This is a genomic window from Pseudomonas sp. GL-B-12 (assembly GCF_019955895.1).
Lineage (GTDB): Bacteria > Pseudomonadota > Gammaproteobacteria > Pseudomonadales > Pseudomonadaceae > Aquipseudomonas.
Genome location: NZ_JAHBCX010000022.1, coordinates 55031 through 168875 on the forward strand (window position 1 = coordinate 55031; position 113845 = coordinate 168875).

General features: G+C 59.4%; 106 protein-coding genes and 1 pseudogene (2 of these 107 cut by a window edge). 58 read left to right on the forward strand and 49 right to left on the reverse strand.

Annotation, left to right across the window (positions count from 1 at the left end; all coding sequences use genetic code 11):
- Together ctaD and coxB are read right to left on the reverse strand one after the other, a co-directional pair.
- Positions 1–815, reverse strand: partial view of a cytochrome c oxidase subunit I gene (gene ctaD, locus KGA85_RS12960; RefSeq protein ID WP_223455086.1) — the 5' portion only. It extends 778 nt beyond the left edge of the window; the window shows 815 of its 1593 coding nt (coding positions 1–815); the start codon lies at positions 813–815; its stop codon lies beyond the left edge, outside the window.
- A gap of 82 nt (positions 816–897) precedes the next feature.
- Complete coding sequence (gene coxB, locus KGA85_RS12965) at positions 898–2025, reverse strand: cytochrome c oxidase subunit II (protein ID WP_223455088.1); 1128 nt, start codon at positions 2023–2025, stop codon at positions 898–900.
- A 369-nt stretch (positions 2026–2394) separates the two neighbouring features.
- On the opposite strand from coxB, the gene KGA85_RS12970 reads away from it, so the two are divergent.
- Positions 2395–3045 (forward strand): hypothetical protein, encoded by a 651-nt coding sequence (locus tag KGA85_RS12970; protein WP_223455090.1) that lies wholly within the window; start codon positions 2395–2397, stop codon positions 3043–3045.
- A gap of 119 nt (positions 3046–3164) precedes the next feature.
- On the opposite strand, the gene KGA85_RS12975 is transcribed toward KGA85_RS12970, so the two are convergent.
- The 3 genes from KGA85_RS12975 to KGA85_RS12985 form a co-directional block, all read right to left on the reverse strand.
- Positions 3165–4691 (reverse strand): SulP family inorganic anion transporter, encoded by a 1527-nt coding sequence (locus tag KGA85_RS12975; RefSeq protein WP_223455092.1) that lies wholly within the window; start codon positions 4689–4691, stop codon positions 3165–3167.
- A 90-nt stretch (positions 4692–4781) separates the two neighbouring features.
- Positions 4782–5513, reverse strand: a complete 732-nt coding sequence (locus KGA85_RS12980) for a carbonic anhydrase (RefSeq protein ID WP_223455094.1) — start codon at positions 5511–5513, stop codon at positions 4782–4784.
- A 243-nt stretch (positions 5514–5756) separates the two neighbouring features.
- Positions 5757–6815, reverse strand: coding sequence for a PA0069 family radical SAM protein (locus KGA85_RS12985; RefSeq protein WP_223455096.1), 1059 nt, complete (start codon positions 6813–6815; stop codon positions 5757–5759).
- A gap of 209 nt (positions 6816–7024) precedes the next feature.
- Between KGA85_RS12985 and KGA85_RS12990 the strand changes: the two genes are divergently transcribed.
- The 3 genes from KGA85_RS12990 (at position 7025) to KGA85_RS13000 (ending at position 8724) form a co-directional block, all read left to right on the forward strand.
- Complete coding sequence (locus KGA85_RS12990) at positions 7025–7330, forward strand: hypothetical protein (protein ID WP_223455493.1); 306 nt, start codon at positions 7025–7027, stop codon at positions 7328–7330.
- Positions 7331–7425: 95 nt separating this feature from the next.
- The gene (locus KGA85_RS12995; protein ID WP_223455098.1) at positions 7426–7974 is read left to right on the forward strand and encodes a hypothetical protein; all 549 of its coding nucleotides are present in this window, start codon (positions 7426–7428) and stop codon (positions 7972–7974) included.
- 105 nt (positions 7975–8079) lie between these two features.
- Positions 8080–8724 (forward strand): dual specificity protein phosphatase family protein, encoded by a 645-nt coding sequence (locus KGA85_RS13000; protein WP_223455100.1) that lies wholly within the window; start codon positions 8080–8082, stop codon positions 8722–8724.
- Between the two features lie 42 nt (positions 8725–8766).
- On the opposite strand, the gene KGA85_RS13005 is transcribed toward KGA85_RS13000, so the two are convergent.
- Positions 8767–9054 carry a YheV family putative zinc ribbon protein gene (locus KGA85_RS13005; RefSeq protein ID WP_008018424.1) on the reverse strand — a complete coding sequence of 96 codons (288 nt, stop codon included), beginning with the start codon at positions 9052–9054 and terminating at the stop codon, positions 8767–8769.
- Positions 9051–11102: an oligopeptidase A gene (gene prlC, locus KGA85_RS13010; RefSeq protein ID WP_223543162.1), complete on the reverse strand. Its 2052-nt coding sequence runs from the start codon at positions 11100–11102 to the stop codon at positions 9051–9053. Before prlC ends, KGA85_RS13005 begins: the two co-directional genes overlap by 4 nt.
- Before the next feature lie 88 nt (positions 11103–11190).
- Between prlC and KGA85_RS13015 the strand changes: the two genes are divergently transcribed.
- Together KGA85_RS13015 and KGA85_RS13020 are read left to right on the forward strand one after the other, a co-directional pair.
- Positions 11191–11736, forward strand: a complete 546-nt coding sequence (locus tag KGA85_RS13015; RefSeq protein WP_223455103.1) for a gamma carbonic anhydrase family protein — start codon at positions 11191–11193, stop codon at positions 11734–11736.
- 26 nt (positions 11737–11762) lie between these two features.
- Complete coding sequence (locus KGA85_RS13020; protein ID WP_223455105.1) at positions 11763–12413, forward strand: HAD family hydrolase; 651 nt, start codon at positions 11763–11765, stop codon at positions 12411–12413.
- A gap of 121 nt (positions 12414–12534) precedes the next feature.
- Here KGA85_RS13020 and KGA85_RS13025 read toward each other — a convergent pair whose 3' ends face one another.
- From KGA85_RS13025 to KGA85_RS13065, 9 genes are all read right to left on the reverse strand, one after another.
- A complete protein-coding gene (locus KGA85_RS13025) occupies positions 12535–13158 on the reverse strand; it encodes an ABC-type transport auxiliary lipoprotein family protein (protein WP_223455107.1) in 624 nt (207 codons plus the stop codon).
- Entirely contained in the window at positions 13155–14093 is a 939-nt protein-coding gene (locus KGA85_RS13030) for an MlaD family protein (RefSeq protein ID WP_223455109.1), read from the reverse strand. The genes KGA85_RS13025 and KGA85_RS13030 overlap by 4 nt, the downstream gene beginning before the upstream one ends.
- Before the next feature lies 1 nt (position 14094).
- A complete protein-coding gene (locus KGA85_RS13035; protein WP_223455111.1) occupies positions 14095–14898 on the reverse strand; it encodes an ABC transporter ATP-binding protein in 804 nt (267 codons plus the stop codon).
- The gene (locus KGA85_RS13040; RefSeq protein WP_223455113.1) at positions 14895–16043 is read right to left on the reverse strand and encodes an ABC transporter permease; all 1149 of its coding nucleotides are present in this window, start codon (positions 16041–16043) and stop codon (positions 14895–14897) included. Before KGA85_RS13040 ends, KGA85_RS13035 begins: the two co-directional genes overlap by 4 nt.
- Before the next feature lie 54 nt (positions 16044–16097).
- Complete coding sequence (locus KGA85_RS13045) at positions 16098–17126, reverse strand: DUF5924 family protein (RefSeq protein WP_223455115.1); 1029 nt, start codon at positions 17124–17126, stop codon at positions 16098–16100.
- 199 nt (positions 17127–17325) lie between these two features.
- Complete coding sequence (locus tag KGA85_RS13050) at positions 17326–18702, reverse strand: M16 family metallopeptidase (RefSeq protein ID WP_223455117.1); 1377 nt, start codon at positions 18700–18702, stop codon at positions 17326–17328.
- A 56-nt stretch (positions 18703–18758) separates the two neighbouring features.
- Positions 18759–20417 (reverse strand): Na/Pi cotransporter family protein, encoded by a 1659-nt coding sequence (locus KGA85_RS13055; protein ID WP_223455119.1) that lies wholly within the window; start codon positions 20415–20417, stop codon positions 18759–18761.
- Between the two features lie 292 nt (positions 20418–20709).
- Entirely contained in the window at positions 20710–21477 is a 768-nt protein-coding gene (locus KGA85_RS13060; protein WP_223455121.1) for a TerC family protein, read from the reverse strand.
- A gap of 85 nt (positions 21478–21562) precedes the next feature.
- On the reverse strand, positions 21563–22870 hold the full coding sequence (locus KGA85_RS13065; RefSeq protein WP_223455123.1) for a CitMHS family transporter: 1308 nt from the start codon (positions 22868–22870) through the stop codon (positions 21563–21565).
- 320 nt (positions 22871–23190) lie between these two features.
- Between KGA85_RS13065 and KGA85_RS13070 the strand changes: the two genes are divergently transcribed.
- A complete protein-coding gene (locus KGA85_RS13070) occupies positions 23191–23592 on the forward strand; it encodes a GFA family protein (RefSeq protein WP_223455124.1) in 402 nt (133 codons plus the stop codon).
- Here the strand turns inward: KGA85_RS13070 and KGA85_RS13075 are convergent, their stop codons facing one another.
- Positions 23593–23919, reverse strand: coding sequence for a DOPA 4,5-dioxygenase family protein (locus tag KGA85_RS13075; protein ID WP_223455126.1), 327 nt, complete (start codon positions 23917–23919; stop codon positions 23593–23595).
- Positions 23920–24005: 86 nt separating this feature from the next.
- On the opposite strand from KGA85_RS13075, the gene KGA85_RS13080 reads away from it, so the two are divergent.
- Positions 24006–24668, forward strand: a complete 663-nt coding sequence (locus KGA85_RS13080; RefSeq protein ID WP_223455128.1) for an NAD(P)-dependent oxidoreductase — start codon at positions 24006–24008, stop codon at positions 24666–24668.
- On the opposite strand, the gene KGA85_RS13085 is transcribed toward KGA85_RS13080, so the two are convergent.
- A complete protein-coding gene (locus KGA85_RS13085) occupies positions 24665–25615 on the reverse strand; it encodes a choline sulfate utilization transcriptional regulator (RefSeq protein WP_223455129.1) in 951 nt (316 codons plus the stop codon). The genes KGA85_RS13080 and KGA85_RS13085 overlap by 4 nt on opposite strands.
- A 114-nt stretch (positions 25616–25729) precedes the next feature.
- On the opposite strand from KGA85_RS13085, the gene betC reads away from it, so the two are divergent.
- From betC to KGA85_RS13100, 3 genes are all read left to right on the forward strand, one after another.
- Complete coding sequence (gene betC / locus KGA85_RS13090) at positions 25730–27244, forward strand: choline-sulfatase (RefSeq protein WP_223533989.1); 1515 nt, start codon at positions 25730–25732, stop codon at positions 27242–27244.
- A 16-nt stretch (positions 27245–27260) separates the two neighbouring features.
- Positions 27261–28181, forward strand: coding sequence for a choline ABC transporter substrate-binding protein (gene choX, locus KGA85_RS13095; protein WP_223455133.1), 921 nt, complete (start codon positions 27261–27263; stop codon positions 28179–28181).
- A 191-nt stretch (positions 28182–28372) separates the two neighbouring features.
- Positions 28373–29941 carry a SulP family inorganic anion transporter gene (locus tag KGA85_RS13100; protein WP_223455135.1) on the forward strand — a complete coding sequence of 523 codons (1569 nt, stop codon included), beginning with the start codon at positions 28373–28375 and terminating at the stop codon, positions 29939–29941.
- 184 nt (positions 29942–30125) lie between these two features.
- Here the strand turns inward: KGA85_RS13100 and aroE are convergent, their stop codons facing one another.
- Positions 30126–30947: a shikimate dehydrogenase gene (gene aroE, locus KGA85_RS13105; protein ID WP_223455137.1), complete on the reverse strand. Its 822-nt coding sequence runs from the start codon at positions 30945–30947 to the stop codon at positions 30126–30128.
- 13 nt (positions 30948–30960) lie between these two features.
- Complete coding sequence (hemF, locus tag KGA85_RS13110; RefSeq protein ID WP_223455138.1) at positions 30961–31875, reverse strand: oxygen-dependent coproporphyrinogen oxidase; 915 nt, start codon at positions 31873–31875, stop codon at positions 30961–30963.
- 163 nt (positions 31876–32038) lie between these two features.
- Between hemF and KGA85_RS13115 the strand changes: the two genes are divergently transcribed.
- The gene (locus KGA85_RS13115) at positions 32039–33016 is read left to right on the forward strand and encodes an NADPH:quinone reductase (protein WP_223455140.1); all 978 of its coding nucleotides are present in this window, start codon (positions 32039–32041) and stop codon (positions 33014–33016) included.
- Between the two features lie 151 nt (positions 33017–33167).
- On the opposite strand, the gene KGA85_RS13120 is transcribed toward KGA85_RS13115, so the two are convergent.
- The 3 genes from KGA85_RS13120 to KGA85_RS13130 form a co-directional block, all read right to left on the reverse strand.
- Positions 33168–33725, reverse strand: a complete 558-nt coding sequence (locus KGA85_RS13120; RefSeq protein WP_057397341.1) for an L-threonylcarbamoyladenylate synthase — start codon at positions 33723–33725, stop codon at positions 33168–33170.
- Between the two features lie 54 nt (positions 33726–33779).
- Positions 33780–34886, reverse strand: a complete 1107-nt coding sequence (dprA, locus tag KGA85_RS13125) for a DNA-processing protein DprA (protein WP_223455142.1) — start codon at positions 34884–34886, stop codon at positions 33780–33782.
- Between the two features lie 81 nt (positions 34887–34967).
- Positions 34968–35792: a peptidoglycan-binding protein gene (locus KGA85_RS13130; RefSeq protein ID WP_223455144.1), complete on the reverse strand. Its 825-nt coding sequence runs from the start codon at positions 35790–35792 to the stop codon at positions 34968–34970.
- A gap of 187 nt (positions 35793–35979) precedes the next feature.
- On the opposite strand from KGA85_RS13130, the gene def reads away from it, so the two are divergent.
- From def to KGA85_RS13155, 5 genes are all read left to right on the forward strand, one after another.
- A complete protein-coding gene (gene def / locus KGA85_RS13135) occupies positions 35980–36486 on the forward strand; it encodes a peptide deformylase (protein ID WP_008045730.1) in 507 nt (168 codons plus the stop codon).
- 57 nt (positions 36487–36543) lie between these two features.
- Positions 36544–37503, forward strand: a complete 960-nt coding sequence (fmt, locus tag KGA85_RS13140) for a methionyl-tRNA formyltransferase (RefSeq protein ID WP_223455146.1) — start codon at positions 36544–36546, stop codon at positions 37501–37503.
- Positions 37500–38810, forward strand: coding sequence for a 16S rRNA (cytosine(967)-C(5))-methyltransferase RsmB (gene rsmB / locus KGA85_RS13145; RefSeq protein WP_223455148.1), 1311 nt, complete (start codon positions 37500–37502; stop codon positions 38808–38810). Before fmt ends, rsmB begins: the two co-directional genes overlap by 4 nt.
- Before the next feature lie 22 nt (positions 38811–38832).
- The gene (trkA, locus tag KGA85_RS13150) at positions 38833–40209 is read left to right on the forward strand and encodes a Trk system potassium transporter TrkA (protein WP_075946934.1); all 1377 of its coding nucleotides are present in this window, start codon (positions 38833–38835) and stop codon (positions 40207–40209) included.
- Between the two features lie 117 nt (positions 40210–40326).
- On the forward strand, positions 40327–40641 hold the full coding sequence (locus KGA85_RS13155) for a tetratricopeptide repeat protein (RefSeq protein ID WP_057397334.1): 315 nt from the start codon (positions 40327–40329) through the stop codon (positions 40639–40641).
- Here KGA85_RS13155 and KGA85_RS13160 read toward each other — a convergent pair.
- From KGA85_RS13160 to KGA85_RS13170, 3 genes and pseudogenes are all read right to left on the reverse strand, one after another.
- Positions 40642–40882 (reverse strand): annotated as a pseudogene (locus KGA85_RS13160) (PilZ domain-containing protein).
- Positions 40883–40954: 72 nt separating this feature from the next.
- Positions 40955–41842: a lysophospholipid acyltransferase gene (locus tag KGA85_RS13165; RefSeq protein WP_223543163.1), complete on the reverse strand. Its 888-nt coding sequence runs from the start codon at positions 41840–41842 to the stop codon at positions 40955–40957.
- 40 nt (positions 41843–41882) lie between these two features.
- A complete protein-coding gene (locus tag KGA85_RS13170) occupies positions 41883–42440 on the reverse strand; it encodes a DNA-3-methyladenine glycosylase I (protein WP_007985082.1) in 558 nt (185 codons plus the stop codon).
- A gap of 81 nt (positions 42441–42521) precedes the next feature.
- On the opposite strand from KGA85_RS13170, the gene glyQ reads away from it, so the two are divergent.
- From glyQ to KGA85_RS13190, 4 genes are all read left to right on the forward strand, one after another.
- Positions 42522–43475: a glycine--tRNA ligase subunit alpha gene (gene glyQ, locus KGA85_RS13175; protein ID WP_003187265.1), complete on the forward strand. Its 954-nt coding sequence runs from the start codon at positions 42522–42524 to the stop codon at positions 43473–43475.
- Entirely contained in the window at positions 43472–45526 is a 2055-nt protein-coding gene (gene glyS, locus KGA85_RS13180) for a glycine--tRNA ligase subunit beta (protein ID WP_223455154.1), read from the forward strand. Before glyQ ends, glyS begins: the two co-directional genes overlap by 4 nt.
- A gap of 4 nt (positions 45527–45530) precedes the next feature.
- The gene (gmhB, locus tag KGA85_RS13185; protein ID WP_165798734.1) at positions 45531–46070 is read left to right on the forward strand and encodes a D-glycero-beta-D-manno-heptose 1,7-bisphosphate 7-phosphatase; all 540 of its coding nucleotides are present in this window, start codon (positions 45531–45533) and stop codon (positions 46068–46070) included.
- Between the two features lie 83 nt (positions 46071–46153).
- The gene (locus KGA85_RS13190; protein ID WP_223455494.1) at positions 46154–46933 is read left to right on the forward strand and encodes a lysophospholipid acyltransferase family protein; all 780 of its coding nucleotides are present in this window, start codon (positions 46154–46156) and stop codon (positions 46931–46933) included.
- Positions 46934–47148: 215 nt separating this feature from the next.
- Here the strand turns inward: KGA85_RS13190 and KGA85_RS13195 are convergent, their stop codons facing one another.
- Positions 47149–48684, reverse strand: coding sequence for a sensor histidine kinase (locus tag KGA85_RS13195; protein WP_223531980.1), 1536 nt, complete (start codon positions 48682–48684; stop codon positions 47149–47151).
- A 170-nt stretch (positions 48685–48854) separates the two neighbouring features.
- Here KGA85_RS13195 and KGA85_RS13200 point away from each other — a divergent pair, with 170 nt between their 5' ends.
- Positions 48855–49571, forward strand: a complete 717-nt coding sequence (locus tag KGA85_RS13200) for a response regulator transcription factor (protein WP_223455158.1) — start codon at positions 48855–48857, stop codon at positions 49569–49571.
- A 43-nt stretch (positions 49572–49614) separates the two neighbouring features.
- On the opposite strand, the gene dinD is transcribed toward KGA85_RS13200, so the two are convergent.
- From dinD to dnaA, 5 genes are all read right to left on the reverse strand, one after another.
- Positions 49615–50562: a DNA damage-inducible protein D gene (gene dinD, locus KGA85_RS13205; protein WP_263289140.1), complete on the reverse strand. Its 948-nt coding sequence runs from the start codon at positions 50560–50562 to the stop codon at positions 49615–49617.
- Positions 50563–50684: 122 nt separating this feature from the next.
- Positions 50685–53102 carry a DNA topoisomerase (ATP-hydrolyzing) subunit B gene (gene gyrB / locus KGA85_RS13210; RefSeq protein ID WP_223455160.1) on the reverse strand — a complete coding sequence of 806 codons (2418 nt, stop codon included), beginning with the start codon at positions 53100–53102 and terminating at the stop codon, positions 50685–50687.
- Between the two features lie 5 nt (positions 53103–53107).
- The gene (gene recF / locus KGA85_RS13215) at positions 53108–54211 is read right to left on the reverse strand and encodes a DNA replication/repair protein RecF (RefSeq protein ID WP_223455162.1); all 1104 of its coding nucleotides are present in this window, start codon (positions 54209–54211) and stop codon (positions 53108–53110) included.
- A 20-nt stretch (positions 54212–54231) separates the two neighbouring features.
- Complete coding sequence (gene dnaN / locus KGA85_RS13220) at positions 54232–55335, reverse strand: DNA polymerase III subunit beta (RefSeq protein ID WP_007969885.1); 1104 nt, start codon at positions 55333–55335, stop codon at positions 54232–54234.
- A gap of 39 nt (positions 55336–55374) precedes the next feature.
- A complete protein-coding gene (gene dnaA / locus KGA85_RS13225; RefSeq protein ID WP_223531984.1) occupies positions 55375–56895 on the reverse strand; it encodes a chromosomal replication initiator protein DnaA in 1521 nt (506 codons plus the stop codon).
- 566 nt (positions 56896–57461) lie between these two features.
- Here dnaA and rpmH point away from each other — a divergent pair.
- The 21 genes from rpmH (at position 57462) to glmS (ending at position 77724) form a co-directional block, all read left to right on the forward strand.
- Entirely contained in the window at positions 57462–57596 is a 135-nt protein-coding gene (gene rpmH, locus KGA85_RS13230; protein ID WP_003213577.1) for a 50S ribosomal protein L34, read from the forward strand.
- Between the two features lie 16 nt (positions 57597–57612).
- The gene (rnpA, locus tag KGA85_RS13235; RefSeq protein ID WP_223455496.1) at positions 57613–58014 is read left to right on the forward strand and encodes a ribonuclease P protein component; all 402 of its coding nucleotides are present in this window, start codon (positions 57613–57615) and stop codon (positions 58012–58014) included.
- Positions 58007–58252: a membrane protein insertion efficiency factor YidD gene (gene yidD, locus KGA85_RS13240; protein ID WP_010565858.1), complete on the forward strand. Its 246-nt coding sequence runs from the start codon at positions 58007–58009 to the stop codon at positions 58250–58252. Before rnpA ends, yidD begins: the two co-directional genes overlap by 8 nt.
- A 2-nt stretch (positions 58253–58254) precedes the next feature.
- Positions 58255–59934: a membrane protein insertase YidC gene (gene yidC / locus KGA85_RS13245; RefSeq protein ID WP_223455164.1), complete on the forward strand. Its 1680-nt coding sequence runs from the start codon at positions 58255–58257 to the stop codon at positions 59932–59934.
- 79 nt (positions 59935–60013) lie between these two features.
- Positions 60014–61384, forward strand: coding sequence for a tRNA uridine-5-carboxymethylaminomethyl(34) synthesis GTPase MnmE (gene mnmE, locus KGA85_RS13250; RefSeq protein ID WP_223455166.1), 1371 nt, complete (start codon positions 60014–60016; stop codon positions 61382–61384).
- 550 nt (positions 61385–61934) lie between these two features.
- Positions 61935–63833: a tRNA uridine-5-carboxymethylaminomethyl(34) synthesis enzyme MnmG gene (mnmG, locus tag KGA85_RS13255; RefSeq protein ID WP_223443616.1), complete on the forward strand. Its 1899-nt coding sequence runs from the start codon at positions 61935–61937 to the stop codon at positions 63831–63833.
- Positions 63830–64474, forward strand: coding sequence for a 16S rRNA (guanine(527)-N(7))-methyltransferase RsmG (gene rsmG / locus KGA85_RS13260; protein WP_223455168.1), 645 nt, complete (start codon positions 63830–63832; stop codon positions 64472–64474). The genes mnmG and rsmG overlap by 4 nt, the downstream gene beginning before the upstream one ends.
- Positions 64475–64492: 18 nt before the next feature.
- Positions 64493–65290: a ParA family protein gene (locus KGA85_RS13265; protein ID WP_007969897.1), complete on the forward strand. Its 798-nt coding sequence runs from the start codon at positions 64493–64495 to the stop codon at positions 65288–65290.
- A 9-nt stretch (positions 65291–65299) separates the two neighbouring features.
- Positions 65300–66172: a ParB/RepB/Spo0J family partition protein gene (locus KGA85_RS13270; RefSeq protein ID WP_223455170.1), complete on the forward strand. Its 873-nt coding sequence runs from the start codon at positions 65300–65302 to the stop codon at positions 66170–66172.
- A gap of 148 nt (positions 66173–66320) precedes the next feature.
- Positions 66321–66728 carry a F0F1 ATP synthase subunit I gene (locus KGA85_RS13275; protein WP_108230976.1) on the forward strand — a complete coding sequence of 136 codons (408 nt, stop codon included), beginning with the start codon at positions 66321–66323 and terminating at the stop codon, positions 66726–66728.
- Between the two features lie 16 nt (positions 66729–66744).
- The gene (gene atpB, locus KGA85_RS13280) at positions 66745–67614 is read left to right on the forward strand and encodes a F0F1 ATP synthase subunit A (RefSeq protein ID WP_108230975.1); all 870 of its coding nucleotides are present in this window, start codon (positions 66745–66747) and stop codon (positions 67612–67614) included.
- Between the two features lie 133 nt (positions 67615–67747).
- Entirely contained in the window at positions 67748–68005 is a 258-nt protein-coding gene (gene atpE, locus KGA85_RS13285) for a F0F1 ATP synthase subunit C (protein WP_003097235.1), read from the forward strand.
- Positions 68006–68063: 58 nt separating this feature from the next.
- Positions 68064–68534 (forward strand): F0F1 ATP synthase subunit B, encoded by a 471-nt coding sequence (locus tag KGA85_RS13290; protein ID WP_008064601.1) that lies wholly within the window; start codon positions 68064–68066, stop codon positions 68532–68534.
- Positions 68535–68546: 12 nt separating this feature from the next.
- Positions 68547–69083 (forward strand): F0F1 ATP synthase subunit delta, encoded by a 537-nt coding sequence (locus KGA85_RS13295; RefSeq protein WP_008045680.1) that lies wholly within the window; start codon positions 68547–68549, stop codon positions 69081–69083.
- A gap of 21 nt (positions 69084–69104) precedes the next feature.
- The gene (gene atpA, locus KGA85_RS13300) at positions 69105–70649 is read left to right on the forward strand and encodes a F0F1 ATP synthase subunit alpha (RefSeq protein ID WP_030132553.1); all 1545 of its coding nucleotides are present in this window, start codon (positions 69105–69107) and stop codon (positions 70647–70649) included.
- A gap of 50 nt (positions 70650–70699) precedes the next feature.
- Positions 70700–71560: a F0F1 ATP synthase subunit gamma gene (atpG, locus tag KGA85_RS13305; protein ID WP_008045673.1), complete on the forward strand. Its 861-nt coding sequence runs from the start codon at positions 70700–70702 to the stop codon at positions 71558–71560.
- A gap of 27 nt (positions 71561–71587) precedes the next feature.
- Positions 71588–72967, forward strand: coding sequence for a F0F1 ATP synthase subunit beta (atpD, locus tag KGA85_RS13310; RefSeq protein WP_095057928.1), 1380 nt, complete (start codon positions 71588–71590; stop codon positions 72965–72967).
- Between the two features lie 45 nt (positions 72968–73012).
- The gene (locus tag KGA85_RS13315) at positions 73013–73438 is read left to right on the forward strand and encodes a F0F1 ATP synthase subunit epsilon (RefSeq protein ID WP_223455172.1); all 426 of its coding nucleotides are present in this window, start codon (positions 73013–73015) and stop codon (positions 73436–73438) included.
- 113 nt (positions 73439–73551) lie between these two features.
- Positions 73552–74919 carry a bifunctional UDP-N-acetylglucosamine diphosphorylase/glucosamine-1-phosphate N-acetyltransferase GlmU gene (gene glmU / locus KGA85_RS13320; protein WP_223455174.1) on the forward strand — a complete coding sequence of 456 codons (1368 nt, stop codon included), beginning with the start codon at positions 73552–73554 and terminating at the stop codon, positions 74917–74919.
- A gap of 194 nt (positions 74920–75113) precedes the next feature.
- On the forward strand, positions 75114–75890 hold the full coding sequence (locus tag KGA85_RS13325; protein ID WP_223455176.1) for a DeoR family transcriptional regulator: 777 nt from the start codon (positions 75114–75116) through the stop codon (positions 75888–75890).
- Position 75891: 1 nt separating this feature from the next.
- Positions 75892–77724, forward strand: a complete 1833-nt coding sequence (glmS, locus tag KGA85_RS13330; protein WP_223455178.1) for a glutamine--fructose-6-phosphate transaminase (isomerizing) — start codon at positions 75892–75894, stop codon at positions 77722–77724.
- A 330-nt stretch (positions 77725–78054) separates the two neighbouring features.
- Here glmS and KGA85_RS13335 read toward each other — a convergent pair whose 3' ends face one another.
- The 5 genes from KGA85_RS13335 to KGA85_RS13355 all read right to left on the reverse strand — a co-directional run bounded on the left by KGA85_RS13335 (position 78055) and on the right by KGA85_RS13355 (position 84376).
- Positions 78055–79359 carry an MFS transporter gene (locus KGA85_RS13335; RefSeq protein ID WP_223455180.1) on the reverse strand — a complete coding sequence of 435 codons (1305 nt, stop codon included), beginning with the start codon at positions 79357–79359 and terminating at the stop codon, positions 78055–78057.
- Between the two features lie 180 nt (positions 79360–79539).
- On the reverse strand, positions 79540–80592 hold the full coding sequence (locus KGA85_RS13340; protein ID WP_223455182.1) for a DUF2955 domain-containing protein: 1053 nt from the start codon (positions 80590–80592) through the stop codon (positions 79540–79542).
- Positions 80582–81700, reverse strand: coding sequence for an HlyD family secretion protein (locus KGA85_RS13345; protein ID WP_223455184.1), 1119 nt, complete (start codon positions 81698–81700; stop codon positions 80582–80584). Before KGA85_RS13345 ends, KGA85_RS13340 begins: the two co-directional genes overlap by 11 nt.
- On the reverse strand, positions 81693–83204 hold the full coding sequence (locus tag KGA85_RS13350; protein ID WP_223455186.1) for an efflux transporter outer membrane subunit: 1512 nt from the start codon (positions 83202–83204) through the stop codon (positions 81693–81695). The genes KGA85_RS13345 and KGA85_RS13350 overlap by 8 nt, the downstream gene beginning before the upstream one ends.
- 14 nt (positions 83205–83218) lie before the next feature.
- Positions 83219–84376, reverse strand: a complete 1158-nt coding sequence (locus KGA85_RS13355) for an AI-2E family transporter (RefSeq protein WP_223455188.1) — start codon at positions 84374–84376, stop codon at positions 83219–83221.
- 584 nt (positions 84377–84960) lie between these two features.
- On the opposite strand from KGA85_RS13355, the gene KGA85_RS13360 reads away from it, so the two are divergent.
- The 5 genes from KGA85_RS13360 to KGA85_RS13380 all read left to right on the forward strand — a co-directional run bounded on the left by KGA85_RS13360 (position 84961) and on the right by KGA85_RS13380 (position 92114).
- Positions 84961–85863: a LysR family transcriptional regulator gene (locus KGA85_RS13360; RefSeq protein WP_223455190.1), complete on the forward strand. Its 903-nt coding sequence runs from the start codon at positions 84961–84963 to the stop codon at positions 85861–85863.
- Between the two features lie 119 nt (positions 85864–85982).
- Complete coding sequence (locus KGA85_RS13365) at positions 85983–86609, forward strand: glutathione S-transferase family protein (RefSeq protein WP_223455192.1); 627 nt, start codon at positions 85983–85985, stop codon at positions 86607–86609.
- A 63-nt stretch (positions 86610–86672) separates the two neighbouring features.
- On the forward strand, positions 86673–88703 hold the full coding sequence (locus KGA85_RS13370) for a pyridoxamine 5'-phosphate oxidase family protein (protein WP_223455194.1): 2031 nt from the start codon (positions 86673–86675) through the stop codon (positions 88701–88703).
- Between the two features lie 110 nt (positions 88704–88813).
- Positions 88814–90010: a DUF3142 domain-containing protein gene (locus tag KGA85_RS13375; protein WP_223455196.1), complete on the forward strand. Its 1197-nt coding sequence runs from the start codon at positions 88814–88816 to the stop codon at positions 90008–90010.
- Positions 89997–92114 carry a hypothetical protein gene (locus KGA85_RS13380; RefSeq protein ID WP_223455197.1) on the forward strand — a complete coding sequence of 706 codons (2118 nt, stop codon included), beginning with the start codon at positions 89997–89999 and terminating at the stop codon, positions 92112–92114. The genes KGA85_RS13375 and KGA85_RS13380 overlap by 14 nt, the downstream gene beginning before the upstream one ends.
- Before the next feature lie 3 nt (positions 92115–92117).
- Here the strand turns inward: KGA85_RS13380 and KGA85_RS13385 are convergent, their stop codons facing one another.
- Entirely contained in the window at positions 92118–92747 is a 630-nt protein-coding gene (locus KGA85_RS13385; RefSeq protein ID WP_223443659.1) for a LysE family translocator, read from the reverse strand.
- A gap of 145 nt (positions 92748–92892) precedes the next feature.
- Between KGA85_RS13385 and KGA85_RS13390 the strand changes: the two genes are divergently transcribed.
- Positions 92893–93366, forward strand: a complete 474-nt coding sequence (locus KGA85_RS13390; RefSeq protein WP_223455199.1) for an Lrp/AsnC family transcriptional regulator — start codon at positions 92893–92895, stop codon at positions 93364–93366.
- 122 nt (positions 93367–93488) lie between these two features.
- On the opposite strand, the gene lpdA is transcribed toward KGA85_RS13390, so the two are convergent.
- Complete coding sequence (gene lpdA / locus KGA85_RS13395; protein WP_223455201.1) at positions 93489–94889, reverse strand: dihydrolipoyl dehydrogenase; 1401 nt, start codon at positions 94887–94889, stop codon at positions 93489–93491.
- Positions 94890–95103: 214 nt separating this feature from the next.
- Here lpdA and hflK (KGA85_RS13400) point away from each other — a divergent pair, with 214 nt between their 5' ends.
- The 5 genes from hflK (KGA85_RS13400) to cfaB all read left to right on the forward strand — a co-directional run bounded on the left by hflK (KGA85_RS13400) (position 95104) and on the right by cfaB (position 102464).
- Positions 95104–97062: a protease modulator HflK gene (gene hflK / locus KGA85_RS13400; protein WP_223543164.1), complete on the forward strand. Its 1959-nt coding sequence runs from the start codon at positions 95104–95106 to the stop codon at positions 97060–97062.
- A complete protein-coding gene (gene hflC / locus KGA85_RS13405; RefSeq protein WP_223533984.1) occupies positions 97059–98099 on the forward strand; it encodes a protease modulator HflC in 1041 nt (346 codons plus the stop codon). The genes hflK (KGA85_RS13400) and hflC overlap by 4 nt, the downstream gene beginning before the upstream one ends.
- Positions 98096–99154: a protease modulator HflK gene (gene hflK, locus KGA85_RS13410; protein WP_223455207.1), complete on the forward strand. Its 1059-nt coding sequence runs from the start codon at positions 98096–98098 to the stop codon at positions 99152–99154. The genes hflC and hflK (KGA85_RS13410) overlap by 4 nt, the downstream gene beginning before the upstream one ends.
- Positions 99151–101061: a cation-translocating P-type ATPase gene (locus KGA85_RS13415; protein ID WP_223455209.1), complete on the forward strand. Its 1911-nt coding sequence runs from the start codon at positions 99151–99153 to the stop codon at positions 101059–101061. Before hflK (KGA85_RS13410) ends, KGA85_RS13415 begins: the two co-directional genes overlap by 4 nt.
- 218 nt (positions 101062–101279) lie before the next feature.
- Positions 101280–102464 (forward strand): C17 cyclopropane fatty acid synthase CfaB, encoded by a 1185-nt coding sequence (cfaB, locus tag KGA85_RS13420; protein WP_223543165.1) that lies wholly within the window; start codon positions 101280–101282, stop codon positions 102462–102464.
- On the opposite strand, the gene cls is transcribed toward cfaB, so the two are convergent.
- Complete coding sequence (gene cls, locus KGA85_RS13425; RefSeq protein ID WP_223455213.1) at positions 102461–103900, reverse strand: cardiolipin synthase; 1440 nt, start codon at positions 103898–103900, stop codon at positions 102461–102463. The genes cfaB and cls overlap by 4 nt on opposite strands.
- A gap of 132 nt (positions 103901–104032) precedes the next feature.
- On the opposite strand from cls, the gene KGA85_RS13430 reads away from it, so the two are divergent.
- A complete protein-coding gene (locus KGA85_RS13430) occupies positions 104033–104554 on the forward strand; it encodes a DUF3617 domain-containing protein (protein ID WP_223455214.1) in 522 nt (173 codons plus the stop codon).
- 111 nt (positions 104555–104665) lie between these two features.
- On the opposite strand, the gene KGA85_RS13435 is transcribed toward KGA85_RS13430, so the two are convergent.
- The 7 genes from KGA85_RS13435 to KGA85_RS13465 form a co-directional block, all read right to left on the reverse strand.
- Positions 104666–105544, reverse strand: coding sequence for a His/Gly/Thr/Pro-type tRNA ligase C-terminal domain-containing protein (locus KGA85_RS13435; protein ID WP_223455217.1), 879 nt, complete (start codon positions 105542–105544; stop codon positions 104666–104668).
- 120 nt (positions 105545–105664) lie between these two features.
- Positions 105665–106225, reverse strand: coding sequence for a carbonate dehydratase (locus KGA85_RS13440; RefSeq protein ID WP_223455219.1), 561 nt, complete (start codon positions 106223–106225; stop codon positions 105665–105667).
- Complete coding sequence (locus KGA85_RS13445; RefSeq protein ID WP_223455221.1) at positions 106222–107097, reverse strand: metal ABC transporter substrate-binding protein; 876 nt, start codon at positions 107095–107097, stop codon at positions 106222–106224. The genes KGA85_RS13440 and KGA85_RS13445 overlap by 4 nt, the downstream gene beginning before the upstream one ends.
- Before the next feature lie 11 nt (positions 107098–107108).
- On the reverse strand, positions 107109–107975 hold the full coding sequence (locus KGA85_RS13450; protein ID WP_223455223.1) for a metal ABC transporter permease: 867 nt from the start codon (positions 107973–107975) through the stop codon (positions 107109–107111).
- The gene (locus tag KGA85_RS13455; protein WP_223455225.1) at positions 107972–108643 is read right to left on the reverse strand and encodes a metal ABC transporter ATP-binding protein; all 672 of its coding nucleotides are present in this window, start codon (positions 108641–108643) and stop codon (positions 107972–107974) included. The genes KGA85_RS13450 and KGA85_RS13455 overlap by 4 nt, the downstream gene beginning before the upstream one ends.
- A complete protein-coding gene (gene folE2, locus KGA85_RS13460) occupies positions 108640–109536 on the reverse strand; it encodes a GTP cyclohydrolase FolE2 (protein WP_223455226.1) in 897 nt (298 codons plus the stop codon). The genes KGA85_RS13455 and folE2 overlap by 4 nt, the downstream gene beginning before the upstream one ends.
- Positions 109537–109681: 145 nt before the next feature.
- Positions 109682–110059, reverse strand: a complete 378-nt coding sequence (locus tag KGA85_RS13465) for a glutamine synthetase (protein ID WP_223455228.1) — start codon at positions 110057–110059, stop codon at positions 109682–109684.
- 142 nt (positions 110060–110201) lie between these two features.
- Between KGA85_RS13465 and zigA the strand changes: the two genes are divergently transcribed.
- Positions 110202–111407 (forward strand): zinc metallochaperone GTPase ZigA, encoded by a 1206-nt coding sequence (zigA, locus tag KGA85_RS13470; RefSeq protein WP_223455230.1) that lies wholly within the window; start codon positions 110202–110204, stop codon positions 111405–111407.
- A 15-nt stretch (positions 111408–111422) separates the two neighbouring features.
- Here the strand turns inward: zigA and KGA85_RS13475 are convergent, their stop codons facing one another.
- Positions 111423–111779: an NADH:ubiquinone oxidoreductase gene (locus KGA85_RS13475; RefSeq protein ID WP_223455232.1), complete on the reverse strand. Its 357-nt coding sequence runs from the start codon at positions 111777–111779 to the stop codon at positions 111423–111425.
- A 27-nt stretch (positions 111780–111806) separates the two neighbouring features.
- Between KGA85_RS13475 and KGA85_RS13480 the strand changes: the two genes are divergently transcribed.
- Positions 111807–112781: a CobW family GTP-binding protein gene (locus KGA85_RS13480; protein ID WP_223455233.1), complete on the forward strand. Its 975-nt coding sequence runs from the start codon at positions 111807–111809 to the stop codon at positions 112779–112781.
- Between the two features lie 4 nt (positions 112782–112785).
- On the opposite strand, the gene KGA85_RS13485 is transcribed toward KGA85_RS13480, so the two are convergent.
- Positions 112786–113199, reverse strand: coding sequence for a DUF3301 domain-containing protein (locus KGA85_RS13485; RefSeq protein WP_223455234.1), 414 nt, complete (start codon positions 113197–113199; stop codon positions 112786–112788).
- Positions 113200–113318: 119 nt separating this feature from the next.
- On the opposite strand from KGA85_RS13485, the gene pdxY reads away from it, so the two are divergent.
- Positions 113319–113845, forward strand: partial view of a pyridoxal kinase PdxY gene (gene pdxY, locus KGA85_RS13490; protein WP_223455235.1) — the 5' portion only. 346 nt of this gene lie beyond the right edge of the window; 527 of the gene's 873 nt are visible here — the first part of the coding sequence; the start codon lies at positions 113319–113321; the stop codon falls past the right edge of the window.

Here is a 113845-nt window from a genome sequence, read left to right on the forward strand (position 1 = left end):
ACGGCACCGAACGCCGGCAGGATCATGATGTACACCTCGGGGTGACCGAAGAACCAGAAAACATGCTGGAACAGCACCGGGTCTCCGCCACCGGCGGCACTGAAGAAACTGGTGCCGAAGTGGATATCCATCAGCATCATCGTCACGCAACCTGCCAATACCGGCATCACCGCGATCAGCAGGAACGCGGTGATCAGCCAGGTCCAGACGAACAACGGCATTTTCATCAGCGTCATGCCGGGGGCGCGCAGGTTGAGGATGGTGGCGATCACGTTGATCGCGCCCATGATCGAACTGATCCCCATCAAGTGGATGGCGAAGATGAAGAAGGTCACGCTTTCCGGCGCATAGGTCGTCGACAGCGGCGCATAGAACGTCCAGCCGAAGTTCGGCCCGCCACCGGGGGTGAACAGGGTCGACACCAGCAGCAGGAACGCCGCCGGCAACAGCCAGAAGCTGAAGTTGTTCATCCGCGGCAGGGCCATGTCCGGCGCGCCGATCATCAGCGGGATCATCCAGTTGGCGAGGCCGACGAAGGCCGGCATCACCGCACCGAAGACCATCACCAGGCCATGCATGGTGGTCATCTGGTTGAAGAATTCCGGCTGGACGATCTGCAGCCCCGGCTGGAACAGCTCGGCACGAATCACCATCGCGAACGAACCGCCAAGCAGGAACATGGAGAATGCAAACCACAGGTACAACGTACCGATGTCCTTGTGGTTGGTGGTCAGCACCCAGCGCATCAGGCCTTTGGCGGGGCCGTGGGCGTGGTCGGTGGCGGTATGAACATGTTCATCGATTACAGCAGTCATGTCCTGTCTCCTGCAAACAGATGGGCTGGGCAGGCCGGGGTGCGTAGCCCCGACCGGTTCCTTACGTGCGCAATAGACCGGGTCATTTGCTTTCCGCCTGTTTCAGCTCCAGCACTTCTTTAGGCGTGACCATGTCGCCCTTGTTGTTGCCCCAGGCATTTCGTTCATAGGTCACGACTGCCGCGATATCGACTTCCGAGAGTTGCTTGCCGAACGCCGCCATGGCGGTTCCGGGCTTGCCGTGGAAGACCAGGCTCAGGTGAGCGTCTTTCGGTCCGGTGGCGATTTTCGAGCCCTTGAGTGCCGGGAACATCGGCGGCAGACCCTGACCTTCGGCCTGGTGACAGGCCACGCAGGTGGTGTGATAGACCTTGTCGCCGCGCTCCTTGAGCTCGTCGAGGGTCCATTCCTTGCTGGTCAACTCTTTGAGTTGCGCGACCTCGACCTTGCGATCGGCCAGCCATTTTTCGTAATCGGCCTTTTCCTTGACCTCGACCACGGTCGGCATGAAGCCGTGATCCTTGCCGCACAACTCGGCGCACTGGCCACGGTAAATGCCGGGCTTGTCGATGCGGGTCCAGGCTTCATTGACGAACCCGGGAATCGCATCGCGCTTGACCGCGAAAGCCGGCACCCACCAGGAGTGGATCACGTCGGCAGAGGTCACCAGGAAGCGCACTTTGGTGCCGACCGGCAGCACCAATGGCTTGTCGACTTCGAGCAAATAATGCTCGCCCTTGGCTTCCTTGTTGTGGATTTGATCCTGGGGGGTGGTCAGGTTGCTGAAGAACTCGACGTCCTGGCCCAGGTATTTGTAGTGCCACTTCCACTGGTAGCCGGTGATCTGGATATCGATTTCCGGCTCGCTGGCGTCGTACATCTTGATCAGGGTCGCGGTAGCGGGAATCGCCATGGCCACCAGGATCAGGAAGGGCACGATGGTCCAGAGGATTTCGACGGTGGTGCTTTCATGAAATTTGGCGGCCACCTGCCCGGTCGAGCGGCGGTGGAGAATCATCGACCAGAACATGGCACCAAAAACGATGATGCCGATCACCACACAGATCCAGAAAATGATCATGTGCAGGTCGAATACTGCGTGACTGATTTCAGTCGCTCCAGGCGCCATATTCACAGTCCAGGCCGCTTGCGCCTGACTGAAAATCGACCACAACAGGAGGCCCATCCAGACATGTGGATGTCGCATCATTGCGGGTTCCCCTTATCGTTCTTGTTATCCCGCCGGCTTTCACCTGCGGCAAGGGAGCGGCTGCATCAGACTACGAACTTGAGCACCGGGCCTTGCTGCATATGCAGTCGGGCGTCATCAGCTAACTCCATTCCAACCCGAGTATAGACAGCACCTCTGACCTCGCAATGCGAAGGCGTAAATCATCTGAAACAGCATTAGCTTGCTTTGCAGGGTACGAATGGAGAAGGATGCAGACGAGTGGTGGCTAATCGATATAACGGGGCTGTCTCAAGGATGAAATAATTATGACAAATGCGTCTTAGCATTTTTCGTAAGCCAGCTAAGTTATGTCTTCCCTATTTCATTGCCTTGTTTCCTGGAGTTTTCATGAACACCGCCGCATTGCGCGAGCAGATCCAAAAAGCCCAACAACACGAAGCCGAGACCGGCCTGCTGACGCGTCAGCTGGAAAGTAAACTGCCTCACCTGCACCCGGCGATCCAATTGCCGGAGACCGATACCAACGGCGTACTGACGCGATTTGTCGCGGCCTACATCGAAGAAGTGCCCGATCTGCTGGATGCAGCCAATGAAGTCGCCAGGGAAGCGGGCATCGCGTCACAGATCAAACCGGTGCTGGCAATCGCCGAGCAGTACTTCCTCCAGCCGCCAGCCATCATGGCCGGCCATATCGGGCTCGACAGCCTGCTGGATGAAGCCTATCTGGCGCACCGGTTTGTCGAAGAGGTCAACGACCTGTACATCAAGCATTTCGGCCAGCCACTGATCCCCTTGGACATGACTGTCGCCAACCTGATTGCTCACCAATTGATCGGTGAGTCGTTCGCCAACCAACTGGACGAAGTGGTGCATCACGCCATCGACGAGATGCTCAACGACGAAAGCTTCGCACTGGAGTCGGTGGAAGCCTACCGTGAGAAGCTCAACAGCCCGGACACCGGCGCCGCGTGGAAACGCTGGCCGTGCATGTCCCGCCGTTTGGGCGTAGGCCTGGAACTGGATCAGCCGGCGGCTTGATCCATCGGTAAACACAATCCCCTGTGGGAGCGGGCTTGCTCGCGAATGCGGTTAACCATTCAGCATATGAGTTGGCTGATCCACCGCTTTCGCGAGCAAGCCCGCTCCCACACTGTTATCTACCCGGCCGCGCCGACGCCGGTATTCGTTCGCACCCGTCCCTCAAGCCTACGCTTCAATCCCCGCGATTCAATCAACAGCTTCGAGCCCTTGGCCGCATTCGCCCGCCCCCACTCCTCCAGCAGTTCCAGACACGAGTGATCGATGTAGCTCAGGTTATTGAGCGGCACATGCACCGTCGCGCCTGGTGGAATACTACCCAGCACTTGGGTCAGCGCCGGCACTTTGAGGAAGGTCGCCGCTCCTGCCAGGCGCAATTCCATTTGCCCTTCCTGAGGCAGGTCGATCAGGCTGATTTTCAACCGCGAAGCTTTCAGCGCGAGTTTCACCAGCGTCAGGCCGAAGCCAATCAACATACCGGTCAGCAGGTCCGTGAAAACGATGGCAAGCGCGGTTGCCGCATAGGTGAACATCGGCGCTCGACCATACCGGCCCAAACCACGGAAGACCTTGAGATCCACCAGCTTGAAACCGGTGTACACCAGTACGCCCGCCAGGCTCGCCACCGGAATGCTTTGCAGCACGCTGGACAGCAACAGTACGAACGCCAACAACCACAGGCCATGGAAAATGGTCGAAAACCGCGTGGTTGCGCCGGCCTGAACATTCGCCGAACTGCGTACGATAACGCCGGTCATCGGCAACGCCCCAAGCAGGCCACACAGCATGTTGCCGATACCTTGCGCCGATAATTCCCGGTCGAAGTCCGAGCGCTGACCACTGTGCATGCGATCAACCGCGGCGGCTGAAAGCAAGGTTTCGGCGCTGGCGATGAAGGCCACGGCAAACGCAGCGATCAGCAAGGTCGGATCAGCCAGATTGAGCAGATCCGCGGGCTTCAGCCAGTCGATGGCCTCCGTCAGGTTGGCCGGTACCTCAACCCGTTTGACCTGCAACGCCAGCACCAGGCTGGCAAGCGTGGCCAGACCGACGCCAAGTAGTGCCCCAGGAATGAAGCGCAGGGATTGCGGACGGAGTTTCTCCCACAGCCACATGACGGCGATCGTCGACAAACCGAGCAAACCGGCTTGCCAGCCAAACGAGGGCAACGCCTGAGCCATCGCCGCCGGGAAGGCCGCCAGGTTATCCAGGCCCGAGGGTTTTGGTACGGCATCCAGCATCACATGCACCTGAGACAGGATGATCAGCACGCCAATCCCGGCCAGCATGCCGTACACCACCGCGGGGGCCGTCACCCGAAACCAGCAACCCAGCTTCAAACGGCCAGCCACCAGTTGCAGCAAACCCGCCAGCAACAGAATCGGCCCGAGCATGGCGATGCCGTGCTGGCGGACCAGTTCGAATACCAGAACGGCCAGGCCCGCCGCCGGGCCGCTGACTTGCAGTGGCGAACCGGCCAACCAGCCGACTACCAGACCACCTATGATGCCGGTGATCAGACCTTTGGCCGGCGGTAGCCCCGAGGCAATCGCGATGCCCATGCACAGGGGCAGGGCGACCAGAAAAACAACCACCGAAGCCAGCAGCTCCCGTGGCAGAACAGCTTTGAGTCGAGCAGCACGCATAGTGAGTCTCCCGAAGTTTTCTTCAGGCATGGCAAAGCCAGGCTGCCTGAACGGCAGCCTCGGCTGAACCACACAACGATTTAGGAGGATTTAGAAGCGCGCTTTGGGCGTCGCCACTGGAATTGGCAGGCTGCCATTGAGCGGCAGGAAACAGCCTTGATCGGCGTCGTACGCTTTGATTTCGCTGGTTTCGATGTTGTAGACCCAGCCGTGAATAAATAACTGACCGTTGGCCATGCGCGAAGCCACCGACGGATGGGTGCGCAGATGCTGCAATTGGGCGATCACGTTCTCTTCGGTGAGGACGTGCATGCTTTCGCTTTCGCTAGAGCAGTTGCAGTTCTCCTGCACCATGGTTTTGGCCACTTCGGCATGACGCAGCCAGGCTTTGACCGTGGGCATTTTTTCCAGACTGTCCGGGTTGAGCACCGCACGCATGGCGCCGCAGTCGGAATGCCCGCAAATGATGATGTGATGCACCCCCAGAGCCAGTACGGCGTACTCGATGGCCGTGGAAACACCACCGTTCATTTGCCCGTAAGGCGGCACGACGTTGCCGACATTACGGGTCACGAACAGGTCGCCGGGGGAGCTCTGGGTAATCAACTCGGGAACGATGCGCGAATCGGCGCAGGCAATGAACATCGCCCGTGGCCGTTGGGCCGTGGCGAGTTTCTTGAAGAGCTCTTCCTGCTGGGGAAAGATCTCATGATGAAAATGCAAAAAGCCGTCAACGATATGCTGCAACGCTGCATCGGCGGTTTCCGCCTCGGGTTGGGCTGAAGCCGACGCAGCCAACGGCTGTTTATCCTTGTCACTCATCAATTCACCTCATTGGCGGGCTCAGGGAGTCATCCCGTGTGGTCCGGTGTGAAGCCAGTGGCTGGTTAAAAAACATCCAGGCCAAACATCTCGACCCATCAGTCACTCGATGAACAAGGTAGCGGCCGAATCTTAATTGAAACTGAATAAAACGCTCTAGGACGCGTGTTCCAGGTCACAAAAAACGTGACCAGCCTAAGGCGTGAGCGCGCTCTTCAGTACTCAACCATAGGTCAATTGTCCTCAAATCAACGACATTTGGCGACCCGGCGGACAAAAGGCATCGCAGTCCAGGTCAAAGCCTTCCCGTCGATTGAGTCCCAACCGTTTGATCGCTTTGGCAAAGCGCTGCGCCAGCAGGTCGGCGAAGGGGCCTTCGCCGCGCATTCGAGCGCCAAAGCGACTGTCGTAGAGTTCACCGACACGGCTCTGGCGAATCAGGCTCAGCACATGCGCCGCCCGTTGCGGATAGTGGGTGCCCAGCCATTCTTCGAACAGCGGCGCCACTTCCAGCGGCAGGCGCAGCATCATGTAAGCGGCGCTTTGTGCCCCGGCGCCGTGAGCCTCGGCGAGCAGACTTTCGAGTTCGCTGTCGTTGATCATCGGAATCATCGGTGAACACAGCACGCCCACCGGAATGCCCGCCTCGCGCATCACCCGGATGGCCCGCAGCCGTGCCTTGGGCACTGCCGCGCGGGGTTCAAGGATGCGCTTGAGCTCGTCGTCGAGGGTAGTCAGGCTGATCATCACCGCCACCAGTCTTTGGCTGGCAAGCTCGGTCAGCAAGTCCAGGTCGCGAAGAATCAGCGAGCCCTTGGTGACGATGGTCACGGGGTGTCGGTAACGCAGGAGCACTTCGAGGGTTTGCCGGGTGATCTTGTATTCACGCTCAATCGGCTGATAGGGGTCGGTGTTGGAGCCGAGGTTGATCGGCGCACATTGATAGCCACGTTTGGACAGCTGCTCCTCCAGCACATCCACGGCGTTGGTCTTGGCGATCAGTTTTGTCTCGAAATCCAGCCCCGGTGACATATCCCAATAGGCGTGACTGGGGCGCGCATAGCAATAAATGCAACCGTGCTCGCAGCCGCGGTAGGGATTGATCGAGCGGTCGAAGGGCAAGTCCGGTGAAGTGTTACGGGTAATGATGGTCTTTGCCCTTTCGATGCTCACCTCGGTGCCTTGGGTGAGCGGCACTTCCTGATACCAGCCGTCGTCTTCGGCCACCGACTGGCTGGGTGCAAAGCGGTTGTGCGGATTGGTCGCGGTGCCGCGGCCACGGGGAGGCAATGGCGTGTGCATGGGAGGCCCCTGTTGACTGTATGCGCATACAGTATCTCGACAGCGCTCTATCGACCAGTGCCGTTCGGCACTTTCCCGTTAATCTGTATTGTTAAGTCCTGGCTTGCAACTAAGAGACACATATAAAACCTGGCTGTTTTTGGAAGACTGCCGGTACTATTTTTATCGCTGCACATATAATCATGGATATTTTCAAAAAGGATTTAATTATGTCGTTTTTTAATCTTCGCGGTATCTTTCTTCAGAAACTCGGTCCCACGATAGTCGATCCAGATGAAGTGCTTGTATCGATGCAGTTCGCACTTAAAGAAGAACGTAGGGATGATGCCAGCGGCGTTATAACTACTGCATTGCTCGATACCACCACATACATTGCGTCCTCGAGCGATGGCGGCAAGACTTTTAGCCTCGGCAATGTCAACAAGGATATTGATGGTGACGGCGATACCGATGCAGATGACAAGGCAAAACTTCTGGCCTTGGCTAAAGCCTATGCCAGTATCACCAACCCGTGAGCCCTGACTTGCGAATCTCTGGATTCTGATTGTCAACACTTCATTGCCGCATGCATGCGAGCAACCGCATGCATGCGGCAACCACGAGGATAAAAATGTCTACGCTGATAAAAACCGGTGTTTATCTACAACAAATAGAAACTTCTGAAGACAAACAGGTCATTGTCAAATTAATAAGGGCGGACGAACACCCTAACAAAACTATTGAGCAGTTCGCTGATGCTCTCGCGACTGCTCCATCCGCGACACTCTATATAAAAGACGATGGCAAGACTTCAAAGCTCGATTTTGATCCATGGTCCGATATCAATGTCATTCCAGACAATAGTATCGATGAAAAGGACATTGCCGCCCTTACACAACTTGCACTCGCTTTTTATCATCAACAAATAATTGCCCCTGAGGGTATAGCGTACCTTTATCGTCTTCCCGCTGAACCACCCAAACTTCGAGTAGATGTTGAGGTATTCGACATTGATGAGGTGGATCACCAACTGTATAGCCTCGGTGTGTACGAGACCAAATCTGCGGATTCCGGCTCGCCTTTTGAAGGTAGTGAGCGCAACCCTGAAACTGGACAGGTGTTTGACTATGGGACCGCACTGAACGAGTTGCTCAAAGCATTCATCAAACTGAAACTGTAACCTGAGCGCGGACTTCACGATTCTTTGACGGTCCGCTCACAGGCCTTTGACTGTGCATGACTGATCCTTGCCACCATCTTCCCGTCCCTGAACGGTCGCTCAAGCATGCCTTTACCACGTTTTTTATCTGCAATATGCCTGTCGCTGGTCGCACTCGTTAACCTGACATCGGCACTTGCTGACGACAGTGTGATGCAGCGTCCGGCAGACTGGGCCCAACCGGTCGAGAAGCAATACAACCTCTTTCAAATGTCGCCAACCCTCTATCGCAGCGCCTTGCCGGACAAAGGGGCAGTGCCGCTGCTGGAGAAACTCAAGGTCGGGACGGTAATCAACTTCCTGCCTGAAGCGGACTCCAGTTGGTTGTCCACGCCAGGCATCACGCAAGTACAACTGCCTTATCGCACCAACCATGTGGATGACGCCGATGTGCTCAAGGCCTTGCGTGCCATCAAGGCTGCCGAAGCCAAAGGCCCGGTGTTGATGCATTGCAAACACGGTTCCGACCGTACCGGCCTGATGGCGGCCATGTACCGGGTTGTCATCCAGGGCTGGACCAAGGAAGAGGCCCTGAACGAAATGACCCAGGGCGGCTTTGGTGACAGCACCCACTTCAAGGACGGCATCCGCTACATGATGCAGGCCGACGTGGAAAAACTGCGCACGGCTCTGGCCAACGGCGATTGCAGCACCAGCCCGTTCGCCGCGTGCTCGATGAAGAGCTGGTTCAAGTCCGCTCATATCGAATAAGAAAAGCCCCCGTTGCATGGCGCAACGGGGGCTTTTTTTCACTCAGTGCTGTTCGTCCGGCTTTTTCTTCAGTTTCGGGTTCGGGAAGAACTGAACCGCCTGAACCTTGGTGTCGGCTGGTTTGAGTGCGCTGGTATTAACCCGCGTACCCAACTCTTTGGGCACCGACAGCCCTTGCTCATTGAGTGTGTCGGAGTAACCGCAGGCCACGCACTCTCGGTGCGGGACCTGATCTTCGTTCCACATCATCAATTTGTCCGGCTCGCTGCATGCCGGGCAGACCGCCCCGGCGATAAAGCGTTTTTTCGTAATCACAGGTCCCTCACTCATGCTGCCGCGTCCTCACTCAGGCCGCTATGGCGCAAGAGTGCGTCAATTGATGGCTCACGACCACGGAAGTCGACGAACAGCACCATCGGCTCCTGGGAGCCGCCACGGGCCAGGATTGCTTCGCGGAACGCACGACCGGTGTCGGCGTTGAGCACGCCTTCTTCTTCGAACTTCGAAAACGCATCGGCGGACAGTACTTCAGCCCATTTGTAGCTGTAGTAACCCGCGGCGTAACCACCAGCGAAGATGTGCGCAAAGCTGTTGGGAAAACGGTTGTAGGCCGGTGGACGCATCACCGAAACCTCGTCGCGCACGCCTTCGAGCACTTGCAGCACGCTGCGGCCGTCGCCGTGGGTGGCATGCAGTTCGAAGTCGAACAGCGAGAACTCCAGTTGGCGGACCATCATCAGGCCGGACTGGAAGTTTTTTGCCGCAAGCATTTTCTGCAGCAGGTCCTGCGGCAGCGGTTCGCCGGATTCATAGTGACCGGAAATCAGCGCCAGGCCTTCCGGCTCCCAGCACCAGTTTTCCATGAACTGGCTCGGCAGCTCGACAGCATCCCAGGCCACGCCGTTGATGCCGGACACGCCAGCATGCTCGACGCGGGTCAGCAGGTGATGCAGGCCGTGACCGAACTCGTGGAACAGGGTGGTGACTTCGTCGTGGGTCAGCAGCGCAGGCTTGCCGCTGTCGGCCGGAGTGAAGTTGCACACCAGGTTGGCCACCGGGCTTTGCAATACGCCGCCAGCGGTGCGACGACGGTCGCGGGCGCCATCCATCCAGGCACCGCCACGCTTGTTGGCGCGGGCGTATAGGTCGAAGAAAAAGCGGCCGACGTGCTGGTCGTTTTCCTTGATTTCAAACAGGCGGACATCCGGGTGCCAGGTGTCGAAGCCTTTGAGCTCGGCAATCTCGATGCCATACAGACGCTGGACGATGGCGAACAGGCCGCCGAGCACCTTGTCGATCGGGAAGTAGGCGCGCAGGGCTTCCTGGGCCACGCTGTAACGCTGCTCACGGAGTTTTTCGCCGTAGAACCCGCTGTCCCAGCTTTGCAGATCCGGGCAACCTTGCTCGGCCGCATAGGCCTTGAGCTGTTCCAGGTCCTGGGCGGCGAACGGCTTGCTGCGCTTGGCCAGGTCGCGCAGGAAGCTCAGCACCTGATCGCTGGACTCAGCCATTTTGGTCGCCAGGCTCAGCTCGGAGAAACTGCTGAAACCCAGCAGCTTGGCCAGCTCCTGACGCAGGTCGAGAATTTGTTCCATGACCGGGCCATTGTCGTTCTGGCCGGCATTCGGCCCCTGGTCCGACGCTCGGGTGCAGTACGCGGCGTAAACTTCTTCACGCAATGCGCGGTCATGGGCGTAGGTCATCACCGCGTAATAGCTCGGGAATTCCAGGGTGATCAGCCAGCCCTCCAGATCCTTGACCTGAGCCGCGGCAGCCATTTGCGCCTTGGCCGAGTCGGTCAGGCCGGCGAGGGCGGCTTCATCGGTGATGTGCTTGGTCCACGCTTGAGTGGCGTCGAGCAACTGGTTGGAGAAACGGCTGCCCAGCTCGGACAGCTTGCTCTGCACTTCGGCGTAACGCTTCTGTTCGGCTTCCGGCAGGTCGATACCCGACAGACGGAAGTCACGCAGGGAGTGTTCCAGGATGGTTTTCTGCGCCACGTCGAAACCGGCGGACTCCAGGCTGTTGGCCAGGGCTTCGAAGGCCTGGAACAGTTCGCGGTTCTGACCCATTTCGGTGGAATAGGCGCTCAAGGCCGGCAGGCACGACTCGTAGGCTTCACGCAGTTCGGCGCTGTTGCACACGGCATTGAGGTGGCTGACCGGGCTCCAGGCGGCGCCCAGGCGGTCATTGAGTTCGTCCATCGCCAGCACCAGGCCAGCCCATGTTGGCTGTTTGACCTGGGTCTTGAGGATCTCGACGATGGCGGCACGGTTGTCAGCCAGGATCTGTTCAATGGCCGGTTGTACGTGTTCGGCGCGGATGGCGGAGAACGGCGGCAGGTCATAGGACTGCAAAAGAGGGTTGTTCACGCTCACGGTTGATACCTTGGCTGGAGAAACATGCAGCCATCTTAATTACAATCGACGTTCACCGCAGCTATCAGCAACAGAGAGAAACCCTATCGTGAACCTTCGCAAGTATCAGAACCACACGCCGCTGCTGGGTAAAGGCGCTTTTGTCGACGGCTCGGCGGTGGTGATCGGCGACGTTGAAATTGGCGAAGACAGCTCCATCTGGCCGCTGACAGTGATTCGTGGGGACATGCACCGCATCCGCATCGGCGCGCGCACCAGCGTGCAGGATGGCTGCGTGTTGCACATCACCCACGCCGGGCCGTTCAACCCGGATGGCTTTCCATTGCTGATCGGCGATGACGTGACCATCGCCCACAAGGTCATGCTGCATGGTTGTTCGGTAGGCAGTCGGGTGTTGATCGGCATGGGCAGCATCGTCATGGACGGCGCGGTCGTCGACGATGATGTGATCATCGGTGCCGGCAGCCTGGTGCCGCCGGGCAAGCATCTGCAAAGCGGCTTCCTGTATGTGGGCAGCCCGGTGAAGCAGATCCGCCCGCTGACTGACAAGGAATGCGCCTTTTTCACCTACAGCGCGGCGAACTACGTGAAGCTCAAGGACCTGCATCTGGCCGAAGGCTACGACCAGCTTTGACCCGGCCCCCTTATTCAGGACTCGACATGCATTACCAAACCGTTTTGTTCGACCTCGATGGCACCCTGACCGACCCGCGCGAGGGCATCACCCGCTCGATCCAGTTCGCACTGGGCAAACTGGGTATCGATGAGCCGGACCTGACCAAACTCGAACACTTCATCGGCCCGCCGCTGTTGCAGGCGTTCATGCAGTTCTACGACTTCGATGAAGCCAGGGCCTGGGAGGCGGTGAATTTCTACCGCGAGCGCTTCAAGGTCACCGGCCTCTACGAAAACCGCGTGTTCGATGGTGTCACGCCGCTGCTGGAAACCCTGAGCGGACAAGGGCGGCAGCTGTACATCGCTACCTCGAAACCGTGGGTGTTCGCCCGGGAAATCGCCCGGCATTTCGACTTTGCCAAACACTTCAAGGTGATTTATGGCAGCGAACTGGACGGCACCCGGACCAACAAGGTCGAGCTGATTGCTCACCTGATGGTCGAGGAAAACCTGGACCCGGCCAACACCCTGATGATCGGCGACCGCAAGCACGACCTGATCGGCGCGCGCAGCAATGGCATGGACGCAGCGGCAGTGGGTTACGGGTTCGGCAGCCATGAAGAGTTGAGCGCCGAAGCGCCTGCGTATCACTTTGAAACGCTGGCTGTATTGCATCAGGCGTTTTTGCAGCGCTGATACGGCTTTACCCCTGTGGGAGCGAGCCTGCTCGCGAAGGCGGCCGCACATTCAAATTCAATGTGTCTGACATACCGCTATCGCGAGCAGGCTCGCTCCTACAAGGAGACTGCGTAAGTCTTCAAGGCCTTGGCGGCGGCGCCAGCCTCTGCCCTTGCTCAACCGCCCAGCTCACCACCTGAGCGGTCAACTGATCGCTCGCCTGACCGAACCCGACCACCACCGCCGGAACCTGCACATCGCTGAGTGGCTGGCGCACTTCGAAGCGGCGGCTGGCGAGGATGCGCTGGTCGTAACTGCGCACCAGCAATGCATCCAGACGCACGACCGCGCTGGCATTCGTGCCCTGGTATTCAGTCTGGAACGCCTGCAGGCTGCCGCCCAATTCAAGATCGGTCTGAAAAATGCTGTCATCGGTGCTCAACAACGGCACACGCCCGTCATGCTGGAAACCTTCCAGCAGGCGATTGCGCACCAGCACCGGCGCCGGGTCGCTCCAGCGTGAACCCTTGTAGTGGCTGATCACATCGCCCTGGGGAATCACGGCAATGTTCGGACTGTTCAACGCTTCGCTGGACTGGAGTTTGCTCAGGCGCAGCGACCAGCGCTGCGGTGTGTCATGGCTGGCCGATGCACTCTGGGCCGAAGGCAATCGATAGACCTCGAAGGGCTCGGGCTTGGGCAGGATCGAGCACGAACTGATCAGCGTGAAGCCAGCGAGGAGAGCAATCCGAATCAGCTTCATGGCGTGAATTCCTTGGTCTTTTCACTGCCCAGCAGGTAACCGCTGGGGTTGGCTTCCAGGCGTGTGGTAATGGTGCGCAACGAACTCAGGGTTTCGCGCATCTCGCGCACGGCCGGGCCCAGGCCATTGAGGCCTTGCATGCCGCTGTTGAGCGAATCCTGATTGGCGGTGATCAGTTTGTTGAGGGTGGCGCTGCTCTCCTGCAGCGACTTCATCGCCTGCTCGGCGCTGCCCAGCGCCTCCTTGCCATGATCATTGAGCAGCCCGTTGGCATTGCGCATCAGCGCCGTGGTCTGCTCCAGCATGGTGTTGGCCTGCTTGCCCACCGACGCCAGTTGTTGCATGGCCTGGCGAATATCGCCGCGCTGCTCGGCAATGGTCCCGGTGGTTTGCTCCAGGTGCTCCAGGGTGTTGCTGATGCGCTCGATGTTTTCCGTGGAGAACATCAGGTTGGCGTTATGCATCAGCGTGGTCACCCCGGCCATCAGGTCCTCGCTGTCATTGAGCAGGCGGGCGATGGGCGAGGGCAAGGCGATAATGGTCGGCAGGTTGCCGTCCTTGCCCTTGAGCGTCGGGCTCTGTGGCGTGCCACCGCTGAGCTGGATGATCGAAGTCCCGGTGACCCCGGTCAGGGCCAACTTGGCATTGGTGTCTTCCTTGACCGGGGTATCGCCGGCCAGGCGAATTCGCGCCAGCACCCGGCGCGGGTCTTTCGGGTCCAGGCGCAGCGAGATCACGTCGCCGACCTTGATCCCGCTGTACTGCACCGAACTGCCCTTGGACAAACCGCTGACCGCCTCGTTGAACACGACTTCGTAGTCCTTGAACTCGGTATCGACACTGGACTTGGCCAGCCACAGGCCGAACAACAGCGCGGCCGTCACCACAATCACGGTGAACAGGCCGATCAATACATGATGGGCTCGGGTTTCCATGTCAGACCTCGTTGAGCTGTTGGGCGGCCGTCAATGCCGCGCGGCCACGAGGGCCATGGAAGTACTCGTGAATCCACGCATCGTTGGTTTCCGAGACCTTGTCGATGGCGTCCGCCACCAGCACTTTTTTCTGCGCCAGCACCGCCACCCGGTCAGTGATGGTGTAGAGCGTATCGAGGTCGTGGGTCACCAGAAAGACACTCAGGCCCAGGGCATCGCGCAGGGTCAGGATCAATTGGTCGAACGCGGCGGCACCGATCGGGTCGAGACCAGCGGTGGGCTCGTCGAGAAACAGGATGTCCGGGTCCAGTGCCAATGCCCGGGCCAGCGCGGCACGCTTGATCATGCCGCCGGACAGCGACGAGGGGTATTTCTCCGCCGCCGACAGCGGCAACCCGGCCAAGGCCATTTTCACCGCCGCCAGGTGCTCGGCATCGTTGCGGCTCAAGCCGGCGTGTTCGATCAGCGGCAGGGCGACGTTCTCGGTCACGGTCAGCGAAGAGAACAGCGCGCCTTTCTGGAACAGCACGCCGAATCGCCGCTCCACCAGCGAACGCTCGTGTTCGGACAAGGTCGGCAGGTTTTTCCCGAAGACTTTCACCACGCCTTCGCTGGGCTGGCGCAATCCGACAATGCTGCGCAGCAGCACCGACTTGCCGCTGCCGGAGCCGCCGACCACGGCGAGGATCTCGCCTTTGTACAAGTCCAGGTCGAGGTTCTCGTGCACGCTCTGGCGGCCAAAGCGGTTGCACAGCCCACGGACTTCAATCACCGCCTCGGAGGGCGCTCGGGGGACACGACTCACCAACCCATCTCCATGAAAAACATCGCGGCGATCGCATCCATCACGATCACCACGAAAATCGACTGCACCACACTCGACGTGGTGTGCGCGCCCACAGACTCAGCGCTACCACTGACCTTGAAGCCTTCGAGGCAACCGATGGCGGCGATGAGGAAGGCGAACACCGGCGCTTTGACGATCCCCACCAGAAAGTGCTGAACGCCGATGTCCGTTTGCAGCAGCGACAGGAACATCGCCGGCGAGATATCCAGCGCCACCGCGCAGACCACGGCACCGCCGATAATCCCCGACAGCATCGCCAGGAAGGTCAGCATTGGCAGGGCGATCAGCAACGCCAGGACCCGCGGCACCACCAGCAACTCCACGGGATCGAGGCCCAAGGTGCGGATGGCGTCGATTTCCTCGTTGGCCTTCATCGAACCGATTTGCGCCGTGAACGCACTGGCAGTGCGCCCGGCCATCAGGATCGCGGTCAGCAACACACCGAATTCGCGCAAAAAGGCAAACCCCACCAGGTCCACGGTGAAGACGGTGGCACCGAAAGTGGCCAACACCGTCGACCCGAGAAACGCCACCACGGCACCCACCAAAAAAGTCAGCAACGCAACGATGGGGGCGGCGTCGAGACCAGTCTGTTCGATGTGGGCGATCATCGGCGTGACGCGCCAGCGCTTGGGACGGAACAGGCCGCGGACAATGGTTTCGATGATCAGCCCGACGAAACCCAGCAATTGCAGGGTGTCCTGCCAGACGGTGTCCACCGCGCGGCCAATGCGGGTCAGCAACTGAATGGAAACGCTGACTTCCGGTTCCTTGATCGGTACGCAGAAATCGGTCAACGAGCAGTAGACCGTTTGCAGCAACGCGCGATCGGCGGCGCAGAGCGTGCAATCAGGATGTTCGGCGGAGCGACCGAGGCGCTCGGAGCCGAGCAACTCGACCAATAGCGAGGCGCCGGCGGTGTCGAGGGCGCCCAGTCCATTGAGGTCGATGGGGGTGTTGGCGTCGTACTGACCGTGGAGTTTTTCGCTCAACAGCTTGAGGTCAGCGTAATGGGCAAGCGTCCAGTCGCCCGTCACCCGCAACCGCGCAGGGGTAATCGACGTGTCCAATCGGGCGTTGCCGGCCATCGTGCTGCTGATCATAAGCTCCGTGCTTGTTCAGTGATTACGCAACTCTACGTAATAGCACGAACCGGATTACTTTTCTTTGATCGCTGTGCTGTCCGTGACTTTGAACCGCAGCACGCCGATGACCTGGCCATCTTCGGTCAGGACCCGAACCTGCCATTTGCCGGCCGGGTTGCCCGGGAAGTTCTGCTTGTGGGTCCAGGCTCGGTAACCCTCCTTGCGCCCGCCACGAATATCCAGGGGGATGCGGTCGACCTCTTTACCGTTGAACTGCCAGACGTGATAAATCCGTTCGTCCAGGCCACGTGGGGCGTTGATCGCGGTGTACGCGTAGAGCCCGCCATTGCGAATCTGCTCGGCGCTGACTTCGTCGAGGCTGGCGCCAGGCGTGCGGTCCTGCATCTGCGTGCTGATGGCCACATCAGTCATCCATAGCGTCGCCGGTGGCACCCAAGAACGCAGTTCCCAACCAACGACACCGATACCCAGGGTGATGCTCAAAATCGCCAGCGCACTGCGCAGGGTACGAATCGGGAAGATCGACGCCAGGCTCGGGAACGACAACAGCACCGAGATGCCCAGTGCCCATTTGAAACTTTGCGCGGTGGTCAGGTGCATGATCACCGGCAATGCGGTGAGCAGGGCGGCGAACAGGGTCAGGGTGTGCAGGGCCAGAAACGCCCAGCGCCGCGGCGCCAGCCATTTGTAGTAGAGCGGGTCGATGATCGAAATCAGCGCCGCGACACCCAGCAGCCCGGTGAAAACCAACTGGCCGCTGTTCCACGTCGTGGTGATGAAGAAGAACGGCAGGACAAAGAACAGGCTTTCCTGATGGATCATCTGCGTTGCGTAACGAAGCAACGGTTCCGGAATTTCGCGCTTGAAAATGCGCGTGAACAGCTTGGTCAGGCTGTTTTCCAGCATCAGCCAGATCCAGCTGATCAGCATGATGGTGGTGATCCAGCTCGCCAGGCCTTGCTGGCGATCGACCAGAATGAAACTGCCAACCCCGGAGATAAACCCACAGAGCGCAATGACCCCAGGGTAGCGCTTCATCAATTCGAGGATGCGCTGTACGAAAAGGGTCAGGTTTTGCATTCGGCGGTTTCACAGTCGTCGTAGGAAAAAAACCTCGACAGGGTACCGTTGGTGCGGCCTTGTGGCGAGGGTTCGCGGTCAGTTACACCACGCAACCTGTGGGAGCGAGTCTGCTCGCGATGAGGCCAGCACATCCAACATTTTTGTCGACTGACAATCCGCTATCGCGAGCAAGGAGTTTGCTTGCCAAACAGAGTGGTTACTTCCTGCGATGCAAACGCCAGCCCACCAACATCAACACGATCAAACCCGCCCCCCCAACCACCAGCCACATCAACTGGTCATAACTGAACAACGGCTTCTCGATCCGCAAATACCCCGGTTGCAGGAGCAATTCACGCACGACCTTGTTCGCTTCTTCCAGCGTCACTTCTCGCAGCTCCCGGGCCGGGTTGGCAAAGCGGCCATCCTCGTAGTCGCCAATGGCGCTCCAGTAGTAGTCGGCCAATGCGCTGTTGCCTTGCACGGCCCAGGCCTGGCGGGCAATCGCGGCCTGCTTGAGGCGGTTGAAGGTGTCGGCATTGAGGCCGTCCTTGAGCAGTCCGGCCTTCAGGTCCTCGAGTACTTGTTCGGCATCGGCCACGTCGTCGCGTTCAAGGTCGGCGTTGAGGCTCATGAAACCCACGCCGCCGAACACTTCGCGTTCCGCCCACGGGCCGTAGGACAAACCGTGAGCAAGGCGCAGCTGGCGATAGAGCGCCCAATCCAGGTAGTCCTTGAGCAAATCGAAGGTTTGGTCGTGCCCGTCGTCCAGCACCGGCTCCGGCACCAGCCAGTGCAACTTGGCGCCGTTGCCGACCAGACCGTGGGTCAGGGTGCGCTCATGGGCGGCGCTGGCCTGGATTTGCGGCAGCGGCGGATGCTCTCCAGGGGGGATCGCTTCCAGCGCGCCATACGCCCGCTCCAGATAGGCCGGCAGCAACTTGTCGAGGTCGCCGACCACGATCAGAGTCATGTTGTTCGGCGCATACCAGTCCTTGCGCACCTGCTCCAGTTGCTCACGGGTCAGGTCATCGACTTGCGCACGCTCCGGGCACTTGAGGCCCAGCTCCACGGCCAGCTGGTTGCTGGCCGTGTGGCCGAGGTCCTGACGATCGAGCCAGCGTTGCAGGTGCGAGTAGTGGCCGCCGTCTTCACGCTCGACCACTTGCTTGGCCGCGTTGATGGCGTTGTCGTCGAAACGGGTCTGGGTCAGCAGTGCCAGCAGCAGGTCGAGCACCTTGCGCTGGTTTTTCGCCGGGGCTTCGATGACGAAAGTCGTATCGGCATTGCTGGTGAACGCGTTCCACTCACCGCCCAGAGCTTGCATGCGCTCTTCCAGGCCACCTTCGCCGCTGGCGTCGATGCCACTGAACAGCAGGTGCTCCAGCAGATGCGGCAACTCCTTTTCTTCGCATTTGAAATCGTCCAGGCCAACGCCGACCACCAGTCGGATCGCCACATGCCCGCGGTCGGTGCCGGGCTTGAGCAACAACTGCAGACCGTTGCGCAGGGTGTAGCCCTCGACCTGGAAGCGATCCAGGGCGAATGACGGGAATGAACCAAGCAACAGGCAGGCGAACAACAGACAACGCATAACGAGCTTCCGTACGGCAAGCGTAAGTTCAACAGACTTCAGGCAACTGTGGACGTTCAGGGTGAATGTGTGATGTCGCTCAAATCGTCGACCACCAGCGCGCCGGTTTCCGATGTTTCCAGCACCACGTAGGCACTGCTGCAAAACAGCGAGTTCAGACGCTTCATGTCCGCGATCAGCTCCAGGTGCAACGAACTGGTTTCGATACTTTGCACGATTTTACGTTGCAAGCGGCTGACATGAGCATGGGCCAGACGCCGTTCCTGTGCACGGAAACGACGTTTTTCACGCACCAGCTGGCGGGCACTTTCCGGGTCGCCACTGAGAAACACCGACATCCCGAGTCGCAGGTTGGAAATCAACTGAGCATGCAGCCCGGTCAATTCGTCCAGCCCGACTTCGGAAAACGACCGACGCTGCGCGGTTTTCTGCTGCTGAATCTTGCGCAGCATGCGTTCGATCAAGTCGCTGGCGAGTTTCAGGTTGATCGCCAGTTCGATGATTTCCGCCCAGCGCCGGCTGTCCTGATCGCTGAGATCTTCCCGGGGCATTTGCGCCAGATACAACTTGATCGCGCTGTAGAGCGCTTCCACATCGTCGGTCAGGCGGCGGATTTCCTGGGTGACGGCGGTTTGTTTGCCGCGCAACACGTCGAGCATGGCTTCGAGCATGTTGTCGATCAGGTCGCCCATGCGCAGGGTTTCCCGGGCCGCGTTGGCCAGTGCCAAACCGGGCGTGACCAATGCCGTGGGGTCAAGATGCCGGGGCTTGGCCGTACCGTTGGCCTGCTGGCGCTCCGGCAGCACCCAGGCACAAAACCTGGCCATCGGTTCGAGGCTGGGCAGCAGGATCAGGCAGCGCACGGTGTTGTAGAGCAGGTGAAAGCCAATGACCATTTCCTGAGGGCTGAAATCCAGGCCATCGAGCCAGTGCACCAGCGGATCGAGCACCGGAATGATCAATAAAAGACCAATCATTTTGTACAGCAGGCTGCCAAGCGCTACTTGGCGCCCGGCGGCGTTCTGCATGCTGGTGCTGAGGAAGGCGAGTACGCCGCTGCCGATATTGGCGCCGATCACCAGCCCGATGGCCACCGGCAGACTGATCACGTTGGCACCCGCCAGGGTCGCGGTCAGCAGCACAGCAGCCAGGCTGGAATAGGAAATCATCGCGAACAGCGCGCCGACCAGGGCGTCGAGCAGGATGTCGCCGGTGAGCGAGGCGAAAATCACCTTCACCCCTTTGGCGTGGGTAATCGGATGCGCCGCTTCGACAATCAGTTGCAGCGCCAGAATGATCAGCCCCAAGCCAATGGCGACACGACCCATCTGCCCGAGTCGGGTCTGCTTGCGCGACAGAAAGAAAATCACCCCGACAAAAATCAGCAACGGCGACAGCCACGACAGATCGAACGTCAGCACCCGCGCCATCAGCGCCGTACCGACGTCCGCGCCAAGCATTGTGGCCAGCGCCGGGGTCAGCGTCATCAAGCCCTGGCCGACAAAGGAGGTGACCAGCATGGCGGTGGCGTTGCTGCTCTGGACCATCGCTGTCACGGCGATCCCGGAGGCGAAAGCCAGCCAGCGTTTGGACATGTTGTGGCCAATGACATGGCGCAGATTGGTGCCGTAGACCCGCAGGATGCCGGTTCGGACGATGTGCGTGCCCCAGATCAGCAGGGCCACGGCAGAAAGTAAATTGAGCAGGGTGAGCATAATGACCCCCTGTGGTGTAGCGCCCCAAAGGAGCAAGTTGACGGTACCGCGTGACGTTCTACGTTCTGTACTTAAGCTGTAGTTGGCTAACGGTCTTCGCGCCAGCATCGCATAGCCAAAGAAGGGATTGAAACAAAACCGTCATGAAAACAGATTCATGTAACCAGCCAAAACAAAGTGGGAGCGAGCCTGCTCGCGATGAGGCCATCAGATTCAACTTTGATGTTGACTGACAGACCGCCATCGCGAGCAGGCTCGCTCCCACAGGTTTTGCGTATTTAGCGCTTTCGGGTTACTGGCCCGGAATGTCCTTGCGCAGCTTTACCGGATCCTGCTGTTTCTTCTTTTTCGCGATGGCAGTGCGCATCCTGATGTTGATCGCTTCCACTGCCAGAGAGAACGCCATGGCGAAGTAGACGTAGCCCTTCGGCACGTGCACGTCGAAGGATTCGGCAATCAGCACCGTACCGACGATCAACAGGAACGACAGCGCCAGCATCTTCAGCGATGGGTGCTTGTCGATGAACTCACTGATTGTGCCAGATGCCCACATCATCACCAGCACGGCCACGATGATTGCCGCGATCATGACCGGTACGTGGGACACCATGCCGACTGCGGTGATTACCGAGTCCAGGGAGAACACGATGTCGATGATCGCGATCTGGACGATGGTGTAGAGGAAGTTGCCGCCCTTGCCCGAAGGTTCGTCGTTGCTTTCATCTTCACCTTCCAGCGCGTGGTACATCTCTTGCGAGCTTTTCCACAGCAGGAACAGACCACCGAAGAACAGGATCAGGTCGCGTCCGGAAATACCCTGGCCGAATACTACGAACAGGTCGGCGGTCAGGCGCATGACCCAGGTGATCGACAGCAGAAGCAGGATTCGCGTGACCATGGCCAGCGCCAGACCGAAAATCCGGGTGCGCGCCTGCATGTGTTTGGGCATGCGGCTGACCAGGATCGAAATCATGATGATGTTATCGATGCCCAGGACGATTTCCAGGGCGGTCAGGGTGAAGAAGGCAACCCAGATTTCAGGGTTGGTCAGCCATTCCATGTGTATTCCTTTGAGCGATTGTTAAACCACAACGGGCCCGGGCTTCAAACAGCGAAGCCTGGACCCGAAGTGGTGAGTCTTGGGCTTATAGAGTGCTGAACACCGGGAAAGTCCCCAACAGCAGTGCAGCAATCAGTATGCAGATACAAACCAGCACTGCCCACTTGAGAGTGAAGCGCTGGTGGTCACCGAAATCGATGCCGGCCAGGGCCACCAACAGGTAGGTCGATGGAACCAGCGGGCTCAACAGGTGGACGGGCTGACCGACGATCGAGGCACGTGCCATTTCCACCGCGGTTATACCGTAATGGCTAGCGGCCTCGGCAAGAACAGGTAACACGCCGTAATAAAATGCATCGTTCGACATGAAGAAGGTGAACGGCATGCTGACCAGCGCAGTGATCACCGCCATGTACGGGCCGAGGAAATCCGGAATCACCGCCAACAGGCTTTTCGACATGGCGTCGACCATCCCGGTGCCGGTCAGGATACCGGTGAAGATACCGGCCGCAAAGATCAACCCAACTACCGCCAGCACGCTACCGGCGTGAGCCGCGACGCGATCCTTCTGCTGTTGCAGGCAAGGATAGTTGACGATCATGGCGATACTGAACGCCACCATGAACAGCACCGGCAATGGCAGCAGGCCGGCGATCAGGGTGCCCATCAGGCCCAGGGTCAGGGCGCCGTTGAACCAGATCAGGTTCGGACGACGGGCATCCGGGAACTGCGAAACGCTGATTTCGCTGTGGTCGATTTCATCGCCCACCAGGTGCAGTTCACCCAGGCGAGCACGTTCACGCTTGCCGTAGAAGTAGGCGATGACCAGGATCGCCACCACACCGGCCAACATCGCAGGAATCATCGGTACGAAGATGTCGGACGGGTCCACATGCAACGCACTGGCAGCGCGAGCGGTCGGGCCGCCCCATGGGGTCATGTTCATCACGCCACCGGCGAGGATGATCAGGCCGGCCATGATCCGCGGGCTCATGCCGATACGGCTGTAGAGCGGCAGCATGGCGGCTACGCAGATCATATAAGTGGTCGCGCCGTCACCATCGAGGGAAACGACGAGCGCCAGTACGGCGGTACCGACCGAAACTTTCAACGGGTCGCCCTTGACCAGTTTGAGAATCTTGCGCACGGCCGGGTCGAACAGGCCGGAGTCGATCATCAGGGCGAAGTATAAGATAGCGAACATCAGCATCACGCCGGTTGGCGCAAGCTTGGTGATACCTTCGAGCATCATCGGGCCAATCTTCGGCGAAAAACCGCCGAACAGGGCAAAGATGATCGGAATGATGATCAGGGCGATCAGCGCGGACAGGCGCTTGGTCATGATCAGGAACATGAACGTGATGACCATGGCGAAGCCAAGGAAAGTCAGCATGGGAATACTCCAGGCGTAGCGCGGCTAGGGAATGGGCGGATCGGGCGGGATCAGCGCAGAACGGGAAGCACGAGACGTACGGGCGGAGTTGCAGCGAAGCGGCGGGTAGAAGAGGACATCAGAATCACCATTGTTGTTGTTAAATGGGCTGTGCGAGCGATAAAACGCTGGCATTGGCCAACCGGTCTGTTGCCGGTAGTGGGGGCGATCCTAATCGGGGAAGCTTTCAGCCAGCTTTCGCCAATGAAAGCAAGGACCGGATGTGCAACCGATCGTCGGATTGGGTTTCAAGTCCCTGAACACAGGGCGGGAGGTTGAACATGGGCGAACTTCACACCGGCGGCTGCCATTGCGGGCAACTGCGCTATCAATTCAGCGGGCCGCTGCACGATATCGCCCACTGCCATTGTTCGATATGCCGACGGGTCAGCGGCGGCATCGTGACCACCTGGATCACCGTGCCGGCATCGGCCTTTCAATGGCTGGCCGGGACGCCGTCGCGGTACGATTCTTCATCCACCTGCGCGCGATATTTCTGCGGCCACTGTGGGGCGCAACTGGCGCTGATGACGCACCTGAGTCCGGAAAGCATCGACCTGACCATCGCCACCCTCGACCATCCCGAGCAAGCACCGGCCGAGCGGCACATCTGGACCGATAGCCGCTTGCCATGGCTGCACCTGGACGAACACTTGCCCGGCGAGGCCGAAGAAACACTCTGATCAAAAAATAGACAGGTCCAACGGCCGAATAGCGCCCATCCAGATCGCGTGCTCAGTGTGGTCAAGCAAATCGTCTCCGGTATCCGGGTGCAGAAACACCACCAGACCCTTGCGGTTCAGCGCCAGCCACGGCAGCACGTCGCCCAGCACCTGCGGCTCGAACGCCAACTGGCAGCTCCAGTCCGGATGCGGACCGACCGGGCGCTCGTGCACGCGGCCCATTTTCAGTGGAAACAATTGCGCTGCCTGCTCACACAAGGCCCGCGCCTGCCCGATCGTGCTGGCCTCGAAATAAACGTGGGCGTGGTAACCCGTGATCTGCTGCATCTGAACCCCTCTGAAAACTGTTCGAACCCTCGCCGGTTCCTGCGGGTCAAACATCATATAGGCGCTGGAAAACAGGAAGCCCAGCTATGAAAAATGCCGAAACCCCCGTCGTTAAAGTGGTGCTTTATGGTGCCATGAGTAGCCTGGGCAGTGCGCTGATGGCTGAAATGCTGCGGCGCCAGCATGAAGTGATCGCAATTCTCGATGACCTCAATGCGCTGGCACCCCGTCCGGGGCTGCGCACCAAGACTGGCGACCTGTTCGACGCGCAAAGGGTCAAGCAGAGCGTGGCCGGCAGCTCCGTGGTTATCTGTTTACTGGACGCTCCAGGCTTACCGTTCAACAGCGAACACATAGAAAAAACCATCGTACCGGGCCCGGTCGAGCAGGTTCTGGCAGTGGATGCACTAATCGATGGCATGCAGGCAGCAAACATCGCCCGATTGTTTCTGGTGGGTGATTTCGACGTGCTGGACGATCCGGAAGCCGAGGACAGCTTGCAGCGTCACGCCGCCGAGGAAATCCGCGAGGCACTGCAAAGCAGTCCTTTGCACTGGACGCTGGTTAATGAACCGCGCGGTGTACCGGGACTGACCATCGAACATTTTGCCCAAATCGGGGGCAACCTCGAGCCGGGGCTAGCCGAACCGCTCAGACGGCTGGCCCGCACCGCCGTGGGCATTGCCGATGAATTGCACTTGAACCTGCACATCCGAGAGCACGTCAACTTCATCGCAACCGACAGCTAAACCGCAATGGACGGCAGCGTCAGGCCGTTGAGCGATTGCGCACTGCTGGCCTGTTCGGCCATCAACCAATCCACAAACTGCTGGATCAGCGCTCCGCGCCGTTTGCGCTGGGGCAGGACCACGTAATAACCCAGCCTCGACATCACCGTTTCGCCGATCGGTCGGCACAACAACCCTTGCGCCAGCAAGTTATCCACAAGGTGGCGCCAGCCAATGGCCACGCCCTGGCCGCCAATCGCCGCCTGAATCAACAAAGTGTAATTGTCGAAACGCAACTGCCCGGGCGCTGGGGGCGAAGTGATGCCCAGTTCGCGGAATACACCACTCCAGTCGAACCAGTTACTGCTGTGTTCCCCACGCAGGTGCAGCAACGGAAACTCCAGCAATGCCTGGGCCGGCAAGGGCAGCGCACGCTCACTCAACAACTGCGGGCTGCACACCGGAAACACTTCTTCGCTGAACAGCCAATGGCTTTCACCCTGCTTGAAGCGGCCATCGCCGAACAGCACCGCCACATCGATATCGGTACGTAGCATGTTATGGCTGCGTTCACTGGTGACCAGGCTGACATCCACCTGTGGATTGGCCGCGTGAAAGCGGTGCAGACGCGGCATCAACCAATAGGCGGCGAAAGCAAAATCCGTAGCAACCTGCAGTACTTCATGCTGTTGCTGAGCGCTGATTGCACTCAATCCTGCGTCGATGTTCTGCAAACCGAGCTGAACCTGTTCAAAAAGGATCTGCCCGGCCTCGGTCAACTCTATACCGCGATAAATACGGTCGAACAGGCGTGTCGCCAGTTGTTCTTCCAGGCGTTTGATCTGCTGGCTGATGGCCGGTTGCGTGGTGCCCAGCTCAACCGCCGCCGCGGTGAAGCTGCGCTGACGGGCCGCCGCTTCGAAGGCTCGAAGCAGATCCAGTGACAGGTCACCAAGGGCGTCATACATAAGCTGTGCTTATCCTAGTCATTGCCGCGCATGGGCTTTACCGCAAGGTGCGAGGGTTTCATTCTCGAAGCCAGCACTCTCGCATAAACATCCACTATGGAATGCCGCGATCACATGAAGCGCAAGAACATTCTTTTCATCATGGCCGATCAAATGGCCGCGCCAATGTTGCCGTTCTACGGCCCATCGCCCATCAAACTGCCTCATCTCAGCCGCCTCGCCGCACAAGGCGTGGTGTTCGATTCCGCTTATTGCAACAGCCCCCTGTGCGCGCCGTCGCGTTTCACCCTGGTCAGCGGCCAGCTACCAAGCAAGATCGGCGCCTACGACAACGCCGCCGATTTCCCCGCCGATGTACCGACCTACGCCCACTACCTGCGCCGCCTCGGCTACCGCACTGCCCTGTCGGGCAAGATGCATTTCTGCGGGCCAGACCAGCTGCATGGCTACGAAGAACGCCTGACCAGTGACATTTACCCGGCCGACTACGGCTGGGCGGTGAACTGGGATGAACCGGACGTGCGCCCGACCTGGTATCACAACATGTCGTCGGTGCTGCAAGCGGGCCCGTGCGTGCGCACCAATCAGCTGGATTTCGACGAAGAAGTGGTGTTCAAGGCCCAGCAGTACCTGTTCGACCATATCCGCGAGGATGGCGACCAGCCGTTCTGCCTGACCGTTTCCATGACTCACCCACACGATCCGTACACCATTCCCAAGGCTTTCTGGGATTTGTACGACGATGCCGATATCCCGCTGCCTGCAACCCCGGACCCGCTTGCCCTCGATCCGCACTCGCAACGTCTGCTCAAGGTCTACGACCTGTGGGACAAGCCACTGCCTGTGGACAAGATCCGCGATGCCCGACGCGCCTATTTCGGCGCGTGCAGCTATATCGACAGCAACGTCGGCAAACTCCTGCAAACCCTCGAAGATACCGGGCTGATCGATGACACCGTCATCGTGTTCTCCGGCGATCACGGCGACATGCTCGGCGAGCGTGGCCTCTGGTACAAAATGCACTGGTACGAAATGGCCGCACGGGTGCCGCTGCTGATCAGCGCACCGGGGCAATTCGGCGCCGGCCGGGTCAGCGCCAGTGTTTCCACGGCGGACCTGTTGCCGACCTTCGTCGAACTGGCCGGCGGCGCACTGGAACCGGGCTTGCCGCTGGATGGCCGCTCGCTGGTCCCGCACCTGCAAGGGCAGGGCGGTCACGACGAAGTGTTCGGCGAATACATGGCCGAAGGCACCATCAGCCCGTTGATGATGATCCGCCGCGGTGCCCACAAATTCATCTACAGCGAAGACGACCCTTGCCTACTCTTCGACGTACACAATGACCCTCACGAACTCGAAGAACTCAGCCATTCGCCGCAATATCGCCAACTTTTCGACGATTTTCTCGCCGAAGCGCGGGCAAAATGGAATATTCCGGCGATTCACCAGCAGGTGCTCGCCAGCCAGCGGCGCCGGCGTTTCGTCGCCGAGGCGCTGACCCTCGGCAAGCTGAAGAGCTGGGATCACCAGCCGCTGGTGGACGCCAGTCAACAGTACATGCGCAACCACATCGACCTCGACGATCTGGAGCGTAAAGCACGTTATCCACAACCCTGCCAAAACCAATAATGTTAAGGGGAAGTCCATGCAAAGGTTATCCACAGTTCTGACGGTCGGGCTCCTGGCTCTGGGCAGTGCATCGGCGTTTGCCGATCAGAGTTGCGAGACCGTGAAAATGGCCGACCCGGGCTGGAGCGACATCGCCGCGACCAATGCCATCACCGGGTTTCTGCTGGACGGCATGGGCTACAAGGCCAAGGTCGACACCCTCGCGGTGCCGATCACCTTTGGCGGGCTCAAGGATGGCCAGGTCGATGTGTTCCTGGGTAATTGGATGCCGGCGCAGCAGGGATTCTACGACAAGTTCGTCGCCAACGGCGATGTCACGCAACTGGCGAAGAACCTCGACGGCACCGAATTCACCCTCGCCGTTCCGGACTACGTGTGGGACGCGGGTGTGCATAACTTTGCCGACCTGAACAAATACGCCGACAAGTTCGACCGCAAGATCTACGGCATCGGCTCCGGCGCGCCGGCGAACATCTCGCTGCAAGAGATCATCAAGAAAAACGATTTCGACATGGGTCAGTGGAAACTGGTCGAGTCCAGCGAGCAGGCAATGCTGGCGGAAGTGTCCCGTGCGGTGAAAAAACAGAAATTCGTGACCTTCCTCGGCTGGACCCCGCACCCGATGAACGTGCAGCTGAAAATGCACTATCTGAAGGGTGGCGAGAAATACTTCGGCGACACCGGCAGCGTGCATACCCTGACCCGCAAAGGTTATGCACAGGCCTGCCCGAACGTCGGCAAACTGCTGACCAACCTGAGCTTCACCCAGGACATGGAGAACAGCATCATGGCCGAGGTGGTGAACAAGAAAGTCAGCAATGCCGACGCGGCCAAGGCGTGGATCAAGGCCAACCCGGCGGTGCTGGATAAATGGCTCGATGGGGTGAAGACCGTGGATGGGCAGGATGCGTTGCCAGCGGTCAAAGCCAAACTCTGATGATTACCTGTGGCGAGGGAGCTTGCTCCCGCTCGGCTGCGCAGCAGACGCAATCCGGTTACCTCGATGAGTCAGACATATCGTGATTGCCCTTTTGGGACCGCTACGCGGTCCAGCGGGAGCAAGCTCCCTCGCCACAATGATCGCCTTGTCCTGCTACCCTTGCGCAAAATCCCCAACCGAGAGGCCCCATGGCCCTGCCAAGCCGCCATTCACTCTTCCCCTTCCTCACCTGGCTACCCCGGCAAACCCGCGCCAGTGTCGGTCGTGACCTGATCGTTGGCCTCAGCGGCGCGATTCTCGCGTTGCCGCAATCCATTGCCTATGCACTGATTGCCGGCCTGCCGCCGGAATACGGCCTGTACGCCGCAATCATCCCGGTGCTGATCGCTTGTCTCTGGGGTTCGTCGTGGCATTTGATCTGCGGTCCTACGGCGGCCATCTCCATTGTCCTGTACGCCAGCGTCAGTCCTCTGGCCGTTCCAGCGTCACAGGACTACGTCATGTTGATCCTGTTGCTGACGTTTCTTGCCGGCCTCTTTCAGTGGCTGCTGGGGTTGCTGCGCTTTGGCGCACTGGTGAATTTCGTCTCGCACTCGGTGGTGCTGGGTTTTACCCTGGGCGCGGCCGTGGTGATTGCCATCGGTCAATTGCCTAACCTGCTGGGGCTGGACTTGCCCAGCCAGGCCACCGCTCTGGACAGTTTCATCACGTTGTTGCGCCATCTCGGCGAAATGGACAAACCTTCGCTGGTACTGGGACTGGCGACGGTGGTGGTGGGCGTGATCCTCAAGCTGTGGTTGCCACGCTGGCCGACGCTGTTGATCACTTTGGTGCTGGGTGCATTGCTGGTTTGGCTTTGGCCATCAATGTTCGGGCATGTGCAACTGGTCAGCGCCTTTACCGGCAAACTGCCGCCCTTCAGTCCGTTGCCGCTGGACCTCGATCTGATCCTGCGCCTGCTGCCCAGCGCGGTGGCGGTCGGTATGCTCGGGCTGGTAACCAGCCTGTCGATTGCCCGCTCGATTTCTGCACGTTCGCAGCAATTACTCGACGCGAATCAGGAAGTTCGTGCCCAAGGCCTATCGAACATCGTCGGTGCGTTTTTTTCCGGCTCGCTGTCGGCCGGCTCCTTCACTCGCTCAGCCCTGAGCTATGAAGCAGGGGCCTGTTCGCCACTGGCCGGGGTTTTTTCGGCATTGTGGGTGGCGCTGTTTGCGATCTTCGGCGCGAGCCTGATCGCACACATCCCGATTCCGGCCATGGCCGGGAGCATTCTGTTGATCGCCTGGGGACTGGTGGACCATCGCGGCATTCGCGCGTTGTTGCGGGTCAGCCGCGCTGAGTTCGTGGTCATGGCGCTGACCTGCGTCGCCACGCTACTGCTGGAATTGCAAACGGCGATCTACGCCGGCGTGCTGGCCTCGCTTTTTTTCTACCTCAAGCGCACATCGCAACCACGGGTGCAGCATGTGCGAGATGGCGAGGAAGACATTCTGCGGGTGGGCGGTTCGATCTTTTTCGGCGCCAGCCATTACCTGCAAGTGCGCCTGCAACGCATGAACGGCGCGCGCGTGGTGATCGAGGCGCAGCAGATCAACTTCATCGACTATTCAGGGGTGGAAATGCTGCATCAGGAAGCGCGGCGCCTGCTTCGCCAGGACCGCAGCCTGACATTGCGCCGGGCCCGGCCGCAGGTGGTGGAAGAACTGAGGAAGCTGGAAGGGGCGCAGAAGTGCCCGATCCGGTTCGAAGACTGAACACCTTCTTTGACAGCACCACTCAACCCTGTGGCGAGGGAGCTTGCTCCCGCTCGGGTGCGAAGCGCCCGCAAATTGGTTAACGCATTCTGCCTGATACATGGCATGGCAGGTTTTAGGGCCGCTGCGCAGCCCAGCGGGAGCAAGCTCCCTCGCCACAGAAAATCTGTCTGACCAGAGAAATCTACAGGGCCAACTGCCGACGCAATTCAGCCAGCACCGGCACCGTATCCGGTCGCACACCGCGCCACAGGAAGAACGCTTCCGCCGCTTGCTCGGCCAGCATCCCCAAGCCATCCATCGCCACCGCAGCCCCGTGTTCGCTGGCCCAGCGGCAGAACGAAGTCGGTTCCTTGCTGTACATCATGTCGTAGCACACCGTTTTGCCCGGTTCGATCAGGCTGGACGCAATCGGCGGCACATCGCCGGTCAGGCTCGCCGACGTCGCGTTGATGATCAGGTCCACCGACTCCAGCAACCAGTCATAGCCGCTGGCCGAGACCGGCCCCAGATCGCAGAACAGTTCCGCCAGCAATTCGGCCTTTTCCACCGTGCGGTTGGCGATGATCACCGATGCCGGTTGCTCGGCCAGCAAGGGCTCCAAAGCACCGCGCACCGCGCCGCCGGCACCGAGCAGCAGGATGCGTTTGCCCTTGAGACTGAACCCGGCATTGACCGTCAGGTCGCGCACCAACCCGGCGCCGTCGGTGTTGTCGCCCAGCAGACTGCCATCGGCCAGTTTGCTCAAGGTATTGACCGCGCCCGCCCGTTGCGCCCGCGCCGTCAGGCTGTTCGCCAATCGATAGGCTTCTTCCTTGAAAGGCACCGTCACATTGGCGCCGCGTCCTTCGAGGAAAAACGTCCGGGCGCAGGTGGAAAAGTCGTCGAGTGGCGCCAGCAGCGTGTTGTAGTCCAGCTTTTGCGCAGTCTGCTCGGCGAACAGGCGATGGATCAGCGGCGACTTGCTGTGGCCAATCGGGTTACCGAATACGACATAACGGTCCATCAGTATTCCTCGTTCAGGCTTCGGCCAACCAATCGCGGTCTTGCAGGAAGTACTCGGTCAGGCGCGCTTCTTCGCTACCGGGCTCGGCCTTCCAGTCGTAACCCCAGCGCACTTGCGGTGGCAGCGACATCAAGATCGACTCGGTACGCCCACCCGATTGCAAGCCGAACAGCGTGCCGCGGTCGTAGACCAGATTGAATTCAACGTAGCGGCCACGGCGGAATTCCTGGAACTCACGCTGTTGGGCGGTGAACGCATCGTTTTTGCGGCGCTGCACGATCGGCAGATAAGCGTCGATGTACGCGTCGCCGATGGCGCGCATGAAGGCGAAGCTGGTGTCGAAGTCCCACTCGTTCAGGTCGTCGAAAAACAACCCACCGATGCCTCGCGGCTCGTGGCGATGCTTGATGTGGAAGTAGCTGTCGCACCAGGCCTTGAAACGCGGGTAGACGTCCGGTCCGAATGGCGCACAGGCCTGCTCGGCGACGCGGTGCCAGTGGATGCAGTCTTCTTCGTTGCCGTAATACGGGGTCAGGTCAAAGCCGCCACCAAACCACCAGACCGGTTCTTCACCTTCTTTTTCCGCGATGAAAAAGCGCACGTTGGCGTGGGAAGTCGGCACATGGGGGTTGTGCGGGTGAATCACCAGCGACACGCCGAGGGCTTCGAAGCCACGGCCGGCCAGTTCCGGTCGATGAGCGCTGGCAGACGGTGGAAGACCGCTGCCGAAGACATGGGAAAAGTTGACCCCACCCTTTTCAATCACCGCGCCGTTTTCTATCACACGGGTGCGACCGCCACCGCCCGCTGGCCTGGTCCAGGCGTCTTCGACGAATTGCGTGCCACCGTCTTCGGCTTCCAGGGCGGAGCAAATGCGGTCTTGCAGGTCGAGCAGGTAGGCTTTTACGGCCTCGGTGCGGGTCGTCATGTCATCACCTTGAATCGGGCAAAACAACGCGGCGCTCCATTGGAGCTCAGCCTGCGCAAATGGGCGCGTAGCATACCATCGCAAGTCACCCCGTCGCAGTTGACGAAGATCAAGCTTAGGAGTCCGATAGGGAGCTTGGTAAAACGACCTATGGAGAGTTCTGATGGCAAAGCGTATCCAGTTCCGCGCCCATGGCGGCCCCGAAGTGCTCGAATATGTGGATTACCAACCCGCCGAGCCAGGTCCGAAGGAAGTGCGCGTGACCAACAAGGCCATCGGCCTGAACTTCATCGACACCTATTACCGCAGCGGCCTGTACCCGCCGCCGTCCCTGCCGTCGGGTGTCGGTTCAGAAGGTGCGGGCGTGGTCGAGGCGGTGGGCAGCGACGTGACCCGCTTCAAGATCGGCGATCGCGTGGCCTATGGCAGTGGCCCTCTGGGCGCCTACAGCGATGTTCACGTCTTGCCCGAAGCCAATCTGGTGAAACTGCCGGACGCCATCAGCTTCGAACAGGCCGCCGGCGTGATGCTCAAGGGCCTGACCGTGCAGTACCTGCTGCGTCAGACTTATGAACTCAAGGGTGGCGAAACCATCCTGTTCCATGCCGCGGCCGGAGGGGTCGGTTCCCTGGCTTGCCAATGGGCCAGGGCCTTGGGCGTGAAGCTGATCGGCACCGTCAGCTCGGCGGAGAAAGCCGCTTTGGCCAAGGCCAACGGTGCATGGGCGACCATCGACTACAGCCATGAAAATGTCGCGCAACGCGTGCTGGAATTGACCGACGGCAAAAAAGTCCCGGTGGTGTACGACGGCGTTGGCAAGGACACCTGGCTGACCTCACTCGACAGCGCCGCGCCGCGCGGGCTGGTGGTGAGTTTCGGCAATGCGTCCGGCGCGGTCGACGGGGTGAACCTGGGGATCCTGGCAGGGAAAGGCTCGCTGTACGTGACCCGGCCAACACTGGGCACTTATGCGAACAACGCCGAGAATCTGCAACGCATGGCCGACGAGTTGTTCGAGATGATCATCGGCGGCAAGCTGACCGTGGACATCAGCCAGCGTTATCCACTGGCTGACGCGGCGAAGGCGCAGACCGAGTTGTCGGCGCGGCGCACGACAGGTTCGGTTGTTTTGTTGCCATAACCCTCTATGGCGAGAGAGCTTGCTCCCGTTGGGCTGCGCAGCAGCCCTGCATTCGGCAACTGTGTAGTTTCAGTTACAACGCGACTGCAGATTTTGCGGGTGCTGCGCACCCGAACGGGAGCAAGCTCCCTCGCCACATGTCCATCCAGCTTTAGTCCGGGCGCACAACCTTGCCGGTCGCCAGATCGCGAATCACGCTCGGGTTCTTGCGCCCGCCCAGATTGCCACCCAGCACCAGATCCACCTGGCCACGGAAATACTGTTCGACGCGAATCCGCGTACGTGCCGCCGGGCGTCCCTGCGGGTTGGCCGACGTCGACACCAGCGGCCCGACCAGCGCGCACAAGTCCCGCACCAGTGGGTGATCGCTGACCCGTAGCGCCACGGTTTCATGCACGCCGGTAATCCACTCCGGCAGCAGGTTCTGGTGCGGCACCAGCCAGGTGTTCGGACCCGGCCAAGTGCTGGCCATGCGATCCATCCACAACTCGGGGAAGTCTTCGAAGAGGAAATCGAACTGACGGATGTTGTCGGCGACCAGAATCAGCCCCTTATCCACAGACCGGCCCTTGATCAGCAGCAGACGCTCCACCGCTTCCTCGTCCCACGGGTCGCAACCCAGGCCCCAGACTGCTTCGGTTGGGTAGGCAATCACCGCCCCGGCGCGAATTGCTTGCGCGGCTTGTTGCACACGCCAACTGTTGACCATGAAAAACACTCCAGACTAAGGCTCTGCGCAGTTTACCGATCTTGTTTATAAAACCTAGCTCACCCGCGCAAACCAGCGCCCGCTTTCGCACACGGCGCGGCCATCCATTTCCAGTTCCGTCAGCGCCGCCAGCACTTTCGGCAAGGCCCAGCCGCTTGCGTCGGCCAGCGCTTCACTGGTGTGAGGCGCGGCATGCAGCAGTTTCAGCAGTGGGTGAGTCGTCGTAGGGGTGCAGGTTTCTGTAGATAACGACAGTCGTTGCCAGCCGCGCAAGGCTTCAAGGATATGTTCGATGGTTTCCACCAGCACCGCACCGTCCCGAATCAACTGATGACAGCCGCGGGCGCCGGGGTGATGGATCGACCCGGGCATCGCAAACACCTCACGCCCCTGTTCCGCCGCCAGCCTCGCGGTGATCAGTGAACCGCTGGCGACACTGGCTTCGACCACCAGCACCCCGAGTGACAAACCACTGATGATCCGGTTGCGCCGGGGGAAGTTGCTAGCGCTGGGGCCTGCATCCAGCGGAAACTCCGAAAGCACTGCGCTACCCGAAGCGATCATGGCGTCCGCCAAGCGTCTGTTTCGCTGTGGATAAAACTTCTCGAGCCCCGTACCGAGCACACCGACCGTTTGCCCGCCGACGTCGAGCGCGGCCTGGTGCGCGGCAGCGTCAATGCCCAGGGCCAGGCCGCTGGTAATGACAAAACCGGCACCCGCCAGGCTGCGGGAAAACGCGGCAGCGGTGTCCATCCCCGGCCGGGACGCGCGACGGCTGCCGACCATCGCCAGTTGTGGTTTTTCCAGAATGCCCGGATCGCCCGCGACAAATAACAGCGGTGGTGCATCGCTGATTTGTGCCAACAGGGCCGGGTAGTCCGGTTGGTCCCACATCAGTAAATGCTGGGCCGGATGCTCCAGCCAGGCCAATGCATGACTGGCGCCATCACGGATCTCAGTGCTACGCCTGGCCTCGGAACAGGCCAGTGGCAAACCCAGCGCGCGCCAGGCACTGGCCGGTGCGCTGATCGCTTTGGACGCCGAGCCAAAGGCTTCAAGCAGCTTCTTGAACCGTGCCGGACCGAGTTCCGGCAAACGGTGCAGACGTAATCGAGCTTCCAGTTCCGCGGGGGAAACCGGTGTAACAGTAGGCAGCGACATGGATCATCCTTGATCGTAATAAGCACCCGTACAAACGGGAATAAGCTGTGGATAACTCTGTTGGTAACTTGTGAAGCACTCTTACGGATTTCGCACCTTGTCCATCACCGACAGCGAGCGCGAAGCGCTGAGCACCAGCCCATAGCTGAGCTTGTCGTAGGTACGGAAAACCATGAGCAGACCGGCGCGCTCATCGGGAATTTTCAACGGCTGGCCGGTGATCCGGTCCCGCACGGTTTCGCCGGTTTTCATCACCGCCAGCAGATTGCCTTCGGCCAGGCCGTCGCGCTGCCCCTTGTTCAGCGTAACCACGTCCAACTCGCCGATCTGCGTGACCCCACGCGGCACATCGATGATCAAACCGCTGATTTCGTGGCTCGGTGCGCTCGGCGTGAAGGTCGAGTTGATCGCGTGCTCTTCACCGCTGAACAAGCGATCGCCGAGGCGGACCTCCTGGGTCGTGCGTTGCAACTCCAGGGTGGCAATATCACCTTCGATCGCCACGACCTCGCCGCCGCCGATGTCGTCGGCGTTGATCCCCAGGATTTCCTTGCTCTGCGGATCGGTGTAGACCTTGCCTTGGCGGAAGATGCCGTACGCCGGTTGCGACGGATCGAAATGGCCACGGGCAAAGATACGGTCACCCGCGCCGCTGAGTACGCGTTCGGCATCGCCGGCGACGATATAGGGCGCCTTGTCGAATTCCTCGGCCTTGTCGACGATGCGGTTGCTCAGCAGAAAGCTGTTGATCGATTTCAGCGCAATGCCAGGGATAGCCTCGGTCACTGGGCTGCTGCGCACCTGAGGCGACAGCTTTATGGTGGGAATATCTTCCCGAAGTTGCACTTGCCCGTACGCCAGACCGGCCGAAGCCAGGAGCAGCAGGGCGAGTAGTGATTTCCTCATGCGGTGAATCCCTTTATTATGTACGTTCGCGTGAAACGCCAGAGCCCTCAGTGGCTCGCTCCCGGCTTGCTTGTCAAAACTTGCTTGTCAACAGAAGGGAGCTACGTTTTACAACGGTAGCCTGCATTTCTTCGGACCCGCCAGGCCATCGACCCGACCTTACTTCACACGTGCACTAATCAAGCTTATGGCCATTTTAAACATCCTCGAATTCCCTGATCCGCGTCTGCGCACTATCGCCAAACCAGTGGCCGTAGTGGACGACGAAGTGCGTCAGTTGGTCGACGACATGTTTGAAACAATGTATGAAGCGCCTGGCATCGGCCTCGCCGCTACCCAGGTCAACGTGCACAAACGTATCGTCGTGATGGACCTCTCCGAAGACCGCAGCGAACCGCGAGTGTTCATCAACCCCGAGTTCGAACCGCTGACCGACGAGATGGGCCAGTATCAAGAAGGCTGCCTGTCTGTGCCGGGTTTCTACGAAAACGTCGATCGCCCGCAACGGGTCAAGGTCAAGGCGCTGGACCGCGACGGCCAGCCTTACGAACTGATCGCCGAAGATTTGCTCGCCGTGTGCATCCAGCACGAATGCGACCACCTCAACGGCAAATTGTTCGTTGATTACCTGTCCACGCTCAAACGCGACCGCATCAAGAAGAAACTGGAAAAGCTTCATCGCCAGAACGCCTGATGCCCATCTTCAAAGGCTTGCTGCGGCAAGCCTTTTTCTTTTCAAGAGACGTCACCCATGACTGAGCCACTGCGCATCGTCTTTGCCGGCACCCCCGAATTCGCCGCCGAACACCTCAAGGCGTTGCTCGACAGCCCTTACGAGATCGTCGCGGTCTACACACAACCGGATCGTCCGGCCGGTCGCGGGCAAAAACTGATGCCGAGCCCGGTCAAGCAGCTTGCTCTAGAGAACAATATCCCGGTGCTGCAACCGCCCACCTTGCGCAACGAAGATGCTCAGGCTGAACTGGCTGCACTGAAGCCGGACTTGATGGTAGTGGTCGCCTACGGTCTGATCCTGCCGCAAGTGGTGCTGGGTATTCCGCGCCTGGGTTGCATCAACAGTCACGCCTCACTGTTGCCACGCTGGCGTGGTGCGGCGCCGATCCAGCGCGCCGTGGAAGCGGGGGACGCCGAAAGCGGCGTGACCGTGATGCGCATGGAAGCCGGCCTCGATACCGGGCCGATGCTGCTCAAGGTCACCACGCCGATCAGCGCCGAAGACACCGGCGGCAGCCTGCACGATCGCCTGGCCGAAATGGGCCCGCCGGCCGTGGTCCAGGCGATTGCCGGCCTCGCCGACGGAACCCTGGAGGGCGAAGTGCAGGACGACAGCCTCGCTACCTATGCGCACAAATTGAACAAGGACGAAGCACGCATAGACTGGAGTCGCCCGGCGGTTGAGCTGGAGCGTCTGGTCCGTGCCTTCAACCCGTGGCCGATCACCCACAGCACCTTGAACGGCGAAGCCCTGAAAGTGCTGGCCGCAAACCTCGCTGAAGGCAAAGGCGCCCCGGGTGAAATCCTCGGCGCCAGCAAGGACGGTCTGATCGTCGCGTGCGGCGAGCAGGCCCTGTGCCTGACTCGTCTGCAATTGCCCGGCGGCAAGGCGCTGAACTTCAGCGACCTGTTCAACAGCCGCCGTGAGAAATTCGCCACCGGCACTGTCCTCGGTCAAGCGGCGGACGCTCAATGAACCCGCGTCTGGCCGCCGCCAAGGCACTCGCTGCCGTCCTGAACGGAAAAGCCTCGCTCAACAGCTCACTGCCGATCCAACTGGACAAGGTCGAGGACCGTGATCGCGGCTTTACCCAGGACCTGGCGTTCGGCACCGCGCGCTGGCAGCCACGCCTGTCGGCACTGGCGGCCAAGCTGCTGCAAAAACCATTCAAGGCGGCCGACGCCGATGTCGAGGCGCTGTTGCTGGTCGGTCTCTATCAGCTGCTCTATACCCGTGTCCCGGCCCACGCCGCCATCGGTGAAACCGTCGGTTGCGCCGACAAGCTGAAAAAACCCTGGGCCAAGGCATTGCTCAACGCTGTGCTGCGTAATGCTCAGCGCGAAAGCGAAACGATTTTCGCCGAGCTGGAACGTGATCCGGTGGTACGCACCGCTCACCCACGCTGGTTGCAAAAATCCCTGAAGGCGTTCTGGCCAGAGCAATGGGAAGCCATTTGCGCGGCGAACAATGCGCATCCGCCGATGATCCTGCGGGTCAACCGTCGCCATCACAGCCGTGATGCCTACCTCGGTTTGCTGACTGACGCGGGAATTGCCGCCACGCCGTGTGTCTACAGCCGCGACGGTATCGTACTCGACGCCGCCGCCGATGTACGCAGCCTGCCGGGTTTCGCCGAGGGCTGGATCAGTGTGCAGGACGAAGCCGCGCAACTGGCCGCTGATCTGCTCGACCTGGCCCCAGGTCAACGGGTGCTGGATGCCTGCTGCGCGCCAGGTGGCAAGACCTGCCATATTCTCGAGGCCGAGCCAAAACTGGCTGGCGTCGTGGCAGTAGACCTGGAAGCCAAGCGGCTGGTGCGGGTGCGGGAAAACCTCGAACGCCTGAAACTGAGCGCCGAACTGATTGCTGCCGACGGTCGCGACACTCAGGCGTGGTGGGACGGCAAGCCGTTCCAGCGCATCCTGCTGGACGCACCATGTTCGGCCACCGGTGTGATTCGTCGTCACCCGGACATCAAGCTGACCCGCCAACCCGACGACATCGCCGCGCTGGCGCTGCTGCAGGGCGAGTTGCTCGATGCCATGTGGAAAACCCTGGAAGTGGGCGGCATCCTGCTGTACGCCACCTGTTCCACGCTGCCGACCGAAAACACCGAAGTCATCGCAGCCTTCCTCGCCCGTACGCCGGGTGCTCGTGAACTGGACCTCGCCACGGCGGCCGGCATCAAGCAGCCCCATGGTCGCCAGTTGCTGGCCCAGGAAGGCGGCCACGACGGGTTCTACTACGCCAAGCTGATCAAGATCGCCGCCGCTCGCGGTTAAATGGATTCAATGGAGTGACTGGATGAAAATCATCATCCTCGGAGCAGGGCAGGTGGGCGGCTCGCTGGCGGAACACCTGGCCAGCGAAGCCAACGACATCACCGTGGTCGACACCGATGGCGAACGCCTGCGCGATCTCGGCGACCGCCTGGACATCCGCACGGTACAAGGTCGCGGCTCGTTCCCGACCGTGTTGCGTCAGGCCGGAGCGGATGACGCGGACATGCTGGTCGCCGTGACCAACAGCGATGAAACCAACATGGTCGCTTGCCAAGTCGCCCACACCCTGTTCCACACCCCGACCAAGATCGCCCGGGTTCGCGAAGCCGCGTACCTGACCCGTGAGGAGCAATTGTTCCAGAACGAAGCGATTCCAGTGGACGTGCTGATCAGCCCGGAACAAGTGGTGACCAACTACATCAAGCGCCTGATCCAGCACCCCGGCGCCTTGCAGGTAATCGACTTCGCCGAAGGCAAGGCGCAACTGGTGGCAGTGCGGGCGTACTACGGCGGGCCACTGGTGGGCCAGCAACTGCGGCAGTTGCGTGAACACATGCCGAACGTGGAAACCCGCGTCGCGGCGATTTTCCGTCGTGACCGGCCGATCCTGCCCCAGGGCGACACGGTGATCGAGGCCGACGACGAAGTATTTTTCATCGCTGCCAAGGCGAACATTCGTGCGGTGATGAGCGAAATGCGCCGTCTCGACGAAACCTACAAACGCATTGTCATCGCCGGTGGCGGGCAGATTGGCGAGCGTCTGGCCGAGGCCATCGAAAGCCGTTATCAGGTGAAAATCATCGAGATGAACCCGGCACGCTGCCGTCATCTCTCCGACACACTGGACAGCACGGTGGTGTTGCAGGGCAGTGCTTCGGACCGCGACCTGCTGATGGAAGAGAACATTGCCGACGCCGACCTTTTCCTGGCCCTGACCAACGACGACGAAGCCAATATCATGTCTTCGCTGCTGGCCAAGCGCCTGGGTGCGAAGAAGGTGATGACCATCATCAACAACCCGGCTTATGTCGATCTGATCCAGGGCGGCGACATCGACATCGCCATCAGCCCGCAACTGGCGACCATCGGCACCTTGCTGGCCCACGTACGCCGTGGCGACATCGTCAGCGTGCACTCACTGCGCCGGGGTGCGGCAGAAGCCATCGAGGCGATTGCCCATGGCGATGCGAAATCGAGCAAGGTCATCGGCAAGGCCATCGAGAACATCGGCCTGCCGCCGGGCACTACCATCGGTGCGATTATCCGTGACGAAGAAGTGATCATCGCCCACGACGACACCGTGATCGAAACGGGCGACCATGTAATTTTGTTCCTTGTGGATAAAAAGCATATTCGCGATGTGGAGAAGTTGTTCCATGTGGGGTTGAGCTTCTTCTGATCCTTTAGACCGCCTTCGCTGGCAAGCCAGCTCCTACAGAGAATCGCGCATAACCTGTAGGAGCCGGCTTGCCGGCGAAGACGATTTTGCAAACGACACCCATTCGGAAATATCGCCATGATCGAATCCCTGGAAAAAATGCTCGCCAAGGGTGTGGATAACGCTTTGCTACGCTTCGGACTGGGCAAGGGCTATCTGGATCTGGGGGAGAACGCCAAGGCTGCGGAGCATTTCCAACGCTGCGTCGAATTCGATCCGAAGTATTCGGCGGCGTGGAAACTACTGGGCAAGGCCCATCTGGCGCTGGCGGACTTTGCGGCCGCGCGGCAGGCCTGGGAGCAAGGCCTGGAAGCCGCTCGCGGCCATGGCGACAAGCAGGCCGAGAAGGAAATGACAGTGTTCCTGAAGAAGCTCGAGCGTCAGGCGCACTGATCAGAGATAACGCAAACCGATGCCCTCGGCATCCACCAGCACCACCTCCATGCGTACCCGCGGCGCGCCTGTGGGTAAGTCCTGCACCTGACCGTAAACAACCGCCCCCCCGGGGCAGCGTCGACAGTTGCGGATGCTTGACGTAAACGCCGGTGGTCGACAGGTTGCGCGTCTGCCCCAGGCAATCACCGATGCTTTCGTGACTGATCTTGATTCGGAACGACTTGCGGTGTTCGGACATCTTCTGCGCCCTTGAATGAACGGTTGTGGATAACCCCGATGCCAAGGTTATCCACAGATCATGCCAATTGAATCAATACCAACGCTCTTCACCCGGTGGACGCTTCTTGAAGCGCTTCATGCTCCACATGTACTGGCTCGGGTACGCCCGCACATAGCGCTCGACCACCTGGCTCATGGCCGCACAGGACTCCGCCGTGTCAGTGCTGTACATGGCCTCTGGCGCGGCCTCAAGGATCACTTTGTAGCCTGAACCGTCCGGCAGGCGCAGGGCGTGCAGGAACACGCCGACCGCTTTGCCGCCGGCCAGCATGTTCGGTACGAACTTGCTGGTCAGCGCCTGAGTGGCGAAGAACGGCACGAAAATCCCGGCGGATTCGGCCGGTTCCGGGTCAGCAGGAATGCCCACTGCACCACCTTTGCGCACTTCCTTGATGACGCTGAGGATGCCTTCTTTTGTGGAAGCGGCGACCTTGTTACCCAACTGCACCCGCTGCTTTTGCAGCAATTCATCCACAGCCTTCAACTTCGGCGGACGATAGAAAATGATCGGTTTGCACTGGCTGCAATAGAAGTGGTTCAGCACCTCCCAGTTGCCTAGGTGGCTGGTGATGCCGACCACGCCTTTGCCGGAGGCGAGGGCGTCCTTCAATATGTCGAGGCCTTCGACTTCGCGCACCAGGTCGATGGAGCGCTGGGCCGGCCAGATCCAGGCGCAGGCGCTTTCGGTCAGGGACTTGCCGATGTCCTTCAGGCTCTGACCCACCAGGCGCTCACGCTCGGCGGGGTCCATGTCCGGAAAGCACTTGGACAGATTGATCCGTACCACGTCGCGGGAACGGTTCGGGGTTTTCCACATGACCCAGCCAATCGCCGAGCCCACGGCCTGCACGGCCCGCCACGGAAGCAGGGCAAACAGCCGCAGAGCGCCTACCAGCAAGGCGCCTTTCAACTTATCCACAGGTCACTCCTGATTTTGTGCTGTGCGCGAGGCGGCCATTCTAACCGCCGTTCGCCAACTGCGCGTAGCGGTCGCAGTCCCGGGTGTGATCCATGACCATGCCCGAGGCCTGCATCAGCGCGTAGCAAATGGTCGGCCCGACGAACGTGAAACCGGCTTTTTTCAGGCCTTTGCTCATTTCCACGGCGGTCGGCGTCACGGCCGGGACTTCGCTGCGATCCTTGAAATGATTGATCACAGGCGTGCCACCGACGAACGACCAGAGAAACGCCACCGGGTCCTCCAGCGCCAGCCACGCCTGGGCATTACGCCGGGCGGCGTTGAGCTTGAGGCGGTTGCGGATGATGCCGGGATCAAGCATCAACTCGTCGATTTCGGCATCGCTCATCTGCGCCACGCGCTGGACATCAAAACCGAACATCACCTGGCGATAATGCTCGCGTTTACGCAGCACAGTGATCCAGGAAAGCCCGGCCTGGAACCCTTCGAGCAAAAGCAACTCGAACAAACCCTGCGCATCGCGTAGCGGCGTGCCCCACTCCTGATCGTGATATGCCATGTACAGCGGATCTTCGGAACACCAAAAGCAGCGTGGCATAAGGCTCCAGGGGGCGTGCGCAGCAATGAATCGGGTATACTCCCGCTCTTTAAATCGCAGCCCAAGAAACAGGTGAATTTCGTGAGCCAGCCTACGCCAGCCGTGCGTACCTTCCAAGACTTGATCCTCGCCCTCCAGCAATACTGGGCCGAGCAAGGTTGTGTGGTACTTCAGCCCTACGATATGGAAGTAGGCGCCGGCACTTTCCACACCGCAACGTTCCTGCGCGCCATCGGCCCGGAAACCTGGAACGCTGCCTACGTGCAGCCAAGCCGCCGTCCGACTGACGGCCGCTACGGCGAAAACCCGAACCGTCTGCAGCACTACTACCAGTTCCAGGTGGTCCTGAAGCCGAACCCGGACAACTTCCAGGAACTGTACCTGGGCTCCCTCAAGCACGTCGGCCTGGACCCGCTGGTCCACGACATCCGTTTCGTCGAAGACAACTGGGAATCGCCGACCCTCGGCGCCTGGGGTCTGGGCTGGGAAGTCTGGCTCAACGGCATGGAAGTGACCCAGTTCACCTACTTCCAGCAAGCGGGCGGCATCGAGTGCTACCCGGTGACCGGCGAGATCACCTACGGTCTCGAGCGTCTGGCCATGTACCTGCAAGGCGTGGACTCGGTCTACGACCTGGTCTGGGCTGACGGTCCGTTCGGCAAAGTGACCTACGGCGACGTGTTCCACCAGAACGAAGTGGAGCAGTCCACTTACAACTTCGAACACGCCAACGTCGACAAGCTGTTCGAACTGTTCGATTTCTACGAAAGCGAAGCCAAGCGCCTGATCGAACTCGACCAGCCGCTGCCGTTGCCGAGCTACGAAATGGTGTTGAAGGCTTCCCATACCTTCAACCTGCTGGATGCGCGCCGGGCAATCTCGGTAACTGCGCGTCAGCAATACATCCTGCGTGTACGCACCCTGGCGCGTTCCGTTGCGCAAGCCTACCTGCTGGCTCGCGCCAAGCTGGGCTTCCCGATGGCGACCCCGGACCTGCGTGATGAAGTACTGGCCAAGCTGGAGGCTGCACAATGAGTGCTCTGGATTTTCTGGTTGAACTGGGCACTGAAGAACTGCCACCCAAAGCCCTGAACACCCTGGCCGAGGCGTTCCTCGCCGGTATCGACAAGGGCCTGCAAGCTGCCGGCCTGAACTACGAGAGCAAAACCGTTTATGCCGCCCCGCGCCGCCTGGCCGTGCTGATCACCGCACTGGCCACCCAGCAGCCGGATCGCAGCATCAACCTCGACGGCCCGCCACGTCAGGCCGCGTTCGATGCCGAAGGCAACCCGACCCAAGCAGCACTGGGCTTCGCCAAGAAGTGCGGCGTCGACCTGAGCGAAATCGATCAGAGCGGCCCGAAACTGCGCTACAGCCAGAGCATCGCCGGCAAGGCGACCGCGAGCCTGCTGCCGACCATCGTCGAAGATTCCCTGAACGACCTGCCGATCCCGAAACGCATGCGTTGGGGCGCGCGCAAGGAAGAATTCGTTCGTCCGACCCAATGGCTGGTGATGCTGCTCGGTGACCAGGTCATCGATTGCACCATCCTCGCCCAGAAGGCCGGCCGCGATTCCCGTGGCCACCGCTTCCATCACCCGGAAAACGTGCGCATCGGTTCGCCGTCCAGCTACCTGGCCGACTTGCGTGCCGCCTACGTTCTGGCCGACGCCAACGAGCGTCGCGAGATCATCAGCAAGCGCACCGAAGAGCTGGCCACCCGTCAGGAAGGCACGGCAATCGTTCCGCCAGCCCTGCTCGATGAAGTGACCGCGCTGGTCGAGTGGCCGGTGCCGCTGGTGTGCTCGTTCGAGGAACGCTTCCTCGACGTGCCACAGGAAGCCCTGATCACCACCATGCAGGACAACCAGAAGTACTTCTGCCTGCTGGACGCCGACGGCAAGTTGCTGCCACGTTTCATTACCGTGGCCAACATCGAGAGCAAAGATCCACAGCAGATCATCGCCGGTAACGAGAAAGTGGTTCGCCCACGCCTGACCGACGCCGAGTTCTTCTTCAAGCAAGACAAGAAGCAGAAGCTCGAAGACTTCAACCTGCGCCTGCAAAACGTGGTGTTCCAGGAAAAACTCGGCAGCGTCTACGACAAGGCAGAGCGCGTTTCCAAGCTCGCCGCGTTCATCGCTCAGCGCATCGGCGGCAACGCTGCATGGGCAGCCCGTGCGGGCTTGCTGTCCAAGTGCGACCTGTCGACCGAGATGGTCGGCGAGTTCCCGGAGATGCAAGGTGTCGCCGGTTACTACTACGCCCTCAACGACGGCGAGCCGGAAGATGTCGCACTGGCGCTGAACGAGCAGTACATGCCGCGCGGTGCTGGCGCTGAACTGCCGAGCACACTGACCGGTGCGGCCGTGGCCATCGCCGACAAGCTCGACACCCTCGTGGGCATCTTCGGTATCGGCATGCTGCCAACCGGCAGCAAAGACCCGTACGCCCTGCGCCGTGCCGCACTGGGCGTGTTGCGTATCCTGATCGAGAAACAACTGGATCTGGACCTGACCGACGCCGTGGCCTTCGCTGTGGATGCCTTCGGGACCAAGGTCAAGGCTGCCGGCCTCAATGAATCGGTGCTGGAATTCATTTTCGACCGTCTGCGTGCCCGTTACGAAGACGAAGGTGTCGATGTCGCGACCTACCTGTCGGTACGTGCTCTGAAGCCGGGTTCGGCCCTGGACTTCGACCAGCGTGTACAAGCGGTACAGGCCTTCCGCAAACTGCCGGAAGCTGCCGCCCTGGCCGCGGTGAACAAGCGCGTGTCGAACTTGCTGAGCAAGGTCGAAGGCTCGGTGCCTACCGTCGTGGAAGCCAAGTACTTCGACAATGCCAACGAGTTCTCCCTGTACTCGGCGATCCAGCAGGCTGACCAGGCTGTACAGCCAATGGCCGCCTCGCGTCAGTACAGCGAATCCCTGGCGCGCCTGGCTGCACTGCGCGAGCCGGTGGATGCGTTCTTCGAAGCCGTGATGGTCAACGCAGAGGACGCAAAAGTCCGCGCCAACCGTTATGCGTTGCTGGCGCGTCTGCGTGGGTTGTTCCTCGGCGTTGCCGACATTTCGCTGCTGGGTTGAGGGACTGCTGTTGAAACTGCTGATTCTCGATCGGGACGGCGTGATCAATTACGACTCCGACGCTTACATCAAGTCGGTGGAGGAGTGGATTCCACTCCCCGGTTCGATCGAAGCCATCGCGCAGTTGAGCAAGGCCGGCTGGACGGTAGCGGTCGCTACCAACCAGTCGGGCATCGCTCGCGGTTATTACGACCTCGCCACCCTGGATGCCATGCACGAGCGCTTGCGCGCGCTGGTGGCGGAGCAGGGCGGTGAAGTCGGCCTGATCGTCTACTGCCCGCACGGGCCGGACGAAGGCTGCGATTGCCGCAAGCCGAAACCCGGGATGTTGAAAACCATCGCCGCTCATTACAACGTGTCGCTGACCAATCTCTGGTTCGTCGGCGACAGCCTTGGTGACCTGGAAGCCGCCAAAGCCGTCGATTCACAGCCAGTTTTGGTAAAGACCGGGAAAGGCGAAAAGACTTTGGGTAAAACCCTTCCGGTTGGCACATTGATTTTTGACGATCTGGCGGCGATTGCCGCAGAACTTATCCACAATTAGAGTGCTTCTGAAATTCCTGATAAAGGACCCATCAGGAGTGCGCTTTATACAGGCGGGCAATGCCCGCAACGGTAAACGTCACCATGTCGATATTGCAGGCCATCAGAACCTTCCTCTTTTACCTGCTGCTGGGCACCAGCTCCTTGCTGTGGTGCAGCCTGAGTTTTTTTATCGCGCCGTTTTTGCCTTTCAAGGCGCGTTATCGCTTCATCAACGTGTATTGGTGCCGCTGCGCCCTGTGGCTGAGCAAAGTGTTTCTGGGCATTCGCTACGAAGTGAAGGGTGCCGAGAACGTACCTGAACGGCCTTGCGTCATTCAGTCGAACCACCAGAGCACGTGGGAGACGTTCTTTCTCTCTGCTTACTTTTCACCGCTGAGCCAGGTGCTCAAACGTGAATTGCTCTATGTGCCGTTCTTCGGTTGGGCCATGGCCATGCTGCGACCGATCGCCATCGATCGCGACAACCCGAAAGCCGCACTCAAGCATGTTGCGAAGAAGGGCGATGAACTGCTCAAGGACAATGTTTGGGTGCTGATCTTCCCTGAAGGCACGCGCGTTCCTTTCGGCACCGTCGGAAAATTCTCGCGCGGTGGCAGCGCATTGGCGGTCAACGCCGAATTGCCGGTGCTGCCGATTGCGCACAACGCAGGCAAGTTCTGGCCGAAAACCGGTTGGGCGAAGAAGCAGGGCGTCATCACTGTGATCATTGGCGCACCGATGTATGCCGAAGGCAACGGGCCACGAGCCATTGCCGAATTGAACGACCGGGTCCAGGCGTGGAACGAGCAGATGCAACGGGAAATGGGCTCGCTGCCACCGGCTCCGCAAGCCCCGGTTTCAAACGATCAGGTGGCTGTCTGAGATTCTGTGGATAACCTGTGTACCGTTTCATTGAAAACCGTTGTTATTTGTACGTAACTTTATGATTTTTTTACATATTTCTCAGAGAGATAAAAACCATAAAAACGTGCATAAGTTTTTTTCGGACGTAAAAAAACCGGCTGATATAGCCGGTTTTTTATGCCCGGAACAATCGCAGACTGTCGACATGACAGGGCGACCTGGGTCGCTCACTTTCATTCTGTAAACAGTGGAAATTGCAGCCTGAATGTCGTGCCCTGACCCACCTCGCTCTGACACTCGATTCGCCCGCCGTGCCGATCCACAACGGCTTTGACCATCGATAATCCCAACCCCACGCCATCGATACCCTGGGCGGAAGAAAAGCGTCGGTATTGGCTGAACAGTTCGGGTAACTCCTCAGCGGAGATGCCTTTGCCCTGATCGATGAGCTCACAGATCAGCCAGCCGTCGCGCTGACCGACGCGCAAACGGATGCGAGTACCTGAAATACTGTACTTGATGGCATTTTCCAGCAAATTGAACAACGCCCGGGTCAGCAGCGCCTGATCCGCCAGAACCAGACTTTCCTGTGCCTCTTCTTCCACTTGATGAACCAGTTCGATCTGTTTCAACTGCGCGATGGGCAGCGCCTGGTCGAACACATCCAGCACCAACATCGCAAACAGGCTCGGCTGAAACTGATAAGCCTCGGACTCGGCCCTCGCCAGTTGAACGAAACCGTCAGTCAGCTCCAGGGCCCGACGTACCTGTAGCTCGATTTGATCAAAGAGTTGCGAATCACCGCCCACCTGGTGACGATGGACGTCGAGCAACGCGAGGATGGCCGAGTGAGGCGCCCGCAGGTCGTGAGACAGGAACCGCAACAGGACCGCACGCTGTTCCTCCGCATCGCGCTCCACACTCAAATCAGTCAGGTTCCATAGCCAGCCGACCGGAATATCACCGTCTACCGGCAACAACCCGGCACGCTCCAGACGCAGGCTGCGTTCCTTGAGGTCGCAAAACTCCAGCAGCGGCAGTGTCGATAAAGACGAGCCCGGCCCACGGCTCATATCCGGATAACCGAGCTGTCTAAGTCGCCCGAGCACATCATCGCCGACCAGATCCCCGCCAAACAGGTCGCGAGCCTTGCGGTTGCCGAGCAGAATCTGGCCTTGGGGATCGCTGATCAACGTGGCCACCGGCAAGTACTCCAGGCCATCGGCAATGAATCGGTGGGTATCGCGGGTCAGGCTCATGGCTTGTTCCAGCGCCATGATCTGCTTCTGCAATCGGTCGCCACCGGGATACTGGGCACGACGGCGCTCCGGAAACACTTTCGGCTCGCTGTCCAGCCGCGCCAATTCCCAACCGAAATAGGTCAGCACCACACTGAGGCGCCGCCAGTTCCAGATCAGATAACCAAACAGCATCCCCAGCACCGCAGGCGTCGGTGACCACCACCAGCGCTTGAACTCCGCAAGGCCGGCGCTGATCAGCAACGCACAAGCCATCCCCGTGAGCGTCAGCCAGAGCGCCAGGCGCGGGCGCCACAGCAACAGCCCAAGCACGCACGTCACCAGACCAAGGGAAAGCCATGCACTCAAGCCTGGGGATGCATCGCCCAAGTTGATTTGCGCGCGATAGGACAGCAACGTCGTCAGCGGCAACAGCACGAGACTTATCCACAACCACTCGCGCACCAATTGCCGAAACAATCGCTGCACTTGGCTTGGCTCTCGGCTTTCACGGCGGCGTTGGTCAAACATGGCCAACGGGGGAGGGCGGGGTGAATGGGTTCATGGTTCCTACGCCTGAGGTTTCGACTCAAAGAATCATAGCGGACGCCGCGACCAACGGCGGGCCGCTTGCTTTCGCTGTATCGATTGAGCCGCTATCGTCGATAAAGAGCTGCCCAAGCGACAAGGAATCACCCTGTATGCGCGTTGCGATACTGGACGATGAGCCCGCCGAACTGCGCCGGGTCGAACAAACCCTGCAACAGATGGCCGAAGCCGGAGAGCAGCCGTGGTCGCTGTACAGCTTCGAACGGGGCGAAGACCTGTTGCGCCTACTGCGTAGGGAAACTTTCGACCTGCTGATCCTCGACTGGCAACTGCCTGACCTCACGGGTTTGTCATTGCTGCTCTGGACCCGCGAGCACATGGAAGCGCCGCCTGCGGCAATCATGCTCACCAGTCGCGACGGCGAAAGCGATATCGTTCAGGCCCTGAATGCCGGCGCCGACGACTACGTCAGCAAACCGTTCCGCCCCAATGAACTGAAAGCCCGTGTTGGCGCGGTCCTGCGCCGGCATGGCCAGCAGCGCGCGGCGGCCGAAGGGTTGAGCTTCAATGATCTGGTTTTCGACGACGCCGAACTGACCGTCACTCGCGACGGCAAACCAATCGTAATGACCGAACGCGAATACCGCCTGGCGCATTGCCTGTTCAGCAACCTCGGTCGACCGCTGTCGCGGGATTACCTGTACGAACGACTCTGGCCCCATGAAGAAATGTCGTCGTCCCGGCCGCTGGACACCCACATCTATCGTCTGCGCAACAAGCTTGGCCTGACGGCGGATCGCGGTTGGCAGTTGCTGACGATTTACGGGTATGGGTATCGGTTGGAGAGTGTGGCGCCCGTAGCCGAATAGCCCATTAGCATTTACGTTCAGGTGGAGGCTTGAATCTCAATGGTCACTCTTCCACCGACTTTCCATGAAGTTTCTTCGCGGCGGACTCCACTTGTTTGATACTGCTTTCGGGAACAGGTAGATCCTCCGGCATGGTTCCTCCCAATTCGGCAATGGTCTCTCGTACCTTTCTACCTACTTCCAGATGAACCTGATTGGCCTGGTGCTTACCTTGGACGTTATCGCGGCGTAATTTTTCTTCAGCTTGTGTCGCACGAAACAAATTGGCAGCCAGTTCAGTTGAACCCATGTAATCCAGAATTTTCTGACTCTTTTTGAGCCCTTTGCGTTGGTGAATGGCTTTCTGATCAAGCCCGCCATATAGCCCCTGGTATCCATGATTCTGGAAAATGGCGAAGTCCAAGCCTGTTTCAACTCCGGCTTGCTGCGCCGCTTCAACCAATTGCTTGTTGTGCTCACGCAGTTCATTACGCAGTAACAAGCGCTTCTGATCGTCCCTTAGCTTCTGAAAGGTGGCGTCATCTGCCAATTCCTGACGTCGAGTCTGGAGCGCGAAGTAAGTCTGCCCCGCGGCAATAACCGGCTTGGTAGGGTCGCCGTTCTGTACGATCAGATAGCAAGCATAACGAGAGAGCCGGACATCCTTCAGTTCCCGCTGGGAACCCGACCCCAGAGAAACCATTCTGGTGGAGTCAACAAAATGGTTGGTGACCAGGTGATTACTGAGCTCACAAGCCTGTATAGCCTTGCCAATGACATTCTCGAAGTTCCGCCACTCTCGGTACTCCAACAGAGGCGCAAGCTCTCGGGCAGACCAGTATTCAAAACCATCGTTCGATAGGTGCTTCAGGCCCTCAAAAGACTGATGCTGCTCGCTCAAAGGTAATCCCTCCACAGGATTGGATATCCAGAACCGGTTCGATTCGATAACCCGGTTGAGCGTTGCATCGACACCAAAACTAATCAATGGTGTATTAACAAATGCAAACATAGTTACCGCGTAGTCGCAGACAGCGCCATCACGCCAAAGCAATTATCCAAAAATAAAAAGCCCGGCGAATCAGAAATCCTCCGGGCTTGATTTTGCTTCACAGACAGCTACAACCCATTCGATCAGAAGTCCAGGTTGGACACCGCCAGGGCGTTGCTCTCGATGAAGTCACGACGTGGTTCGACCGCATCACCCATCAGGGTGTTGAAGATCTGGTCCGCGCCAATGGCGTCTTCGATGGTCACTTTGAGCATCCGGCGCTGGCTTGGGTCCATGGTGGTTTCCCACAGCTGATCCGGGTTCATTTCGCCCAGACCTTTGTATCGCTGGATGGTGTGACGCTTGGTGCTTTCAGCCATCAGCCATTCAAGGGCTTCCTTGAACTCGGTCACCGGCTTCTTGCGCTCGCCACGCTGGATGTACGCGCCGTCGTCCAGCAGGGTGCTCAGTTGAGCGCCTAGCGAAACGACAGTCTTGTAATCGTTACTGCCGAAGAAGTCGCGGTTGAAGGTGACGTAGTTCGACAGGCCGTGGGAGATCAGTTCGACCTCTGGCAGCCAGACGTTACGTTCACGATCTTCACGCAGGCTGGCTTTGTAAACCAGGCCGGACTTCTCTACGGTGCGCAAGCGAACTTCGTACTGAGCCAGCCAATCTTGCATTGCTGCATGATCGGACAGTTGCTCCATGCTCACCGCTGGCAGGTAGATGAAGTGCTCGGTCAGCTCCTGTGGGTACAGGCGCGACAGACGCTTGAGGGTCTTCATCACCAGACGGAAGTCATTCACCAGACGCTCAAGCGCTTCACCGGAGATGCCAGGTGCTTCTTCGTTCAGGTGCAGGCTCGCATCTTCCAGGGCCGACTGCGTCATGTACTCTTCCATGGCCTCGTCGTCTTTGATGTATTGCTCTTGCTTACCTTTCTTGACCTTGTAAAGCGGTGGCTGAGCGATGTAGATGTAGCCGCGTTCGATCAGCTCCGGCAACTGACGGAAGAAGAAGGTCAGCAGCAGGGTACGGATGTGCGAACCGTCGACGTCAGCATCGGTCATGATGATGATGTTGTGGTAACGCAGCTTGTCGATGTTGTACTCGTCGCGGCCGATGCCGCAGCCCAGCGCGGTGATCAAGGTGCCCACTTCTTGCGAAGAGATCATCTTGTCGAAGCGCGCCTTCTCGACGTTCAGGATCTTGCCCTTCAGCGGCAGGATGGCCTGGGTCCGACGGTTACGCCCCTGCTTGGCGGAACCGCCAGCAGAGTCACCTTCCACGAGATACAGTTCGGAAAGGGCAGGGTCTTTTTCCTGGCAGTCAGCCAGTTTGCCCGGCAGCCCGGCGATATCCAGCGCGCCTTTACGACGGGTCATTTCACGGGCTTTACGCGCCGCTTCACGAGCACGCGCCGCATCGATCATCTTGCCGACGACCAGCTTGGCTTCGTTCGGGTTTTCCAGCAGGAAGTCGGAGAAGTACTTGCCCATTTCCTGTTCGACCGCGGTCTTCACTTCGGAAGACACCAGCTTGTCTTTGGTCTGGGAGCTGAACTTCGGATCCGGTACTTTCACCGAAATGATCGCGGTCAGGCCTTCACGGGCATCGTCACCGGTGGTCGCGACTTTGTGCTTCTTCGCCAGACCTTCGGCTTCGATGTAGGTATTCAGGTTACGCGTCAGTGCGGAACGGAAACCCACCAGGTGAGTACCGCCATCGCGCTGTGGAATGTTGTTGGTGAAACACAACAGGTTCTCGTTGAAGCTGTCGTTCCACTGCAGGGCGATTTCCACGCCGATGCCGTCTTCGCGCTGAATGTTGAAGTGAAACACCTGATTGACCGCAGTCTTGTTGGTGTTCAGGTATTCAACAAACGCTCGCAGGCCGCCTTCGTACTTGAACAACTCTTCCTTGCCACTGCGCTCATCCTTGAGGACGATGCCGACACCGGAGTTGAGGAAGGACAGTTCACGAATCCGCTTGGCCAGGATGTCCCAGCTGAAGTGGATGTTCTTGAACGTCTCGGCCGATGGCTTGAAGTGAATCTGGGTGCCGGTGGTTTCACTCTCACCAACGATTTTCATCGGCTCTTGTGGAACACCGTGGACGTAAGTCTGTTCCCAGATTTTGCCGCTGCGGCGAACGGTCAGGACCAGTTCTTTGGACAGTGCGTTCACCACCGACACACCTACACCGTGCAGGCCACCGGATACTTTGTAGGAGTTGTCGTCGAACTTACCGCCGGCATGCAGTACGGTCATGATGACCTCGGCTGCCGAAACACCTTCTTCTTTGTGCACGTCTACCGGGATGCCACGACCGTTGTCGCGAACGGTGATGGACTCATCCGGGTGAATGATGATGCTGATGTCGTCGCAGTGGCCGGCGAGAGCTTCGTCGATCGAGTTATCGACCACTTCGAACACCATGTGGTGCAGACCGCTGCCATCGTCGGTGTCACCAATGTACATACCGGGACGTTTGCGTACGGCATCCAGGCCTTTCAGCACTTTAATGCTCGTTGAGTCGTACGTATTTTCTTCGCTCAATGCCTTCACTCCCGATGGTCGTGGGTCTGGGTGATACGGCCCTGTTCCACGTGGAACAGAGCGACTGGCGTTTCCGTCTGCCAGCCTTCCCTCAATAATTCGTGATCTACACAGGTGATAAATACCTGGCAGCGTAAGTCTTCCAACAAGCGGCAAAGGGCGCGACGGTGTTGCTCGTCCAGTTCGGACGGCAAGTCATCCACCAGATAAATACACTGACCGCGTCGAGCCTGGCTGACCAAGTGCCCTTGGGCAATCCGCAACGCGCAAACCACCAACTTCTGCTGGCCACGGGACAAGATGTCCGCAGCGTTATGCGCGCCCAGTCTGAGCCGCAAATCAGCACGTTGTGGTCCGGCCTGGGTATGCCCCATTTGCTGGTCCCGCTGAAGAGACCCGGCGAGCACAGCACTCAGTTCACGGTCCTTGTCCCAGCCGCGGTAATAGCTGAGCGTCAAGCCTTCAAGCTCAACCAGTTCGCTCAAGGTTTGTTCAAAGACTGGTTTCAAGGCTTTGATATAAGCGCGGCGGTATTCATCAATTTCAGCGCTGGCCTGGCACAGTTCCCTGTCCCAAACCGCTTGCGAAACGGCGTCAAGTGTACCATGCCGCAGCCAAGAGTTTCTCTGGCGCAGGGCCTTCTGCAAGCGTTGCCAGGTTGACATGAAGCGCGGTTCCACGTGGAACACACCCCAGTCGAGAAACTGCCGACGAATCTTCGGCGCACCTTCCAGCAATCGAAAGCTGTCCGGATTGATCAGTTGCAGTGGCAAGATCTCGGCCAGTTGCGCGGCGCTGCGCGCATTCTGCCCATCGATACGGATCTGGAATTCGCCTTGGCGATCCCGAGAAATGCCCAAGGCGCTATGCCCACCCTCCGCCAGTTCAACCTGGCCAAAGACTGTGCACGCCAGTTGTTCGTATTGAATGACCGGCAACAGACGGGTGCTGCGAAATGAACGGGCAAGCCCCAGCAGATGGATGGCTTCCAGAACACTGGTTTTGCCGCTGCCGTTGGCGCCGTAAAGAATATTGATGCGGGGGGAGGGGGAGATGGTCACCGGGTGCAGATTGCGCACCGCGGTGACCGAGACGCGACTTAAGGACATCTAGCTTCTGCTGAGCATGATTACAGACGCATCGGCATGACAACGTAGGCCGAGTCGTCGTTATCCGATTCCTGCACCAGTGCGCTGCTGTTGGAGTCGGACAGGATCAGACGAACCTGCTCGGTGGTCATCACGCCCAGTACGTCGAGCAGGTAGCTCACGTTGAAGCCGATTTCCAGAGAGCCGCCGTTGTATTCAACGCCCACTTCTTCTTCCGCTTCTTCCTGCTCCGGGTTGTTCGCCTGGATCTTCAGCTGACCGCTGGCCAGTTGCAGACGGATACCACGGTACTTCTCGTTGGACAGAATGGCGGTACGGCTGAACGCTTCGCGCAGAGCCTGGCGATCGCCAAGTACCAGCTTGTCGCCGCCTTTAGGCAGAACACGTTCGTAGTCCGGGAATTTGCCGTCGACCAGTTTCGAAGTGAAGGTGAACTCACCGGTGGTGGCGCGGATGTGGTGCTGACCCAGCACGATGCTGACATTGCCGTCCGGCTCGGTGAGCAGGCGCGCCAGTTCGAGGATACCTTTGCGCGGCACGATGACCTGGTGACGATCCGGCTGACCGATATCGGCCTGCATCGAGCACATGGCCAGACGGTGACCGTCGGTAGCCACGGCGCGGATCACGCCAGCGGAAACTTCCAGCAGCATGCCGTTGAGGTAGTAACGCACGTCCTGCTGGGCCATGGCGAAGCTGGTGCGTTCGATCAGACGACGCAGTTTGCTTTGCTCCAGGCTGCAGGTCAGCGAACCCGGGCCTTCTTCCACGGTAGGGAAGTCGTTGGCCGGCAGTGTCGACAGGGTGAAGCGGCTACGGCCGGCCTTGACCACAAGCTTCTGCTCGTCGACCTTGATGTCGATCAGCGCATCGTTCGGCAGGCTTTTGCAGATGTCCATCAACTTGCGCGCCGGCACGGTGATGGAACCCGGATCCGCCGGCTCTTCGAGTTGAACACGACCGACCAGTTCGACTTCCAGGTCGGTACCGGTCAGCGACAATTGCTGGCCTTCGACAACCAGCAGCACGTTGGAAAGTACCGGCAAGGTCTGTCGGCGTTCGACGACGCCTGCGACCAGTTGCAGGGGTTTCAACAGGGCTTCGCGTTGAATGGTGAAATGCATGGTCTAGTCCCTTGCCTTAATAAGCTGCGCTGGTGTTCATCAAGTGGTCAGCGTACGCAGCAGGTTCTTGTAGTCCTCGCGGATGTCCGCGTCGGATTCCTTAAGTTCGTTGATCTTGCGGCACGCGTGCAAGACCGTTGTATGGTCGCGACCGCCAAACACATCGCCGATTTCCGGCAGGCTGTGGTTGGTCAGTTCCTTGGACAACGCCATAGCGACCTGACGCGGACGAGCGACCGAACGCGAACGGCGTTTGGACAGCAAGTCGGAGATCTTGATCTTGTAGTACTCGGCGACAGTGCGCTGAATGTTATCCACAGATACCAGTTTATCCTGCAACGCCAACAAGTCCTTAAGGGATTCGCGAATCAGCTCGATGGTGATATCGCGGCCCATGAAGTGCGAGTGGGCGATCACGCGTTTGAGCGCGCCTTCCAGCTCACGGACGTTGGAGCGAATGCGTTGGGCAATGAAGAACGCAGCGTCGTGAGGCAGCTCGACTTTGGCCTGATCGGCCTTCTTCATCAGGATCGCCACGCGGGTTTCCAGCTCCGGCGGCTCGACCGCTACGGTCAGGCCCCAGCCAAAGCGGGACTTGAGGCGTTCTTCAAGGCCTTCGATTTCCTTCGGGTAGCGGTCACTGGTGAGAATGACCTGCTGGCCACCTTCGAGCAGGGCGTTGAAGGTGTGGAAAAACTCCTCCTGGGAACGCTCCTTGCGGGCGAAGAACTGAATGTCATCGATCAGCAACGCATCCACCGAACGGTAGAAGCGTTTGAACTCGTTGATCGCGTTCAGTTGCAGGGCCTTGACCATATCCGCCACGAAACGCTCGGAATGCAGGTACACCACCTTGGCATTCGGATTCTTCTTTAATAGATGGTTACCCACAGCATGCATCAAGTGGGTTTTACCCAGGCCGACGCCACCATAAAGGAAGAGCGGGTTGTAACCGTGCTTGGGGTTGTCAGCCACCTGCCAGGCGGCGGCGCGCGCCAGCTGGTTGGATTTACCTTCAACGAAATTCTCAAAGGTAAAGGTACGATTCAGGTAACTGGTGTGCTTGAGCGCACCTTCGACCTGCACGGTACGTTGCTCGGCGCGAACCGGGGCCTGTTGCGAACTGGCGCCGGCCATCGGGTCGAAGCTGTCACGAGAAGGTTCTTCCTCGGTGACCTCAGCCACTTTTTGCGTCGCACGTTTGGTCGACGCTGCGGCAGGTGCTGGCGGCGGATTGGCGGGCGCTTGAGCAGCCTGGGCCTGGGAAGCCGCTGCAGCCAGGGGAGCATTGGGCGCGGCACGGGGTGCCGAACTGCGTTTGCTGCCTATTAATAAGGAAAGCGCAGGCGCCATGCCATTGCCGTGTTCATCGAGCAATTCGAGAACACGCCCCAGGTACTTTTCGTTGACCCAGTCCAGAACAAAACGATTGGGCGCATAGACACGCAACTCGTCGCCTTCGGCTTCGACCTGTAGTGGACGGATCCAAGTGTTGAATTGTTGGGCAGGCAGCTCATCGCGCAAAAGCTCCACGCATTGCTGCCAAAGTTCCACTGACACGGATATCCCCTAAGTTGAAAGCCGGTGAGGCAAAAACAAGCGGCCATTGTAGCGACCAGACGCCGACTTATCCACACGAAGGTGGTTCATCGACCAAGAAGAATCGCCCTTTCATACGCAAAAAAGGCGACCAGTGGTCTGTGCATAAGCTCTGTGGATAACCGGGGTTAAGGTCATTGCACAAGTGGGGGCGAAACTCGGTGGATAACCGGCCTGTGGATAAGACAACCTTTCACACACAGGTTATCCGACAGCGCAGCACAGGCTGAACACTGTTTTCCACTGTAGTTGTCATTCTCTGTACATCAGGTAAAACAAGGGCTCAATCTAGTTATCCACAGAAGGATGCGGGCCTAGCTTTTATAAGCTTTACAGAAAAGCTTTAAATACTTTCCTTTCTTATTTTTATATCTACGCAAGGTGCAAACGCCGAAAAGCCTCTGGAGATCTATTTATAAGGAAACGTTGGTTGGAAATTGACCTGAAGGCTTGCTTTCTCTAGAATCCCCGGTCTCTTAAAACGGGGGCCATTCCGGCCCGTTGTGGACGAACCAGGTAACACGACAATGAAACGTACTTTCCAACCAAGCACTATCAAACGCGCTCGTACCCACGGTTTCCGTGCTCGCATGGCTACCAAGAACGGTCGTGCCGTCCTGTCGCGTCGTCGCGCCAAAGGTCGTGCGCGTCTGGCAGTTTGATAATCCGGCACTGGAGGTGAGTCAGGACTTCAGTCGGGAAAAGCGTCTGCTTACCCCCCGGCAATTCAAGGCAGTCTTTGACTCCCCTACCGGCAAGGTTCCGGGGAAAAATCTCCTGCTCCTTGCGCGCAACAACGATCTTGATCACCCCCGTCTCGGGTTGGTTATCGGGAAAAAGAGCGTAAAGCTCTCCGTCGAGCGCAATCGCCTCAAACGTCTGATGCGCGAATCGTTTCGCCTGAACCAGGATTCTCTGGTCGGCTGGGACATAGTTATCGTCGCGCGCAAAGGTTTGGGTGATGTAGAAAACCCCGAATTGATTCAGCATTTCGGCAAACTCTGGAAACGTCTGGCTCGCAGTTCGCCGGTACCAGCAGTCAAAACCGAACCTGTAGGGGTAGACAGTCCGGATGCGTAAACTGGCACTCGTTCCGATCCAGTTTTATCGCTATGCCATTAGTCCCCTGATGGCCGATCACTGTCGTTTCTACCCCAGTTGTTCCTGCTACGCGTTAGAAGCCATCGAAAATCATGGCCTTCTTCGCGGTGGCTGGCTGACCTTTCGTCGTTTAGGTCGCTGTCATCCGTGGAATCCCGGTGGTTATGACCCGGTTCCACCTATCCCTACCTCCCGTTCTTCTTCGATGGCCGAGTAATCATGGATATCAAACGCACGATCCTGATCGTCGCCCTGGCAATCGTGTCCTACGTTATGGTTCTTAAATGGAACCAGGACTATGGCCAGGCTGCCCTGCCGACTCAGAATGTTGCCACCAATACGACTGCATCGGGCCTGCCGGATACGGCATCTGGCTCCAACGCTTCTGCCAGTGACGACATTCCACGTGCTGCAAGCGACACCAGTGCACCTGCCGAAACGCCGGTGGCTGTGAGCAAGGACCTCATCCAGATCAAAACGGATGTACTGGACCTGGCTGTCGACCCACAAGGTGGCGATGTTGCCCAGCTGACGTTACCTAAGTATCCACGTCGCCAGGATCACCCGGAAATTCCGTTCCAGCTGTTCGATAACGGCGGCGAACGTACTTATCTGGCGCAAAGCGGTCTGATCGGCAGCAACGGTCCGGATGCCAATCCGGCCGGTCGTCCGGTTTATTCCTCGGAGAAGAAGGTTTATCAACTGGCTGAAGGTCAGGACCAATTGGTCGTGGACCTGAAGTTCAGCAAGGACGGCGTCAACTACATCAAGCGTTTCACCCTGAAACGCGGCCTGTATGACGTAACCGTTTCCTACCTGATCGACAACCAGAGCGCCCAGCCCTGGACCGGTGCAATGTTCGCCCAGTTGAAGCGCGACGCCAGCGCCGATCCTTCGTCGACCACGGCTACCGGCACCGCGACTTACCTGGGCGCCGCCCTGTGGACAAGTTCGGAGCCGTACAAGAAAGTGTCCATGAAGGACATGGACAAGGCGCCGTTGAAAGAAACCGTCACCGGCGGTTGGGTTGCCTGGTTGCAACACTACTTCGTGACCGCATGGATTCCGGCCAAGGGCGAAAACAACGTCGTCCAGACCCGTAAAGACAGCAAGGGCAACTACATCATCGGCTACACCGGCCCATCGATGAGTGTTGCACCGGGTGCCAAGGCTGAGACCAGTGCTGTTCTGTATGCAGGTCCGAAAAGCCAGGCTGTGCTCAAAGAGTTGTCCCCAGGTCTGGAATTGACGGTCGACTACGGCATTCTGTGGTTCATCGCCCAACCGATCTTCTGGTTGCTGCAACATATCCACGCCATTGTGGGTAACTGGGGCTGGTCGATCATCTTCCTGACCATGCTGATCAAAGGGATATTCTTCCCGCTGTCGGCTGCCAGCTACAAATCCATGGCGCGCATGCGTGCAGTGGCACCGAAACTGGCTGCGCTGAAAGAGCAACATGGCGATGACCGGCAGAAAATGTCGCAATCCATGATGGAGCTGTACAAGAAAGAGAAGATCAATCCGCTGGGTGGTTGCTTGCCAATCCTCGTGCAGATGCCGGTTTTCCTCTCGCTGTACTGGGTTCTGCTGGAAAGCGTCGAGATGCGTCAGGCACCGTTCATGCTGTGGATTACTGACCTGTCGATCAAGGATCCGTTCTTCATTCTGCCGATCATCATGGGTGCAACCATGTTCATCCAGCAGCAGTTGAACCCGACTCCTCCGGATCCGATGCAGGCCAAGGTGATGAAGCTGATGCCAATCATCTTCACCTTCTTCTTCCTGTGGTTCCCGGCTGGTCTGGTGCTGTACTGGGTAGTGAACAACTGCCTGTCGATCGCCCAACAGTGGTACATCACACGTAAGATCGAAGCGGCCGCTAAAGCAGCTGCCTGATTTACACTGTGGATAACCACTCAAAACGCCCCCTAGTGGGGCGTTTTGCTATCTGTCACTTTTGTCTGGATACCGGTTTATGAGCGTTCCTCGCGAAACCATCGCAGCCGTCGCCACCGCTCAAGGTCGCGGCGGTGTAGGCATCGTGCGTATTTCCGGGCCGTTGGCCAGCGTTGCGGCCAAGGCCTTCAGCGGTCGCGAGCTCAAGCCGCGATTTGCTCACTACGGTCCGTTTTTCAGTGAAAACGACGAGGTGCTGGACCAGGGAATTGCCTTGTATTTCCCCGGCCCGAACTCGTTCACTGGCGAAGATGTGCTGGAGCTGCAAGGTCATGGCGGTCCGATCGTTCTGGATATGCTGCTCAAGCGCTGCCTGGAACTGGGTTGCCGTCTCGCCCGACCGGGGGAATTCAGCGAGCGCGCCTTCCTCAACGACAAACTGGACCTCGCCCAGGCCGAAGCCATTGCCGACCTGATTGAAGCCAGTTCCGCCCAGGCTGCGCGAAACGCGTTGCGCTCCCTGCAGGGTGCCTTCTCGTCACGTGTGCATAACCTCACCGAACAACTGATCGGCCTGCGAATCTATGTCGAAGCGGCCATCGATTTTCCTGAGGAGGAAATCGACTTCCTCGCCGATGGCCACGTCTTGAGCATGCTCGACAAGGTGCGCGACGAGTTATCCACCGTCATGCGCGAAGCCGGGCAGGGCGCCTTGCTGCGAGACGGCATGACCGTGGTCATTGCCGGTCGTCCGAATGCCGGTAAATCCAGCCTGCTCAATGCCCTGGCCGGGCGTGAAGCGGCGATCGTGACCGAAATTGCCGGCACCACCCGTGACGTGCTTCGTGAACATATCCACATCGATGGCATGCCGCTGCACGTAGTGGATACCGCCGGTCTGCGCGATACCGATGATCATGTGGAAAAAATCGGCGTCGAGCGTGCTTTGAAAGCCATCGGCGAAGCGGATCGGGTATTGCTGGTGGTCGATGCCACGGCGCCTGAAGCCCTCGATCCTTTCGCACTCTGGCCAGAGTTTCTCGAAATCCGTCCCGATCCTGCGAAAGTCACCCTGATTCGCAACAAGGCCGACCTTACGGGCGAAGCCATTGCCCTGGAGGTCAGCAAGGACGGCCATGTCACCATCAGCCTGAGCGCCAAGTCTGGTGGTGTCGGGCTGGAGCTGCTGCGTGAACACCTCAAGGCCTGCATGGGCTATGAACAAACGTCCGAAAGCAGCTTCAGCGCTCGCCGGCGACACCTTGAGGCGCTACGTCATGCCAGTGCTGCCCTCGAGCATGGCCGCGCGCAATTGACCCTGGCCGGTGCTGGCGAGTTGTTGGCCGAGGATTTGCGCCAGGCTCAGCAGTCGCTGGGTGAAATCACCGGTGCTTTCAGTTCCGATGACCTGCTGGGGCGGATTTTTTCCAGCTTCTGTATCGGTAAGTAGCCCTCCTGTTATTCACAGACAGGCCATCCGTGCCTGTCTGCTCTCTCCTTTTCTGAAAAAAACCTCCAGTGCCGAGCGGACTTCGTCTGCTTGAGCGGAATTCCTGTACCCGAATTTCGAGCAAACGGCATTTTTCTGTGGATTAAGCCCTGTGAATAACCGCAGCTAAGGGCAGTTGATAACAGGACCTGAAAACTGAAGATAACCGCCTCTGTGGATAACCACCCCTTTCATCCACAGGCTTACACCGGTTATCCAAGGGCCTCATTGGCACATGACCACAGGGTTTTGAATCTCTGTACATATTGAAAACAAAGGGCTGTATCAATCTGTCCACAGAAAGGCGTGTGCATAGAAATAAACATAAAAACAAAGATTTAATAAATTTCTTTCTTTTTAATTTCTATAACTCCGACTTTTCCACAGCTGGTTAAATTTTGTGCAAAGGGTTCTTTAGGAAGGGCGAAGTCCCTATACTTGTCGACCAGGTCCAAAAACCTGAGCTCAAACTATTCCTGAATTACCTACTTAAGCAGGCACGAGGTGCGTGGTGGATTTCCCTTCCCGTTTTGAAGTGATCGTCATCGGCGGCGGTCATGCCGGTACCGAGGCAGCACTGGCCTCAGCACGTATGGGGGTTAAAACCCTGTTGCTGACGCATAACGTGGAAACCCTCGGTGCCATGAGTTGCAACCCGGCCATCGGCGGGATCGGCAAAAGCCACCTGGTCAAGGAAATCGACGCCCTTGGCGGTGCGATGGCCATGGCTACCGATAAAGGCGGTATCCAGTTTCGCGTGTTGAACAGCCGCAAAGGCCCGGCCGTGCGAGCAACCCGCGCACAGGCAGACCGGGTTCTGTACAAGGCAGCTGTCCGCGAAATCCTGGAGAACCAGCCGAACCTGTGGATATTTCAACAGGCCGCTGACGACCTGATCGTCGAGCAGGAACAAGTCCGTGGTGTTGTCACGCAAATGGGCCTGCGTTTCCTCGCCGATTCCGTGGTGTTGACCACCGGCACGTTCCTCGGTGGACTTATCCACATCGGGTTGCAGAATTTTTCCGGCGGTCGCGCCGGTGATCCGCCATCGATCGCGCTGGCTCACCGTCTGCGTGAACTGCCATTGCGTGTGGGTCGTTTGAAAACCGGTACTCCGCCACGTATCGACGGCCGGTCTGTGGATTTCTCGGTGATGTCCGAGCAACCGGGTGATACGCCGATCCCGGTGATGTCGTTCATGGGGTCCAAAGAGCAGCATCCGAAGCAAGTCAGCTGCTGGATTACCCACACCAACGCCCGCACCCACGAAATCATTGCCGCGAACCTCGACCGTTCGCCGATGTATTCCGCTGCCGGTGAGATCGAAGGCATCGGCCCGCGTTATTGCCCGTCGATCGAAGACAAGATCCATCGCTTCGCCGACAAGGAAAGCCATCAGGTGTTCATCGAACCGGAAGGTTTGACCACCCATGAGCTGTATCCGAACGGGATATCCACAAGCTTGCCGTTCGACGTGCAATTGCAGATCGTGCAATCGATCCGCGGCATGGAAAACGCGCACATCGTGCGGCCGGGCTACGCGATCGAGTACGACTACTTCGATCCACGCGATTTGAAATACAGCTTGGAAACCAAAGTCATCGGCGGCCTGTTCTTCGCCGGGCAGATCAACGGCACCACCGGTTACGAAGAAGCCGGTGCCCAGGGTTTGCTCGCTGGGACCAACGCTGCATTGCGTGCGCAAGGCAAAGACGCCTGGTGCCCGCGTCGCGACGAGGCCTATATCGGCGTGTTGGTCGACGACCTGATTACCCTCGGTACCCAAGAGCCGTACCGGATGTTCACGTCCCGTGCCGAATATCGCTTGATCCTGCGCGAAGACAACGCCGACCTGCGCTTGACCGAAAAAGGTCGCGAGCTGGGCCTGGTGGATGACGTGCGCTGGGCGGCTTTCTGCAAAAAACGCGAAAGCATCGAACTGGAAGAGCAGCGCCTGAAAAGCACCTGGGTACGCCCGGGCACCGAACAGGGCGATGCCATTGCCGAAAAATTCGGCACGCCACTGACCCACGAATACAACCTGCTCAATCTCTTGAGTCGTCCGGAAATCGACTACGCTGGTCTGATCGCCGTGACCGGTGGGGGGGCAGAAGATCCACAGGTCGCCGAGCAGGTCGAAATCAAGACCAAGTACGCCGGCTACATCGATCGTCAACAGGATGAAATCGCCCGCTTGCGCGCCAGCGAAGACACCAAATTGCCTGTGGATATCGATTACACGAACATTTCCGGTCTCTCCAAGGAGATCCAGAGCAAGCTCGGCGCGACCCGTCCAGAAACCTTGGGCCAGGCCTCGCGTATCCCGGGCGTTACGCCGGCAGCCATTTCGCTGTTGATGATTCATTTGAAAAAACGCGGCGCGGGCCGTCAGTTGGAGCAAAGCGCTTGAGTTCGTTGGTCACTTCGCAACACGCAGAAGAGTTATCCACAGGTGCCCGCCAGCTTGGCGTCACGCTGACAGAAACCCAGCACGCACAACTGCTGGGTTACCTGGCCCTGTTGATCAAATGGAACAAGGCTTACAACCTCACCGCCGTGCGTGATCCGGACGAAATGGTTTCCCGTCACTTGCTCGATAGCCTGAGTGTGATGTCGTTCATCGAAAACGGTCGCTGGCTCGACGTCGGCAGTGGCGGCGGCATGCCTGGCATTCCGCTGGCGATCCTGTTTCCCGAGTCCCAGGTGACCTGCCTGGACAGCAATGGCAAGAAAACCCGCTTCCTGACCCAGGTAAAACTCGAACTCAAACTGGATAACCTGCAAGTTATCCACAGTCGCGTCGAAGCGTTCCAGCCTGCCCAGCCGTTCAACGGGATCATTTCCCGGGCGTTCAGCAGCATGGAGAACTTCAGCAACTGGACTCGCCACCTTGGCGATAGCGAAACACGCTGGCTGGCAATGAAGGGCGTTCATCCGGCCGATGAGCTGGTAGCATTGCCGGAAGACTTCCACCTCGATAGCGAACACGCCCTGGCCGTACCTGGTTGCCAAGGCCAACGCCATCTGCTGATACTGCGCCGCACGGCATGATTGGGAACACAAGCAAGAATGGCTAAGGTATTCGCGATTGCGAACCAAAAAGGTGGCGTGGGCAAAACCACCACCTGCATCAACCTCGCAGCATCCCTGGTCGCGACCAAGCGCCGGGTGCTGTTGATCGATCTTGATCCACAGGGCAACGCCACCATGGGTAGCGGTGTGGATAAACATGGCCTGGAAAACTCGGTCTACGACCTGTTGATCGGAGAATGTGATCTGGCCCAGGCCATGCACTTCTCCGAACACGGTGGTTACCAGTTGTTGCCGGCCAACCGCGACCTCACCGCGGCCGAAGTGGTTCTGCTGGAAATGCAGATGAAGGAAAGCCGTTTGCGCAGTGCGCTGGCGCCAATCCGGGAAAACTACGATTACATTTTGATCGATTGCCCGCCGTCGCTGTCGATGCTGACCTTGAACGCACTGGTTGCCGCCGACGGGGTCATTATCCCCATGCAGTGCGAGTACTTCGCACTCGAAGGCTTGAGCGATCTTGTGGATAACATCAAGCGTATCGCGGAACTGCTGAACCCGAACCTCAAGGTCGAAGGCCTGCTGCGTACGATGTACGACCCGCGCCTGAGCCTGATGAACGATGTCTCGGCGCAGCTCAAGGAACACTTCGGCGAGCAGCTCTACGACACCGTCATTCCGCGCAACATCCGACTGGCCGAAGCGCCAAGCTACGGCATGCCGGCGCTGGCGTACGACAAAGCATCGCGAGGCGCCGTTGCCTACCTGGCATTGGCGGGCGAAATGGTTCGTCGTCAACGCAAAAACTCACGCATCGCCGCTGCTCAGGCAACTTAAGGAATCCCCATGGCCGTCAAGAAACGAGGTCTCGGACGTGGACTGGATGCTCTGTTGAGTGGTCCGACTGTCAGCTCGCTGGAAGATCAAGCGGCGCAAGCCGATCAGCGTGAGCTGCAGCACCTTCCCCTGGATCTGCTCCAGCGCGGCAAGTACCAGCCGCGTCGTGACATGGATCCGCAAGCGCTCGAAGAGTTGGCGCAGTCGATCAAGGCCCAGGGCGTCATGCAGCCCATCGTGGTTCGCCCGATCGGCAGCGGCCGTTTTGAAATCATTGCCGGCGAACGCCGCTGGCGCGCCAGCCAGCAAGCCGGGAAGGAAACCATCCCGGCGATGGTTCGCGATGTACCCGATGAAACCGCCATTGCCATTGCGCTGATCGAGAACATCCAGCGCGAAGACCTGAACCCGATTGAAGAAGCGGTGGCCTTGCAGCGTTTGCAGCAGGAGTTCCAGCTGACCCAGCAACAGGTGGCGGAAGCTGTGGGCAAGTCCCGGGTGACCGTGGCCAACCTGTTGCGCCTGATTTCCTTGCCGGAAGTCATCAAGACCATGTTGTCCCACGGCGACCTGGAAATGGGTCATGCCCGTGCTTTGCTTGGTTTGCCGGAAATTCAACAGGTTGAAGGGGCGCGACACGTTGTCGCACGCGGACTGACCGTGCGCCAGACTGAGGCACTGGTTCGCCAGTGGTTGAGTGGCAAACCGGAGCCTGTTGAACCGGCAAAACCGGACCCGGATATCGCCCGTCTCGAACAGCGCCTGGCCGAGCGCCTAGGCTCTGCGGTGCAGATTCGCCACAGTAAGAAGGGTAAAGGGCAGTTGGTGATTGGTTACAACTCCCTGGATGAGCTTCAAGGCGTACTCGCACATATCCGCTGAAACATTTCCACATGTAGCGCGCAGACGGAAATCACTACCTGACAGTTGAATAGGGGCAGAACCGCCCCTATACTCTGCGCGCATTTTGTCGGCACAAATTATGCCAAGTTATTGAATTTCGGCAGCCGACCATTGGAGAGCAAACGTGATGGAAACCCGCACGCCAAACCGCCTGCCGTTCCATCGCCTGGCAGTTTTTCCGGTGTTAATGGCTCAATTTGTCGTTCTGCTCATTGCCGCTTTGGCGCTCTGGCAACGGTATGGAGTCGTTGCCGGGTACTCGGGACTTTGCGGAGGCCTGATAGCCTTGCTGCCCAATGTGTATTTCGCTCACAGGGCATTTCGGTTTTCCGGCGCCCGGGCAGCTCAAGCCATCGTCCGGTCTTTTTATGCCGGCGAGGCGGGCAAACTGATTTTGACGGCAGTGCTGTTTGCACTGACGTTTGCAGGTGTGAAGCCGTTGGCGCCGCTGGCTGTATTCGGCGTCTTCGTGCTGACCCAACTGGTCAGCTGGTTCGCACCCCTGCTTATGAAAACAAGACTTTCGAGACCTTAGGGCGTTTGAGGCAACCATGGCAGCAGAATCCGCTTCGGGCTATATCCAGCACCACTTGCAGAACCTGACTTTCGGTCAGTTACCTACCGGCGGCTGGGGCTTTGCCCACACCGCAGCAGAAGCCAAAGCAATGGGCTTCTGGGCATTCCACGTCGATACTCTCGGGTGGTCGGTTGCGCTGGGTCTGATTTTCGTACTGCTTTTCCGCATGGCGGCCAAGAAGGCGACCTCCGGTCAGCCTGGCGGTCTGCAGAACTTCGTCGAAGTGATGGTTGAATTCGTCGATAGCGCCGTGAAGGACAGCTTCCACGGCCGTAGCCAGGTAGTTGCTCCACTGGCACTGACGGTTTTCGTCTGGGTGTTCATGATGAACGCCATCGACCTGATTCCGGTCGACTGGATTCCTCAACTGGCCATGCTGATTTCCGGCGATAAGCACATCCCGTTCCGTGCAGTGTCCACGACCGACCCGAACGCGACGCTGGCCATGGCCTTCTCTGTTTTCGCTCTGATCATTTTCTATAGCATCAAGATCAAGGGGCTCGGTGGCTTCCTCGGTGAACTGACCCTGCATCCGTTTGGCAGCAAGAACATTTTCCTGCAGATCCTGCTGATCCCGGTTAACTTCCTGCTCGAATTTGTGACCCTGATCGCCAAGCCGATCTCGCTGGCACTGCGTCTGTTCGGCAACATGTATGCCGGCGAGCTGGTGTTCATCCTGATCGCGGTGATGTTCGGCAGCGGCCTGCTGTGGCTCAGCGGTCTGGCTGTGGTGTTGCAATGGGCGTGGGCTGTATTCCACATCCTGATCATCACCCTGCAAGCGTTCATCTTCATGATTCTGACCATCATCTACCTGTCGATGGCGCACGAAGAAAACCATTAAGACCAGTCTCGACTAGTCTGATGTCCTTCCCGGTAAAACGGGAAGGGGCTCCTTACGGGGCATCTGAAACGATTTGTTTTACCGCTTTAATCTAAAAAACCTAAACCATACGACGTAAAAGTCGGGAGGAAAGATGGAAACTGTAGTTGGTCTAACCGCTATCGCTGTTGCACTGTTGATCGGCCTGGGCGCACTGGGTACCGCAATTGGTTTCGGCCTGCTGGGCGGCAAGTTCCTGGAAGGCGCAGCGCGTCAGCCAGAAATGGTTCCAATGCTGCAAGTTAAAATGTTCATCGTTGCCGGTCTGCTCGACGCCGTAACCATGATCGGTGTTGGTATCGCTCTGTTCTTCACCTTTGCGAACCCGTTCGTTGGTCAAATCGCTGGCTAATTACTCGGATCTTCCGGGTAATTTGGTGTGATGGACAACGTAACTGCGAGGTGTTGGCGTGAACATTAATGCGACCCTGATTGGCCAGTCCGTTGCGTTCCTGATTTTTGTACTGTTCTGCATGAAGTTCGTATGGCCTCCGGTCATTGCGGCATTGCACGAACGTCAAAAGAAGATCGCTGATGGTCTGGACGCTGCCAGCCGAGCAGCTCGCGACCTGGAGTTGGCCCAAGAGAAAGCGGGTCAGCAACTGCGCGAAGCGAAAGCTCAGGCAGCTGAAATCATCGAGCAAGCCAAGAAACGCGGTAATCAGATTGTCGAAGAGGCTGTTGAAAAAGCCCGTATCGACGCTGACCGTGTGAAGGTTCAGGCTCAGGCCGAGATCGAACAGGAACTGAACAGTGTCAAAGACGCGCTGCGTGCCCAAGTGGGCTTGCTGGCAGTCGGCGGCGCCGAGAAGATCCTGGGTGCCACAATCGATCAAAACGCGCACGCAGAGCTGGTTAACCAACTGGCTGCTGAAATCTAAGCGAGGGCGATCATGGCAGAACTGACCACGTTGGCCCGACCTTACGCTAAGGCGGCCTTCGAGCACGCTCAGGCCCACCAGCAACTGGCCAATTGGTCAGCCATGCTCGGCCTGGCTGCAGCGGTGTCGGAAGACGACACCATGCAGCGCGTGCTCAAGGCCCCGCGACTGACGAGCGCAGAAAAGGCCGCCACGTTTATTGACGTGTGCGGCGACAAGTTTGATGCCAAGGCACAGAACTTCATCCACGTCGTTGCCGAAAACGACCGTCTCCCGCTGTTGCCGGAGATCGCCGCTCTGTTCGACCTGTACAAGGCCGAACAAGAGAAGTCGGTAGACGTTGAAGTGACCAGTGCTTTCGCATTGAACCAAGAACAGCAAGACAAACTCGCCAAGGTTCTCAGTGCACGACTCAACCGGGAAGTGCGCCTGCAAGTTGCGGAGGACGCTGCCCTTATTGGTGGTGTCGTCATCCGCGCCGGCGACCTGGTTATCGATGGCTCGATTCGCGGCAAAATCGCGAAACTTGCCGAAGCATTGAAATCTTGAGTTTGAAGGGGCAGCAGAGCAATGCAGCAACTCAATCCTTCCGAAATAAGTGAAATTATCAAGGGCCGCATCGACAAGCTCGATGTGACCTCCCAAGCCCGTAACGAAGGCACTGTCGTCAGCGTATCTGACGGTATCGTGCGGATTCACGGTCTGGCCGACGTCATGTACGGCGAGATGATCGAGTTTCCGGGCGGCGTCTTCGGTATGGCCCTCAACCTGGAGCAAGACTCCGTAGGTGCCGTTGTATTGGGCGCATACCAGTCTCTGGCTGAAGGCATGAGCGCCAAGTGCACTGGCCGCATCCTGGAAGTTCCGGTTGGTAAGGAACTGCTGGGTCGCGTAGTCGACGCACTGGGTAACCCTGTTGACGGCAAAGGTCCACTGGGCAACACCGAGACCGACGCGGTCGAGAAAGTTGCTCCAGGCGTGATCTGGCGTAAGTCGGTAGACCAGCCTGTACAGACTGGCTACAAGGCTGTCGATGCCATGATCCCTGTCGGCCGAGGCCAGCGTGAGCTGATCATCGGTGACCGTCAGATCGGTAAAACCGCTCTGGCGATCGACGCGATCATCAACCAGAAGAACAGCGGCATTTTCTGCGTCTACGTAGCGATCGGTCAGAAACAATCGACCATCGCCAACGTGGTTCGCAAGCTGGAAGAAAACGGCGCCCTGGCCAACACGATCATCGTGGCTGCCAGTGCTTCGGAATCTCCTGCGCTGCAATTCCTGGCACCGTACTCCGGTTGCACCATGGGTGAATTCTTCCGCGACCGCGGTGAAGACGCGCTGATCGTTTATGACGATCTGTCCAAGCAAGCAGTGGCGTACCGCCAGATTTCCCTGCTGCTGCGCCGTCCACCAGGCCGCGAAGCTTACCCAGGCGACGTGTTCTATCTCCACTCCCGTCTGCTGGAGCGCGCATCCCGCGTTTCGGAAGAATATGTAGAGAAGTTCACCAACGGCGCAGTGACCGGCAAAACCGGTTCCCTGACCGCACTGCCGATCATCGAAACCCAGGCTGGCGACGTTTCCGCGTTCGTTCCGACCAACGTGATTTCCATCACCGACGGTCAGATCTTCCTGGAATCGGCCATGTTCAACTCGGGCATCCGCCCTGCAGTGAACGCCGGTGTTTCGGTATCCCGTGTGGGTGGTGCCGCTCAGACCAAGATCATCAAGAAGCTGTCCGGTGGTATCCGTACCGCTCTGGCTCAGTACCGTGAACTGGCGGCATTCGCCCAGTTCGCTTCTGACCTGGACGAAGCGACCCGTAAGCAACTTGAGCATGGTCAGCGCGTTACCGAGCTGATGAAGCAGAAGCAATACGCACCAATGTCGATCGCTGACATGGCGCTGTCGCTGTATGCCGCTGAGCGTGGGTTCCTGACTGACGTTGAAATCGCCAAGATCGGCAGCTTCGAGCAAGCGCTGATTGCTTTCTTCAACCGCGATCACGCCGATTTGATGGCGAAGATCAACGTGAAAGGTGACTTCAATGACGAAATCGACGCTGGCATGAAAGCCGGTATCGAGAAGTTCAAGGCCACCCAAACCTGGTAAGCCGCAGCGGGAGCCGCAAGGCTCCCGCTTGCTAACCTGATAGGTGTTACATGGCAGGCGCAAAAGAGATTCGCAGTAAGATTGCGAGCATCAAAAGCACGCAAAAGATTACCAGCGCCATGGAAAAAGTGGCGGTCAGCAAAATGCGCAAGGCACAAATGCGCATGGCTGCTAGCCGTCCTTATGCGGAGCGTATCCGCCAGGTAATTGGGCATCTGGCCAACGCCAACCCGGAATACCGCCACCCGTTCATGATCGACCGCGAAATCAAGCGTGTTGGTTATGTCGTAGTGAGCAGTGACCGTGGTCTGTGCGGCGGCTTGAACACCAACCTGTTCAAGGCCCTGGTCAAGGACATGGCGGTAAACCGCGAAAACGGCGTCGAGATCGATCTGTGTGTCGTTGGTAGCAAGGGTGCGGCCTTTTTCCGCAACTTCGGCGGTAACGTCGTTGCAGCTATCAGCCACCTGGGTGAAGAGCCGTCGATCAATGATCTGATCGGCAGCGTCAAGGTGATGCTGGATGCTTACCTGGACGGCCGTATTGACCGCCTGTCCGTGGTGTCCAACAAGTTCATCAACACCATGACGCAACAGCCTACCGTGGAGCAGTTGATTCCACTGGTGGCAACCCCGGATCAAGACCTCAAGCACCACTGGGACTATCTCTACGAACCGGATGCCAAGGAGCTGCTGGACGGCTTGATGGTCCGTTACGTGGAGTCACAGGTCTACCAGGCGGTGGTCGAGAACAACGCGGCTGAACAAGCTGCGCGGATGATCGCGATGAAGAACGCTACCGACAACGCCGGTGATTTGATCAGCGATTTGCAGCTGGTCTACAACAAGGCGCGTCAGGCTGCGATCACCCAAGAGATCTCGGAAATCGTCGGCGGCGCTGCCGCGGTTTAACGGTTCAAATATTCAGAGGATCCAGCTATGAGTAGCGGACGTATCGTTCAAATCATCGGCGCCGTTATCGACGTGGAATTTCCACGCGACAGCGTACCGAGCATCTACAACGCGCTGACAGTTCAAAGCGCGGCCGGGACCACTCTGGAAGTTCAGCAGCAGCTGGGCGACGGCGTGGTTCGTACCATTGCGATGGGTTCCACCGAAGGCTTGAAGCGCGGTCTGGACGTTATCGACTCCGGCGCAGCCATCTCCGTACCGGTCGGTAAAGCGACTCTGGGCCGGATCATGGACGTTCTGGGCAACCCGATCGACGAAGCTGGTCCAATCGCTACTGAAGAGCGTTGGGGCATTCACCGTCCAGCGCCTTCGTTCGCTGAACAAGCAGGCGGCAACGACCTGCTGGAAACCGGCATCAAGGTTATCGACCTGGTTTGCCCGTTCGCCAAAGGCGGTAAAGTCGGTCTGTTCGGTGGTGCCGGTGTAGGCAAAACCGTAAACATGATGGAACTGATCCGTAACATCGCCATCGAGCACAGCGGTTATTCCGTGTTCGCCGGTGTGGGTGAGCGTACTCGTGAGGGTAACGACTTCTACCACGAGATGAAGGATTCCAACGTTCTGGACAAAGTGGCACTGGTTTACGGTCAGATGAACGAGCCGCCGGGTAACCGTCTGCGCGTAGCACTGACCGGCCTGACCATGGCCGAGAAGTTCCGTGACGAAGGTAACGACGTTCTGCTGTTCGTCGACAACATCTATCGTTACACCTTGGCCGGTACTGAAGTATCCGCACTGCTGGGCCGTATGCCTTCGGCAGTAGGTTACCAGCCGACCCTGGCTGAAGAGATGGGCGTTCTGCAAGAACGTATCACTTCGACCAAGGAAGGTTCGATCACTTCGATCCAAGCGGTATACGTACCTGCGGATGACTTGACCGACCCGTCGCCAGCGACCACCTTCGCCCACTTGGACGCTACCGTCGTTCTGTCCCGTGACATCGCTTCCCTGGGTATCTACCCAGCGGTAGACCCACTGGATTCGACTTCGCGCCAGCTGGACCCGAACGTGATCGGCCAGGACCACTACGACACCGCTCGCGGCGTTCAGTACGTTCTGCAGCGTTACAAAGAACTGAAGGACATCATTGCGATCCTGGGTATGGACGAGCTGTCGGAAGCCGACAAGCAGTTGGTAAACCGTGCTCGTAAGATCCAGCGCTTCTTGTCGCAGCCGTTCTTCGTGGCTGAAGTCTTCACCGGTGCATCGGGTAAATACGTTTCCCTGAAAGACACCATTGCTGGCTTCAAAGGCATCCTCAACGGTGACTACGACCACCTGCCAGAACAAGCGTTCTACATGGTTGGCGGCATCGAAGAAGCGATCGAGAAAGCCAAGAAACTGTAATCCCGGCGCCCGGCAACGGGCGCTAATTTAGGTTGAGGCAATCAGATGGCTATGACAGTCCATTGCGACATCGTCAGTGCGGAAGGAGAAATCTTTTCCGGCCTGGTCGAGATGGTGGTTGCGCACGGTGCACTGGGTGATCTTGGTATCGCCCTGGGTCACGCGCCGCTGATCACTAATCTCAAGCCGGGCCCGATCCGCCTGATCAAGCAGGGCGGGGAAGAGGAGGTGTATTACATCTCCGGCGGTTTCCTCGAGGTTCAGCCGAACATGGTCAAGGTGCTTGCCGACACTGTGCAACGTGCTGCCGACCTGGACGAAGCCGCAGCTTTGGAAGCCGTCAAGGCTGCCGAGAAGGCTCTGCACGACAGAGGCGGTGAGTTCGACTACGGTGCTGCTGCCGCACGTCTGGCCGAGGCTGCAGCTCAGCTGCGCACCGTCCAGCAGATCCGCAAGAAGTTCGGCCACTAAGGCTGCACTTATTGTGTGATTGATTAAAAAGGGTAGCCTCGGCTACCCTTTTTTCTTTTCCGATTTTTACAACCCGGTCGCAGCCGCTGACCACCCAGGATTGGTAGCCAGTCATGTCTCTTGAAATCGTTATTCTCGCTGCAGGCCAAGGCACGCGCATGCGTTCCGCTTTGCCGAAGGTTTTGCACCCGATTGCCGGCAACTCCATGCTCGGTCATGTTATCCACAGCGCCCGGCAACTTGATCCACAGCGCATTCACGTCGTGATCGGTCATGGTGCCGACGCCGTGCGCGAACGCCTGGCGGCGGATGATCTGAATTTCGTCCTGCAGGATAAACAGTTGGGTACCGGTCACGCCGTTGCTCAAGCAGTGCCGTTCATTCAGTCCGACACCGTGCTGGTGCTCTACGGTGATGTGCCGTTGATCGAGGTCGAAACCCTGCAGCGCCTGCTCAAGCAGGTGGGTCCGCAGCAGTTGGGCTTGCTGACTGTCGAACTGGATGACCCGACCGGTTACGGCCGCATTGTTCGTGATGCTGCCGGCAAGGTTGCGGCCATCGTCGAACAGAAAGATGCCAATGAAGCCGAACGCAAAATCACCGAAGGTAATACCGGCATTCTGGCGCTGCCTTTTGCCCGTCTTGGCGAATGGATGAGCCGTCTCTCCAATAACAACGCCCAGGGCGAGTACTACCTGACCGACATCATTGCCATGGCAGTGAGCGATGGTCTGGTGGTGGCCACCGAGCAACCGCACGACGCCATGGAAGTGCAGGGTGCCAACGACCGCAAGCAGCTTTCCGAACTGGAACGGCATTATCAATTGCGCGCCGGTCGTCGTTTGATGGCTCAAGGTGTGACGCTGCGCGACCCGGCTCGTTTCGACGTGCGTGGAGACGTGACCGTAGGCCGCGATGTATTGATTGATATCAACGTGATCCTCGAAGGCAAGGTGGTAATCGAAGATGACGTGGTGATCGGCCCGAACTGCGTGATCAAGGACAGCACCCTGCGCAAAGGCGTGGTCATCAAGGCCAACAGCCATATTGAAGGTGCCATTCTGGGTGAAGGCAGCGATGCCGGCCCGTTCGCGCGTCTGCGTCCAGGTACCGTGCTGGAGGCCCGGGCGCATGTGGGTAACTTCGTCGAGTTGAAAAACGCGCACTTGGGCGAAGGCGCCAAGGCCGGTCACCTGGCTTATCTGGGCGATGCCGAAGTGGGCGCGCGTACCAACATCGGTGCCGGTACCATCACCTGCAACTATGACGGCGCCAATAAGTGGAAAACCGTGTTGGGCGAAGATGTGTTCATTGGTTCCAACAACTCGTTGGTAGCACCTGTGGATATCTTGGACGGTGCGACCACGGCGGCCGGTTCGACCATTACCTCGGCTGTGGATAAATCCCAGTTGGCCATCGGGCGTGCTCGTCAGAAGAACATCGACGGCTGGAAGCGGCCGGAGAAGATCAACAAGAGCTAAGTTATCCACATATGGGTGATCGTCTGAAGTTATTCACAGGCTGATCTATCGTATTCGCGGGCAAGTCGGATCGCCGATCCAACTTGCCCGCGATGCTTTTATCCACAGCTCTTTTTATCGCATGGCGCTTGACGAAGTTTCGCTGATAGGTTTTGATTGCTTCCGTTATCTTTCGAAACGAAACTTACCAGCTCATGTCGAAGCGCAACACACCTCAGCGTCGTCACAACATCCTCGCCTTGCTCAATGAGCAGGGCGAAGTCAGTGTGGATGAGTTGGCCAAGCGCTTCGAAACGTCGGAGGTTACGATTCGCAAGGATCTGGCGGCGCTTGAAAGCAATGGTCTGTTGCTGCGTCGTTACGGCGGAGCGATCACCATGCCTCAAGAGCTGGTCGCGGACCTTGGTCAGCCGGTTTCAAAATACAAACAAGCCATCGCCCGTGCCGCCGTCGCGCGGATTCGCGAGCATGCGCGGATCATTATCGACAGTGGTAGTACCACCGCTTCCATGATCCCGGAACTCGGGCAGCAACCCGGCCTGGTGGTGATGACCAACTCGCTGTATGTCGCCAATGCCCTGAGCGAGCTTGAGCACGAACCGGTGCTGTTGATGACCGGTGGTACCTGGGACCCGCATTCCGAGTCCTTTCAGGGGCAGGTTGCCGAGCAGGTACTACGCTCCTACGACTTCGACCAGCTGTTTATCGGCGCCGATGGCATCGATCTGGTTCGCGGTACAACCACCTTCAACGAACTGCTCGGGCTGAGCCGGGTCATGGCCGAAGTCGCCCGCGAAGTGGTCGTGATGGTGGAGGCCGACAAGATCGGCCGCAAGATTCCCAACCTGGAGCTGCCCTGGAGCAGTGTCCATACCCTTATTACCGATGAACGCCTGCCGCTTGAGGCTCGCGATCAGATTCAGGCCCGCGGCATCAATTTGATTTGCGCGGCTGTCAGTCAGGAGAAATAGCATGTGTGGAATTGTCGGCGCAGTCGCAGAACGTAACATCACCGCCATCCTCGTCGAAGGCCTGAAGCGTCTGGAATACCGTGGGTATGACAGCGCTGGTGTGGCGGTCTACACCAACGATGAAAAACTCGAGCGCCTGCGTCGTCCGGGCAAGGTCAGTGAGTTGGAGCAGGCACTGACCACCGAGCCGCTGGTCGGTCGTCTGGGCATCGCCCACACGCGCTGGGCCACCCATGGCGCACCGTGCGAGCGCAATGCTCACCCGCATTTCTCCGGTGACTTGGCAGTAGTGCACAACGGCATCATCGAAAACCACGAAGCCCTGCGTGAACAACTCAAGGCTTTGGGCTACGTGTTCACCTCGGACACCGACACCGAAGTCATCGCCCACCTGCTGAACCACAAACTCAAGGATCTGCGCGACCTGACCGTAGCCCTCAAGGCGACCGTCAAAGAGTTGCACGGTGCTTACGGCCTGGCAGTGATCAGCTCGAAGCAACCGGATCGTCTGGTCGCAGCCCGCAGCGGCAGCCCGCTGGTGATCGGCCTGGGTCTGGGGGAAAACTTCCTGGCGTCCGACCAGTTGGCCCTGCGTCAGGTCACTGACCGCTTCATGTACCTGGAAGAAGGCGATATCGCTGAAATCCGCCGCGACAGCGTGCAGATCTGGGACGTTGACGGCAAGGCTGTCGAGCGCGAAGCCGTGCAGTATCGCGATGGTGCCGAAGCCGCTGAAAAGGGCGAGTTCCGCCACTTCATGCTCAAGGAAATCCACGAGCAACCATCCGTGGTGCAGCGCACCCTGGAAGGTCGCCTGAGCCAGAACCAGGTACTGGTACAGGCATTCGGCCCACAGGCTGCCGAGCTGTTCGCCAAAGTACGCAATGTACAGATCGTCGCGTGCGGCACCAGTTACCACGCCGGCATGGTCGCGCGTTACTGGCTCGAAGAGCTGGCCGGGATTCCTTGCCAGGTCGAAGTCGCCAGCGAATTCCGCTACCGCAAGGTAGTGGTGCAGCCGGACACCCTGTTCGTGACCATTTCCCAGTCCGGCGAAACCGCCGACACCCTGGCCGCGTTGCGCAACGCCAAGGAACTGGGCTACCTCGCCAGCCTGGCGATCTGCAACGTCGGCATCAGCTCGCTGGTGCGTGAATCCGATCTGACCCTGTTGACCCAGGCCGGTCGCGAAATCGGTGTGGCATCGACCAAAGCCTTCACCACGCAATTGGTTGGCCTGTTGTTGCTGACGCTTTCCCTGGGCCAGGTTCGTGGCACCTTGGCCGAAGGTGTCGAAGCAACGCTGGTCGAAGAACTGCGTCGTTTGCCGACCCGTCTGGGCGAAGCGCTGGCCATGGACAGCACCGTGGAAAAAATCTCCGAGCTGTTCGCCGAGAAACACCACACGCTGTTCCTCGGCCGTGGCGCGCAGTTCCCGGTGGCGATGGAAGGGGCACTCAAGCTCAAGGAAATTTCCTACATCCACGCTGAAGCCTATCCGGCCGGCGAGCTGAAACACGGCCCGTTGGCGCTTGTGGATAACGACATGCCAGTGGTGACCGTGGCGCCAAACAACGAACTGCTGGAGAAGCTGAAGTCCAACCTTCAGGAAGTCCGCGCCCGCGGTGGCCAGTTGATCGTCTTCGCTGACGAGAAGGCCGGCATGACCAACGGTGAAGGCACCCACGTGGTGCACATGCCGCACATCCACGACATCCTGTCGCCGATTCTCTACACCATCCCGCTGCAACTGCTGTCGTACTACGTCGCCGTGCTCAAAGGCACCGACGTTGACCAGCCGCGCAACCTGGCGAAATCGGTCACTGTGGAATAAGTTATCCACAGGTGAGTTGAGCTGTTTGTGCTTAAGAACTATTTGAGACCATCAGCTCAACACGGTTGAGGGGCGGCAAAGTTCGCCTCCGTCGGCGATTAGACGGACTACTCTGGTGCTGGCTGCGATCGGTGCCAGCGCTACACCGTCCGAAAGCCCTGACATCAGAACCGAGGTCCGATCCTTAGCCGGATCACACAGGAAACCGGTACAGCCCCTGTTATCAAAGTATTGGCCTGAGCAGATCTGTTCATGTCGAGCAGATTCGGGTCGATCCTTGGACTCCGGCATCATGAAAGGCCACTCCGTTTGTAAGTACAACGAGGCACATTAGTGCGCAAACGCTTTAGGGTATTTATCCAGGTAGGCATCATTGAGTTGCGTATCTTGGGAGCGCATGAAAAGTCTAAAGTCCGGTACCAATAGGACCAGCAGTGATAACAGCAGCACCATGATGCCCAGCAGCGTAATTGTCAGTGTGATTCCCAGATAAGAGATCAGGGCGGTCATCGCGAAACTGCCGAGGGGGCTAGCCGCTGCAGACAGAAATGAAACCGTGGCAAAAATCCGGTTGCGATGGAGCGTGGGCGTCGCCAGCAATCTCACCGCAGAGGTAGGAGTATTGATCAACATCAGGCCGATGCCGCCGCAGAAAAAGGCCGCTGGTACGATCAACGACGATGAAATAGTGCCAACCACCACTAGGTTGCCTCCCAGTAGTGCAAAACCTGCGGAGACGCACATGTCACGAGGGACCCGTTCGGATAACCACCCGATGATTTTGTAACTTCCCGCCAAAATGCCCAGCCCGAAGCACGAATCCAGAAGACCAATGTAAGTGACCGGATACTGGATGACGTCCTTTACGTACAGTGGGATCAAGATAGTGAAAAATGGAAACAGCGCGAAATTGATCAGCATCGCAATGATGGCCAGGTAAAATTCGACTTTCACGCCATAAACCACTTTGAAACCTGAAAAGATCATGCTGAAGCCACTTGCACGTGGTGTTTTTTCGCATGGGTCAACTGCACCGATGTGGCTCGGGATGGTTGCAATCAATGCCCCGGCGATGAGAATTGCAAAAAAATCGGTGGCAAAGGCCATAGTGATACCGACCCCGTAAATCAACCCACTGGCCAGTACCGGTCCCAGAAGAATAGAAAAAGACGACATCACACTTTTGGTCCGAAAGGCCAAGGAGACTTTATCGTCGTCTGCAAACAAAGGAATGATCGACGCCTGGAGAGGGTCACGAACGCCGACGATCGCACTGCTGAGCATCATCAGCACGCCAACCGCCCAAGGGTTGAAAGACTCCGTGGCGGACAGTACCGCCATCAATAACGCGGTCAGCAGGCTGATCCATGAGGTCAGTTTGATGATGAGGATTTTGTTGTACTTGTCGCCCAGCCATCCCAGCAGGGGTTTGGCTAACACTTCCGCCGCGATGGAACAGGCAATCATGTTGGCGAAGTAGGTCGCAGAGCCTGTTACCTGCAGGGCCCACCAAGCCACCGCCAGTTGATTGCACCGTCCACTCAGAGTGATCAGCAAATAGCTGAATTGCAGTTTCAGCAGGCGCCGGTCGATATCGGGAAGACCCCAAGTAGTACCTGAAAAATTTCCATTCATGGATGTATCTTTGATCCAGATAGGGGCGACGGCACAAGCAGGATGTTCAAGAATCTTTTTTTTACGGATGCAGCCTTCACTGACTAGAGAGTTTTCTTACAGTAACTGGATGGGCCCGAGGAATGTGAGGGGGGGCTTTTCTAGCATATTCAAGACACTTTCCTGGTTCGTACCGTGTTATTAACCGGGCTGACCTCCTTCAGGTGTCGGCTTGGCGACATGGCGACGCTGGCGCCGCGTGTCCAGCAGATGGACCATGACGCAGGCGTACAAGGTCACCAGAATGAACAGGCCCATGCGGATGGCAAAGGCGGTGTAGACATCCTTGCCCGCGGCACTGTCCTGTACCGACTGGCCGAGCAGAATGATCAGGGTCGCCAGGCTGTTGAGCCAGAAACTCGGTGGTTGTCGGGTCCGGGCCAGGCCATAGAGCTTTCTGGCCGCCAGTAAACCGAACAGCAACATCCACAGAAAGAACATCCACAGGTTGACGAACAGGCTCAGCGCACACCAGAAAAGAATCGCCATCAGGCCACCGAGCAGGGTCGAGCCGAGCAATTCCTGGCCGGCGGTGCGGGCGCTGGTCGCGCAGCTTTGTTGGCCGAGGCTGACGGCTTTCATGATGATCGGCAGGTAACTGGCCGGGTCGATCATGGCCAGCAGGAAAGTCGGCAGCACCACCAGCGTGGCACGTAGCGCCAGCCAACCGCTTTCGGTTGGCGTAAGGCTCGGGCCGGGTTTGGCCGCAGGGGCGCTGGCGGGGTCGGGAAATAGCCAATGGCTGATGGTCAGCGTCGTGACGGCGAGGAACAGGCCCTTGACCAGGGCCACGATCACCTCAAGCGCCAGGGCGAATTCGGTGGTTCCCGCCGAACTGATCAAGGTCAGGCCCACCACCAGGAAAGTCGCCACCAGCGGGTTGCCGCCGCGCAGGCCATAACCGAAGGCCAGGAACAGGCACAGTCCGACCAGCAACACGCCACTGAACGGGTAGTAACGCAGTAGGGGAATGAGCAGCAGGCCGGTCCCGGTGGTCAGCATAAGGATCAGGATCAGGCCCAGGCTGGCCTTGAACGGCAATGGCCGGTTCATCGCTGCCAGCATCATCAGCGCCAGCATCGGCGAGAGGAACGGGATGGGCAGGGCCAGGCCGAAGCTTGCCGCCAGGCACAGCGCCGTACCGAAGCTCAGGCGCAGGGCGCGCTGAACCCGGGCCGGACGCTCAATACGCATAGGACATCCAGCTCATAACGCGCAGGAACAGGCGACCCAGAATATTCAGCGGATTACTTTCACTCGGGAACGCCATGACTTCAGCCTGACCGCCGGACCGGATGCCTTGCGGGCCGGTCAACTCTCCGGGCTCGAACTCGATGATGACCGGAAAGCGCTGGGCAGGGCGCAACCAATCGCGGCTGTTCTCCACTTTCGGCAGGCTGCCCGGCTGTGTGGTCTGGCCGATGTCGACGCCATAGCCAACGCTGCGCACATGGCCTTTGAAAATCTCCCCCGGCAACGCGTCGAGAACGATCGACACCGGTGTACCTGGCTTGACGTCGCCCAGATTGTTTTCGGTCATGTCGGCGCTGATCCACACATCGTGGATGGCGATCAGGGTCATCACCGGAGCACCGGCGGCGGCGAACTGGCCGACATCGGTGCGCAGATCGGTGATCAGGCCGGCGGAGCGCGCGTGGACCTTGGTATTGCTCAAGTCCAGCTCGGCCTTTTCAAGGTTGCTCGCGGCGCTGAGCAACTGGGCGTTTTCGCCTTCGTTACCGCCCTGTTGTTCGCGTGCACGTTGCACTTCGGCCTTGGCCGCGGCGACCTGGCTGATGGATTCTTCCAGGGTGGCGCGGGATATTTCCAGGCGTCGCAGCGAGATGGTGCCCGGGTCTTCGCTGTACAGGCGTTCAAGCCGCTGGATGTCTTGGCGTGCCTTGAGCTCGTTGGCCTGGGATGCACGCAGGGACGCTTGCTTGGAGTCGACGCCGGCGGTGTTGGCGCCCACCTGGCGACGGGTCGACTCAAGGTCGGCGCGGGCGCGATCGACGGCAATCTGGTACTGCTCCGGATTGACTTCAAACAGCAACTCGCCGGTCTTGACGTCCTGGTTGTTGCGTACATGCACCTTGATCACCCGGCCGGATACCTCAGCGGCCACCGGCACAATGAAGGCCTGCACCCGTGCCTGTTGCGTGTAGGGGGTGTAACGGTCGGCCATCAGGTACCAGACCAGGCTCAGGATGATCAGCAGCACCACCCAGTTGATCGCTTTTTTCGCAGGGTCGGCGGCGGGTGCCGGGGCTTTCTCGTCGACCGGTTGTTGGCTGTCAGTCATGGGCACTTTCCTTCGGTTCGTCGAGCAGATCGCCCCAATCGGTCCGTTGTTGCATCTGTTGGCGGGTGGCCGGGTCGATCATCGGCTGGTCGCTGTACCAGCCACCGCCCAGGGCCTTGTACAGGGCGATCAGGCTGTTGACCGCGGTGCCACGGTTGACCAGGTAGATATCCTGCTGGGCAAACAGGGCCCGCTGGGCATCCAACACGCGCTGGAAGTCGGAATAGCCTTCGCGGTACTGGGCATTGGCCAGGGTTACCGAACGTTCGGCGGCCACCGAGGCTTCGCTGAGGATTTGGTCGCGCTCCAGCGCCTTGATCAAGCCGGTCGCGGCATCGTCGGCCTCACGCGCCGCCTGGCGCACGCTGTCCTGGTAGATAACGATCAATTGCTGCAAGCGCGCATCCTGCACGCGAACGTTGTTGGTGATCCGGCCGTGGTCGAAGATATCCCAGCGCAGGCTGGGGCCGGCCACGAAGTCGAGGGTATTGGGTGCAGCGTTGAGCGAGTTGGCGGACCAGACGATGCTGCCCAGCAGGCTGATGGAGGGGTACAGGTCGGACTCCGCCACACCGATCAATGCCGATTGCGCCGCCACTTGCAGTTCGGCAGCACGAACATCGGGACGCCGCACCAGCAGGTTGGCCGGCACATCCTGCAAGACCGCGGTATCGAGCAGCGGCACTAAGCCGGTGTTGCGATTGAGGTCAGGGATCGAGCCGGGTGGCTGGCCGATCAGGGTAGACAGCGCATTGCGCAAGCTCGCCACCTGGCTCTCGAAATCCGGGATGGTACTCAGGGTGCCCAGGTACTGGGTCTTGGCTTGTTGCAGGTCGAGTTCTGCTTCGGCCCCACTGTTGAACAGGCGCTCGGTGATCTCGTAGCTGCGCTTTTGCAATTTGGCGTTACTGCGGGCGATGGCCAGGCGCGCCTCGGCGGTGCGCAAGGCGTAGTAGTTTTGCGCCAGTTGCGCGTGCAACAGCACCAAGGCATTTTCATAGTTGGCCTGGGCGGCAAACCAGGAGGCGTCGGCTGACTCGATGGCACGGCTGAAACGCCCCCAGAAATCCAGCTCCCAGCCGATATCGAAGCCGACGCTGTGTTGCCAGAAATGCGTGTCCTGGGGGTTGCTGCCGCCCGATTGCTTACGGTTCAGGTACAGGCTGTCGGCGCTGGCCTGTTGCAATTGCGGGTAGCGGCCGGCCAGTGCGATGCCCAATTGTGCGCGGGACTCCATGACCCGCAGGCCAGCGACGTGCAGGTCGGGGTTGTGGGCGTCAGCTTCGGCCATCAAATGGTCCAGCACCGGGTCGTTGAATACGCGCCACCATTGGCGGCTGTCAGGTTGCGCGTGTTGTTGGCCGGCGATCTCCAGGGCCGGGCTGTTCCAGTGATCGACCCAGGGCTGGGCCGGCGACTGGAAATCCGGGCCCAGTTGCACGCAGCCCCCCAGAACGACGGTGCCACAGAGCAGAAGCCGGCTGATGCGAGCAGGGCGTGGCATCAAGCGCAAACTCCTCAAACAGGACGCTGGTCGTTCATTGCCTCTGTCTTCGGTGTCTCGTTCAACGCCTCGATCTCGGGTGTCTCGTTCATTGCCTCGACAGTCGGTTGGTCCTGGACCCACTGCCAGAACAGCTGGTAGCCCACCGCCAGCGCAACCGGCCCGATGAACAAACCGATGAAGCCGCCGCTTACCATGCCGCCGAGGGCGCCAATCAGAATCACCGGCATGGGTACATCGACGCCACGACCCAGCATCAACGGCTTGAGGACGTTGTCGGCCATCCCGGCGATCAGGCTGTAGATGCCAAACACGACGGTGCCCAAGGTGGTGCCGTCGGTGGCGAAGACATACGCTATCACCGGAAGAGTCACCAGCAGCACCGGCAATTGCATGATCCCCATCAGCAGCGCCACCATGGCCAGCAGCCCGGCACCGGGGACGCCCATGAGCACGAAGCCCACGCCAACCAGCAACATCTGAATGAACGCGATGCCCACCACGCCCTGGGCGACCGCGCGGATGGTTGCAGTGCAGAGTTCGGTAATGCGAGGGCCACGCTCTGGACCGGAAAGGCGCGAGGTGATGGCCATGGCGCTTCTTTCGCCGTTTTCGCCATAGGCCATGAGCACGCCGGCAATGATCAGGGCGCCGATGAACAACAGAAAGCCCACGCCAACGTCGGCCATTTTGCCCAACAAGGTCAGGCCGACGGACTTGATATAGGGCATCACCTTCATCACCACGCTGCTCATGTCGGTGGCAGCCTGCATCCAGTAGCCGTAGAGCGGCTTGCCAATGAGCGGCAGGGAAGCGATTTTTTCGCTGGGGAGCGGAATCTGCATAGTATCGGACTTGAGGATCGCCAGGGTGCCCTGGACCGATTCACTGATCGAGGTGCCCAGCAAGTAGATCGGCACCATCAGCAAGGCCAGGGAGACCACCACGATCAGGGTGGCGGCGCGACCGTCCTTGTTGACCAGCTTGCGTTTGATGAGCGCATGCAGCGGATACAGGGTGATGGCCAGAATCATTGCCCAGAGCATGAGGTTGAGGAAGGGGTGGAAGATCTGGAAGCAGAACAGTACCAGCACCGTAATCAGCCCGGCGCGAATCAGTACGTCGAGCAAACCACCGGACAGTGCTCTAGCGGAAATGTTAGTGCGCAACATTATCGAACTCCTTGCTGTGTCACACAGGTTGGCCAGCCAGTTCAAGTTCAACTCTTCCCTACTAAGTGAATCCTTGAAGCAAGATCCACGGACAGCCGTCCAAGCGTTAACAACCCAATAACGCCTTACTTCAAGTAGGGAAAATTTCAACGAGGTACCTACCAAATACTCAATAGGTAACAGGGTGGTTTGTAGTATAGGAGCAGTCGTATATTCCGCCTGTTTATGCAGGCTGGAATTCTGCCGCAGTTGATAGATACCGCTGACGAGCCCTTGCCTGGAAACGGTTTGGAAGCTGAGCCAATGGCTCTTTTTCTCTACCGGGCATTAGCCGTTGCAGCGGGCTGATCCGGATAATTGCGAACAGTCGCACCCGTCGCAAGAAAATAATCCTCAATAATTATCAATAATCCCCGGTCCGTTTTTTGAGGTTTGTGACACGCTTGGTTTTTACGGCGCAGGCGCTAGAGTGCAGTAGCCCATTGATTTACCTGATGTCAGGCGTCCAACTATGTTGTTGAACATTTGCGCTTAACATTCCGGCCTTTGGTTGCGATTTATCTATCTGAAATGAGGACAGTCCCATGGACCGCTTCCAGGAAATGCAGGTCTTCGCTGCTGTCGCCAAGGAGCAGGGTTTTTCGGCGGCGGCGCGGCGTTTGGGTCTGTCGGCGGCCAGCGTGACCCGAGCGGTGGCGGCGCTGGAGAAGCGGATTGGCACACAATTGCTCACACGTACCACGCGCAGCGTGTACTTGAGCGAGGCCGGTCAGCGATATCTGGAGGACTGTCGGAGAATTCTCGCCGAGGTGCAGGAAGCCGAGGATTCGGCAGCGGGCAGCCATATCCATCCCCGTGGGCAACTGACCATCACCGCACCGGTCTTGTTTGGCGAGCTGTTTGTCACGCCGTTGATGGTGAATTATCTGACGCAATTCCCCGAGGTCTGCATCAACGCGCTGCTGGTGGACCGGGTGGTGAGCGTGGTCGAGGAGGGCGTCGATGTGGCGATTCGCATCGGCGAACTCCCCGACAGCAACCAGCATGCGATCCGCGTGGGTGAGGTGCGGCGGGTGATCTGCGCCTCGCCACAGTTACTGGCTAGCCATGGTCGGCCCAGGCATCCCCGGGAACTGGCCCGGGCGCCGATTATTGCGACCTCGGCTATCGGCCAACTCAGGAGTTGGCCATTCATTGAAGGCGGCGAAACCCTGAGTGTCCGGGCTGAACCACGACTGGTGGTGACGGCCAATCAGGCGGCCATCACAGCAGCCTGTCTGGGGTTGGGGTTCACGCGGGTGCTGTCTTATCAAGTGGCGAGCAAGGTGGCCGCCGGTGAGCTGGAAATCATTCTGGCCGACTTCGAACTGCCGCCGTTGCCCATCCATGTGGTCTATCAGGGCGGGCGCAAGGCGCCGGCCCGTGTGCGTAGTTTTGTCGATTTCGCGGTGAAGACCCTGCGCGAGCATCCGGCGCTCAAGCGTTGAATTATTTCACCTGCTGAAATAATGGATTGCGTTGGCTGGTGATTCTGTTGTTTTGGATGTGAGTAGAAGATACGACCCATCTCTCTCCTGAACAGCACCACTCACCCGAGGCGTCGACCATGCAAGCGATCAAACTCTACAACTTCCCACGTTCCGGCCACGCTCATCGTGTCGAGTTGATGCTGTCCCTGCTGAAACTGCCGACTGAATTGATCTTCGTTGACCTCGCCAAGGGCGAACACAAGCAACCGGCGTTCCTCGCGCTCAATGCTTTCGGTCAGGTGCCGGTGATTGATGATCAGGGCGTGGTGTTGGCCGATTCCAACGCGATTCTGGTTTATCTGGCGCAAAAGTACGGCAACGGTCGCTGGCTACCGGCTGATCCGGTAGGGGCCGCCAAGGTCCAGCGCTGGTTGTCGGTGGCTGCCGGTCCGATTGCCTTCGGCCCTGCCCGGGCAAGATTGATCACTGTGTTTGGCGCGCCTTACAACGCTGCAGAAGTGATTGCCTACGCCCATACCGTGCTCAAAGTGATCGATCACGAACTGGCCGATACGCCGTATCTGGCCGGCACTGAACCGACGATTGCCGACGTCGCCGCCTACAGCTACATCGCCCACGCGCCTGAGGGCAATGTGTCGCTGGACGAGTACACCAACATTCGTGCCTGGCTGGCCCGCGTCGAAGCCTTGCCGGGGTTTGTCGGTATGCCGCGCACCGTCGCCGGTCTGCAAAAAACCGCCTGATGCTGGCGGCCCGGTGTTGCCGGGTCGCCCCGTTCTGCGCCAGTGGCGCAAGGGAGCAGCCGTATGGACCGTTCACCCTGGCATGCCGGCGAGAAACAACTGCAGGCGCATGTGGGCGTTGCCGAACGAATGGAGGCGTTCGGTCGTAAGGTGATTCGCAGCGAGATGCCGGACCAGCACCGCACGTTCTATCAGCAATTGCCATTCATGCTGTACGCAGCGGTGGATGCCGACGGCCACCCCTGGGCCAGTATCCTTGAAGGTCAGCCCGGTTTCGCCCACTCGCCAGAACCGGGCCTGCTGCAATTTCGCAGCTTGCCAGCCTTTGATGATCCCGCGCAGTTGAGCGACGGTTCGGCCATCGGACTGTTGGGCATCGAGCTGCACACCCGCCGCCGCAACCGCATCAATGGGCATGTCCGTGCCATGACCACGGATGGTTTCGGGGTGACGGTGGATCAGTCCTTCGGCAATTGTCCGCAGTACATTCAGTTGCGCAAGTTTCGTTCGGTACCGCTGGCTGATCCCTCGACGCGTGTCGCCCAGCATTTCAGCGAACTGGATGACACGGCCAAAGCCATGATCGCCGAGTCGGACACGTTCTTCGTTGCCAGTTATGTGGATGTCGACGGTGAGCGCTCGGTGGATGTTTCTCACCGCGGCGGTCAGGCCGGTTTCGTACAGGTGGAAGGCAATCGCCTGACCATTCCGGACTTCGCCGGCAACCTGCATTTCAACACCTTGGGCAACCTGCTGCTCAAACCCCGGGCCGGGTTGTTGTTCATCGATTTCAATACCGGTGATTTGCTGCAGCTCAGTGGACGCACCGAAATCATCCTGGAAGGCCCTCAGGTAGAGGCGTTCCAGGGGGCCGAGCGCCTGTGGACAATCGATGTCGAGCAGGTGGTACGTCGCCCGGCCGCCCTGGCGTTGCGCTGGCGCTTCGACGGTGTTTCACCCACCAGTTTGCTCACCGGCACTTGGGAGCAGGCCAAGGCGCGTTTGCAGGCCAAGGCCCTGGGTGATCAATGGCGGCCATTGCGGGTGGCGCGGATTGAAGCGCAAAGCCACAGCATTCGCTCGATTTACCTGGAGCCCGCCGACGGAGCCGGGTTGCCACTGTTCCAGGCCGGGCAGCATTTGCCATTGCGCTTCAACATTGACGGCGATGTGCATATCCGCACCTACAGTTTATCGAGCGCGCCGTCCGATGATTTTTTCCGCATCAGCGTGAAGCGTGACGGGCGGGTGTCTACATATTTGCATGAGCAGATTCGTGTCGGCGACCTGTTGGAGGCGCGGGCGCCGCAAGGGCATTTCACCGTGGCGCCTCATGAGCGTCGGCCTTTGGTGTTGCTGGCGGCCGGGGTCGGCATCACGCCGCTGTTGTCGATGCTGCGGGAAGTGGTTTACCAGGGATTGCGCACCCGCCGTATCCGGCCGACATGGTTCATCCAGAGTTCACGCACGTTGGCCGACCAGCCGTTTCGCCGGGAGCTGGATCGCTTGCTTGAGGATGCCGGGGACGCGGTGCGGGTGGTGCGCTTACTCAGTCAACCGGAACCCGAGGCGGTACAAGGAGAGGACTTCGACCTCAGTGGACGGATCGACGTCGCGCTGCTCAAGGATCTGCTGACAGTCGAGGACTACGATCAGCTGGATTTTGTCGTCTGTGGTCCCGGGAGTTTTACCCAGGCGCTGTACGACGGCTTGCGCGAGTTGGACATTCGCGATTCGCGGATTCACGCGGAAACCTTCGGCCCGTCCACCTTGCGCCGGCGACCGGACCCCGATGCGGTGGTGATCGAGCAACCGCCAGCCGCCACTACGTCCGTGCCCGTGGTGTTCCAGCGCTCGGCCAAGGAGGCGCGCTGGCAACCGGAGGGCGGCAGCTTGCTGGAGTTGGCAGAAAGCCGTGGTCTGCGTCCGGAATTCAGTTGTCGCGGCGGCTCCTGCGGCACCTGCAAGACGCGCTTGATCAGCGGTCAGGTGCATTACCCACTGCCGCCAGCGGAGGTGCCGGATGACGGACAGGTGCTGATTTGCTGTGCGATTCCGGCGCAGGGGGCGCAGCCGTTGGTACTCGATATTTGAAGGAAGATTGCTGGTGAACATTGCTCGGCGGTCGATGGCTGGGTAGGGTAGTGAGCAGAACGAAAAAGGGCCGCACAGGCCCTTTCTGCATTTCAGGAACAGGCGTTTCAATGGTTTTTTTCACTCGCTCGATGGTCTTGCTGATGGCGCTGGCGCTCACCACCGGATGTGAAAGACAGGATGCACCGCCGCTGGATCAACAGCTTTACGTCTGGCAGCGGCAGTGGACGCCGGCCCACGACGCCGCCCTCCGGGACAGCCGCGCCGATTTTTCGACGTTGCGGGTGCTGGCCTTGCAGGCTTTCCCCAACGCGGGCTGGAGCCGAGCCCGAGTGGATTCGCTGTTGCTCAAGCGTGATGGCCGGCCGGTGATTGCGGTGATTCGCCTGGATGGGCAGCTCAAGGGGCTGGATCAAGATGAGATCTCAGCGCAAATTCGGCAGGTGATCATCGATTGGCAGGGGCAGGGGGTGAACCTCGCTGGCGTGGAAATCGACCACGACGCCGGAAACGCTCGGCTACCGGCCTACCGCCAATTTCTCGCGCATTTGCGTGAAGCGCTGCCGACGTCGCTGCCGTTGAGCATCACCGCGTTGCCGTCCTGGCTCGACAGTCGCGAATTGCCGGCGTTGTTATCCACAGTCGACAGCAGCGTGCTGCAGGTGCACGCGGTGAGCGATCCGCGTCGCGGCTTGTTTGATGCCGATCAGGCCCGGCAATGGGCGAAGGCCTGGAGCCGCATCACGACAAAACCTTTCTATCTGGCGCTGCCGGCCTATGGCGTGGCGTTGCTGCCGTCGGCGGGCGGCGCGCCTGTTGTGGAAAGCGAAGTGACGCTGGAGCGCGAAGGCCTGCGCCGGGAGTTGCTCGCCGATCCGCAGTCGTTGCGCACCCTCGGTACCGAGCTGCGGGCCGATCCACCGACACATCTGGCGGGCCTGATCTGGTTTCGTTTGCCATTGGCCAACGACCGTCGGGCCTGGAGCTTGACCACCTTGCGCGCCGTGGCGCGTGGTGATGTCCTCGACAGTCAATTGAACCTGAAACTCTCGGCCGACAATGGCCTCTATGACATCGGCATCAGCAACCAGGGCAACCTCGATCGCCCCTGGCCCGAACGCCTGACGTTGGCGGTCAGTGGCTGTGAGGGGGCCGATGCCTTGGCCGGTTACGCGTTGCAACAGCGTCCGGATCTGCTTACCTTCACCCGCCTGCGCGATGGCCGAATACCGGCCGGCGGACAGCGTGCCATTGGTTGGGCTCGCTGCGCACACATTGATCAAGGAGGTTCGAATGTTCACCCGTAACTGGCCGCGTCATTTGCTTTGCCTGAGCCTCAGCCTGCCGCTGGGTTCGGCGCTGGCCTGCGGCCCGGACTTCCCCATGCGCCTGCTGGATAACCGTGGACAGTCGCTGGCGGAACTGCCGGAAGGCAACTTCAGCTTCGAAATCAGCCGCCTCGGCCACGCCATCAACGGCTTGAAGAACGTCACAGCTGGCGCCGACAACAGTGATGAACCTGACCTTGTAGCGCTGCGCGATCAAGCCGAGCAGGCGGGACTTTCCGCTGAGCAACAGGTGTTGGTGAAACACCTGCGCAGCCTGACGGATGCCCGTCAGGTTGAAACCGAAGGGGCGCAACTGCCGCCTGAGCTCAGGTTGTACCTGGCCGGCGCTGTGGCATTTGGCGCGGGTGATCCTGCCTTGGCCGCCGGGTATTTCAAGAAAGTGCTGGCCTTGCCCGCCGAGCAACGGGCCTCGCGCAGCACCTGGGCGGCTTACTCGCTGGGGCGCGCGTTGTTCGCCATGAGCGTCGAAGCCGATGCGGCTCCGGATCTGCTCGAACAATCCCGCAAGGCCTTCGAGCAAGCCCGGCAACTGAGCATCGACGGCTTCAGCGATCCACTGGAACTGGGTGTCGCCAGCCTCGGCGAAGAAGCCCGGGTGGTGCGCACCGCCGGCGACTGGAACCGCGCCATCGAGCTGTACGCCACGCAAAATCTGCACGGCTCCGCGGTGGGCTACGAATCGCTGAAGCTATTGATGGCGGACCTGATGACACTGCCGGAGGATCAAGTGGCCGAGTTGCTCAAGGGCCAGCCCGTGCAGCAATTGGTGACCGCATCGCTGATCAGCCGGTTGGGTTGGTCGTTCGGCGATCAACCGCCTAACGAACAAAAAATGATCAAGCTGCTGCAAAACAGTACCCGTGGCAGTCTCGAAAACGCCGACCGCCTGGCGGCGATGAATTATCAACAGGGCGATTACGCCAGTGCCAAGGCTTTCCTCGAACATGCCGGCGATGGCGGTTTGGCTTGGTGGCTGCGGGCAAAACTGGCGGTGCGCGACGGTGATAAAACTGCGGCCGCCGCAGCCTACGCCAAAGCGGCCCAGGCCTTCCCGCAGAATGAATCCTGGGGCGAGCGACGGACCCCAGACTACGATTACGAAACGCTTCAGCCCAAATGCCGGGTCGAGGGTGAAAGTGCGATCCTGGCCCTGCAACGCGGGGATTACTTGCAAGCCTTCGATCAGCTGTATCGCAGCCAAAGCATTTACTGGTTCGACGCCGCCACCGTTGCCGAACGCGTGTTGACCCTCGAAGAACTCAAGCACTACGTCGACACTCAAGTACCGGCACCGCCGCCGCTCAGCCAGCTGGACCGCGACAACTACGTGCCATTGCCGGTGGCGGCGAGCCTGCGCAATCTGCTGGGTCGGCGTTTGTTGCGCGAGGGGCATTACGAGGAGGCACCGGCATACTTCGACAATGATGGCTTGCGGCACAAGGCGAGATTGTATGGCGAGCAACGTCTGGCGGCTGATTCAGCCTGGTGGCCAACCCGTCGCGCCGCTGCGCTGTTCAATGCGGCCTGGACGGCCCGCGAGTGGGGCATGGACATCCTGGGCTACGAAATGGCGCCGGATTACGCCACGCTCGGCGGTAACTTCACCCTGGCAAACGACGAACTCAAGGTCGGTCCGCTGGTGGCCGAGGACGAAGTGAAGCGCCAGCAGGCCAGCGCTGCCCAGCCAGATCAGCGTTATCACTATCGTTTCGTGGCCACGGCGCTGGCGAGCAAGGCGGTGGATAACTTGCCTCACACCAGCCAGGCGTTTGCGGCAGTGCTGTGCGAGGCGTCGGGGTGGAACAGCAGCCTTGAGGAGCAAAGTGCGATTTATCAGCGTTATGTCAAAGAAGGGCCTTACGTGGAATGGGCCGCCGATTTCGGCCACCAGTGCCCGTACCCCGACTTCGAGAACGCCGACAAACGCTACGTGACCCAAGTTACCGATGCTGCGCGTTCGGCCTTGCGGCCGTACAAGACGCCGTTACAGATCGGTAGCGTGGTGGCGTTCGCGGCAGCCGCGCTGTTGATGTTCAAGCGTCGCCGCCGCAAGGCGCAGTGAGGTTCAAGCCTGTTGCACAAAGGTCAGCCGTACGGCGAAACCGATCAACAGGCTGCCGAACAACCATTGTTGCAGGCGCTGGGCTGAGGGGCTGCGTTGCAGCCAACGGCCGAGTGCCGCGCCGATCAAAGCGTAGGCGCTGTCGAACAGCAAACCGACACCGACCAGCACCACGCCCAACGTCGCAAATTGCCCGAGCACCGGCCCGGCCTGTGGGTTGATGAATTGCGGCAGGAGCACCGAGCAGAACAGCAGTGCCTTGGGGTTGAGCAGGTTGGTCAGCAGTCCGCGTCGGATGGCTGCACCCCAGCGTGGTTTTTCGCCGGTTGCGTCGGCGCTGGTGAGGCTCGGCAGCATCGTGGTTCGCAGGCACTGAATGCCGATCCACAGCAGATACGCGGCACCGGCCAGGCGCACCACGTCGAAGGTCCAGGGCGCCGCCTTGAACAGTGCCGCCAGCCCCAGCGCCGCCAATGCCACATGGCAACCCCGGGCGATGCCCAGGCCCACGGCCGTGGCCAGCGCGGCGCCTTTGCCCTGGCGGGCACCGGTCTGCAACAGCAGGATCATGTCGGGCCCCGGCAACAGGTAGACCACTGCCAGTGCCATGAAAAACAGCCAGAGACCTTGCATGTTGCACCCCGTTCGTTGTCGATTTGGTCGTACCAGTCTAGGGCTGGAGGGCGGGGCAGGTGCTTGCGTTGTCAGCTTCTATCAGGACGTGTATTGGCATAACCTGCCACTTAATCAAGCTTGAACCATCAGGATCTGCCAAACCATGAAACTCGACGCCTACGACCGCAAGATTCTCGCCGCGCTGCAACGGGATGGCCGCCTGAGCAATGTGCAACTGGCAGACGAGATTGGCCTGTCGGCATCGCCATGCTTGCGCCGGGTGCGGATGCTTGAAGAGGCGGGGGTTATTCGCGGCTACCAGGCCAATCTTGATCGCGATGAAGTGGGGTTGGGGCTGACGGTGTTTGTCGGGGTCAAGGTCGAGCGTCATAACGACGAACAAGCCGAAGCCTTTCGCCAGGCGGTGACGGCATTGCCGGAAGTGATTTCGGCGTTTCTGGTGTCAGGGGAGTCGGATTTTCTGCTGCAGGTGGTGGTGCCGGACTTGCGCGCCTATGACCGCTTTCTCACCGGGCGTTTGCTGAAGCTGCCGGGGGTGAGCGACATTCGCAGCAACTTTGCGATTCATACGGTGAAGGCCCCTGGGTCGTTGCCGCTGGAGCATTTGCCGCTCTGAACCGAGTCGCCTGCCTTCGCGAGAAAGCCCGCTCCCACAGTTGATCTGTGGAGTTCACAAAACCAATGTGGGAGCGGGCTTGCTCGCGAGGGCGGTGGCCCCGTCACCGCCAGTCCTTTGCCTTACATCTGCGTCGCCATCCCCTCCACATTCATCGCCGCCTGGCGCAAGGCCTCGGAGCGGGTCGGGTGTGGGTGGCAGGTCAGGGCGATGTCTTCGGCCGAGGCGCTGAACTCCATGGCCACGCAATATTCGCCAATCATTTCACTGACGCTCGGCCCAACCAGATGCACGCCGAGGACTTCGTCGGTGCGCTCATCGGCCAGCACTTTGGCGAAGCCTTCGGTTTCGTGGTTGATCTTCGCCCGGCTGTTGGCGGTGAAGGGAAACTTGCCGACCTTGTACGCCCGGCCTTCAGCCTTGAGCTGCTCTTCGGTCTTGCCGACGCTGGCCAGTTCCGGTTTGGTGTAGACCACGCTGGGGATCAGGTCGTAGTTGACCTCGCCGGCTTTGCCGACAATCTGCTCGACGCAGGCCATGGCTTCGTCCTCGGCCTTGTGTGCGAGCATGGGACCCGAGGTTACGTCACCAATCACCCAGACCCCGGCGGCTTCGGTGCGATGCCCTTTGTTGGCGAGCATGCCGCGCTTGTCCGTGGCGAGGCCGACGTTCTCCAGGCCCAGGCCCTGTGTATAAGGTCGGCGCCCGATGGCCACCAGCACGTAATCGGCTTCCAGCAACTCGGCGGCACCGCCAGCGGCTGGCTCGATGCTGAGCTGAACGCCATTGGCGGAGCTGGTGGCGCTGGTCACTTTTGAACTCAATTTGAAACTCAAGCCTTGCTTGCTCAGGGAGCGCTGCAGGGTTTTGCCGGCTTCGATGTCCACGCCGGGGCAGATCCGGTCGAGAAACTCGACCACTGTTACCTGCGCCCCAAGGCGTCGCCATACCGAACCCAGCTCCAGGCCGATTACGCCGGCGCCGATCACCACCAGATGCTTGGGCACCTCGCTCAGCGCCAGGGCGCCTGTGGAATCGAGGATGCGTTTGTTATCGATGTCTACGCCGGGCAGGGGCGTGGGCTCGGAACCTGTGGCGATGATGATGTCCTTGGCGCTCAGTTCGGTCTTGCCGCCGGCGCTATCGGTCACCGTGACTTTGCCCGGCCCGTCGATGTGGCCCCAGCCTTTGATCCAGTCGACTTTGTTCTTGCGGAACAGAAACTCGATGCCCTTGGTCAGCCCGGTAACGCTTTCATCTTTTTGCTTCATCATCTGGGCGAGGTTGAGGCTGGGTTTGACTTCGATCCCCAGGTTGGCGAATTCCGTACCCATGGCCGCGTCGTACAGTTCGGAGGCATGCAGCAACGCTTTGGATGGCATGCAGCCAACGTTCAGGCAGGTGCCGCCGAGTGTGGCGCGTCCTTCCACGCAGGCGGCTTTCAGACCCAGTTGTCCGGCGCGGATCGCCGCGTTGTAACCGCCGGGGCCTCCGCCGAGTATCACGACGTCATAAGTGCTCATGGATGTACTCCTGGATCGAAAGGGGAAAGGATGGGTAAACGTAGTTCCTGGATAAAATTACGAACGTAATATGTGCGTTGTGCCGCATTTCGGTCAAGGCTTCAGGTAAGCGACAGGATGGGCATCTTTAGATAGCGCGCTTGAATACGGAAATTTCACCATTTTCGTTATATCGTAACGAATTGTCCTGTAAGCGAAGACACTCTGGGGTGGTATGCAAGTCGATCTCGATGTTGATGAAACGCCGTTAGCCGGGTTGCCGCGCTTTCAGCAGGCGTTCATTCAAGGGCGGCGTTTGCGCCAGTTCGCCATCGGCGCGGGCGTATTCGCGACGGTGGGTGTGCTGCTGGCGCTGTTTGCCGGGCTGTTTTCGTCTCAAACACTGTGGCCAGCGTTGCTGCTGAACCTGAGCGCGGCGTCTGTGGTGTTGATGGCGGGTTCGCAATCGGCCTGGTGGGTAGCCCAGTGGCGTGCCCGCGCCATGAATCCCGTGGTGCCGCAGGTCGTTGTCGACGAATCTGTCGCGCCTTCGGGGTGGTATGAACGCTTGCTGGACCGCATCGGCCGGCAATCGCAGCACTTGCTCGGGCAAATCGGCGCGCCGACGCTGTGGCTTGGCGGCTGGGCATTGTTGGCGGTATTGGGCGTGGAACAGGCCTGGAACCTCACGTTGCCCCCGGCAGCGCTGGGCCTGTCGGCCACTGTCGGGGCAGCGTGCTTCTTGCTGTTGGCGTTCGGCCTGTTGGTGATGGAGCGCCATCTGGCGCAGGAAAACACCGCGCTATGGCCTGAAGCCGCTACGTTGGCGCAATTGATCCGTGTGGCGATCATCAGCCTGGTGCTCGGTGCTTTTTGTCTGTTGTTTGCCGATGAAACCTCGGTATGGCCTGTACGCCTGGCGGTGTTGATCGGACTGCTGCCGGGGCTGGTGGCGGCAGAACTGTTGCTGCGCGCGGTGTTGTCATTGTTCAGCCCGCGCCGCGAACGCCTTGAGCCAGAGTTGTTGGCGCGCAGTTTTGTCGCCGACATGCTGCGCTGGCCGCCACAGCCATTGCTGGCGTTGCAGCACGAATTGCATAACCGCTTCGGCATCGATCTGCGGCAGATCTGGGCCTTCACTTACATGCGTCGGGCGTTCCTGCCGGTGCTGGCGGTGGTGTCGCTGGTTGGCTGGTCGCTGACCGGCATTCACGAAATTGCCCTGCAAGGGCGTGGCATCTACGAACGATTCGGTAAGCCAGTGGAGGTGTTCAGCCCAGGTTTGCATATGGGTTTGCCTTGGCCATTGGGCCGGGTGTTGAGCGTCGAGAATGGCGTGGTACACGAGTTGGCCACCAGTGTTGGCGAAACCACCGTCCCCGCTCAGGCCGACCCCGCCGAAGGCCCGGCCCCGGTAGTTGCCAATCGCTTGTGGGACGCCAGCCATGTGAACGACAAATCCCAGGTGATCGCCAGCAGCCGAGCCGACAAGCAGAGCTTTCAGATCGTCAATATGGACGTGCGCTTCGTCTATCGGATCGGTCTGAGCGATGAGGCGGCGTTGGCCGCGACCTATAACAGTGCCGATGTGCCGATGTTGATTCGCAGCACCGCCAGCCGAATCCTGGTTCACGACTTCGCCTCGCGCACCCTCGACGGTTTGCTTGGCGAGGACAGGGTAGGGCTGGCCGAAGAAATCGGCCGCGCCGTCCAGGTTGACTTGCAAAAACTCGACAGCGGCGTGGAAATTCTCGCCACGGTGGTCGAGGCGATTCACCCTCCAGCTGGTGCCGCCAACGCCTATCACGGCGTGCAAGCGGCGCAGATTGGCGCGCAAGCCTTGATCGCCCGTGAACGTGGCGCCGCTGCCGAGGCCACCAACCAGGCGCAGTTGCAGGCCAGCATCGCCCGCGATCAGGCGACGGCCAGCGCCCGTGAGATCAACGCTGGCGCCCAGGCCGCGGACCTGAAATTCAACGCCGAACAGAAAGCCTACGCCAGCGCTGGCCAGGCCTTCGTGCTGGAGCAGTATTTCAGTCAGTTGTCCCAGGGTTTGGCCAACGCCAAATTGCTGGTGCTCGATCATCGTCTGGGTGGCAGCAGCAATGCGCCAACCATCGACCTCCGTACTTTCACGCTGCCGGTTGACCCTGCGCCGTCGCGTAAAACCGCTCAGCCAGGAGCTGCCAATTGAGCCAGTCCCATACGCACAATCACGATGACCACGGCGGACACGATCACGGCCATGGCGGGCATCATCACCACGGCCATCACCATCATCACGGCGATCCGCAGGAGGCCGGTCCATTCCCATGGCGTCGGATGGGGTGGGCGGCATTGCTGGTGGCGTTTGCGGTCGCCGCCGCAAGCCTGGTGCAGGTGCGTTCGGGTGAAGCCACTGTGATCACGCGCTTCGGCAACCCATCGCGAGTCTTGCTGGAACCGGGACTGGGTTGGCGCTGGCCGGCACCGTTCGAAGCGGCGATCCCGGTGGATCTGCGGCTGCGTACCACGTCCAGCGGTTTGCAGGATGTCGGCACCCGGGACGGTTTGCGCATCATCGTTCAAGCCTACGTGGCGTGGCAGGTGCAGGGCGATCCGGACAATGTGCAACGTTTCATGCGCGCGGTGCAGAACCAGCCCGATGAAGCCGCGCGGCAGATTCGTACCTTTGTCGGCTCCGCACTGGAAACCACCGCCAGCAGTTTTGATTTGGCGAACCTGGTCAATACCGATGCCAGCCAGGTGCGCATCGCCGAATTTGAAGCGCAACTGCGCAAGCAAATCGATCAGCAGTTGCTCGCCACTTATGGCGTGCGTGTATTGCAGGTCGGTATCGAACGATTGACGCTGCCTTCGGTGACGCTCACTGCGACGGTCGACCGGATGCGCGCCGAGCGTGAAACCATCGCCACTGAGCGCACGGCGATCGGCAAGCGCGAGGCCGCGCAAATTCGTTCCGCCGCCGAGCGTGATGCGCGAATTGTGCAGGCCGATGCCACAGTGAAAGCGGCAGATATCGAAGCGCAATCGCGCGTCGAAGCGGCGCAGATTTACGGCCGCGCCTACGCGGAGTCGCCGCAGCTCTACAACCTGCTGCGCTCGCTCGACACCTTGGGCACGGTGGTAACACCGGGAACCAAGCTGATTCTGCGCACCGATGCCGCACCGTTTCGGGTGTTGGTTGAAGGTCCGCCGAGCCTCGACAACAAGTCCGGATCGCAGCCATGAGTTTGGTTCCACGTGGAACAAATGAGTTGAGCAGCCCCTGGATTCAGGCCGGGCGCTTGGCGTTTATCGCCCTGTACGCGGTGACAGTGTTGGCGGCGTTGGCGTGGGCGTTTTCCAATGTGCGGCAGATTGATCCGCAAAATCGCGCGGTGGTTTTGCATTTCGGTGCGCTGGATCGCATTCAGAATGCCGGGCTGTTATTAGCCTGGCCGCAACCGTTCGAGCAGGTGATTTTGTTGCCGGCGGCGGATCGGGTGATTGAGCGTCGAGTGGACAACCTGTTGCGCAGTGGTGCCGCGATACAGGCAGATCGCGTGGCCAGTTTTGCCACGCCCATCAGCGATGCCCTCGCTGGCTCAGGTTATCTGCTGACCGGTGATGCCGGGGTGGTGCAACTGGATGTCCGGGTTTTCTATAAAGTCACCGAACCTTACGCGTTCGTGCTTCAAGGCGAACATGTGTTGCCCGCACTGGATCGGTTAGTCACCCGCAGCGCTGTGGCGCTCACCGCCGCTCGCGATCTGGACACTATCCTGGTCGCCCGGCCAGAGCTGATCGGCGCTGACAGTCAGGCGGCTGAAAGACGCGAGCGCTTGCGAGGCGATCTGGTACAGGGCATCAACCAGCGTCTTGCCGAGCTCACCGCGACGGGGCAGGGACTGGGAATCGAAGTGGCGCGTGTAGATGTGCAATCGAGTCTGCCAAGCCCGGCGGTCAATGCCTTCAATGCAGTCCTGACAGCCAGTCAGCAGGCCGACAAAGCCGTGGCCAATGCGCGTACCGAAGCCGAAAAACTGACGCAAACCGCCAACGAGCAAGGCGACAGAACACTACAAATTGCCCGTGCCCAAGCCAGTGAACGACTGGCCAAAGCATCCACCGACACGGCCACTGTGTTGAGCCTGGCCAAGGCGCAACAACAGGGCACTGACCCGCAAATGCTGCTGCGCATTTATCGCGAGCGGTTGCCGAAAATTCTAGGGCAGGCCGGTTCGGTCACGACGGTCAATCCCAAAGACGATTCCCGCCTGATCATTCAGGGAGCTGCACAATGACTGCGCAAACCGCCACCGCGCCGAGCATGTTGTCTTCGGCAGAACAACGTAGCGCCGCGCGCCAACTGACCCTGGCCATGCTCGCATTGGGCCTGCTCGCGCTGGGCTTGATCTGGCGTTGGCTGGCGCCGGAGCAGACTGGCGTCAGTCAGCTGCTGCTGGGTTTTGCCTCGCTGCTGGTCGCCATACCGGTCATGCGTTCGGCTTGGTACAGCCTGCGATATCCAAGCCTGCACGGCATCACCGATCAATTGATTGCCCTGGCCATGCTGGGTGCCTGGGCCACCGGGGATCTGCTGACGGCGGCTCTGTTGCCGATCATCATGATCTTCGGTCACGTGCTGGAGGAGCGCAGCGTGATCGGTTCCCAGGAGGCGATTCACGCCCTCGGCAAACTGACCCGCAGCCATGCGCGCAAGATTCAGGCGGACGGCACGATCATCGAAGTCGACAACGGTACGCTCAAGGCCGGCGACCTGGTCGAGGTCCGCGCCGGGGACCGGGTGCCGGCGGATGGTCGGGTGTTATCCGGCCAGGCCAGTCTGGACACCGCCTCCATTACCGGCGAATCAGTACCGATGGAGGCGGGCGTCGGCATGTCGGTGTTTGGTGGCGCGATCAACCTCGACGGTCTGCTGCGAATCGAAGTGACCCGTACCGGCCAGGAGTCGACCCTCGGCAAAGTCATCGCCCTGATGCAAAACGCCGAGCGCTCGAAACCGCCGATCACTCGTTTGCTGGAGCGTTACGCCGGCAGCTATATGGTGCTGGTGTTGCTGTTGGCTGCCGTGACCTGGTTCATCACCAACAACGCTCAAGCGATGCTCGCGGTATTGGTGGCGGCCTGTCCTTGTGCGTTGGTGTTGTCGGCACCGGCCACGGCGATAGCCGGGGTGGCGGTGGCGGCACGCCACGGGATTCTGATCCGCAGTTCTGCGTTCCTTGAAGAGTTGGCGGACCTGACTTCGCTGGTAGTCGACAAGACCGGGACGCTGACTTTCGGCACCTTGCGCCTGCAATCCATCGACAGTCCGCTTGAGGATCGCAGTCATGTCCTGACGCTCGCCGCCAGCCTCGGCTCGGCCAGCAGTCACCCGGTAAGCCGTGCGCTTGCGGGGTTGGTGACCCAGGAGCATTTCCTGCTGCTTTCTGACATTCATGAGCGCCAGGGCCTGGGTGTGGTGGCGATGACCGAGCAGGGCGAAGCGGCGCTCGGTCGGCCGGAGTTGTTTGCGCAACTGGGCATCAGCACAACGACGGTTCCCGATCACGACGGTCCGATTGCCGGGCTGGCGCTCAACGGTGAATTTCTCGCCTGGCTGTTGTTGGCCGACAGCGTCAAACCCGAGGCGCAATTTGCCTTGGGTGAGTTGCGCGACCTCGGGTTGGGTCGCCAGTTGTTGCTCACCGGTGACCGGCACAGCGTCGCACAAACGCTCGCCCGGGATGTCGGAATCAGTGACGTCGAAGCGCAAGCCCTGCCCGAAGACAAACTGAACCGCGTGCTCAAGGAAATCGACAGCGGCTTTCGGCCGATGGTGGTCGGCGATGGCATCAACGACTCTCTGGCCCTCAAGGCTGGCGTGGTGGGTGTGGCCATGGGCGCGGGCGGTGCGGACATCGCCCTGGCATCGGCTGACATTGTGCTGATCGGCAGTGACCTGCGCCGCCTCGGCACCTGCGTGCGCCTGAGTCGTCAGTGCCGCCAGACGTTGCAGGTCAATGTGATCATCGGATTGGGCTGGACCCTGGCGATCGTGGCCTTCGCCGCGTTCGGCTGGCTCGGCGCTGCCGGGGCGATGATTGCGGCGCTGCTGCATAACCTCAGCACCTTGTTGGTGTTGGGCAATGCCGGTCGTTTGCTGCGGTTCCAGGAGCCGTTGCTCAAGCTCAAGGACGAAACCTGAAGGCGAATGCTCTAAATCGGGTAATCACGGGGCTTAAACTTTTTAGAACTGTGCGCCCGGTTCGTAGTCATTGGAGATGAGGGCACATCATTTTGTGCGTTCGCGGCGGCAGGTGTAGGCGTCGCGAATCATTGAAATCGGCTATTAATTCGATAGCCAGCTATTTTTCAAAGATGGTCTACCCTCTGTTTAGACGTCTGAAACAAGGGGGCTTCTCCATGCTCGCGCATCTTCCACCGGCCTTACAGAATCTGCAATTACCGCTTCGCCTGAGACTCTGGGATGGCCATGAACTCAATCTGGGACCGGCGCCCAGCGTCACTATTGTGGTTAAGGACCCACAAATGGTCACCCAGTTTACCAATCCAAGCCTGGACGCCCTCGGTGCTGCTTTTGTCGAAGGCAAACTGGAACTCGAAGGCTCCATCAGCGAAGTGATCCGTGTCTGCGATGAATGGAGCCAGGCGTTGCTGGACGAAAACGACGACAATCAGCCCGTTCGTAGCGCCCACGACAAAGAGACAGATGCCAAGGCGATTTCCTACCACTACGACCTTTCCAACGCGTTCTATCAGCTGTGGCTCGACAGCGACATGGCGTATTCCTGCGCTTACTTCGAGACCGGCAGCGAAAGCCTCGAGCAGGCCCAGCAAGCCAAGTTCCGTCACCTGTGCCGCAAGCTGCGCCTGCAGCCCGGAGAATATTTGCTGGATGTGGGTTGCGGGTGGGGCGGATTGGCGCGTTTTGCGGCGCGGGAATTTGGCGCGAGAGTGTTCGGTATCACCCTCAGCAAGGAGCAGTTGGCCCTGGCCCGGGAACGCGTGAAAGCGGAGGGCCTGGAGGACCTGGTAGAACTGCAACTGCTCGACTATCGCGATCTGCCCCAGGATGGCCGTTTCGACAAGGTTGTCAGCGTCGGCATGTTTGAACACGTTGGCCACGCCAACCTGGCCGAATACTGCAATACCTTGTTCGGCGCGGTGAAAGAGGGTGGCCTGGTGATGAACCACGGGATCACCGCCAAATACACTGATGGCCGTCCGGTAGGACGTGGTGCCGGAGATTTCATCGGGAAATATGTGTTCCCCAATGGCGAGCTGCCGCACCTGTCGATGATCTCTGCCGAGATCAGTGAGGCCGGGCTGGAGATCGTCGACGTCGAGAGCTTGCGCCTGCACTACGCTCGTACGCTCGATCACTGGAGCGAACGCTTGGAAGACAACCTCGAAGCGGCCTCCAGACTCGTACCGGAACAAGTCCTGCGCATCTGGCGGCTGTACCTGGCCGGTTGCGCCTACGCGTTCGCCCGGGGCTGGATCAACCTGCACCAGATTCTCGCGGTGAAGGCCCACGCCGATGGCAGTCATGAACTGCCATGGACTCGTGACGATATCTACCTCTAGAGAATCGGCGAAATAAGCCGGGCGACCCGCATGCCGACCTGCTGCAGGCGGTGGGTCTCCCGGCCTTCTCCTTTGGCGATTTCGTGGGCATTGGCGAAATCATCGTTGAGCATCTGTTCAACCTCGGCGGCGAACGCGCGGTCGACGGTCAGCAACATCACTTCGAAATTCAGCCGGAACGAACGGTTGTCCAGGTTGGCGCTGCCGATGGCGCTGATTTCACGGTCGATCAACACCACTTTCTGGTGCAGGAATCCGGGTTGGAAACGGAATACCCGCACACCGGCGCGCACGGCTTCGAAGGCGTAGAGGCTGGAGGCGGCGTAGACGATTCGGTGGTCGGGCCGAGACGGCAACAGCAGCCGCACATCCACACCGCGCAGGACCGCCAGGCGCAATGCTGCGAATACGGCTTCATCGGGGATGAAGTACGGGCTGGTGATCCAGACCCGCTCCGTCGCCGCATGGATTGCTTCGACAAAGAACAGAGAACAGGTTTCGCAGGCGTCTGCCGGCCCGCTGGCAAGCAACTGGCACAGCACGCCGTCTTCCGGATAAACCTCGGGCAGGATCAGTGGTGGCAGGGCATGAGCCACCCAGAACCAGTCTTCAGCGAAAGACTCCTGCATGCACGCCACCACTGGCCCGCGCACTTGCACGTGGGTATCGCGCCAGGGGGCCAGGGGCGGTTTCTCGCCCATGTATTCATCACCGACATTGTGCCCGCCAACGAAGCCGAGAATGCCGTCTACGACCACGATCTTGCGATGGTTGCGGAAGTTCACCTGAAAGCGATTGAACCAGCCACTACGGGGGCCAAATGCCTTGACCTCGACCCCGCCATCACGCAAGGCCTGCACGTAGCCGTTGGGCAGGGAATGGCTGCCGATTCGGTCATACAACAGGTAGATCGCTACGCCTTCTGCGGCTTTCTTCAACAGCAAAGTTTGCAGGCGTTGGCCGAGACGGTCGTCGTGGACGATGAAAAACTGGATCAGCACGGCTTCTTTCGCCTGGCTGATGGCATCGAAAATGGCCTCGAACGTCGACTGGCCGTTGATCAACAGTCGCGTCTGGTTATTGGCCAGACAGGGCATGTTTCCAAGCTTGGGCATCGCTCTGAGCGAGGCGTAGGCAGAAGAAGCGCGGGCGGTGAGGGCTTCTTCTACCCAGGGTCGCCAGTTGAGTTCGGAAACGGCCTTGCGCATTTCCTCGTTGGCCTGCCGCCGGGCTTTGATGTAGCCATCAAAGGTGCTGCGGCCGAACATCAGGTACGGGATCAGCGTGAGGTAAGGGATGAAAAACAGCGACAGGGCCCAGGCGATCGAGCCTTGGGCGGTCCGGACGGTCAACACGGCGTGTATGGCCGCGATCATGCCCAGCGAGTGCAACAGGGCGATGGTATAACCGAAAATATGCGGTCCGAAGTAATCCATGGGGGCTGCCTTGCTCCTGAAGATTCAGTGCTTAACAGACCATGTTCCGTGCAGAATGTCGCTAATTAATTCGCCCATGAACCGAAGCCGGCGGCTGACGTCTAACGGCCACTACTGATCAGGAGTTACTCGATGAACGTTCGTCTGCTGGGTTTGGCCATGGCACTGGGTTTGGCACTTCCTGTGGCGGCTCACGCGCAAATGCTGCAACCAGGATTGTGGGAGCTGACCACGAGCAACATGAAGGTCGACGAGCAGAATATGCCGGACCTGCAATTGATCCTGGGCCAGCTCCAGAGCCAGATGACCCCTGAGCAGCGTGCCCAGCTGGAAAAGCAGGGCATCACCATGGGCGGCAAAGGGATCCGGGCGTGCCTGACCCCGGAACAGGTCAGGACCGACAACATTCCGCTGACCGATCCGCAGTCGGGCTGCAAACAGGAAATCACCGACCGCTCCGGCAATCAGTGGAAGTTCCGTTTCAGTTGCCCGAAAGCCCAGGGTGCTGGTGTGGCGACGTTCCTCAGTGATCGCGAGTTCACCACCAAGGTCAACGGGACGTTCAACGCCACCGGCATTCAGCAGAAGGGCAGCCTCGAATCCCGCGCCGTCTGGTTGGGGCAGGATTGCGGCACTGTGAAGCCAAGAGCTTAAAAGCTTCGTCGGATCGCCGCCCGGAGCAGGCTCGCTCCCACATTGGTTTTGTGAACACCACAGATCCAGTGTGGGAGCGGGCTTGCTCGCGAAGGCGTCCTTCCAGCCTCCCTAGATCCCCGACCGACTCAACCATTCACACGCCGCCTCGACGGTCATCCGGCCAAAATCCTCCCCCGTGCGACTGCGCACACTGACGAACCCCCCAGCCTGCTCCTTTTCACCAACCACGACCAGGTACGGCACGGTCTGGCTGTGCTGGCGAATCTTGTAGCGGACTTTTTCGTTACGCAGGTCGGCCCTGGCGCGCACGCCCCTTTGGCGTAAGGATTCGGTCACCGCTTGGGCATAAGTCGCCTGGCGGTCATCCATGCTCACGACAACCACGTGGGGAGGAACGCGCCAGTGTTGCAGTTCCTGATGGCTGGACCAGCAGGTGCCGTAGATCCGTTGTTGTAACGTGCCGCTGATGTGATCGAGGGCAAATGCCTGCAAGACTTTGGTGGTGGGGACGTGTGGTCCGTGGCTCTGGTATTCGGTGTCCCCCAGACGGTACAGCGACATAGCTTCGCGCGCCGGCCGACGACGGATCGAGTGATTGGTCGCTGCCAGTGACTGCATGCGCGCTTCGATGAGGGGCAGGTCTGCCGGGGTCAGCGGTTGCTCGACTGCAAACTCGTAAAAGAAACCGTCGCCCAACTCCTTTCCCGCACGCATTTGCGCATGAGGATGGAGTTGCTTGACCGCCATGGCCAGCATCAATGCACAGGAACGGCGCAGGATCTCCAGGCCGTCCGGCTCCCGGGGGGTGACGATGCTGACCCGGGCATTCGCCTCGATCAGGTACTCGCAGTCCACCAGTACACCATTGACCCTTCCCGCCACGGCCGCGATGGCCAGTTCGGGGCCGATGCTGGCGGCCACCTCGTGCACGGACAGTGGCTGATCGTATTCACGCAATGAACCATCGGGCAGGGTGATCTGGATCATGGTCGGCGTGCTCACGTGCTTCTAACGAGCGTTATCGCATAAACCGTAGGGGCAAACATTAAGACGTTTGTCGTGCCAGGCAATTTGTCCTGACACGATGGCTGTTTTTGGCCACCCGCGTCAGAACTCGTTTTGCAGGGCTTTGTAGCCGCGCACCAGGTCGACGTTGGTGCGCGCCACGTCTTCGGAAAACTCCGAGGCACTGATGCTCACCGGCGGGTATTGCGAGAGGTCGGTGTTGGGGCCGATCCGCGTGGTGGAGGGCACGTAGAAGGCTTCAGGCAGGTCACGACCGTCGACCACCGAGTTGTGCCGCACCACGCAACCGTCACCGACCACGCAGTTGAACAGCACGCTGTTGAAGCCGATGAACACTCGATTGCCCACGGTGCAGGGGCCATGCACGATCGAGCGGTGGGCAATGGAACTGAACTCGCCAATGGTCACCGCCGCACCGGATTTAGAGTGGATCACCACACCGTCCTGGATGTTCGAGTTGGCGCCGATGGTGATCGGCTGCATGTCGCCCGAGTCATCGACTTCGTCAGCGCGGATCACGGCATAGGGCCCGACGAACACGTTCTCGCCGACTACCACTTTGCCGCAGATGATCGCCGTCTTGTCGACGTAGGCCGACTCGGCAATCAGCGGTAAATCTCCGGAAGGGTTCTTGCGGATCATGGCTTGCTCAACGCGTTGTACAGGGTGTTGAGGTTGTATTCGAACAACCCGGTGAAGGTGCTGGCCGGACCGCTCGCCGCCAGGGCATCGGAGTACAAAGTGCCGCCGATCTGCGCGCCGCTTTCATCGGCGATCTGCTTGAGCAGACGGGCGTCCTTGATGTTTTCCATGAACACGGCTTTGACCTTTGCCTGACGAATCTGGGTGATCAGTGCGGCCACTTCGGCGGCTGAAGGTTCGCGCTCGGTGGACAGGCCTTGAGGCGCCATGAACTCGATGCCGTAGGCCTGGCCGAGATAACCGAAGGCGTCATGGGACGTCACGATCTTGCGGTTGCCCGGTGGCAGTGAACCGAGTTTGGCCTTGGCTTCGGCGAGCAGGGCATAGACCTGTTTCAGATACGCCTGGCTGTTGCGCTCATAGTCGGCGGTGTTCGCCGGGTCGGCGGCGATCAGCGCCTTGGTGATGTTGGCGATGTACAGTTCGGTGTTCGCCAGGTTATGCCAGGCATGCGGGTCGGGAACGGTTTCGCCGTCTTCATTCAGGCTGCGCGGGATGACGCCGTGGCTCGCGCTGATGACCGGCGCCCGGGTCTCTGTGCTCGTCACCAGGCGATCCAGCCAGGGCTCGAAACCCAGGCCGTTCTTGATGATGAGCCTGGCTTTGAGCAGCGCTTTGGCGTCGTCCGGTGTCGGCTCGTAGGTATGGGCATCCGCGTCCGGGCCGACCATGTTGGTGAGTTGGATATGATCCTTGCCGACCTGTCGGGTCATGTCGGCAAGGATGCTGAAGCTGGTGACCACCTGAAGTTTTTCGGCGGCAGACAGTGACATCGACACCATCAAGCTGAACAGCACGAGTAAAGCGCGCATCGGGTAACACCTCATTGGGATGTGAGCAAAGGCGGGCGGCGCAGCAAGCCGTGCACCGGCCCAAACACCACGGACAACAGATACCCACCGCCGGCCACCAGCACGATTGCCGGGCCACTGGGCAGCGAGTAATAGAACGAGATCAATAAACCGAGCCACACCGAGAGACTGCCGAGCAAGGCGGCGGCGACGATCAGCACCGGCAGGCGACGACTCCAGAAACGCGCCGCAGCGGCAGGCAACATCATCAGGCCGACCACCATCAACGCGCCGATCGCCTGGAAGCCGATGACCAGATTCAACACCACCAGCGTCAGGAACACGCCGTGGGCCAGTGGGCCGAGTCGGCTGACGGTTTGCAGAAAAAGCGGGTCGAGGGTGTCGAGCAGCAGTGGTTTGTAGATCAATGCCATGGCAATCAGGCTCAGGCCAGAGACCCAAAGCATGCCGGTCAAGGTCGGGCCGTCGACCGCCAGCGCCGAGCCAAACAGCAGGTGCAACAGGTCCAGGCGTTTGCCGGCGATGCCGAGAATCAGCACGCCACCGGCCAGGGAAATCGGGTAGATCGCTGCGAGGCTGGCGTCCTCTCGCAGACCGGTGCGTCGCGTAATCCAGGCCGCGAGGCCGGCCATACTCAGGCCGGCGCCGAGGCCGCCGATGGTCAACGCCGGCAGGCTCAATCCGGCAAACCAGAAACCCAGAGCCGCACCGGGAAGGATGCCGTGGGCAACAGCGTCGCCGATCAGGCTCATGCGTCTGAGGATCAGAAACACCCCAAGGGGCGCCGTACTGCACGCCAGGAGCAAACCACCGAGCAGCGCCCGACGCATGAACACGAACTCGTGGAACGGTTGCCAGAGATGCGCGGCAGCGATCATCGGGCCACCTGCGCTTGTGGTGGTTGGCGGATCAGTTCTGTACTCGGGCCGAATGCGCATCCACTGCTTTTGATCAGCAACGTGTGTGGGATGTACTCGCAGACGGCGGCGAGGTCATGGCACACGATCATCAGTGTCCGGCCTTCGAGGTGCCATTCGTGTATGTGCTTCCAGAGCAATGTCTGGCCGAGTTCATCGAGGGCCGCGTGGGGTTCGTCGAGCAACAGCAAGGGGGCGTCGGTCAGGCTCAATCGGGCGAGCAGGGCGCGTTGCAATTCGCCACCGGAAAGGGCCATCAAGGGTCGATCTTCCAGGCCGTTCAGGCACCAGTTTTCGAGGGCGTTTTTCAGTCGTTGGCTACGGATCTCCGGTGACTGTTTGTTACCCCAGAAACCGGCGGCGACCAATGCCTGAAGGCTGATCGGAAATTGCCTGTCCAGATGTTGTTGCTGGGGCAGGAACGACACACCGCCCTTGAGGGGTACATCCAGTCGCACCTTTCCGGCCAACGGTTTTTGCAATCCGGCGATGACCTTCAACAGGCTGCTTTTCCCGGAGCCGTTCGCACCGATGATGGCGGTCAGGCTGCCCTTCGACAGTTCGACGTCCAGCGCGGGTGTGAGCGGCTGCCCCGGTGCGCCCCAGCGCAAGGCGTGGCAGCCAATCATGCGAGCTCCCAGTTGAAACGGCTTTCGGCTACCGCGTCATGGGCGTGCAGGCTTTCGGCGTGGATGACACGAATGTGGAAGGCGTTGATGCCTGTGGAGCGCTTCAGGGCCAGATTCAAACGGCGTGCGGCGTCCTCGCAGAACATCAGGTTCTGACCATTGGCCAGGGCGAAGGCCTGTTCGTCGGCGCGTTTTACCGCTGTTTGAACGGCGGTGCCGAGTGCGGCTTCGGCGTCGTTGATGACGGCGACCAGAGGCAACTCGTCCAAAAAATCAGCCAGCCGTACGCACAACTTTGCGCTGCTGCGTTGGCTGTGAGGTGTGGCGACGATGCCGTTCGTGGAGCCGAGCCACGCTAAAACGTCGGCGTGTTGTAGTGGCCTGTTGGCGAAATCATCAACGAACTGCTGCTGAATCAACTGTCGAGAAAGGGCCGCGGAACAGGGGCAGGTTGAGGAATAAGGCACATCGATTTTTAGTTCCACGTGGAACATTGCGTTTTTAAATCGCGCTTCGATGCTGACTGGATAACTTTTCCAGCCTGCCAATGGACTGATCAGCGCCGACCTTTTCAGCAACAAATCGGCGTGAAGGGTTAGGTGAGCGCTGCTGGATAACCCTTCGTGGCTCTCAAGAAAACGCTGCAAGACCCGCCGCAATAAAGCCGGTGAAAGGCTTTCCTGCTCTAGCAATTCAAGCGCCAAATAAAGCCGTGACATGTGAATGCCACGTGCATTGCCATCGTCGAGGCTCACGCCGGCATCGGCCTTTGCATTCAGTCGTTGGCCATCAAACAAAACGGGAAGAGCAATGCCGCACATGCCCACCCACTCCAGTGGCAGGGCTTGGCGTGAGGCCTGCGCGGCGATATCCGGCAGAGTCAGCGCATTCATGAGCAGGTCCATCGTGGGAGTTGATTTGACATGTTATAGTATAACAATACAATCGACGATGCCTTTTTCATGAGCGGACTTTCATCATGCGCAACCGCCACATGCTCAGCCTGATTTCACGCCATCAACAGAAAAACAAAGAGGCCTAACAGCCAGCGATCCGGCTGCAGGTGAACTTGGCGCTGCTGCCGCCGGAGCTGGAAAACCGGTTGATCGTGGTCCAGCCGACGCGCCGGTTGTAGCCAACCCAGGCCTCGCCATCGGAAGCGATACCAGTGAAAAACGTAAGTTGGCCGTAGCGGTTGTTGGTCTGTGCCCAATAGCGTTTTCCGGCCGTTTCGAAACCCCGCAGATAGATGGTGCTGCCGGCGGTGTTGACGCTGTAGGCGTTGCCATCCGCATCCACGCAGGCCAGCAGGTTGGCGCTGCGAGTGCACTTGGCCAGGCTCGGGATCTGTGCCATCGCGTCGGCAGCCACCAGCAGGGAAAGCATGATCAATGCAGGTTTAAGGGTGTTGCGCATGGGCTTTCTCACAAGGGGAGCGGCGTTCAGCATCCTGTCCTTTGCCCAACCGGGCAAGAGGAGATGGTTTATTTGTGTTGTTACAGTATAACATTGTGTAAGCCCGACACAGCGACCGGGCATCCCTGTGAGGAATATGCAGATGTCCAATCGACTTCCCGTGACCGTTCTCTCCGGCTTTCTTGGTGCCGGAAAAAGTACACTTCTTAATTACATACTACGTAATCGCGATGGCTTGCGGGTTGCAGTCATCGTCAACGATATGAGCGAAATCAACGTCGATGGCACCGAAGTCCAGCGCGATGTCAGCCTTAATCGCGCTGAAGAACGGTTGGTGGAGATGAGTAACGGGTGTATTTGCTGTACGTTACGTGAAGATTTGCTGGAGGAGGTGAGTCAACTCGCCAGGGAGGGTCGCTTCGACTATCTGCTGATCGAGTCCACCGGTATTTCCGAACCGCTGCCTGTGGCGGAAACCTTCACCTTCCGCGATGAAAACGGCCAGAGCCTCAACGACATCGCACGTCTCGACACCATGGTCACGGTGGTCGATGGCATGAGCTTCCTGCTCGATTACCAGGCTGCCGAAAGCCTGGCTTCCCGAGGAGAAACACTTGGGGAAGAAGACGAGCGTTCGATTACCGATCTGTTGATTGAGCAGGTCGAGTTCGCCGATGTGATTTTGCTCAGCAAGATCGACTTGATCAGCAGCCACCAACGCGAGGAACTGATCGCCATACTTGAACGGCTCAACGCCCGGGCGGAAATCATTCCGATGGCGATGGGCGAAATCCCCTTGAACAAGATTCTCAACACCGGTCGTTTTGACTTCGAAAAGGCTGCCCAGGCACCGGGATGGCTACAGGAACTGCGCGGCGAACACGTGCCGGAAACCGAAGAGTATGGCATTGCATCCAGTGCTTACCGGGCTCGCCGGCCGTTCCATCCGCAGCGTTTCTTCAACTTCATCGACGGTCCTTGGGACAACGGCAAACTGCTGCGCTCCAAGGGCTTTTTCTGGCTGGCGAGCAAGCACATGGATGCCGGCAGTTGGTCTCAGGCCGGTGGTTTGATGCGCTATGGCTTTGCCGGGCGCTGGTGGCGCTTCGTACCAAAAAACCAATGGCCGCAAGACGAAGAAAGTACCGCCGGGATCATGAAAAACTGGACCGCCGACAGCGGTGACTGTCGCCAGGAACTGGTATTCATCGGCCAGAACATCGACTTCACGCAACTCACGGCCGAACTGGACGCATGCCTGCTGACCGATGAGGAAATGGCGCTGGGCGTAGAGGATTGGCGTTTGCTGTCTGATCCATTCGGCCCTTGGTACGAAGAGGTTGCCTGATCCTCTACTGGCGCTTCAAGGCTTGAGCCAGGTGCCCTGGCTCTGGGCCTCGCAGTACGGCTGCAAATACGCCGCGTCGGTGGCAACGCCGTAATAGTGAATATCCTGTCGGTAGGGCATATTGGCGACTTGGGCGTTGCTGCAAATACCAAATGCGCCGCCGGGGCATTGATCGACATACTGCACATCGACGTTCTGCCCCGCCAGGTTCGGTTGGCAGAATCCATCGGCGAAGAGTTTTGGCGGGATGTTGCGGTTCTGCTGGCAAACCTGGACATCAAGCCGCTCGCCCTGGCTGTGAACCACACAAGCCTGGGCCAGTGCCTCGCCTGAAACGAGTGCCAGGAGCAACGACAAGCCGATCAACCGCATCCACCACCTCCTCAGAAATCATCGACCATGCTGCAGAATATCCCCACTCATGTCATTGCCGGCCCGTTGGGCGCCGGCAAGACCAGCCTGATCAAGCACCTGCTGGCCCAGCGCCCGGCTGGCGAGCGGTGGGCGGTGTTGATCAACGAGTTTGGCCAGATCGGTCTCGACGCTGCGCTACTGACTCAGGACGCCGATGGTATCGCACTGGGGGAAGTGGCCGGGGGCTGCTTGTGTTGCGTCAACGGTGCGCCGTTTCAGATTGGTCTTGGGCGCTTGTTGCGCAAGGCGCAACCGGATCGGCTGTTCATCGAGCCCTCGGGGCTGGGGCATCCGGCGCAGTTGCTCAGGCAATTGAGTGAAGCGCCGTGGCAAGGCGTGTTGGCTGTCCAGCCTTGTGTGCTGGTGTTGGATGCCCAGTCGCTCGCCGCTGGCAAAGCGCTGCCGGATGTTCAACAGCAAGCGCTGGGCCATGCGGGATTGCTGCTGTTGAACAAGTCTGAAGGTCTCGACGAAGACATTCGCCAGCGAATCGCCGGGCAATTGCCGTCGCTCCCCCTGTGCTGGACGCAACAGGCGGTCTTACCCTTGAGCGAGTTGCCGGGGCTGAATGCCAAAGCGCGGGCAGGTGTGGATAACTTCGTCTTGCCCAAGGGATTGGCGCAGCTGCCGGCGGTCTGGAGCGATCCTGCGTTGCCCATTTGCTTGAGTCAGGAACAGGACGGAGGCTGGAGCATCGGATGGCGTTGGCACCCAAGCCAGGTATTTGATGCCGCTCTGGTTGGCCGGTGGCTTGGAAGCCTTGGCTGGAGGCGGGCGAAGCTGGTTATCCACAGTAGTACACACGGCTGGGTCTCGGCGAACGCGGTGGATAACTCGGTGCTGGACTGGCAGCCCAGTGAATGGCGGCAGGATTCGCGTATCGAGCTGATTTTCAGTGAGTCGCAGAATGCAGAACGACTGCAGCGTGAGCTGGCAGCGTGCCGATCCGGATCGGGTTAATGGCTCAAGGCCGCCACTTGGTATGGTCCTGACGCCACTGGCTCAGCTCGATCACTTCCGCGCGAGGTTTCGCCACGTCGACCACTGGTTCGGTTTCGTCGAACGGGACCGGGTAGGGCGCCAGCTCAATCTGTGCACTGTGAGCGCCGAACTGGGTGATGGTGCCGTTGTGGCGGGTTTCGCCGGTCACGGTGAATTCGAAGTTATACACACGGGCCAGGCGTCGCCGACCACTGGCATCCCTGATGAACGCGATTCTTTTCAAGGCCACGTTGCCGTCGAGCAATTCGATCCCGAGTTTGCCGCAATGCTGCTTGACCCGCTCCAGCGCGCGCTCGCGCAAGCCGTGGTTGTGCCATATCCATGCGCCGGCAGTGGCGAACAGCATCAGCACGAATATATTTCCAAGGGTCAGCATCAACAGGGTGCTCCAACAAGATAGTGTCAGCTTAACTGCGTCGCTGGTCTGTCGTACAGGCTGCGTTTAGTCGCATACTGCGCGGCTAGAATTTCAATCGTTTTACGGAAATCCACCGCATGAAACGTACACCGCATTTGCTCGCTATCCAGTCCCATGTGGTATTCGGTCACGCCGGCAACAGTGCCGCGGTTTTCCCGATGCAACGGGTCGGGGTGAATGTATGGCCGCTCAACACCGTGCAGTTCTCCAATCACACCCAGTACGGTCAGTGGGCCGGTGAAGTGCTGGCGCCGCACCAGATACCGGAGCTGGTCGAAGGTATCGCGGCGATTGGCGAGCTGGGCAACTGCGATGCGGTGCTTTCCGGTTACCTCGGCAGTGCGGCCCAGGGCCGGGCGATCCTGACGGGTGTGGCGCGGATCAAGTCGATGAATCCCAAGGCGCTGTACCTGTGTGACCCGGTCATGGGGCATCCGGAGAAGGGCTGCAGTGTTCCGGCGGAGGTCAGTGACTTTCTGTTGGAGGAGGCCGCCGCCGTGGCGGACTTCATGTGCCCGAACCAGTTGGAGCTGGACAGCTTCTCCGGGCGCAAGCCGCAATCACTGTTCGATTGCCTGGCAATGGCGCGTGCATTGCTGGTGCG

What these genes read in the sequence shown, in the direction of transcription:
- coxB (WP_223455088.1), bottom strand. Translation starts at nt 2,025, where the DNA reads ATGATGCGACATCCACATGTCTGGATGGGCCTCCTGTTGTGGTCGATT.
- KGA85_RS12970 (WP_223455090.1), top strand. Translation starts at nt 2,395, where the DNA reads ATGAACACCGCCGCATTGCGCGAGCAGATCCAAAAAGCCCAACAACAC.
- KGA85_RS12975 (WP_223455092.1), bottom strand. Translation starts at nt 4,691, where the DNA reads ATGCGTGCTGCTCGACTCAAAGCTGTTCTGCCACGGGAGCTGCTGGCT.
- KGA85_RS12980 (WP_223455094.1), bottom strand. Translation starts at nt 5,513, where the DNA reads ATGAGTGACAAGGATAAACAGCCGTTGGCTGCGTCGGCTTCAGCCCAA.
- KGA85_RS12985 (WP_223455096.1), bottom strand. Translation starts at nt 6,815, where the DNA reads ATGCACACGCCATTGCCTCCCCGTGGCCGCGGCACCGCGACCAATCCG.
- KGA85_RS12990 (WP_223455493.1), top strand. Translation starts at nt 7,025, where the DNA reads ATGTCGTTTTTTAATCTTCGCGGTATCTTTCTTCAGAAACTCGGTCCC.
- KGA85_RS12995 (WP_223455098.1), top strand. Translation starts at nt 7,426, where the DNA reads ATGTCTACGCTGATAAAAACCGGTGTTTATCTACAACAAATAGAAACT.
- KGA85_RS13000 (WP_223455100.1), top strand. Translation starts at nt 8,080, where the DNA reads ATGCCTTTACCACGTTTTTTATCTGCAATATGCCTGTCGCTGGTCGCA.
- KGA85_RS13005 (WP_008018424.1), bottom strand. Translation starts at nt 9,054, where the DNA reads ATGAGTGAGGGACCTGTGATTACGAAAAAACGCTTTATCGCCGGGGCG.
- KGA85_RS13020 (WP_223455105.1), top strand. Translation starts at nt 11,763, where the DNA reads ATGCATTACCAAACCGTTTTGTTCGACCTCGATGGCACCCTGACCGAC.
- KGA85_RS13025 (WP_223455107.1), bottom strand. Translation starts at nt 13,158, where the DNA reads ATGAAGCTGATTCGGATTGCTCTCCTCGCTGGCTTCACGCTGATCAGT.
- KGA85_RS13030 (WP_223455109.1), bottom strand. Translation starts at nt 14,093, where the DNA reads ATGGAAACCCGAGCCCATCATGTATTGATCGGCCTGTTCACCGTGATT.
- KGA85_RS13040 (WP_223455113.1), bottom strand. Translation starts at nt 16,043, where the DNA reads ATGATCAGCAGCACGATGGCCGGCAACGCCCGATTGGACACGTCGATT.
- KGA85_RS13045 (WP_223455115.1), bottom strand. Translation starts at nt 17,126, where the DNA reads ATGCAAAACCTGACCCTTTTCGTACAGCGCATCCTCGAATTGATGAAG.
- KGA85_RS13050 (WP_223455117.1), bottom strand. Translation starts at nt 18,702, where the DNA reads ATGCGTTGTCTGTTGTTCGCCTGCCTGTTGCTTGGTTCATTCCCGTCA.
- KGA85_RS13055 (WP_223455119.1), bottom strand. Translation starts at nt 20,417, where the DNA reads ATGCTCACCCTGCTCAATTTACTTTCTGCCGTGGCCCTGCTGATCTGG.
- KGA85_RS13060 (WP_223455121.1), bottom strand. Translation starts at nt 21,477, where the DNA reads ATGGAATGGCTGACCAACCCTGAAATCTGGGTTGCCTTCTTCACCCTG.
- KGA85_RS13065 (WP_223455123.1), bottom strand. Translation starts at nt 22,870, where the DNA reads ATGCTGACTTTCCTTGGCTTCGCCATGGTCATCACGTTCATGTTCCTG.
- KGA85_RS13070 (WP_223455124.1), top strand. Translation starts at nt 23,191, where the DNA reads ATGGGCGAACTTCACACCGGCGGCTGCCATTGCGGGCAACTGCGCTAT.
- KGA85_RS13075 (WP_223455126.1), bottom strand. Translation starts at nt 23,919, where the DNA reads ATGCAGCAGATCACGGGTTACCACGCCCACGTTTATTTCGAGGCCAGC.
- KGA85_RS13080 (WP_223455128.1), top strand. Translation starts at nt 24,006, where the DNA reads ATGAAAAATGCCGAAACCCCCGTCGTTAAAGTGGTGCTTTATGGTGCC.
- KGA85_RS13085 (WP_223455129.1), bottom strand. Translation starts at nt 25,615, where the DNA reads ATGTATGACGCCCTTGGTGACCTGTCACTGGATCTGCTTCGAGCCTTC.
- betC (WP_223533989.1), top strand. Translation starts at nt 25,730, where the DNA reads ATGAAGCGCAAGAACATTCTTTTCATCATGGCCGATCAAATGGCCGCG.
- choX (WP_223455133.1), top strand. Translation starts at nt 27,261, where the DNA reads ATGCAAAGGTTATCCACAGTTCTGACGGTCGGGCTCCTGGCTCTGGGC.
- KGA85_RS13100 (WP_223455135.1), top strand. Translation starts at nt 28,373, where the DNA reads ATGGCCCTGCCAAGCCGCCATTCACTCTTCCCCTTCCTCACCTGGCTA.
- aroE (WP_223455137.1), bottom strand. Translation starts at nt 30,947, where the DNA reads ATGGACCGTTATGTCGTATTCGGTAACCCGATTGGCCACAGCAAGTCG.
- hemF (WP_223455138.1), bottom strand. Translation starts at nt 31,875, where the DNA reads ATGACGACCCGCACCGAGGCCGTAAAAGCCTACCTGCTCGACCTGCAA.
- KGA85_RS13115 (WP_223455140.1), top strand. Translation starts at nt 32,039, where the DNA reads ATGGCAAAGCGTATCCAGTTCCGCGCCCATGGCGGCCCCGAAGTGCTC.
- KGA85_RS13120 (WP_057397341.1), bottom strand. Translation starts at nt 33,725, where the DNA reads ATGGTCAACAGTTGGCGTGTGCAACAAGCCGCGCAAGCAATTCGCGCC.
- dprA (WP_223455142.1), bottom strand. Translation starts at nt 34,886, where the DNA reads ATGTCGCTGCCTACTGTTACACCGGTTTCCCCCGCGGAACTGGAAGCT.
- KGA85_RS13130 (WP_223455144.1), bottom strand. Translation starts at nt 35,792, where the DNA reads ATGAGGAAATCACTACTCGCCCTGCTGCTCCTGGCTTCGGCCGGTCTG.
- def (WP_008045730.1), top strand. Translation starts at nt 35,980, where the DNA reads ATGGCCATTTTAAACATCCTCGAATTCCCTGATCCGCGTCTGCGCACT.
- fmt (WP_223455146.1), top strand. Translation starts at nt 36,544, where the DNA reads ATGACTGAGCCACTGCGCATCGTCTTTGCCGGCACCCCCGAATTCGCC.
- rsmB (WP_223455148.1), top strand. Translation starts at nt 37,500, where the DNA reads ATGAACCCGCGTCTGGCCGCCGCCAAGGCACTCGCTGCCGTCCTGAAC.
- trkA (WP_075946934.1), top strand. Translation starts at nt 38,833, where the DNA reads ATGAAAATCATCATCCTCGGAGCAGGGCAGGTGGGCGGCTCGCTGGCG.
- KGA85_RS13155 (WP_057397334.1), top strand. Translation starts at nt 40,327, where the DNA reads ATGATCGAATCCCTGGAAAAAATGCTCGCCAAGGGTGTGGATAACGCT.
- KGA85_RS13170 (WP_007985082.1), bottom strand. Translation starts at nt 42,440, where the DNA reads ATGCCACGCTGCTTTTGGTGTTCCGAAGATCCGCTGTACATGGCATAT.
- glyS (WP_223455154.1), top strand. Translation starts at nt 43,472, where the DNA reads ATGAGTGCTCTGGATTTTCTGGTTGAACTGGGCACTGAAGAACTGCCA.
- KGA85_RS13190 (WP_223455494.1), top strand. Translation starts at nt 46,154, where the DNA reads ATGTCGATATTGCAGGCCATCAGAACCTTCCTCTTTTACCTGCTGCTG.
- KGA85_RS13195 (WP_223531980.1), bottom strand. Translation starts at nt 48,684, where the DNA reads ATGTTTGACCAACGCCGCCGTGAAAGCCGAGAGCCAAGCCAAGTGCAG.
- KGA85_RS13200 (WP_223455158.1), top strand. Translation starts at nt 48,855, where the DNA reads ATGCGCGTTGCGATACTGGACGATGAGCCCGCCGAACTGCGCCGGGTC.
- dinD (WP_263289140.1), bottom strand. Translation starts at nt 50,562, where the DNA reads ATGTTTGCATTTGTTAATACACCATTGATTAGTTTTGGTGTCGATGCA.
- recF (WP_223455162.1), bottom strand. Translation starts at nt 54,211, where the DNA reads ATGTCCTTAAGTCGCGTCTCGGTCACCGCGGTGCGCAATCTGCACCCG.
- dnaN (WP_007969885.1), bottom strand. Translation starts at nt 55,335, where the DNA reads ATGCATTTCACCATTCAACGCGAAGCCCTGTTGAAACCCCTGCAACTG.
- rpmH (WP_003213577.1), top strand. Translation starts at nt 57,462, where the DNA reads ATGAAACGTACTTTCCAACCAAGCACTATCAAACGCGCTCGTACCCAC.
- yidD (WP_010565858.1), top strand. Translation starts at nt 58,007, where the DNA reads ATGCGTAAACTGGCACTCGTTCCGATCCAGTTTTATCGCTATGCCATT.
- yidC (WP_223455164.1), top strand. Translation starts at nt 58,255, where the DNA reads ATGGATATCAAACGCACGATCCTGATCGTCGCCCTGGCAATCGTGTCC.
- mnmE (WP_223455166.1), top strand. Translation starts at nt 60,014, where the DNA reads ATGAGCGTTCCTCGCGAAACCATCGCAGCCGTCGCCACCGCTCAAGGT.
- KGA85_RS13265 (WP_007969897.1), top strand. Translation starts at nt 64,493, where the DNA reads ATGGCTAAGGTATTCGCGATTGCGAACCAAAAAGGTGGCGTGGGCAAA.
- KGA85_RS13270 (WP_223455170.1), top strand. Translation starts at nt 65,300, where the DNA reads ATGGCCGTCAAGAAACGAGGTCTCGGACGTGGACTGGATGCTCTGTTG.
- KGA85_RS13275 (WP_108230976.1), top strand. Translation starts at nt 66,321, where the DNA reads ATGGAAACCCGCACGCCAAACCGCCTGCCGTTCCATCGCCTGGCAGTT.
- atpB (WP_108230975.1), top strand. Translation starts at nt 66,745, where the DNA reads ATGGCAGCAGAATCCGCTTCGGGCTATATCCAGCACCACTTGCAGAAC.
- atpE (WP_003097235.1), top strand. Translation starts at nt 67,748, where the DNA reads ATGGAAACTGTAGTTGGTCTAACCGCTATCGCTGTTGCACTGTTGATC.
- KGA85_RS13295 (WP_008045680.1), top strand. Translation starts at nt 68,547, where the DNA reads ATGGCAGAACTGACCACGTTGGCCCGACCTTACGCTAAGGCGGCCTTC.
- atpA (WP_030132553.1), top strand. Translation starts at nt 69,105, where the DNA reads ATGCAGCAACTCAATCCTTCCGAAATAAGTGAAATTATCAAGGGCCGC.
- atpG (WP_008045673.1), top strand. Translation starts at nt 70,700, where the DNA reads ATGGCAGGCGCAAAAGAGATTCGCAGTAAGATTGCGAGCATCAAAAGC.
- atpD (WP_095057928.1), top strand. Translation starts at nt 71,588, where the DNA reads ATGAGTAGCGGACGTATCGTTCAAATCATCGGCGCCGTTATCGACGTG.
- KGA85_RS13315 (WP_223455172.1), top strand. Translation starts at nt 73,013, where the DNA reads ATGGCTATGACAGTCCATTGCGACATCGTCAGTGCGGAAGGAGAAATC.
- glmU (WP_223455174.1), top strand. Translation starts at nt 73,552, where the DNA reads ATGTCTCTTGAAATCGTTATTCTCGCTGCAGGCCAAGGCACGCGCATG.
- KGA85_RS13325 (WP_223455176.1), top strand. Translation starts at nt 75,114, where the DNA reads ATGTCGAAGCGCAACACACCTCAGCGTCGTCACAACATCCTCGCCTTG.
- glmS (WP_223455178.1), top strand. Translation starts at nt 75,892, where the DNA reads ATGTGTGGAATTGTCGGCGCAGTCGCAGAACGTAACATCACCGCCATC.
- KGA85_RS13335 (WP_223455180.1), bottom strand. Translation starts at nt 79,359, where the DNA reads ATGAATGGAAATTTTTCAGGTACTACTTGGGGTCTTCCCGATATCGAC.
- KGA85_RS13340 (WP_223455182.1), bottom strand. Translation starts at nt 80,592, where the DNA reads ATGCGTATTGAGCGTCCGGCCCGGGTTCAGCGCGCCCTGCGCCTGAGC.
- KGA85_RS13345 (WP_223455184.1), bottom strand. Translation starts at nt 81,700, where the DNA reads ATGACTGACAGCCAACAACCGGTCGACGAGAAAGCCCCGGCACCCGCC.
- KGA85_RS13350 (WP_223455186.1), bottom strand. Translation starts at nt 83,204, where the DNA reads ATGCCACGCCCTGCTCGCATCAGCCGGCTTCTGCTCTGTGGCACCGTC.
- KGA85_RS13355 (WP_223455188.1), bottom strand. Translation starts at nt 84,376, where the DNA reads ATGTTGCGCACTAACATTTCCGCTAGAGCACTGTCCGGTGGTTTGCTC.
- KGA85_RS13360 (WP_223455190.1), top strand. Translation starts at nt 84,961, where the DNA reads ATGGACCGCTTCCAGGAAATGCAGGTCTTCGCTGCTGTCGCCAAGGAG.
- KGA85_RS13365 (WP_223455192.1), top strand. Translation starts at nt 85,983, where the DNA reads ATGCAAGCGATCAAACTCTACAACTTCCCACGTTCCGGCCACGCTCAT.
- KGA85_RS13370 (WP_223455194.1), top strand. Translation starts at nt 86,673, where the DNA reads ATGGACCGTTCACCCTGGCATGCCGGCGAGAAACAACTGCAGGCGCAT.
- KGA85_RS13375 (WP_223455196.1), top strand. Translation starts at nt 88,814, where the DNA reads ATGGTTTTTTTCACTCGCTCGATGGTCTTGCTGATGGCGCTGGCGCTC.
- KGA85_RS13380 (WP_223455197.1), top strand. Translation starts at nt 89,997, where the DNA reads ATGTTCACCCGTAACTGGCCGCGTCATTTGCTTTGCCTGAGCCTCAGC.
- KGA85_RS13385 (WP_223443659.1), bottom strand. Translation starts at nt 92,747, where the DNA reads ATGCAAGGTCTCTGGCTGTTTTTCATGGCACTGGCAGTGGTCTACCTG.
- KGA85_RS13390 (WP_223455199.1), top strand. Translation starts at nt 92,893, where the DNA reads ATGAAACTCGACGCCTACGACCGCAAGATTCTCGCCGCGCTGCAACGG.
- lpdA (WP_223455201.1), bottom strand. Translation starts at nt 94,889, where the DNA reads ATGAGCACTTATGACGTCGTGATACTCGGCGGAGGCCCCGGCGGTTAC.
- hflK (WP_223543164.1), top strand. Translation starts at nt 95,104, where the DNA reads ATGCAAGTCGATCTCGATGTTGATGAAACGCCGTTAGCCGGGTTGCCG.
- hflK (WP_223455207.1), top strand. Translation starts at nt 98,096, where the DNA reads ATGAGTTTGGTTCCACGTGGAACAAATGAGTTGAGCAGCCCCTGGATT.
- KGA85_RS13415 (WP_223455209.1), top strand. Translation starts at nt 99,151, where the DNA reads ATGACTGCGCAAACCGCCACCGCGCCGAGCATGTTGTCTTCGGCAGAA.
- cfaB (WP_223543165.1), top strand. Translation starts at nt 101,280, where the DNA reads ATGCTCGCGCATCTTCCACCGGCCTTACAGAATCTGCAATTACCGCTT.
- cls (WP_223455213.1), bottom strand. Translation starts at nt 103,900, where the DNA reads ATGGATTACTTCGGACCGCATATTTTCGGTTATACCATCGCCCTGTTG.
- KGA85_RS13430 (WP_223455214.1), top strand. Translation starts at nt 104,033, where the DNA reads ATGAACGTTCGTCTGCTGGGTTTGGCCATGGCACTGGGTTTGGCACTT.
- KGA85_RS13435 (WP_223455217.1), bottom strand. Translation starts at nt 105,544, where the DNA reads ATGATCCAGATCACCCTGCCCGATGGTTCATTGCGTGAATACGATCAG.
- KGA85_RS13440 (WP_223455219.1), bottom strand. Translation starts at nt 106,225, where the DNA reads ATGATCCGCAAGAACCCTTCCGGAGATTTACCGCTGATTGCCGAGTCG.
- KGA85_RS13445 (WP_223455221.1), bottom strand. Translation starts at nt 107,097, where the DNA reads ATGCGCGCTTTACTCGTGCTGTTCAGCTTGATGGTGTCGATGTCACTG.
- KGA85_RS13450 (WP_223455223.1), bottom strand. Translation starts at nt 107,975, where the DNA reads ATGATCGCTGCCGCGCATCTCTGGCAACCGTTCCACGAGTTCGTGTTC.
- KGA85_RS13455 (WP_223455225.1), bottom strand. Translation starts at nt 108,643, where the DNA reads ATGATTGGCTGCCACGCCTTGCGCTGGGGCGCACCGGGGCAGCCGCTC.
- folE2 (WP_223455226.1), bottom strand. Translation starts at nt 109,536, where the DNA reads ATGAATGCGCTGACTCTGCCGGATATCGCCGCGCAGGCCTCACGCCAA.
- KGA85_RS13465 (WP_223455228.1), bottom strand. Translation starts at nt 110,059, where the DNA reads ATGCGCAACACCCTTAAACCTGCATTGATCATGCTTTCCCTGCTGGTG.
- zigA (WP_223455230.1), top strand. Translation starts at nt 110,202, where the DNA reads ATGTCCAATCGACTTCCCGTGACCGTTCTCTCCGGCTTTCTTGGTGCC.
- KGA85_RS13475 (WP_223455232.1), bottom strand. Translation starts at nt 111,779, where the DNA reads ATGCGGTTGATCGGCTTGTCGTTGCTCCTGGCACTCGTTTCAGGCGAG.
- KGA85_RS13480 (WP_223455233.1), top strand. Translation starts at nt 111,807, where the DNA reads ATGCTGCAGAATATCCCCACTCATGTCATTGCCGGCCCGTTGGGCGCC.
- KGA85_RS13485 (WP_223455234.1), bottom strand. Translation starts at nt 113,199, where the DNA reads ATGCTGACCCTTGGAAATATATTCGTGCTGATGCTGTTCGCCACTGCC.